We start from the raw sequence: 111,243 nt of genomic DNA on the forward strand, positions 1-111,243 counted from the left end.
GGGTGCCAGGGCCACGGTGCTGTCGTCGGACCTGTTCCACTCGGCTCGCGCGCTGAAGGATACCATCGCGCAGATCTCGGGCGGCGATACCGACATCATCATCGGCACGCAGATCGTGGCCAAGGGGCACAATTTCCCCCGCCTGACGCTGGTCGGCGCGATCGACGCCGATCTGGGATTGCAGGGCGCCGATCTGCGCGCGGCCGAGCGCAGTTTCCAGCTGATGCGGCAGGTGGCCGGCCGGGCAGGGCGGCAGGCCGGCACCGAGCCCGGATCGGCGCTGCTTCAGACCCATCAGCCCGACCATCCGGTGATCCGCGCGATCCTGTCGGGTCAGGATGAGGCGTTCTGGGACGCCGAGGCGGCTGCGCGGCAAGCGGCCGGGATGCCGCCGTTCGGCCGTCTGGCGGGGATCATCCTGTCGCATCCCGATCTGGGCGTGGTCGCCGATTTCGCGCGCCATCTCGCCGCGAATGCCGCGCCGCTTGTGCAGGCCGGGGCCGAGCTGTGGGGGCCGGCGCCCGCACCCATCGCCCGGATCAGGGGCCGTCACCGGATGCGGATGCTGGTCCACGCCCCGCGTCAGGCACCGTTGCAGACCGCGCTGGCCGACTGGCTTGCGCCCCACAAGCCGCCGGCCAATCTGCGGCTGGCGGTCGACATCGACCCGCAAAGCTTTCTGTGACCGGCGCAAGCCCCGGCGTCAGTTGCTCAGCACGATGCAGCGGCCGCCGACGCGCCGCAGCCTGAGACAGAATTCCGCCGCCTCTTTCTTGCTGTCATAGCCGACCTGCGCCGTATACACCGCGCGCGGCAGCCCGTTCAGCTTCTTGCGGACATAGCCCACGCGCTTGCCGCCAAGGATCGGATGCAGGCTGCGGTTCAGCCGCGCCACCTGCTGCGCCGCGCCCGAGCGACTGGGGTGGCTGGCCACGATCACCCCCCAGGGGAAGACGCGCGGCTGCACGATGAACTCGCGCAGGCTGCGATTGCCGGCCATTTCCTCGCATGCGGGGCGGAAATCCTGTCCGGGCGCCAGCGCCAGCCGCAGATCGTCGGCGCCCGGCGGGTTGTCGCGCCAGCGCAGGGCGTTGTGGCCGGTGATGGCCTCGACGTAATCCAGCGTCTCATAGGGCAGCGTGGTCTGCCGGGCGATAAAGCGCGCGGCACGGTTCTCGCCGCCGTTATAGGCGATGGCGGCCAGCCCGATATTGCCGAACATGCTGCTGAGATGGCCCAGATACCACGCCGATTTCGCGATCGCCTGCGCCGGATTGAACGGATCGTCCAGATCGTAAAGATCGGCGGTACCGGGCATGAACTGGGCGATCCCCAACGCGCCGACCGGGCTGACCGCGCCGGGTTCGAACCGGCTTTCCTTCCACAGAAGCCGGGCCAGAAAGCTGGGGTCCAGCCCGCGTTCGGCGGCGTTGCGTTCGATCAGCTTGCAGACATCGGCGGCGTAATGTTCCAGCCGCACGCAATCGCGCCCGTCATCGGTGCAGCGCAGATCCTCGCCTTGTCTGACCGGCGGGCGTCCGGCGCGGGCATCGACCGCCGGGCGCGCCGCGGCCGAACTGACGGCGAAACCGGCGATCAGGGCAAGCATGACAAGGGCGCGGCGCAACGGGGATTCCTCTTTCGGCTTCGGGTGACGGGCGACCGGACCTAGTCGGCTTTGACCTTCTTGCCCTTGGCTTTCTTGTCGGCCTTGCCGCCCTTGTCGCGCCTGGCGTCCTTTGCGGGCGCATCGCCCTCGGCCTTGCGCTGCGCCTTGCGTTCGGCCTTGCGCAGCGCCCTTTCCGCCTCTTTCGCGGCCAGTCTGGCGGCCTTGCGGGCGGCCCTGATCGCCTCTTTCTCGGCCTCGCGGGCGGCTTTTCGCGCTTCCTTCTCGGCCGCTTTTTCCGCTTGGCGGGCGGCTTTCTTGACCGCCTTCCGGCGCGCCTTCGCCTCGTCCCCGGCCTGCACCGGCGCGTCGGATTGGGACGCCGTGTCGGCGACGGCGGGCGGGGACGTCGCGTCCTCGGGCTTGGCGCCGGCCTTCTTCACCCGGCGCAGACCGGTGCGCTGATCGCTTTTGCGCGTCTCGGCGGTCTTGCGGTCGGACGGAACGCGGCGGGTGACGGCGGGGACGCGCCGCGCGGCCTTGGCCGGTTTGGCGGCAGGCGCGGCGACGGGCGCATCCTCCGCCTGCCGTGTCGCGGGGTCATGATCCAGCTTGCGGCGGCGTCTTTCGCTGTGCGCGCGCCTGATGGCCGTGGCCAGCAGACCCGCCTGCGACAGCCCGTCCGCCTGCGCCTCGGTCGAGGCAAGCGTCACCGCCTCTTCCAGACTGGCGATCAGCCGGATCAGCGCGTCGTCGTCCAGCGTTCCGATCCGCGGGCGGCGGCTGGCATCGGCCAGCTCTTGCTGCGGACCGGTCAGGATGTCCTTTTCGCGGCTGCTGTGATTCGGCATCGTCGCCCTCTTGTTCCGGTGACCTGCACCCGGTCGCGCGGCAGATTGCGTGAATTCGGCGATATTTGCAATTGCAAAGCCCCCGGCGCGGACCGGGGGCTTTCAGGCGCGCACGGCGCCGTTTTGTCTGCGCAAGCCCGGCCCTTAGCGGCGCGGAACCGCGCTTTCGACGGGCGAGGCTGCGGTCTGCGGCGCAAGGCCGGCCTGGGCCGCCTCGGAGGCGGGGACGACATAGCCTTCGGGCGTCTGGATCATCGGTCCTTCCAGACGCAGGCTTTCGGCCTGGCTGCGCACGGCGACGCGGGTGCCCAGTTCGGTTTCGTCGAACAGGTCCATGATGTCCTGGTTGAACAGCCGGATACAGCCGGCCGAAGTGGCCTTGCCCACCGAAGACGGGTCCATCGTGCCGTGGATACGGTAATAGGTGTCGCGCCCGTTGCGATACAGATACAGCGCGCGCGAGCCCAACGGATTGTCCAGCCCGCCCGGAAGACCGCCGGCGAACTGGCTGTAAAGCTCGGGCTCGGTCCGGATCATGTTCTGGGTGGGCGTCCAGCTTGGCCAGCGTTTCTTGACCGAGACCACGGCATTGCCGCTGAACCCCTTGCCGGCGCGTCCGACCGCGACGCCGAACCGCATCGCCTCGCCGTTCTCCATCACGTCGTAAAGGACGCGGGCATAGGGATCGACGACAAGCGTGCCGGGGCTTTCGGGGCCGTTATAGGCGACGCGCTGACGTTGGTTCCGTTGCGTCAGATAGGCGGCGCGGACGGCGGGAATCTTGACCGGTTCGCCGTTCGGGCCGATATCGGTGCGAGCCTGATAGACGGGCGGAACCGAGCCCTGACTGACCAGAGCGGAGCTGTTGGTTGTCGGTGTGCATGCGGCTAGACCAAGGCCTAGCGCCGCAATCAGGCTGACGAGGCGCATTGTATCGTATTCCTTCATTGCGTTCGGACGGGCCCGGAAGACGGAGCCGTGGCAGCGTTCAGTTCGCGATATCATCCCCGACGGCAGAGCCGGGCATGATTCGTGCAATGTGTCATCAGCCGGCCTGATCCCGCAATCGTCAACCCTTGCGGGCCGATCATGCCGGTTTGCGGACGCAACTGTGACCTTGCGGCGGCAGGAAGATCAACTTCGCACGACGATGGAACAATTCCGCGTCCGCTTTGGTTGCATGTCCGTGCGGCGCGGTGACGCCGATCAACATCTGGGAGATGCGGGAAATGGGTCTTATCGTTGCGTTGATCGTGGGTGCGATCGCAGGGTGGCTGGCCGGTCTGGTGGTCAAGGGCCACGGGCAGGGGCTGCTGGTCAACATCGTCGTGGGCATTCTGGGCGCGGTGATCGCGTCGTTCCTGTTTCCCGCCATCGGGCTTGGAATCGGGGCCGAGGGATCGGTCATCGGATCGATCATCTATGCCACGATTGGCGCGGTCATCCTGCTGGTGATCCTGCAACTGGTCAAACGCGCCTGAAGATCCCGCCGGGCCGCGCGCCCGGCGTTTTCCCTTGCCAGGGCCAGCGCAGAACCGGACGGCGCAATGACGATTGCCGCGGCCGGCAGGCTTCACTAGTCTGCGGCTGAACCGGCAAAGACGATTTCCGTGACGCAATCAGAACCCTTGCGCGGCGCCGCGCTTGCGCCCTTTCGACACCGCGATTTCCGCGTTCTGTGGAGCGTGACGCTGATCTCGAATTTCGGCGGGCTGGTGCAGGCGGTGGGGGCCGCCTGGCTGATGACGCAGCTGACCGACAGCGCGACGCTGATCGCGCTGGTGCAGGCGTCGAACACGCTGCCGATCATGCTGCTGGCGATCGGGTCGGGCGCGCTGGCCGATATCTTCGACCGCAAGACCCTGCTGCTGACGGCGCAGCTGATCATGGCGGTGACCTCGGCGCTGCTGGCGGTGGTTGCCTGGCAGGGATGGCTGACGCCGTGGCTGCTGCTGACATTCACCTTTCTGATCGGGTCGGGGCAGGCGCTTTACAACCCGCCCTGGCAGGCCAGCATGGGCGATCTGGTGCCGCGCGAGGATCTGCCGGCGGCGGTCACGCTGAACTCGGTCGGGTTCAACCTGATGCGCAGCGTCGGGCCGGCGGTGGGCGGCCTGATCGTGGCGGCGTTCGGGGCGGCAGCCGCCTTCACGCTGAACGCGCTCAGCTATCTGCCGCTTCTGGGGGCGCTGCTGCGCTGGCGGCCCGACATCGCGCCCCGCACCGCCCCGCCCGAGGCGTTCCTGCCGGCGATGGCGGCCGGACTGCGCTATGTCGCGCTGTCGCCCAACCTGATGCGGGTCATCCTGCGCGGCGCGCTGTTCGGGTTTGCGGCGGTGGCGGTGCTGGCGCTGCTGCCTCTGGTCGCCAAGGCGCACCCCGAGGGCGGGTCGATGCTGTTCGGGGGGTTGCTGGGCTGTTTCGGCGTCGGCGCCATTTTTGGCGCGGTGCTGAACCCGCGTATCCGGGCGCGTTATGACAACGAGAACATCGTCCGGCTTGGCTTTGCCGGCTTTGCCCTGGGCGCGGTTGTGCTGGGACAGGCGCCGTCGATCTGGCTGAAGGGGCTGGCGCTGCTGCCCGCCGGTGCCGCGTGGGTGATGGCGCTGTCGCTGTTCAACGTCACCGTCCAGCTGTCCACGCCGCGTTGGGTCGTGGCCCGCGCGCTGGCGCTGTATCAGACCGCGACCTTCGGCGGCATGGCGGCCGGGTCGTGGGCGTGGGGCGCGGTCGCGGGCAGCTATGGCCTGCCCTTCGCGCTGACGGCTGCGGGTGGGGTGCTGGCATTGGGTGCGGTGGTCGGGGTGTGGCTGCGCGCGCCCGAGTTCGGCACCGTCGATCTGGACCCGGTCAATCGCTTTCGCGAACCCGCCCTGCAACTGGATCTGCGGGGACGGTCGGGGCCGATCATGGTCATGGTCGATTACGAGATCGCCGAACAGGACGTGCCGGAATTCCTGCGTCTGATGCGTCTGCGCCGCAATATCCGCCGCCGCGACGGGGCGCGGAACTGGTCCCTGCTGCGCGATCTGGAGCATCCCGAATACTGGAGCGAAAGCTATCACATCGCGACCTGGGACGAATATGTGCGCCACAATCTGCGGCGTACCAAATCCGACGCCGAGGTCACGGTCGAGCTGCGCGAGCTGCATCGGGGCGAGGGCGATCCCATCGTTCACCGCATGATCGAGCGGCACACGATCGGCCGGCATGACGACGTGCCGCTGTTCGGCAAGCTGGAGGTGCCCTGACGCGCGCATCTTTCAGGCGGCGCAACGGGGCGTGCGTTGCGCGCGGCGATGTCGCAACGCGGTGCCGCGCGACGGGCCGGATCGCCAGCAATTGCAGGGTTTCCGGCTGCACAGGCCGTGCACAGGGGCGCCACAGCGCGAGCACAGGATGTACACCGCATGCGCACGTTGCCGGGATCTTCACGGGGCAGGGGGCATGGGGCATAGGGCGGATCGGCGGGTCAGGTCCGCTTGAGATACCAGCTTGCCGCGACGTGATGGCCGGTCGCCTCCAGCAGCGCGCGTTTCCACCGCCATGCGGCGGGGCAGACGATCAGCACGCTTGTCATTCCGCGCCCTGCCAGCCACGCTTCGGCGGCTTTTAAAAGTCCGGACGCCGCCGCGTCATCGCGCGGCGCGGCGTCGTCGTCATCGTCGGTGTGAAAATAGTCGTCGATGAATCCGACCGCCTCGATATCGTGCGCGGCGGGAAAATGCAGATGACTGGCGGGCTGCGCAATGGCGTAGCCCTGAACCGTCCCGGCCCTTGCCGACACCAGCATCTTGCGATCGGTCAGCGTCAGTGAACGGGCCATCCAGTCGCCGAACCGCTGGTCGGCCTGCGGGTGCGGTTCCCAGAACGGATCAAGGGCTGACAGCACACGGCGGTTGCGGGCGCTGAGCGCGACGATCCGGGTCAGATCGCGTTCGGATGCCGGACGCACGGTATCGGCCCGCTTGCCCGGCGCAAGCCCGGTTCTAGCATAATACAGCGTCAGCGGCGCATAGCCGTTTCGCGCAAAGGTCGCGCGCCACGCGCTGCCGGTATAGGCCGAGGCCAGCAGCAGCCGCGCCCCCGCCGCGCGCAGATCGGCCTCGGCAGCATCCAGCAGCGCCTGCCGGGTGCCGGCGGGTGCGTCGGAGGACACATGGCAGTCTGGCATCAACAGGCCGGGCGGGCCGAATGCGCCTGCATAGATCGGCGGGACCGGCAGCAGGATGCTGTGGGCGACCCCGGCAAGCCGACCGTCGTGATCGGCGACCAGCCAGCATTGGCGGAAGGGCGGCGCCGGATCGGTCAGCGTCCTGGCCAGATCGGCCAGCACGCGGTCGCGTGCATCGCACGCCATTTTCCACAGTTGCGGGTTGCGCGCCTGCCGGGTGGCGGCATCGTGGGTCAGCAGATCGGCCATCCGGGGCAGGTCCCCGGTGCTGGCGGTGCGCACTGAAGGCGGCATGTCCGATCCCTTCGCAGAAAAGGTCAAGCCCGCGCCACCCATGCCTCGGGGATGCGGGGCATGGCGGCGACGAGTCGGCGGGTATAGGCGTCGCGGGGGGCGTCGATCACCTGTTCGGCCGATCCGTCCTCGACGATGCGGCCCTGTTTCATCACCAGAACCCGGTCGGTGATGCCGCGCACCACCGACAGGTCGTGGCTGATGAACAAATAGCACAGGCCGTTGCGGTCGCGCAGCCCGGCCAGCAGATCCAGCACCTGCGCGCGGACGCGGACATCCAGCGCGCTGACCGCCTCGTCCAGCACGATCAGGTCGGGGCGGATGATCAGGGCGCGGGCGATGGCGATGCGCTGACGCTGGCCGCCGGAAAATTCGTGGATATACCGGTCGGCATCGGCGGCGTTCAGCCCCACCTCTTCCAGCGCGGCGCAGACGCGGTCCTGCCAGTCGCGCGGGCGGCCGGTCAGGTGGAACGGCTCGGCCACCAGGCGGCGCACGCGCCAGCGCGGATCGAAGCTGCCGAACGGGTCCTGAAAGACGACCTGCATCTTCGCGCGCAGGGAAGGCGGCATGTGATGGCCGGCGGTGATCTGCCGCCCGTCCAGCAGGATCTGGCCGCCCTGCAACGTATCCAGACCCAGCACCGCGCGGGTCAACGTCGATTTCCCGCAGCCCGATTCGCCCACCAGACCCACGCTTTCGCCGCGTGCGATGGTCAGGCTGACGCCATCGACCGCGCGCAGCGCGCCGCCGCCGGGCAGGCGGTATTCGCGCACCGCGTCGCGGATCTGCAGCAGCGGCGCATCCGACGTCCGCAGACGGCGGGCAGGCGCGTGGCGCGAGGCCGCGAAAAGCTGCCGTGTATAGGGGTGGGACTGGGTGCGGAACAGGGTCTCGGTCGGTCCTTCCTCGACGATCTCGCCCGATTTCATCACCGCGACCCGATCCGCCAGACCGGCCACCACGGCCAGATCGTGGGTGATCAGCAACAGCGCCATGCCCTCGTCGCGGACCAGCCCGGCCAGCAGGTCGAGGATCTGGGCCTGCGTGGTCACGTCCAGCGCGGTGGTGGGTTCGTCCGCAATCAGCAGGTCGGGCCGTTCCGCGATGGCCAGCGCGATGGCCACGCGCTGACGCTGGCCGCCGGACAGTTCGTGCGGATACAGCGTCAGCGGAAAGCGCGGCTGCGGCAGGCCGACACGCTCCAGTTTCTGGCGCGCGCGGGCGCGGGCGGCGGGGCGGTCCAGCCCGTGATGGATGCGCAGCACCTCGGCCACCTGATCGCCGATGGTCATCAGCGGGTTGAGCGCGGTCATCGGTTCCTGGAAAATCATTCCGATGCGCCGCCCGCGAATGGAGCACATCTTTTTTTCCGGCGTCTTCAGCAGGTTGCGGCCGTCCAGCAGCACCTGGCCCGTGGCCCGCGCCCGCCGCGGCAGCAGCCCGATGATGGCCAGCGCGGTCATGGATTTGCCCGATCCGCTTTCGCCCACCAGCCCGGTGATCGTGCCCGGAACCAGCCGCAGATCGACGCCGCGCAGCACCGTCGCCTCGCGGATCGTCACCGTCAGATCGCGGGTCTGGATCACTGCATCACCTTCAGCCTTGGGTCCAGCGCGTCGCGCAGCCCGTCGCCCAGCAAGTTGACGCCCAGCACCGTCAGCACGATGCAAAGACCGGGGATGATCGCCACATGCGGGGCCAGCGTCACCATGGTCTGCGCCTCGGCCAGCATCCGGCCCCAGCTTGGCGTCGGCGGCTGCGCGCCCAGCCCGACATAGGACAGCGCCGCCTCGGCCAGGATGCCCAGGCTGAACTGGATGGTGCCCTGCACGATCAGCAGATTGGCGATGTTGGGCAGGATGTGCTGGACGCTGATCCGGGTCGCGCCCTTGCCCGCCACCTCGGCCGCGCGGATATAGTCCAGCGTCCAGATCGGCAGCGCGCCGCCGCGCGTGACGCGGGCGAAGACGGGGATGTTGAAGATGCCGATGGCGATGATCGCGTTGACGGCCGAGGGGCCGAACACCGCGGTGATGAGGATGGCGATGACCAGGCTGGGGAAGGCGAAGATCAGGTCGTTGGCGCGCATCACCAGATCGTCCAGCCAGCCGCCGCGATGGGCCGCCGCCAGCAGGCCGAGGGGCACGCCGACGCCCGCGCCGATGCCCACCGCGACCAGCGCCACGGCGATGGACACGCGCGCGCCCAGCATCACCATCGACAGGATGTCGCGGCCGAAATGATCGGTGCCGAACGGATGAACGGCCGAGGGCGGCTGCAGCTTGTCGGCGATGGCAAGCTGGCCGATGTCGTGCGGCGTCCAGAAGAACGACACCACCGCCGCCAGCAATGCCAGCCCCGCCAGCCCCGCGCCCAGGGTCATGCCCCATCTCATCTTGCGCGCAGCCTTGGGTCCACGACCGCATAGGCCAGATCGACCAGGAAGGTCACCGCGATCACCGCCGCGACCAGCACCAGCACCGCCGATTGCACCACGATCAGGTCGCGCTGGCTGATCGCCTGAAAGATCAGCCGGCCCAGCCCGGGCAGATAGAACACGTTCTCGATGATGATCGCGCCGGCCAGCAGAAAGGAAAACTGCATCCCCATGATCGTCAGCACCGGGATCAGCGCGTTGCGCAGCGCGTGGCGGCGCAGCGTCTGGCCCTCGCTCAGCCCCTTGGCGCGGGCGGTGCGGACATAGTCCTGGCCCTGCGTCTCGATCAGCGCGGATCGCAGCACCCGCGCCAGGATCGCAGCCTGCGGCAGGGCCAGCGCGATGGCCGGCAGGATCAGCGAGCGCAGCGCCGCCAGCGGCTGGCCCCAGCCCGCAAAGCCGCCGGCGGGCAGCCAGCGCAGCTTGACCGCGAACAGCAGCACCAGAAGCATGGCGAACCAGAAATTTGGCAGCGCGATGCCCAGCTGCGTGCCGCCGGTGACGATGGCATCGCCCGCCCGGCCGCGGCGCGCGGCGGCGTAGATGCCGACCGGAAAGGCGATGCAGGCCGCCAGCATCAGCGCCATCAGCGCCAGCGGCAGCGACACCTGCATCCGGTCCAGGATCATCGCCGCAATCGGTGTCTTGTAGGTGAAGCTGTCGCCGAAATCGCCCTGCAGCAGCGCGCCCATCCACGCCGCGTAGCGCAGCGGCAGGGGCTGATCCAGGCCCATCTGCTGACGCAGCGCGGCGACCGTTTCGGGCTGGGCGCCGGTGCCCAGCATGAAGCTGGCCGGATCGCCCGGCACCAGTTCGACAATGGAAAAGATCAGCGCCGAGGCGACCAGAAGGCTCAGCCCCATCGAGATCGTCCGGCGGATGAGATAGCGCAGCATGATCGCGACGCTAGTCCGAGCCGGCCCGGCGGTAAAGCGGCTTGCGGTCGCCGCCGGTCTGGCGATCATGGGCGCAGATGAAGGAGGACGGGGATGAGGCTTCAGGACAAGGTGGCGATCGTGACCGGCGGCGGCAGCGGCTTTGGCGCGGGCATCGCGCGCAAATTCGCGGCCGAGGGCGCCAGCGTGGTGGTGGCCGATATCGACGAGCCGCGGGCGCGCGAGATCGCCGACGAGATCGGCGGCCGCGCGATCCACGCCGATGTCGCCAGCGGCGCCAGCGTGCGCGCAATGGTGGCGCAGACGGTCGAGGCGTTCGGGCGGATCGACGTGATGGTGAACAATGCCGGCGTCACCCATCTGCCCGCGCCGATGGAAGAGATTTCCGAGGCCGATTTCGACCGGGTTCTGGCCGTGAACTGCAAGTCGGTCTACCTGATCGCGCGCGAGATCGTGCCGGCGATGAAGCGGGCCGGGCGCGGGTCGATCGTGAACGTGGCCTCGACCGCCGGCGTCTCGCCCCGGCCGCGGCTGAACTGGTACAACGCCTCGAAGGGCTGGGTGATCACCGCCACCCGCGCGATGGCGGTGGAACTGGCGCCGTTCGGCATCCGCGTGAACGCGCTCAACCCGGTGGCGGGCGAAACGCCGCTGCTGAAAAGCTTCATGGGCGAGGATACGCCAGAGATGCGGGCGAAATTTTTGGCCACGATCCCCCTGGGTCGGTTCTCCACGCCCGAGGACATGGGCAATGCCGCCTGTTTTCTGGCCTCGGACGAGGCGTCGATGATCACCGGCATCGCGATGGAGGTCGATGGCGGGCGTTGCATCTGATGTCGAGACCGGGGGTTTTGCACCCCCGGACCCCCGCAGGATATTTTTCCCGCCAAAGACGGCCCCGTTAACCCGGTCTTCATCCTTGCCGCGTAAGGCTGGGTCTTGCGGTACAGGCGGGGACGCCGATGACCGCCGCCGAAGACGCCACACCCCCACCGGACGAGCGCCGGTGCGGGGTGTGTGCGCCCCTCGCCCTGTCTTTGGCGCGCAAATATCCCGGGGGGAGTCCCGGAACGGGACGGGGGGCAGCGCCCCCCTTTTTTCCTTCGCGATCCCGCCTCAGCCCTGGTCGCGCCAGCGATTGACCAGCGGATAGCGGCGGTCCAGCCAGAAGGCCCTGGTGGTGATGCGCGGGCCGGGCGCGGCCTGATACCGTTTCCATTCGCTGACAAACAGCAGCCGTTCGACCTGCTGCACTGTGGCGGCGTCAAAGCCCTGCGCGACCAGATCGGCGCGGCCCAGATCGCGTTCGATCAGCCCTTCAAGGATCGCGTCCAGCACCTCGTAGGGGGGCAGCGAATCCTGATCCGTCTGATCGGGGCGCAGCTCGGCCGAGGGGGGTTTGGAGATGATCCGCGGCGGGATCACCTGCGCCCGGGCGCCCATCATCCAGTCGCGGTGGTTTTCGTTGCGCCAGCGGCAGGTTTCGAACACGCGGGTCTTGTAGAGATCCTTGATCGGGTTATAGCCGCCGGCCATGTCGCCATAGATCGTGGCATAGCCCACTGCGATTTCGGATTTGTTGCCGGTGGTCAGCAGCATCTCGTCGAACTTGTTCGAGATCGCCATCAGCATCACGCCGCGCAGGCGGGACTGGATGTTTTCCTCGGTCGTGTCCGGGTCCGTGCCCTGCATCAGATGCGCCAGCGCCTGGGCGACGGCGGCGCGGGCGGGTTCGATCTGCACCGTATCGAGCCGCGCTCCCAGACGCCGGGCGCAGTCGGCCGCGTCATCGAGGCTGGCCTGCGAGGTGTATTCCGATGGCAGCATGACGCAGCGCACATTGTCGGGTCCGATCGCGTCGGAGGCGATGGTCGCGACCAGCGCCGAATCGATTCCGCCCGACATGCCCAGCACGACCTTGCGGAAACCGGATTTGCGCAGATAGTCGCGCAGGCCCAGCATCATCGCGTGATAATCCTGTTCCCACGCATCGGGTTGCGGCGCCATCGGCCCGGGTTCGGCCCGCCAGCCGTGATCGGTGCGGGTGAAATCGACATGGGCCAGCGTCTCGGCGAAGGGCGGCAGTTGCACGACCTTTCGCCCGCCGGGGTTCAGCACGAAGCTGGCGCCGTCATAGATCTGGTCGTCCTGCCCGCCGACCATGTTCACATAGACCAGCGGCAGGCCTGTCTCGACCACGCGGCCGACCATGTGGCCCATGCGCAGGTCCAGCTTGTCGCGGTGATAGGGGCTGCCATTGGGCACGATCAGGATCTGCGCCCCGGTTTCCTCCAGCGTTTCGGCCACGTCGGGATACCACGCGTCCTCGCAGATCGGGCTGCCGATGCGGACCGGGCCGATCGGATAGGGGCCGCTGATCGGGCCGCTGTCGAACAGCCGCAACTCGTCGAACAATTGCTTGTAGGGCAGGCGGTGTTTCAGCACGCGGGCGACCGGCTTGCCGCCCCTGAAGACGTGATAGGCGTTGTAAAGCCCGTCCCCCTCGCGCCACGGCCCGCCGATGCCGAGGGCCGGCCCGTCGGCGCAATCCTGCGCCAGCCCCGTCAGCGCCGCGATGGCCTGTTCGGTGAAGGCCGGTTTCAGCACCAGATCCTGGGTCTGATAGCCGGTGATGAACATCTCGGGCAGGGCCAGCATGTCGGCGCCGGCCTCGCGCGCCTCGGCCCATGCCTTGCGCGCGATCCGGGCGTTTCCGGCCAGATCGCCCACGGTGGCGTTCAACTGGCCTATGGTCAGGCGAAAGCGGTCGGTCATGCGCGGGGCCCCCTGGTATCGCGTCTCCGTGATAGGGGAAGGCGCGGGAAAGGAAAAGTCGGGCTTTGCGCAGGGCTGCCGGCTGCGCTAGACCATGGGCAGAAGGCGAAGGGGTGGTCGATGAACGCAGCAATTCGTGCAGGTGTGGCGGTGCTGGCGCTGATGGCTTCGACGGCTGCGGCGGATGCGCAGGTCGTCACCAAGCAGTATGACGATGGCGGCGTCTATGAAGGCACGTTCCGCAACGGCCGCCAGCACGGGCAGGGCATCTATACGCTGCCCAACGGCTATCGCTATGAAGGAGACTGGGTCGAGGGCGAGATCCTGGGCCAGGGCACCGCGACGTTTCCGAACGGGTCGGTCTATGTCGGCCATTTCGCCAAGGGCAAGCCCGATGGCAAGGGCCGGATCACCTATGCCGACGGCGGCACCTATGAAGGCGACTGGATCGCCGGCGAGATCACCGGCGAGGGCGTGGCGGAATATGCCAATGGCAGCATCTATACCGGGCAGTTCGTCAAGGGGCTGCATCAGGGCCGGGGCGTGCTGACCCAGCCCAACGGCTATCGCTATGAGGGCGACTGGAACGCCGGCGTGAAAGAGGGGCAGGGCAAGATCACCTATCCCGACGGCGCGGTCTATGAAGGCGGGATGCTGGCCGGGCAGCGCGCCGGGCGCGGCAAGCTGACCATGGCCGACGGGATGACCTATGACGGGATCTGGTCGGCCGGCCAGATGTCGGGCACCGGGGTTCTGGTGCAGGCGTCGGGCGACCGGTACGAGGGCCAGATGCGGGGCGGCAAGCGCGAGGGGCAGGGCGTCGCCACCTATGCCAGTGGCGATGTCTATGACGGCCAGTTCCGCGCCGACCGCCGCCACGGCACCGGCACCTTCACCGGCACCGACGGCTACGTCTATACCGGCGACTGGGTCGAGGGGCGGATGGAGGGTCAGGGCCGGATCACCTATCCCGACGGATCGGTCTATCAGGGCCAGATGAAGGACGACCGGCCGCACGGCACCGGCAAGATCACCTATCCCGACGGCTCTACCTACGAAGGGCAGTGGGCGGCCGGCGTGATCGAGGGCGAGGGCAAGGCCGTCTATGCCAACGGCATGGTCTATGAAGGCAGCTTCAGGAACGCGCGCAATGACGGGCAGGGGCGCATGTCCTATCCCGACGGCTATGTCTATACCGGCGCGTGGCAGGACGGGCAGCGGCACGGCGAGGGGCAGGCGACCTATCCCGACGGCACCGTCTATACCGGCAGTTTCGCCAACGGCCTGCGCGAGGGCAGGGGCAAGCTGACCACGCCCGACGGGTTCGTCTATGAAGGCGGCTGGAAGGCGGGCGAGATCGACGGAGAGGGCGTGGCGACCTATGCCAACGGCGACCGCTATGAGGGCCGGTTCGAGGCCGGCAAGCGGCAGGGCCAGGGCGTGATGCGCTATGCCACCGGCCAGGTCGCGGCGGGCGAGTGGGAGGACAACCGGCTGATCGAGGCCGAAGAGGCCCCGGCACCGGAGCCGGACGGCGCGACGTCCGAGTTGCCCGCCGACAGCGCGCCGTCTGCGGGCGGAGAGTGAGGTGGTGGCGTAGCGGCGGGGGATGGGCTGTTCGAGGGGCGGAAGGCGGACGGGACGGACTTTCGCGGCGACTTGCTCGAAGGTCTGCTTCATTAGAGTATAGCCGTATGGGACTACCCGATGACAGAGCGCCAACAGATACGAGTCTATCTCGATGCCCAGGATTTCATCTCCCTCTCGAAGCGGCCCCTTTCCGAGACTGAGGCGGCGCTATTCAGAGAACTCGTTAGCCTCCGGCTTAATGGCGTGGCCGAGTTCGGGGTATCTCTCTTCCACGTCGCCGAGGTGCTAAATCCCGACAGCGAGGGCTTCGAAGACTACCAGCGCCATTGCGGCGAGGTGATTCATGCACTTACAGGCGCCGCCGCGTTCCCCCATGTGGGCGACGTCCTAAACGGGGCCGCGTTCCCAAACAATGGGATATGGGCACCGGCATTCAGCTTGGAAAACATAAAGGCGCTGGTCGACGCTAAATCCATCAAGCGCATGGTTGGAGACGCATTTCAGGATCAGGAGCCGCTATCTCGTCAGCAGCGGCGGCTGATCGCGAATCCGAAGACGCTCGCGCGACTCATGGAGAACACGATGTTCGATCTGCCGCCAGAGTTTGCGATGATCGGCATGACGAAGGCGGAGTTCTGCGCCCTCGTTCGCGATCCGCCACGTGGGCGACGGGCGTTCCATGCGAAGTTCATGCGCTTCGTAACCGACCCACGGCATTACTGCGCCGCCGTCGCTTCCGTTCGACGCGGACAGAACCCAATGCGCCAGATCATGGACGAAAGCCTCGCGGAGACGCGCGCGAAGATCGACGCGCTCGTGGCCGGCATCCGGCTCAAGCGCGCGCGGGACGGAGGGATGCGCCTCATCCATGAGGCCGCCATCTCCCACGCGGTGCAGACCTACGGCGACGCCTCCGATGAGGCGGAACGCGCTCGGAGGGAGCATGCCGCGTTCGAGCGCGAGGCCCGGCGCGTGCCTCGCTCGTCATGGTCTCATGCGAGCGGTCCCCGGTTCGATTACATCCGCGCCTATTGTGAGGCGCTTTTCCGTATGGAGCGCGATCCATCGCCGTCAGAGGTGATGGACCTGTGTCATCTCGCCTACCATCCGGACGTGGACCTCATTCGCGTTGATGGACGGATGTTCGACATGATGCGGGGGTTCGTACCGCTTAAGGGCAAGATGGTCGCGAAACTAAGGGAGCTGCCGGATGCGATCCGACGCGCGTCGCAATGACTGCACTTCACTGGGACGGCCGAATGAAGCGGTGCCGCCGTTTCACATGGGCTGGTCGTAGCATCCGAAACGTCAGCAGGCGCGGGTATTGATCTGATTAGAACCCCATGCGGCAGTCGCAGGAAGTATCCGTCGAATCCGCCGTTCGCGAGCGACGCAGCAGCCGTCCCTGTGGCCCCCAAGCAGACCTCCAGACCTCCTCAAACCCCCTCGCCCGCCCACCGGATCAGCGCGCTTCGTCGTCCCCCCCGAACAGCCCCTTCAGCCCGCGCGTCAGCAGGTTTCCGACCTTGGGCCGGGGTTGCGAGATGAAGGGGAGCGGGCGGCAGACTTCCATCGCGGCGATGCCGACGCGGGCGGTCAGGGCGCCGTTCACCACCCCCTCGCCGAAGCGGCGCGACAGCTTGGCCATGACGCCGCCGCCCGCGACCGTCTGGATCAGATCGTCGCCCGCCGCGACCGCGCCGGTGGCGACCAGATGCGCCATGACGGTGCGCGCCAGCCGCCAGCCGCCGACCGCGCCGGCCCGGCCGCCATAGATTTCCGCCATCCGCCGGATCATCCGCAGATTGGCCGCCAGCGCCGCCGCGACATCGGCCAGCGCCAGCGGAATCAGCGCCGTCGCCGCGGCCACGGTGCGCGATGCGGCCTCGATCTCGCGCCGTGCCTGCTGGTCCAGACCGGCCAGCAATTCGGTTTCCGCCATCGCCAGCAGCGTGGCGGCGTCCACCGCGTCGCCGCGCGTCTCGGACAGGCGGGCGCGGTGCCACTCCATCTCGGGCCGGTTGCGATACAGCGACAGAAGCTGGTCGGTGACGTGGCGCGCCTCATCCATGCTGTCATCGGCCAGCGCGGCGCCGGCCTGTCGCTGGATCGCGTCGATCATGGCAAATCGCGCCCAGGCCCGGTATTCGCGCCACGCCATGCCAAGCGCGGCCAGCGTGAACAGCGCAAACAGCGCGATGCCGATCCAGCCCAGCACCGGATAGCTGCGCAGCAGCGAATCGATGAAATCCAGCGCCGCGATCGACAGCAGAAAGGTGAACAGCGCCACGCCCGAATTGATGAACAGCCGCGTCAGCCGCGAGGGCCGGCGGCCGACCAGACGGCTGACCATCTCCATCGTGCGCGGGCGCGGCAGGGCGCGCGGCGCCTCGTCGATGGGCGGGGCGTCGGCGGGGCTGGGGCCGTCCTGGCGCGATTCGTGGCGCGGCTGGTGGCGCGGGCCGGGGTCTTGCGCGGGTTTCTCGGCCGAATCCAGCTCGATCAGCACGGGGCCGCGCCTGCGGTTCGGATCGTCTGTCACAGCCGGTCTCCGATCAGGAATTCGGCGGCGCGGTCCAGCCGGATATGGGGCGGGCCGTCGCCGGGGCGGGTGGTGCTGGCGGCGGGGGCAAAGTTCATGATCGCGTAATCGCCGTCCAGCCATGTCTCGGACCCGGCGCGGGCGGGATGCAGCAGCGCGGCGGGATCGGCGGGCAGTTCGCCGGGATAGAACGCCGCCTGCCGCCCGTCCATCAGCCGGCCGCGCACGGCGGGCAGGTCCTCGCCGTCCTGGGCGATCACGTCCTCGGTCGTGGCGCGCAGGGCGGCGATGGCCATCGCCTCGGTCCGCGCGCCGCTGAAATCGGCGCGGTCGCGGGCCTCGCGCAGCATCGCCGACAGGATCGCGGTCAGGCGGTTGTGCTGGATGTGATGCAGGTGGTCGGCCTTGGTGGCGGCGAACAGGATGCGTTCGACCCGCCGCGTTCCCAGGATCTGCGCCAGCCAGCCGGCGCGGCCGGGGCGGAACGCGGTCAGGATGTCGGCCATGGCGCGGCGCATGTCCTCGACCGCGCGCGGGCCCTGATGGATCGCGCCCAGCACATCGACCAGCACCACCTGCCGGTCGATGCGGGCGAAATGGTCGCGGAAGAAGGGCTTGACCACGCGCGACTTGTAGGCGTCGAAGCGGCGGCGGAATTCGCGCGCCAGCCGGCCGTCGCGCAGATCCGCCGGCAGCGGCGCGAATGTCAGCGCGGGCGAGCCGGCCATCTCGCCCGGGATCAGGAACCTGCCGGGGGTGCAGTCGGAAAACCCCGCCTCGCGCGCGGCCTGAAGATGGGCGGTATAGGTTTCGGCCAGTCGCTGCGCCACCGGTTCGTCGAACCGCGAGGCATCGAGGCCGCGCAGCGCGGCGGTATAGGCGTCGGCGCCGGGGCGCCCCTCGATCCGCGTCAGGACCTCGTCCGACCAGGCGCCGAAATCGCGTTCCATCAGCCGCAGGTCCAGCAGCCATTCGCCGGGATAATCGACGATGTCCAGATGGATCGTGCGCGGCCCGGTCAGGCCGGAAAACAGGCCCCGCCCCTCGATCCGCAGGGACAGGCGCAGCTGGCTGACATGGCGGGTGCTGTCGGGCCAGTGCGGGTCGGGGCCGGTCAGCGCCGCCAGATGGCGTTCGAAATCGAAGCGCGGGACGGTATCGTCGGGCTGCGGTTGCAGCCACGCCGCCTTGAGGCTGCCATCGGCGGCGGCGCGCAGCGCGTGCATGCGGCCGCGATCCATCAGATTGGCCACCAGCGAGGTGATGAAGACGGTCTTGCCGGCCCGCGACAGCCCCGTGACGCCCAGTCGGATCACCGGATCGCCAAGGCCCAGCCCCGCGATCACCCTTTTGCCGATTCCCATTCTGCCCGCCCTGTCGTTCCGGTTGCCCCGAAGATAGGGACCGCGCCCGGAATTTCATAGGCCGGGCGGGACTTTCGCGCGACCGGGCGCTTTGGCATAAGCTGGCCCATGACCGACCGCTTGCCCATCGACGATGCCCTGCCCGCGCTGCGCGAGGCGCTGGCCGCGCATGGCCGGGCGGTTCTGGTCGCCCCGCCGGGGGCGGGCAAGACGACGCGGGTGCCGCTGGCCCTGCTGGACCTGGTGCCGGGCCGGATGCTGATGCTGGAGCCGCGCCGGCTGGCCGCGCGGGCCGCAGCCGAACGTCTGGCCGCCGGTCTGGACGAGGCGGTGGGCGGGCGCGTCGGCTTTCGCATCCGGGGCGAATCCGTGGCCGGCAGCCGGATCGAGGTCGTGACCGAGGGCATCCTGACCCGGATGATCCAGTCCGATCCGTCGCTGGCGCGCATCGGCTGCGTGATCTTTGACGAGTTTCACGAACGCAGCCTGAACGCCGATCTGGGACTTGCCCTGGTGTGGGAGGCGCGCGGCGCGCTGCGCGAGGATCTGGCGATCCTGGTGATGTCGGCCACGCTGGAGGCCGAACCCGTGGCCACGCTGCTGGACGACGCGCCGGTGATCCGGTCCGAGGGGCGGGTATTCCCGGTCGAGACACGCTGGCTGGACCGGCCCTTGCCCGCCGGCGCGCGGCTGGTGCCCGAGGCCGCGCGGCTGATCGTGCAGGCCGAGGCCGAGACCCGCGACACCGGCGGCACGATCCTGGCCTTCCTGCCCGGCGAGGGCGAGATACGGCGGGTCATGGCGCTTTTGCGCGACACGGGTTGCGAGGTGCTGCCGCTGTATGGCGCGCTGGACGCCGGGGCGCAGCGGGCGGCGCTGTCCGTGCCCGGCGTGCAGCGGCGCATCGTGCTGGCCACGGCGATTGCCGAAACCTCGCTGACGATTCCGGCGGTGCGGGTGGTCGTCGATGCGGGACGGGCGCGGCGGGCGCGGTTCGATCCGGGCAGCGGCATGTCGCGGCTGGTCACTGAACGGGTCAGCCGGGCCGAGGCCGATCAGCGGCGGGGCCGTGCGGGCCGGGTCGCGCCGGGGGTCTGTTACCGCATGTGGGCGCGCGCCGAAGAGGGCGCGTTGCCCGCCTTTGCCCCGCCCGAGATCGTGGCCGCCGATCTGGCGGGGCTGGCGCTGGAACTGGCGGCATGGGGTGCCGCGCCGGACAATCTGGCGTTCCTGACGCCACCGCCCGACGCGGCGCTGGCCGAGGCGCGGGCGCTGCTGGTCCAGCTTGGCGCGCTGGATACGGCGGGGCGGATCACCGGTCACGGACGCGCGCTGGTGCGGCTGCCGCTGCATCCGCGGCTGGCGCATATGCTGACGCTGGCGGGGGCGCCGGCGGCCGATCTGGCGGCGCTGCTGTCGGCGCGCGATCCGCTGCGGGGGGCGCCGGCCGATCTGTCGCTGCGGCTGGCCGCGATCCGCGATCCGCAGGGCTTTGCCGCCCGGCATCCCTATCAGGCTGATCGCGCAGGGCTTTTCCGGCTGCGGGACGATGCGCGGCGGCTGCGCCGGTTGGCGACGGGCGACGGTTCGGCGGAGGGTCCCGCCGGGCATGGCGCGATGGCGGCGCTGGCCTATCCTGACCGGATCGGGTTGCGGCGCAGGGGCGATGCGCCGCGATTCGTGCTGTCGGGCGGCAAGGGTGCGGTGCTGGATGCGGGCGATCCGCTGGCCGGGCAGCGATTGATCGTCGCGGTCGATCTGGACGGCGACGGGCGCGAGGCGCGGGTGCGGATGGCCGCCGCGCTGGACGAGCAGACCCTGCGCGATCTGTATGGCGCGCGCATCCACGAGGTCGCGATCTGCGAATGGTCGCGGCGCGAGGGGCGGGTGCTGACCCGCCTGCAAGAGCGGCTGGGGGCGCTGGTTCTGTCGGACCGGAACTGGGCCGGGGCGAGCGAGGAGGCGGTGGCGCGGGCGGCGTTCGAGGGGTTGCGGCAGGACGGGTTGCCGTGGACTCGCGCGGCGGCGCGGCTGCGGGCGCGGATCGCGCTGGTCGAGGGGCTGGGGCCGGTCGATGAGGCCAGCCTGCTGGAGGATGGCCAATGGCTGCTGCCGTGGCTGGGGCAGGCGCGGACGCTGGCCGATCTGCGGGCGCTGGACCTGGTCGAGCCGCTGAAGGCGCGGATCGGCTGGGAGGGGCAGCAGCGCCTGGCGGCCGAGGTGCCGGCGCATTTCGTGACCCCCCTGGGGCGCAGGGTGGCCATCGACTATAGCCACGAGACGCCGTCCATCGAGCTGAAATTGCAGGAGGTTTTCGGCGTCACGCAGCATCCGAAAGTGGCCGGGCGGCCGCTGCGGATCAGCCTGTTGTCGCCGGGGGGAAAGCCGGTGCAGGTGACGACCGATCTGCCGGGGTTCTGGGCCAATTCCTATGCCGAGGTCCGAAAGGAGATGCGCGGCCGTTACCCCCGCCATCCATGGCCCGAAGACCCGACGCAGGCCGCGCCGACCACGCGCGCCAAACCGCGCGGGACGTGAGGCAACGGCTGCGCGCGTTGCCGGCGGTGCCGCGCGACGAAGCGGGGTGGTCAGGGCCAGCAAATGCAGGGGATCGGGGCGCACGGCGCGTCCACCGGGGCGGCACCGGACATGCACAGGATGTGCACAGCTTGCGGACGCCGGACAGCGGTTCGGCGCAACGGCTGGGCGGACAGGACGGGGATCGGCCGGTGGCGGGATCGTCGAGTGCGGGGCCGCTCGATGCCGGACTCGGCCGTTGGCGCGGTCAGCCGCTGGCAGAATGGTCGATTGCGCGGTCCGGGCAATGCCGGGGCGCAGGCTTTGGGCGGGGGTCAGCCGGTGGCGGAATAGTCGATGGCGGGGGTCAGGCGATGCCGGGAATCAGCCGTCGGCGCGGTCAGCCTTTGGTCCGAGTCAGCCGTTGGCAGGGGTCAGGCAATGTTGGAACTCAGCGGTTGGTGCGGGTCAGCCTTCGGCCCGGGTCAGCCGTTGGCGGGGGTCAGCCGTGCGCCGGCGATCAGTCGATGGCGCGGATCAGCTTGCGTTCCAGAACCTTCAGCACCTGTCGCAGATCGTGGCCGCGCTTGAGGACGCGGCCATCCATGGCGATCACCGCATAGACCCCTTGCGCGTCGCGCAGGCGGGGGCGTTTCTCGATCCGGTACAGCGGGTGTTCGGTCGCGCGCCGGAACACGCTGAACACGGCCACGTCGCGCAGGAACGACATCGCATAGTCGCGCCATTCCCCGGCGGCGACGAAACGGCCATAGACGGACAGGATCACCCCCAGCTCTTGCCGGTCGAACACGACCCTGTCGGGATCGGCGCGGAGGGGCGGGAAGGTGTTCGTCATGTCCGGATCGTGGCACCGGGGGCGGTGCAAAGCAATGGCAAAGGGCGGCGGGTCGGGGACCGGCCGCCCCCAAGGGCGCGTCGCGCGGGCAGGCGCGCGGCGCGCGGGTCAGTAGCAGGCGATCTTGTCGATCCGCCCGGTGCGGCCATATTCGATGTTCAGCCGGTCGGGCCGGAAATCGGCGGTCACGGCGTCGTCGGGGCCGATCACGCGGGTGCCGATGGGAAAGGTCATCTGCGACAGCACGTCGCGCGGCTGCCCGATCAGCCCCTGATAGCCTGCCGCCCCGCATTCATCGGCGGGCGGGTCGGGCGTGGTGGCCGGGGGCAGCGGTTCGCACCCCGCAAGAGCCGCGGCGGAAATCAGGCCAAGCATCCAGAAACCGGTGCGCATCGGATCACCCGCAATCGATGTTGTAGATATTGCCCGAGGCATCGAGACGGAAGACGATCCGCAGCGGGTCGTATTCCTGCGGCTCGATCCCGCGATATTCGACCACCCGGTAATCGCGGGTGATGCCCAAAGACGGGATCACGCTGCCCGGCTGGCCCAGGCTGGCGGTATAGTCGCCCGCATGGCACAGATCGGGTTCGCGTTCCTGAAGCCCGGCGATCCCCTCGGCGGGCGGGGGCGGGGCCGGTTGCGCCACGGCGGGCACGGGCGCGGGCATCGGGGCCGGCGCCGGGGCGCAGCCCGCAACGGCGGCGGCGATCGCGGCAAACGGTAACAGTTTCATCTGGATCATGGTGTCGGCGTCCCTCTGGCGGCTTTTTGCTAAGCGGTCTTTTGACTGCCGCATTTATAGATCGTCAGCCGCCGGTTGAGAACCCGGCGGCGGCATGGACGGCCATCAAGAATCGCTGAGGCGGCAGACGACCCCGCGCCCGGATCAGGCGGAGGCGGTGGACAGGCTGCAATCGCCGTTACGGGGGCGATGCGCGATCAGGAACAGCCGCGCCGCGCTGTCGCCGATCCGGGCGATGGCGGGATCGTCGGGGCCAGGCGCGCGGGTGCCGGTAGTGCGGGTGCGGGCCGCCATGCCGAAGATCGCGCCGTCCTGCACCACCGTCGCGGACAGTGCGATCAGCTGTTCGGCGGCCAGCGCGGCGTCGGGGATGTCGAGTTCGCCCTGCGCCGACCAGCGTTCAAGATGCCGCCGGACCGGATCGTGCAGCAGCCGGTCGCGAATCTCGCGCCAGGACGCGACCAGTTCGGGAAAGCGCAGCGCCTCGGCCAGGGTGATGCGGTGCAGGGACGCGACCGGGGGCTGGCTGAGCCAGCAGGCGATCTGCCGGCCGATCAGCGGCAGGGCCTGGCGCGCGGACAGGCCGGGGTCGATGTCGATGGGCGCGGTCTGCGCCAGCCTGTCCAGTTCGTTTCGGACAACCTCATGATACATCGTTGATTTTTCGGGGAAATAGGTATAAAGTGTCGCCTTGGACACGCCGGCTGCGCGGGCGATGTCATCGACGCTGGCCCCGGAATATCCGTCGCGGAAAAAGATGTCCCTGGCGCCGCGCAATGCCTGGTCCCATTTGCGGCCGGTCCGCCCGGTGGGTGTGGGTGTCATAATGAATTCCTTGCAAAATGCCCGATCAATATAGAGCGGACAAAAGCGCGAATCGAGACGGATCGCGCGGCTTTGGCGCGTGTCCGCCTGCCCATGGGCGGTTCTTTGCCGCAGGCGGAACCGGGGGGCGACGCGCGGACGCGCGCGCTGCGCCCGCCGTGCTGCGCCTGCGGCGTGGAATCTGGTCCGGTCATGCCCTAGCCTTCCCCGAGGGAGCGGCGAATCAACGCGGCGTCAGGCGAGGAGGCAGAAATGTCCAGACAAGAACAGTCATTCCGGGGCTCGGTCGAGCGGATGTTCACCCATGCGGCGAGCCTGATGGATCTGCCGCCGGGGCTGGAGGAAAAGATCCGGGTCTGCAATTCGACCTATACCGTGCGGTTCGGCGTGCGTCTGCGCGGGCAGATCCATACCTTCACCGGCTATCGCTCGGTCCATTCGGAGCACATGGAGCCGGTCAAGGGCGGCATCCGGTATTCGCTGGACGTCAACCAGGACGAGGTCGAGGCGCTGGCGGCGCTGATGACCTATAAATGCGCGCTGGTCGAGGTGCCGTTCGGCGGCTCCAAGGGCGGGCTGCGCATCGACCCGCGCGCCTGGAACGAGGACGAGCTGGAACGGGTGACGCGGCGCTTTACCTATGAATTGTCGCGCCGCAACCTGATCTCGCCCAGCCAGAACGTGCCGGCGCCCGACATGGGCACGGGCGAGCGCGAGATGGCGTGGATGGCCGACGCCTATAAGCGGCTGCATCCCGACGACATCAATGCCAAGGCCTGCGTGACCGGCAAGCCGCGCACCGCCGGCGGGATCGACGGCCGGGTCGAGGCGACCGGGCGCGGCGTGCAATACGCGCTGCGCGAGGTGTTCCGCCATCCCGACGTGCTGAAAAGGGCCGGGCTGGAGGGCACGCTGGCCGGCAAGCGGGTGATCGTGCAGGGGCTGGGCAATGTCGGCTATCACGCGGCGCATTTCCTGTCGTCCGAGGATCAGGCGCTGATCTCCTGCGTGATCGAACGCGACGGCGCGATCACCAACCCGCAGGGCATCAATGTCGATGCGCTGCGCGGGCACATCATCTCGACCGGCGGGGTGCGCGGGTTCTCGGGCGGCGATTATCACGAGGAGGGGATGGCGAAGCTGGAAGAGCCGTGCGACATCCTGATCCCGGCCGCGGTGGAAAGCGTGATCCATGCCGGCAACGCCGACCGGATCGCGTGCAAGCTGATCGTCGAGGCGGCGAACGGCCCGGTGACGGCGGACGCCGACGAGATCCTGCGCAATCGCGGCGTGGTGATCGTGCCCGACATGTATGCCAATGCCGGCGGCGTCACCGTGTCCTATTTCGAATGGGTGAAGAACCTGTCGCAGATCAGCCTGGGCCGGATGGAGCGTCGCCACGAGGAGGCGCGGGCGCGGATGCTGATCGAGGAGCTTGAGCGGATCTCGGCCGATACGGGCACGAATTTCGAGCTGGCAAAGGGTTTCAAGGAGGCGTTCCTGCACGGCGCGGACGAGCTGGACCTGGTGCGGTCGGGTCTGGACGACACGATGCGCGAGGCGTTCGGCAAGATGCGCGAAGTGTGGATGGCCAACAGCCGGGTCGAGGATCTGCGCACCGCGGCCTATGTGGTGGCGATCCGGCGCGTGTCGAACGTCTATGGCTCGCTGGGCCTGTAGGTGCGATTGCGTCCCGCGACGGCCGGGGGCGCTGCCCCCGGACCCCCGAGGTATTTGAGAAAGAGGGCGAGGACGGGCGTCAGTCGCTTGCGTCAGTCGCGGGGGGCGGCGGCGCGGCGCAGGCGGTCGTTGATGGCGCGTCCGAGGCCGCGATCGGGGATCGGGGCGACGGCGATGGGGCGGCCCTGCCGGTCGGCGCGGCGCAGCGTGTCGAACAGGTTGGCCGCGGCCTGCACCAGATCGCCGCTGGGCGACAGGCTGAGCGGGCCGGGTGTGCCGAAGGCGATGAAGGTTTCGTCGGGGCGCGGTGCGGCGGCGTTCAGGCGCAGCGGCGCGTTCGGGGCGTAGTGGCTGGACAACTGGCCGGGTGCGGTCGGGGTTTCGGCGTCGGTGGCAAGGCGGGCCAGGGGGGCGTCCAGCGCGGCCTCGATCGCCTCGGCCGGGATGCCGCCGGGGCGCAAGAGCGTGGCGCGTCCGCCGGGCCAGCCGATGATGGTCGATTCGACGCCGACCGGGCAGGGGCCGGCGTCCAGCACCGCCGCGATCCGTCCCGCAAGCCCGCCATCCGGGTCCAGCACGTGATCGGCGCAGGTCGGGCTGATGCGGCCCGAGGCATTGGCCGAGGGTGCGGCCAGCGGCCCGCCGAAGCGGCGCAGCAGCGCCTGCGCCGCAGCGTGGGCGGGGACGCGCAGGCCGATGGTGGGCAGTCCCGCGCCGACCAGCGGCGCGATCCCGGCCTCGGGCCGCAGCGGCAGCACCAGCGTCAGCGCACCGGGCCAGAACGCGCTGGCCAGCATCAGCGCCGCGTCATCGAAGGCGGCGATCCGGCGGGCGGCGTCAAGGTCGGCGACATGCACGATCAGCGGGTTGAAGGCCGGGCGGTCCTTGGCGGCATAGATCCGCGCGACCGCCCGCCCGTCGCGCGCATCCGCCGCCAGCCCGTAGACGGTTTCGGTCGGGATCGCCACGCATTCGCCCGCCGCCAGCAATGCGGCGGCGCGGGTCAGGCCGGGGCGGTCGGCGGTCAGTCGTTCGGTCTGCATTCGTGACGCGGGGTTCGGGTTGAGGCTGTGTGCGACGTATCTAAGATGCGGCTGTGTGCGACGTATCCACGATACGGTGCGATCAGCCTGATAGAAGCCCCGCGCCGTCTTGCCAAGGCGCATCGAGGAAGGAACACCAGAGATGAGTTATGTGGCGCCGGTCGAACAGATCCAGTTCATCCTGAACCATGTCGTGCCGTTCCCCGAGGTTGCCGCCAGCGACCGGTTCGCCGAGGCGACGCCCGAGACCGCGTCGGCGATCCTGACCGAGGCGGGCAAGCTGGCCGGCAACGTGCTGGCGCCGCTGAACCGCAGCGGCGACGAGACGCCGGCGCGGCTGGAAAACGGCAAGGTGCGATCCTCGCCCGGCTTTGCCCAGGGGTTCCGCGCCATCGCCGAGGGCGGCTGGATCGGGCTGTCGGCCGATCCCGAACATGGCGGGATGGGCCTGCCGCAGGCGCTGAACATGGCGGTGGCGGACATGATGTCGGGGGCGTGCCTGTCGCTGCAACTGAACCCGCTGCTGACACAGGGCCAGATCGAGGCGCTGGAACATCATGCAAGCGACGAGATGAAGGCGCTGTATCTGCCCCGGCTGACCAGCGGCGAATGGTCGGGCACGATGAACCTGACCGAACCGGGCGCGGGCAGCGACGTCGGCGCGCTGACCACCCGCGCCGAGCGCAACGACGACGGCAGCTATGCCATCACCGGGCAGAAGATCTATATCACCTGGGGCGACAGCGACGTGACCGAGAATGTCTGCCACGCGGTGCTGGCGCGGCTGCCCGACGGGGCAAAGGGCACGCGCGGGATCAGCCTGTTCCTGGTGCCGAAATTCATCCCCGACGGGGACGGCAGACCCGGCGTGGCCAACAGCCTGAAGGTGGTCAGCCTTGAGGAAAAGATGGGCATCCACGGCAGCCCGACCTGCGTCATGAGCTATGAGGGCGCAACCGGCTGGCTGATCGGGCGCGAACATGGCGGCATGGCCGCGATGTTCACGATGATGAACTGCGCGCGTCTGGGGGTCGGCATGCAGGGCGTCGGCGTGGCCGAGGCGGCGTTGCAGCAGGCGGTCGCCTATGCGCAGGAGCGCGACCAGATGGGGCCGATCATCCGCCATCCGGATGTGCGCCGGATGCTGGCCACCGCGCGGGCCGAGATCTTTGCCGCCCGCGCCATCGGGCTGGCCTGCGCCGCCGCCATCGACCTGGAGCGCGCGACCGGGCAAGCCCATCACGCTGCCCGCGCCGCGTTCCTGACGCCCATCGCCAAGGCCTATGGCACCGATGTCGGCTGCCGCGTCGCCGATACCGGCGTGCAGGTGCATGGCGGGATGGGTTATGTCGAGGAGACGGGCGCGGCCCAGTATCTGCGCGATGTCCGCATCACCCCGATCTATGAGGGGACGAACGGGATTCAGGCGATGGATCTGGTCGGGCGCAAGCTGGCCGATGGCGGCGAGGCGGCGATGCGGCTGCTGGACGAGGTTCTGGACGACGCCAAGGCCGCGCAGGCCGATCATCCCGACCTGGCCAACGAGGTCTGGCAGGCCGCCGAGACGCTGCGCGAGGCGACGCAGGACCTGCTGGAGCGCGATCTGCCGCAGCGTTTCGCGGGGGCGGTGCCCTATCTGATGGCGTTCGCGCGGGTTCTTGGCGCGCATTTCCATCTGCGCGCGGCGCAGAAAGGCGGCGGGTCGCATCTGGCGCTGGCGCGGGTGTTCGTGGGCCGGGTTCTGCCGCGATATGCCGCCGATCTGGCCGAGGCGCGGGCCGGGCTGGACGATCTGGTGGCGGTCAGCGACGACGCGCTGTTCGGGCGGATCGGCGCGTGATCGCCTGCCCGTTCGAGACTCCGCCCGCCGAGGGCGAGGCGGTCGAACTGGCCGAGGGCGTGCTGTGGCTGCGCCTGCCGCTGCCGATGGCGCTGGATCATGTGAATGTGTATGCGCTGCGCGAGGCGGATGGCTGGACCGTGGTCGATACCGGGTTCGACACCCGCCGCGCCCGCGCCATCTGGCAAAGGCTGCGCGAGGGGCCGTTGCAGGGTCTGCCCGTCCGGCGGGTGATCGGCACGCATCATCATCCCGACCATATCGGGCTGGCCGGCTGGTTCATGGCGACCGACGGGGCGGAGCTGGCCATGAGCCGCACGGCATGGCTGACGGCGCGGATGCTGCGGCTGGACGTGCAGGATCGCCCGACGCCGCAGCAGGTCGCGTTCTGGCGCCGGGCCGGTATGCCGGCCGACATGCTGGCCACGCGCGCGGCCGAGCGGCCCTGGAACAGCGCCGATGTGGTCCACGAACTGCCGCCCGGCTACACCCGGCTGCGCGAGGCGCAGCAGGTGCGGTTCGGCGGACGCCGCTGGCTGGTGGCGATGGGCGACGGGCATGCGCCGCGCCATGCGACCTTCTGGTCGCTGGACGACGATCTGGTGATCGGGGGCGACCAGCTGCTGCCCTCGATCTCGCCCAATCTGGGCGTCTATCCGACCGAGCCCGACGCCGATCCGGTGGGCGACTGGCTGGCCAGCTGCGCGCGCCTGTCGGAACTGGCCGAGGCGCGGCATCTGGTGCTGCCGGGCCACAAGCTGCCCTTCACCGGCCTGCCCGAGCGGCTGCGGCAACTGGCCGACAACCACCATCACGCGCTGGCCCGGATCGAGGAGGCGCTGGCCCGGGGGCCGCGCAGCGCGGTCGGCTGTTTCGACATCCTGTTCAGGCGCCGGATCACGACGATGGAGTTCGGACTGGCGCTGGTCGAGGCGGTGGCCCATATCAACCGGCTGCACATCACGGGCCGCATCCGCCCGGTGGACGAACGCGACGGCGCGGTGCTTTGGGGGGCGTGACAGGGCGGCCGGTATCGGCTATCGCAGGGGCAGGCAAACACGCGGAGGACAGGCATGGCCGAACACGAGCATGGCAGCATGGATATCACCGAACAGCGCAAGACCTTTCACGGCTTCATCCGGCTGGCGACCTGGGTTGCCGGTCTGTCGATCCTGGCGCTGATCTTCATCGCGCTGCTGAACGCCTGATCGGGCGCGGAATCCCTGCATGAAAAGACGTGTGTTTCTGGCCGCGACCCTGCCGGCGGTGCTGGCTGCCTGCGGCGCCGACAATATCTGGGCCAGCGACGAGGCCGTGCGGGCCGCGCGGTTCGTCAGCGACGAGCCGCCCTCGATCACCCTGTTCACCGTGATCGGGATTCCGCGCGGCGAGGGCGGGCATTCGGCGCTGATGATCAACGGCAGCCAGCGGGTGATCTATGATCCGGCGGGAAGCTGGCAGCATCCGCGCATCCCCGAACGCCATGACGTGCTGTACGGGATCACCGACAATTTCAAGAATTTCTATATCGATTACCACGCCCGCAGCACCTATTGGGTGGCCGAGGACACGGTTCCGGTCAGCCGCGAGGTCGCCGATCTGGCGATCCGGCGGGCGCAGGCGAACGGCGCGGCCAATAAAAGCTTCTGCGCGGTCGAGACCGGCACCGTGCTGAACGGCGTGCCGGGGTTCGAGGGCGCACCGACCGGGTTTTCGCCCACCAAGCTGCGCAACTGGTTCCTGACGCTGCCGAACGTGCGGTCGCGGCGGTTCCAGGACGGCGATCCGGCGAATAATCACGACGTCCTGATTCGCCAGAAGAACGGCGTCATCACCGGCTATCCCAGAACGTAAAGCAGACCGAACAGGGTGATCCCGCCGGCCAGGATGGCAAGGATCACGTTGCGGGTCAGCAGCCCGACCAGCAGCGTCGCGGCCGCCGCCGACAGGCGCGCGGGGTCGGGCTGGCCCGCCGTCGCCTCGGGCCACATCACCAGCGGCGCGACCAGCGCGGGCAGGACCGACACCGGCGTATAGCGCAGCATCCGCAGCACCCAGCCCGGCAGCGGCCGGTTGCCCAGCACGCCCAGAAACGACCAGCGGATCAGGAACGTGCCGATCCCCAGCACCAGGATCACGGTCCAGACCGTCAGCGGCGATGGGCTGGCCGTCATGCCGGTCCTCCGTCGCGGTTTGCCATGCGCTTCTCGACCAGCGCGCCGGTGGCCATGCCGATGGGCGCGGCGATCAGCAGGCCCAGACCCGATGGCAGCCCGGCCAGCGCCAGCGCGGCCACGATCGACACGAAACATGCGGCCAGATGCGCGGGTGTGCGCAGCATCGGCGCGATCATCGCCAGAAAGGTGATCGGCATGGCGAAATCAAGCGCGATGTCGTCGGGGATCGCCTGCCCGACGGTCGCGCCGACCCATGTGGCGACGATCCACGGCACGCACAGCGCCACGGCGGCGCCGGCGAAATAGGCCAGACGCTGTTGCAGCGACAGGCGCGGGTGGCGTTCGTAATGCTGGATCGACAGCGCATAGCTTTGGTCGATCAGCGCATAGGCGATCCAAAGCTTTTGCCGCCCCGTCGCGCCGCGCAGCCACGGCACCAGCGAGGCGGAATACATCGCCATGCGCAGATTGACCGCCAGCCCCGAGACGATGACGATGAAGGCCGAGGCGTTGTCGGACAGCAATTGCACCGCCGTGAACTGCGACGCGCCGGCCAGCACCAGCACCGAAAAGCCCATGACCTGCGCGACATCCAGACCGGCCTCGGTCGCGACGACGCCGAACAGCACGGCAAAGGGCACGATCACGATCAGGAACGCCAGCGACTGCACCATGCCGTGCCGGAACGCCTGCGCCGGTGTGCGCGCAAGGGCGCGCGCGCCCGCCCGGTCGCCCGTCCGGTCGCCGAGATCCTCGCCGGCGGGAACGCCGGCGCTGGCTTGCTGCGAATCGGGGCGCGGGGCGGGCAACGGAGACATGGCGCTTTCGTTTCGGGGCCGGGTTTGGCAACCTTGCTTGCACGATGCGCAACCAGAGACAAGATCGCCCGCCGCTGATCGTCAGCCCCGTTCCGGCGCATGTCCTGCCGCAGGCGGCGCGGCTGTGGTGGGCCAGCTTCGGAACCGGGCGCGGCGCGCCGCCCCGGATGCGCGCCGATCACGGCATCGTCGCGCTGGATGCGCAAGGCCGGGTCGCGGGGGTGATGGGCTTGCGCGATGCGCGCGGGGGGTTTCCGGCACGGGTGCCCTGGGCCGCGCGAATCGGCTTTCGCGCCGGGCCGCCGACCGCCGATCTGATCGTCGATGGAATCGCGGTGCGGGATTCGCGGTGCGGGATCGGGCGCGCGCTTGTGCGGGCGGCGATGGCGCGGGCGCGGGCGGCGGGCCATCCGGGCCTGCGGGCCGAGGTGCGGGCGGGCAATGCCGGCGCGGTGGCGTTCTATCGCGCGCTGGGGTTTGCGACACTGGCCAGTCTGCGGTTCGGCTGGCCGTGGACGGGGCGGGTGCTGATCCTGCGCCGCGCCGTCGATGCGGCGGCGGCGGCGGTTGAGATGGCACCGGAACCGGAGCCGCAACCGCGCCGCGCGCAGCGGTGACGCGACGCCGCTTGCGGCGCGGTCAGCCGAAGATCCCGGCCACGCGTCCGACCAGCATGAAGGCGCGGGCAGAGCGGCTGTCGGCCAGAACCTGGATCTGCATGTCGTCAAGCTGCGGCACCAGCCGCGACAGAAGCAGGTCGAAATGGCGCAGGAAGTGGTGGGCGGTGTCGCGAAAGATCTCGTCTCCGCGCAGCATCATCCCGGCGATTTCGATGGCGGTTTCGTCATGGATGCCGCCAAGCGAGCCGACCGCGCTGCCGCGCGCGCCCTCGGCAAAGCGGCGCCAGATCGCGGGCGGTGCCGGGTCGGGCGGCAGATCGTCCATATAGATGTCCTGCGCCGCCAGCAGCGTGACCACGTCCTGCGCCGCGCGCAGCACGCGGGAATGGTCGTGATCCTTCAGCGCGCTGCGCAGCGCCGCGATGCCGTCAAGATCGTCCGGCCCGTCGGGAAAGTTCAGCGCGCGGATCAGCGTTTCGGGTGACACGTGCACGGGTTCGGGCGCGTCGAACCGCATCGCCGCCTGACGCAGATCGGCGGGCCGTGCGCGCGGCAGGACGGCCGGGGCGGGCTGCGGCAGTGGCGCGCCCGCATCGGCGGGCTGGGCGGGGGCGGGGGCGAAGGTGCCGCCTGCGTTGGCTGCGATTCGGCCGGGCGGGGGCGCGGGCCGTTCGTCACCGGCGGCGGCGCGCCGCGCGTGGCGGCGTATTCGCGCAGCTGCGTCAGGTGCCGGCGCAGATCGTCGGCCTCGGCCCGCAGCACCGCGAGCGAGCGGGCCAGCCCCACCGCCAACCAGATCAGCACCAAGGGCAGCACCACGCCCGCGGCCACGGCCAGCCGCATCACCCCGCCTTCGCCGCCCTGCGTCTCGGGCGCCAGCAACCAGAACAGCAGCACCAGGATCAGCCACACCGCGCTGAGCGCCAGACCCAGCGTGGTCATGGCGTCGCGCTGTGCCAGCGTCGCGATCCGTCCGGGCAGGGACATCGCCTATTCGAACCGGATCGCGAGGATCTCGTAGGTGCGCAGCCCGCCGGGGGTGGTCACATCGACGCTGTCGCCCTCATCCTTGCCGATCAGCGCGCGCGCCAGCGGCGAGCGGATGTTCAGCAGCCCGTTTTCGATATCGGCCTCGGCCTCGCCCACGATCTGGTAGGTGCGTTCTTCCTCGGTGTCCTCGTCGATCAGATCGACGGTCGCGCCGAACTTGACCGAACCCGACAGTTTCGCCGGGTCGATCACCTCGCAGCGCGACAGGATCGATTCCAGCTCCTTGATGCGGCCTTCGACGAAGCCCTGTTTTTCGCGGGCGGCGTGATATTCCGCGTTCTCGGACAGATCGCCGTGTTCGCGGGCCTCGGCGATCTGGCGGATGATGGCCGGACGCTCGGTCGATTTCAGGGCGGTCAGTTCCTTTTCAAGCGACTGATAGCCGCTGCGGGTCATGGGTATCTTGTCCATCGCTGACCTGTCCTTTCGGGGGCGGATGCCGCGCTGATGTTAATCGAACGCCCCCGCCATTCGACAATGGCAGGGGCGGAACCGTCGTTGTCTGCCACGTGAACGCAATTCCGGGGCGTTTGCAAGCCTTGCGCGGCGCGGAAAGGCGGTTTTCAGCCGGATTGGCCGCTGCGTGACGATTGCCCAGCCGCGCGGCAGGGGTTAGGTCTGGGGATAGCCGAAAGCAGGGAGCGAGCCAGCCGATGACCGACGAGACCCAGATCGAACGCGAGTCGATGGAATACGATATCGTGATCGTCGGAGGCGGCCCGGCCGGCCTGTCGGCGGCGATCCGGCTGAAACAGATCGATCCCGAGCTTGAGGTCGTGCTGCTGGAAAAGGGCAGCGAGATCGGCGCCCATATCCTGTCGGGCGCGGTGCTGGACCCGTGCGGGCTGGATCGGCTGATCCCCGACTGGAAGGAACGCGGCGCGCCCGTCAACACGCAGGTCGTGGACGACAATTTCTATGTGCTGGGCCAGTCGGGCGGCATCCGGGTGCCGAACTGGCCGATGCCGCCGCTGATGAAGAACCACGGCAACTATGTCGTCAGCATGGGCAATGTCTGCCGCTGGCTGGCCGAACAGGCCGAGGAGCTGGGCGTCGAGGTGTTTCCCGGCATGGCCGCCAGCCAGATCGTCTGGGACGGCGACCGCGTCAAGGGCGTCGTGGCGGGCGAGATGGGCCTGAACCCGGACGGCACGCCCGGCCCGCAATACGAGCCGGGGATGGAGCTGCACGGCAAATACGTCTTCATCGCCGAGGGCGTGCGCGGATCGCTGGCCAAGCAGATCATCGGCCGGCTGAACCTGTCGCAGGGCCACGAGCCGCAGAAATACGGGCTTGGCATGAAGGAAATCTGGGAGGTGCGGCCCGAAAAGTTCAGGAAGGGCCGGATCGTCCACACGATGGGCTGGCCGCTGGGCAAGAATGCCGGCGGCGGCAGCTTTATCTATCATTTCGAGGATAATCAGGTTCTGGTCGGGTTCGTCGTCCACCTGAATTACGAAAACCCCTATCTGTATCCGCACGCCGAATTCCAGCGGTTCAAGCATCATCCGATGGTCGCCGACCTGCTGGAGGGGGGCAAGCGCGTCGCCTATGGCGCCCGCGCGATCACCGAGGGCGGCTGGCAGTCGCTGCCGCAGCTGTCGTTTCCGGGCGGGGTGCTGCTGGGATGCAGCGCCGGCATGGTCAACGTGCCGCGCATCAAGGGCAACCACAACGCCATGATCTCGGGGATCGAGGCGGCCGAGGCTGCCGCCGCCGCGCTGAAGGACGGGCGGGCGGGCGACCGGCTGGAAGATTACGACGCCGCCGTCCGGTCGGGCGCCGTCGCCACCGATCTGAAACGCGTCCGCAACGTCAAGCCGATCTGGTCCCGGCTTGGCCTGTGGCCCAGCCTGGTGCTGGGCGGGCTGGACATGTGGGTGGCGAACCTGACCGGGTGGAACCCGCTGGGCACGTGGAAACACGGCAAGACCGACGCGCAGGCGACCGGCAAGGCGGCCGATTTCCAGCCCATCGACTATCCCAAGCCCGACGGCAAGCTGAGCTTCGACCGGCTGACCAACGTCGCCTTCAGCTTTACCAACCACGAGGAAAACCAGCCCTGCCACCTGAAGCTGAAGGACCCGTCGATCCCGATCGCCGTCAACCTGCCCGAATACGCCGAACCGGCGCAGCGTTACTGCCCGGCGGGGGTCTATGAGGTGGTCGAACAGGACGGCGAGCCCCGGTTCCAGATCAATTTCCAGAACTGCGTTCACTGCAAGACCTGCGACATCAAGGACCCGTCGCAGAACATCGTCTGGACCGTGCCGCAGGGCGGCGACGGGCCGAACTACCCGAATATGTGATCGCGGCGGGGAAAGCGGGGCCGTTGCGGCGACCCTGCCGCAGCGTTACCTTGGACGAAACGATTTTGTGAAGACCGGAATGACGCCGTGACCATGATCCGCCCGAAACTGGCCCTGCTTGTCGCGCTGCTGGCGCCCATGGGCGCGCCGTCCGTCGCGCAGACGCAGACGCAGCCGCGACCCGAACCCCGACCCGCGCAGGTGCAGCAGGACGGACCGGCGGCACCTGTCGCGCCCGCCGCCGCACCGGATCAGGCCGCCTCCGATCAGGCCGCGCCCGCGACCGGCGACGATGCCGCCGCGCCGCTGACATTCGGACTGGCCGGCCCCTATCTGGCCGCCCGTATCGCCGCCGTGGAAAGCGATTTCCGCGCCGCCGCCCGTTATTTCGCGCAGGCCGTCGCGCACGATCCCTCGGACCGTTACCTGCTGGACAGCGCGCTGATCGCGTTCGTGTCGGCGGGCGATCTGCAACGCGCGGTCGATCTGGCCGACCAGATGGGCCAGGACGGGCGCGGCACCGAATTGTCGGATCTGATCCACCGCGCCGATCTGGTGCATCGGGGCGACTGGTCCGCCCTGCTTGAGGCTGACGGAGCGGGAGCGGGCGAACAGGCAGGCGCGGGTGCCGATGCCCCCCCGCCGCCCGAGGATCTGCTGACCGGGATGGTGCGCGCCTGGGCGCTGATGGGGGCGGGGCGGGCGTCCGACGCGCTGGCCGCGTTCGAGAAGCTTGCGCAGAACCCGGATGTCGCGCCGATGGTGAATTTCCATCTGGCGCTGGCCCGCGCCATGGTCGGCGACCACGAGGGCGCCGAGGCGCTGCTGGCCGACGAGGCGACGGGATCGCACATTCTGGGCGTGACCGCCCGCGCGCAGGTCCTGGCGCAGCTGGAACGGCGCGATCAGGCGGTGGCGATCCTGGACGACGTGCCGGGGATCGAGGCCGAGCCGCAATTGCAGGCGCTGCGCGACCGGCTGGAATCGGGCGAGCCGGTGGCCTTCGACGTCATCAAGACCCCGGCCGACGGGATCGCGCAGGTCTATCTGACCTTTGCGCTGGCGCTGGCCGGCAGCCCCGACCCCGAGCCCTTGTCCCTGATCCACGCGCGGCTGGCCGTGTGGCTGTCGCCCGATACGGGCGAGGCGCGGCTGATGGTGGCGCAACTGTTGCAGGACCGGCGGCAATTCGATCTGGCCGAGCCGGAATTCGAGGCGCTGCGCCGGATGGGCCAGATGCGCCCGATGGCCGAACTGGCCCGGATCGACGCGCTGTCGCGGGCCGACCGCCGCGACGAGGCCGAAAAGGCCGCGCTGTCGCTGACCGCCGCCTATCCCGACCTGCCGCAGGCCTGGATCGCGCTGGGCGATCTGCTGCGCCAGCAGGAAAAATTCGCGCAGGCGGTTCCGGCCTATGACAAGGCGCTGACGCTGCTGGAAGACGCGCCCGAACAGGCGCGCTGGTTTGCGCTGTACGCGCGCGGGATCGCGCTGGAACGGTCGGGCCAGTTCGACCGGGCCGAACAGGATCTGCTGGCCGCCATCGAGATCAATCCCGATCAGGCCAGCCTGCTGAACTATCTGGGTTACAGCTGGATCGACCGGAACGAGAACCTGGATCGCGCGCTGGAACTGATCGAGAAGGCGGTCGAATTGTCGCCAGGCGACGGCTATATCCTCGATTCGCTGGCCTGGGCCTATTACCGGCTTGGCCGCTATGACGAGGCGGTGGCACCGATGGAACAGGCCATCGGCACGATGGCGTCCGATCCGCTGGTCAACGATCATCTGGGCGACATCTACTGGATGGTGGGCCGCCACCGCGAGGCGGAGATCCAGTGGAAGCGCGCCTTGTCGCTGGACCCGTCCGACAATGACGATGTCGATCCCGACCGCATCCGCGCCAAGCTGGAACGCGGGCTGGACAGCGTGCTGGCCGAAGAAAAGGCAAAGGGCACGTCGCCCATCGTGCCGCAGGCGCAGGCCGAGGCCGCCGATTCCCCCGCGGACTGATCCGATTGATGCCTGACGATGCGGTGGTCGAACACGCGCCCGCCAAGCTGAACCTTGCGCTGCATGTGGTGGGGCGGCGGGCCGATGGGTATCACCTGCTGGATTCGCTGGTTGCATTCGCGTCCGTGGGCGATCTGGTGGCGCTGCGGCCGGGACCGCTGTCGCTGCGGATCGACGGGCCGTTTGCCGAGGGTCTGGATGACGGGCCGGACAATCTGTGCCTGCGCGCCGCAAGGCTGGCGGGGGCGGACGTGTCCATCGCCCTGACCAAGAACCTGCCGGTCGCCTCGGGCATCGGCGGCGGGTCGGCCGATGCGGCGGCGGTGCTGCGCGGTCTGGCGCGGATGGGCCATCCGCTGCCCGACGCGCCCGAACGCCTGGGCGCCGATGTGCCGGTCTGCATGGGCTCGGTCCCCGCGCGGATGCAGGGCGTGGGCGAGACGGTGACGCCGCTGCCCGCCCTGCCGCGGGTTCCGCTGGTGCTGGTCAATCCGGGCGTGGCCGTGGCGACGCCGCGCGTCTTTGCCGCGTTGGGGTGCCGCGACAATGCGCCGATGCCCGCGATCCCCGCGTTCCGCGACGGTACCGGCCTGATCCGCTTTCTGGCCGGCACCCGCAACGATCTGCAGGCGCCGGCGCAGGACATCGCCCCCGCCATCGGGCAGGCTGTCGCGGCGCTGCGGGCCACGGGGGCGGGATTTGCGCGCATGTCCGGGTCCGGCGCGACCTGTTTCGGCCTTTACGACAGCCACGTGCAGGCGGCCCGGGCCGCGCGGCGACTGGCGCGGCATGGCTGGTGGGCGGTCGCGTCGGAACTGGCACCGCCGGGCGCGCGCGGCTAGAGTGTTCGCGAAACAGCGGAGGCCGCCATGCTGCGTCTAGGAGTGAATATCGACCACGTCGCCACGATCCGCAACGCGCGCGGCACGCCGTGGCCCGATCCGCTGCGCGCCGCCCGTATCGCGGTCGAGGCCGGGGCCGACGGCATCACCGCCCATCTGCGCGAGGATCGGCGCCATATCGGCGATGAGGATATCGACGCGCTGATGCGGCATCTGCGCCAGCCGCTGAACCTGGAAATGGCCGCGACCCCGGAAATGCAGCAGATCGCGCTGCGCCACCGCCCGCACGCCGTCTGCATCGTCCCCGAAAAGCGCGAGGAACGCACGACCGAAGGCGGGCTGGATGTCGCCGCGCAGGAAGACCAGCTGGCCCGGTTCATCGCGCCGCTGCGCAAGGCCGGCTGCCGGGTGTCGCTGTTCATCGGCCACGAGCCGGCGCAGATTCAGGCGGCCGCGCGCATCGGTGCGGCGGTGGTGGAACTGCATACCGGCGCCTATTGCGATCTGGACACCGAAGGCCGTCACGAAGAACGCGATGCCGAACTGGCGGGTCTGGCCGAAGGCGCGCGCCTGGCCGACAGCCTGGGGCTGGAGGTGCATGCGGGCCACGGTCTGACCTTTGACACGGTGGGTCCGATCGCGGCGCTGCCGCAGGTCCGGGAACTGAATATCGGCCATTTCCTGATCGCCGAGGCGGTCTTTTCCGGGCTGGGCGCCGCGATCCGCGAAATGCGCCGCCGCATGGACGAGGCGCGCGCATGATCCGGCCGCTGATCGCCGCGCTGACGCTGGCGGCGTCGCCCGCGCTGGCGATGGATGCGTGGGCGCCCGCGGTTCCGTGCCCGGACGGGATGGAGCTGGATTCCATCGTCGAGCCGTGGGCGGACAACACCGCCAGCTATTCCGAGGGCGCGGTCAGGATCGCGCTGATCGACCTGATCGAGCCTGCGGCGGCCGCCTTTCAGCTGGCCGTCCTGCATCCGCCGCGCGATCTGATGGGGGCGCGGCAATGCCATCTGGTCGCCCCCGGCCCCTCTCTGGGCTTTGCCGACATCCGGTTCGGCGAACGCACGGCCCGCTACGATCCGGCAACGGGGCTGACGATCACCCTGCCGGTGCGTATCGACACCGGCACCGGCACCGATGCGGGCTGGGCGCAGATCGCCATCAGGATCGACCAGCGGACCGGCGCGGTTCGCTGGCAGGGGGCCGACTGATGCAGGCGCAGGCGACGCGACGCGGCTTCTTCTTTGGTCAAATACCCATGATCCTGCCGGGGCGATCCGGCGCATGATTCTGGGGATCGGCACCGATCTGGCCAATATCGACCGGATCCAGAACACGCTGCACCGCTTTGGCGACCGGTTCCGCAACCGCGTCTTCACCCCGACCGAACTGGTCAAGGCCGCGCGCCGCCACGACGAGGCCGGAACGCTGGCCAAGCGCTGGGCCGCGAAAGAGGCCTGTTCCAAGGCGCTGGGCACCGGGCTGCGCATGGGCATCGCCTGGCGCGACATGGCGGTCAGCAACCTGGGCACCGGCCAGCCGGTGATGCATCTGACGGGCTGGGCGGCGGACCGGCTGGCGCGGATGACGCCGCCCGGTCACCGCGCCGTCGTGCATGTCACGCTGACCGACGATCACCCCTGGGCGCAGGCCTTTGTCGTGATCGAGGCGCTGCCGCTGGCCGCGCCGCCTGCTTGACTTTGACCCCCGCGCGGGACCATGAAGCCCCCCAGACGCGGCCTTTCGTGCCACGCAGCCAAAGGACAACCGACATGGCCGACAGCACGGCAGGCAAGAAGAAGGAGGGCGTCTGGGAGACGGTCAAGACGATCTTCTGGGCGCTTGTGATCGCAGGCATCTTCCGCACGCTGTTCTTTCAGCCGTTCTGGATCCCTTCGGGCAGCATGAAGGACACGCTGCTGATCGGGGATTTCCTGTTCGTGAACAAGATGGCCTATGGCTATTCCCGCTATTCCTGCCCGTTCGCGCTGTGCCCGATCAGCGGCCGCATCCTTGACAGCGCGCCCGAACGCGGCGACGTGGTGGTGTTCCGCCATCCCACGCGCGGGGTCGATTTCATCAAGCGCGTGATCGGCCTGCCGGGCGACACGGTGCAGATGCGCAATGGCCGGCTGTGGCTGAACGGCGAAGAGGTGCAGACCGATCCGGCCGGCGATTTCGTCGAGATCAAGGAACAGCAGGGGCCGCAGGGGCTGATCCCGCGCTGCGCCAACGACCCGGTCCCCGAGGGCGGCGAATGCATCAAGCCGCGCATGACCGAGACGCTGCCGAACGGTCTCAGCCACGATGTGCTGAACATCATCGACGGCTGGGTGGCCGACGACACGCCCACCTTCACCGTCCCTGAGGGGCAGTATTTCTTCATGGGCGACAACCGCGACAATTCCGAGGATTCGCGCTTTCCCCAGCAGGTCGGCGGGCTGGGATTCGTGCCGGCGGAATTCCTGATCGGGCGCGCGGACCGGATCATGTTCAGCTCGGCCGGGCGGTCGCTTCTGTATTTCTGGACCTGGCGGGCGGACCGTTTCTTCAAGGCGGTGCATTGACGCCTTCCGCCGATATCCGCGCCTTCATGGGCCGGCTTGGCCATCGGTTCCGGCGGCCCGAATTGCTGGTGCGCGCGCTGACCCACGGCTCGATCGGGTCGGCCACGCGGCCCGACAACCAGCGGCTGGAATTCCTGGGCGACCGGGTCCTGGGGCTGGTGATGGCCGAGGCGCTGTTTCACGCCGATCCCGATGCCACCGAGGGCCAGCTTGCCCCGCGTTACAACGCGCTGGTCAAGGGCGAGACCTGCGCCGCGATGGCGCGCGAGATCGGGCTGGGCGAGGTGCTGAAGCTGGGCCGGTCCGAGATGCTGTCGGGCGGGCGGCGCAAGGAGGCGCTGCTGGCCGACGCGATGGAGGCGGTGATCGCCGCCGTCTATCTGGATGGCGGGTTCGACGCGGCGCGCGACACGATCCTGCGTCTGTGGCAAACCCGGCTGGACAGCCTGGACGACGATCCGCGCGACGCCAAGACCGCCTTGCAGGAATGGGCGCAGGCCCACGGCATGCCGCCGCCCGTCTATGACCAGACCGGCCGCAGCGGTCCCGACCACGCGCCGGTCTTTCACATCACCGCGCGGCTGGCCGACGGGCGCGAGGCACAGGCGCAGGGCGCAGGCACCAAGCGGCGCGTCGAACAGGAAGCCGCGCAGGCATTGCTGAGCCGGCTGGAGAAAAGCGAATGACCGAGACGAACACCCGCGCCGGCTTTGTCGCCCTGATCGGAGAGCCGAACGCCGGCAAATCGACGCTGCTGAACCGCATGGTCGGGGCCAAGGTCAGCATCGTGACCCACAAGGTCCAGACCACCCGCGCGCGCATCCGCGGCATTGCCATCGCCGGCGCGACCCAGATCGTGTTCGTGGACACGCCCGGCATCTTCCGCCCGCGCCGGCGGCTGGACCGGTCGATGGTCGCGGCCGCCTGGGGCGGGGCGGCGGATGCCGATATCGTCCTGCTGCTGATCGAGGCGCATCGCGGCCTGACCGACGGCGCGCAGGCGATCATCGACCAGCTGGCCGCGCTGGACCGGCGCCGGCCCGTCGCGCTGGTCATCAACAAGATCGACCGGGTCAAGGCCGATGTCCTGCTGGCGCTGTCGAAAAGGCTGAACGACGCCTATCCGTTCGAACGGACCTTCATGATCTCGGCCGAGAAGGGGCATGGCTGCGACGATCTGCGCGACTGGCTGGCCGAAACCCTGCCCGCCGGCCCGTGGCTTTACCCCGAGGACCAGATCGCGGATCTGCCGATGCGGATGATCGCGGCGGAAATCACCCGCGAGAAACTGACCCTGCGCCTGCACGAGGAAATCCCCTATCAGCTGACGGTCGAAACCGAGGCGTGGGAAGAACGCAAGGATGGCAGCGCGCGGGTCGATCAGATCATCTATGTCGCCCGGCCCGGCCACAAGGGCATCGTTCTGGGCAAGGGCGGCGAGACGGTCAAGGCGGTCGGGCAGGCCGCGCGCGCCGATCTGGAACAGTTCATGGGCCGCCGCGTGCATCTGTTCCTGCAGGTCAAGGTGCGCGAGAACTGGCAGGACGAGGCCGAACGCTATGGCGAGATCGGGCTCGATTTCCGCGATGGCGACTAGACGCGGCCATGGCTGAGCCGCGGCTGGCGACGAATCTGTGGGTCGCGGCCTATCTGGCGCGGCTGGGGCTGGCGGGCATTCCCGCCTATGTCGTGGCGCATGGCGATGACACGGCGGGCGCGGTGCTGGTCAAATGCGCGCGACTGGACGGCACCGCGCAGCTTTACGCGCGCGAATGGGATTTCCAGACCGATGCGCGCCCCTGGCAGGTGACGGAAGACGGACCCGAGCCTCAGGTCGATGAGGCGATCCGCCGCCAGCGCGGCTTCGACCCGGATCTGTGGGTGATCGAGATCGAAAGCCGCGAGGGGCGCACGCTGCTGGACCAGGACGGGCTGGCCTGACCCCGCCGCGCATGCGACAGGCGCGTGCGGGGCCGGTGTTTCGACGCTGGCCATGCGCGGAATTGCAGCCTATGCAACCGCCATGCGCAGCCCGATCCCCGACAGCGGCGATTCGCCCCGTGGCCTTGGATTTGCCCTTGCGGCCTATGGGCTGTGGGGGCTGCTGCCCATCTACATGAAGGCGCTGTCGCATATTCCGGCGGCCGAGGTGATTGCGCATCGCGTCATCTGGTCGCTGCCCATCGCGGCGGCGGTGCTGCTGTGGCAGCGCCGGTCGGGCGATGTGCTGACGGCGCTGCGCCAGCCCCGGCTGCTGGCGATGGCCGCGCTGACGGCGGTGCTGATCTCGATCAACTGGATGACCTATGTCTGGGCGATCACCCACGATCACGCGCTGGACGCGGCGCTTGGTTACTACATCAACCCGCTGTTCAGCGTGGCCCTGGGCGGGCTGTTGCTGGGCGAACGGCTGAACCGGGCCAAGCTGGCGGCGCTGGCGCTGGCCTTTGCGGCGGTGGTGGTTCTGACCGTGCAGGCGGGCAGCCTGCCGGTCGTGGCGGTGATCCTGACCTTCAGCTGGGGGTTTTACGCCTATTTCAAGAAAAGCCTGCCACTGGGCCCCAATCAGGGCTTCACGCTGGAGGTTCTGCTGCTGTGTCCGATCGCGCTGGTCTATCTGGGCTGGCTTGCCATCGCCGGGCAGGGGCATTTCCTGGGCGGCACGCGGACCGATCTGCTGCTGCTGCTGGGCTGCGGGCCGGTGACGGCGATCCCGCTGCTGTTTTACGCCAACGGGGCCAAGCTGTTGCGGCTGTCCACCATCGGGATTCTGCAATACATCACCCCGACGATGATCTTTATGTGCGCCGTCCTTCTGTTCGGCGAACCGTTCGGCACGGCGCGCATGATCGCGTTCCCGATGATCTGGGCGGCGCTGGCGATCTACAGCCTGTCGCTGCTGCGCGAGGCGGGCGCGCGGCGGCGGGCGGCGACGGCGTTGACGCGGCGGATGCAGTAACCGGCCCCTCGCGGACCGGACTTGCCGGCCGGGGCAGGGCGTGGCAGCCTGTCTGCACCGTCTGAAAGGAAGATCGCACATGGCCTTGCCGCGCCAACGGGTAACGCTGATCACGCTTGGCGCGGAGGATCTGGAACGGGCTGGCGCCTTCTATGCCGCCTGGGGCTGGGCCGCGCATCCCGCCTCGCAGGACGGGGTGAAGTTCTATCGGATGAACGGCGCGGCCGACGGCCATGTCTGGGAAATCGCCTGCAACCCTTTCTGGCCGCTGTCGGACGATGGCGGGTTGATCCTGCCGGACGCGGGCTGAGGCGCGGGGGATGGAGTGGCAGGGCGAGGGCACCGTGATCGCCCGCCGGCCGCATGGCGAGACGGCGGTGATCATCGACGTGCTGACGGCGCAGCACGGCCGGCATGCCGGGCTGGTGCCGGGCGGCGCATCGCGCAAGCGGGCGGCGATGCTGCAACCGGGGGCGCGTCTGGCGCTGCGCTGGCGCGCGCGTTCGGACGATCAGCTTGGACATTTCCACGCCGAGCCCGTGCATCTGCGCGCCGGGCTGCTGGCCGATCCGTTGGGTCTGGCGGGGCTGAACGCGGTCTGTGCGCTGTTGCTGTTCACGCTGCCCGAACGCGACCCCCACCCGGCGCTGGTCGCCCGGACCGAGGCGCTGCTGGACGCGATGGAGGCCGGTCGCGACTGGCCCCGCGATTACCTGCGGTGGGAGATGGGCCTGCTGGACGAGATGGGTTTCGGGCTGGATCTGGCGTCCTGCGCGGTGACGGGCGCGCGCGACGGTCTGGCCTATGTCAGCCCGCGCACGGGGCGCGCGGTCAGCCGCAAGGGGGCGGGCGAATGGGCCGACCGACTGCTGCCCCTGCCCGCGCTGATGGGCGGGGCGGGCGATAACCGGGGCGACGGGCTGGGCGAGGGGCTGGCGATCACCGGCCATTTCCTGGAAACCCGCATCGCGGCGGAACTGGCCGGTCGCAGGCTGCCGGCGGCGCGCGCCCGCCTGATCCGGCGGCTGACGGCCCGCGCGCCGCAGACCGGCGCGCCGCAGGCCGAAACGCAACCCTAGCCGCGCGCTTGATCCAGCGCGCTGACGCTGCTGGAGCCGCGAACGCCGTGTTCGAAGATCAGCCAGGTCGAGGGCGCATGCACCTTCAGCACGCCGCCGTGAAACTCCATCTCGTTGGCCTGTTGCAGCACCGACAGAAAGCGGTTTTCAAGCTGCTGATCCTTGCAGGTCATCTTGGTCGAGACGATGGGCGACAGCGACACCGCCGGCAATTCGGCGTTGTTCTTGGCCGAATAGCTGTTGCACGGCCCCTGACCCGACACGCGGTTGCGTTCGACCAGCATCGTCACGTTGCGCAGCGGCACGGTCTGGCCGTCCATGCCGACCAGCACATAGCTGCCGCCCGGAATGAATCCGCGATCCTCGCCGCCGGCAAGGGCACCCGGAGAGGTCGGCTCGCACGCGGCCAGGGCCATGGTGGCAAGCGCGGCGGACAGGGCAAGGCGGGGTCGGGTCAGGCGGGGCATGGCGGTCTCCTTCGGGCACGAATCACTTTTGAACGCGGGAAAACTGGCGCGGTTCCAGCACTCTAGCCGAAACCGTGCTAGCCCAACAGCCGCCGTGCGATCACCTGTGCCTGAATTTCCGCCGCGCCTTCGAAGATATTCAGGATGCGCGCGTCGCACAGAACCCGGCTGATCTGGTATTCCAGCGCAAAGCCGTTGCCGCCGTGGATCTGCAGCGCGTTGTCGGCGCAGCCCCAGGCGATGCGCGCGCCCAGCAGCTTGGCCATGCCCGCCTCAAGGTCGCAGCGATGGCCGTGATCCTTTTCCCAGGCGCTGTGATAGGTCAGCTGCCGCGCGATCATGATCTCGACCGCCATCATCGCCAGCTTGCCCGAGACGCGCGGAAATTCGATCAGCGCCTTGCCGAACTGCTTGCGGTCCAGCGCGTATTGCAACCCCAGTTCAAGCGCGTTCTGGGCCACGCCGATGGCGCGGGCGGCGGTCTGGATGCGTGCCGATTCAAAGGTCTGCATCAACTGCTTGAAGCCCTGACCCGTCACGCCGCCCAGCAGGTTGTCGGGCCCGACCTCGAACCCGTCGAAGCCCAGCTCGTATTCCTTCATGCCGCGATAGCCCAGCACCTCGATCTCGCCGCCGGTCATGCCCGGCGTGGGGAACGGGTCGCCGTCGGTGCCCGGTGTCTTTTCGGCCAGGAACATCGACAGGCCGCGATAATCGGTGGTGTCGGGGTCGGTGCGCGCCAGCAGCGTCATCACATGGGTGCGCGCGGCATGGGTGATCCAGGTCTTGTTGCCGGTGATCTTCCAGGTCTCGCCATCCTTCACGGCGCGGGTCCGCAGGCTGCCCAGATCGCTGCCGGTATTGGGTTCGGTGAACACGGCGGTCGGCAGGATCTCGCCCGAGGCCAGTTTCGGCAGCCAGTGTTCCTTTTGCGCATCCGTCCCGCCGCCAAGGATCAGTTCGGCCGCGATCTCGCTGCGCGTGCCCAGGCTGCCCACGCCGATATAGCCGCGCGACAACTCCTCGCTGACGACGACCATCGCCGCCTTGGACATGCCGAGGCCACCAAATTCCTCGGGGATGGTCAGGCCGAACACGCCCAGCCCGGCCAACTCCTCGATGATCGGCATTGGAATCAGCTCGTCCTTCAGGTGCCAGTCATGCGCGTGCGGCACGACCTTGTCGTCGGTCCAGCGGCGGAACTGGTCGCGGATCATTTCCAGATCCTCGTCCAGCCCGGTGGTGCCAAAGGTGGCGCTGCCCTGCTTTTCCGCGATCAGTTCGGCCAGACGGGCGCGGGCCGAGGGCGTGTTGCCTGCCATCATCCCGCGCGCGGCGTCCGAGGGCGTCCAGTCCACCCCCAGATCGGACAGCCGCGCGAATTCGCCCTGGCTCATCGGGATGCCGCCGGCGATCTGGGTCAGGTATTCGCCAAAACCGATGCGCAGGATCAGATCCTCGATTTCGCCCGACACGCGCCCCGACCACGCCGCCAGCTGTTTCAGCGCCTCGACATAGGTGGCAAGCCAGGACAGCGCATGGGCGGCATGCTGGTGGGTTTCCAGCAACGCCGGGTCGATCTTGCCCGCAGGCGCGACGATCGCGCGCAGGCTGTCGGTGGCGCGGGTCTGAAGTTCCTCGATCTCGGACAGGACGGTGCTGGTCTGGTGCGGCATGTCTTTCATCGATTCGTCCCTTTTGCGGCAATGCAGCATGACTAGAGCTTTCGCGGCCGCAGCGCAACTATGATGCGTTTGGCCGCCTGTTTCAGATGGAAAATGTCGCGCGGGCAGCATGGGGAACGGGCGCGCGCGTCAGGAAAAAAGCGCCATTTCCATTCGCGCCCCGCCGGCCTAGCGTGCGCGGATGTTCGGGCTTGAAATCTGGCAGTTCTGGGCGGCCGTCGCCGTGACCCTTGTCGCGGGCTTCGTGAAGGGCGCGGTGGGTTTCGCGATGCCGATGATCATGCTGTCGGCGTTCGGGTCGATCATGCCGGCCACGACCGCGCTGGCGGCGCTGATCCTGCCGACCCTGCTGACCAATCTTCAGCAGGCGTTCCGTCAGGGGGCGGGCGCCGCCGTCGGGTCGGCGATGAATTTCCGCTGGCATATCGCGATGGTGCTGGTCTTCATCTGGGTGTCGGCCGGCTTCGCGCAGGCGATCCCGCAGCCGGTGATGTATGCGCTGCTGGGGGTGCCCATCGTCGGTTTTGCGCTGTGGCAGTTGTCGGGGCGGCCGCTGGTCCTGCCGGTCCATCATCGCAGGCGCGCCGAGATCGGCACCGGCATCGTCGGCGGGCTTTACGGCGGCATCTCGGGGATCTGGGGGCCGCCGCTGATCGTGCTGCTGCTGTCTTTGGGCGCAACCAAGCAAGAGCAGGTGCGCGTTCAGGGCGTGGTCTTCCTGCTGGGGGCGGTGATGCTGACGGCGGCGCATCTGAATTCGGGCGTGCTGAACAGCACGACGCTGCCCTTGTCGGCGATCCTGTGTGCGCCGGCCTTTGCCGGGATGATGACGGGCTTTGCCTTGCAGGACCGGCTGGATGTGGTGCAGTTTCGGCGCTGGACGCAGGTGGCGCTGGTGCTGACCGGGCTGAACCTGGTCCGCCGCGCCTTTCAGTTCTGGATCTGACATGACCGATGCCGCCGATTTGACCGCCCGCCTGATCCGCTGCCCCTCGGTCACGCCAGATGAGGGCGGGGCCCTGACCCTGCTGGCCGACATGCTGACTGCGGCAGGATTTGAGGTGACGCGCGTGGACCGGGGCGGGACGCCGAATCTGTTCGCGCGATGGGGGCCGAAGGGCGCGCGCACGCTTGGCTTCAACGGCCACACCGATGTGGTGCCGCCCGGCGATCCGGGGTCGTGGACCCATCCGCCCTTCAGCGGCCATGTCAAGGACGGCACGATCTGGGGCCGGGGCGCGACCGACATGAAATCCGGCGTCGCGGCCTTTGTCGCGGCGTCCATCGACTTCGTGACCGAAACCCCGCCCGACGGCGCGGTGATCCTGACCATCACCGGCGACGAAGAGGGGCCGTCGCGCGACGGCACCATAGCCATCCTCGACTGGATGGAGACGCAGGGCGAGCGGATGGATGCCTGCATCGTGGGCGAGCCGTCCAATCCCACGCGCATGGGCGAGATGATGAAGACCGGCCGGCGCGGTTCGGCCACGTTCCGCATCCGCGCCACCGGCGTGCAGGGTCACGTGGCCTATCCGCATCGGGCGAAAAATCCGCTGCACGCGCTGACCCGCTTTCTGGCCGACCTGATCGCCGCGCCGCTGGATCAGGGGACCGAACATTTCGATCCCTCGGGCGTGCAGATCACATCGGTCGATTGCGGCAACCCGGCCTCGAACGTGGTGCCGGAAACGGCGCGGGCGGTGGTCAATATCCGCTTCAACGATTTGCACAGCGGCGAATCGCTGACGCAGGATTTGACCCGCCGCGCGCGCGCGATCGGCGATGAGACCGGGGTCGCGCTGGACATCGAGGCCGACATCTCGGGCGAGGCGTTTCTGACCGAACCCGGCCCCTTCGTCGATCTGGTCCGCGACGTGGTGGCGCGCGAAACCGGGCAGGTCCCGGTCCTGTCCACCTCGGGCGGGACGTCGGATGCGCGCTTCGTCAAGGATCATTGCCCGGTGGTGGAATTCGGCCTTGTCGGCCGGTTCATGCATCAGGTCGATGAACGCGTGCCGGTGGCCCAGATCCATCAGCTGAAGACGATTTATCAGCGCATTCTGGAAAGATTTTTCGAATGAGGTTCGGATGAGGATCGAGACGACCGACGATGTCGACACCTGCCGCGCCCTGCGCCGCACCGTCTTCGTCGAGGAACAGGGAATCAGCCCTGATGACGAATGGGACGATCTGGACGATCAGGCGATCCACCTGCTGGCATGGCAGGGCGATGCGCCGGTCGGCACTGCCCGCATCCTGATCCGGGACCGGGCGGGCAAGATCGGCCGGGTCTGCGTGCTGCGCGAGGCGCGCGGAACCGGGCTGGGTCAACAGCTGATCCGCGCGGCGGTGGACGTGTTGCGCGCCCGCCCCGGCCTGACCCACGCCCGGCTGGGCGCGCAGACCCATGCCATCGGCTTTTACGAAAAGCTGGGTTTCACCGCCGACGGCCCCATATATGACGACGCGGGAATTCCGCATCGCGACATGTTTCGCGAACTTTGACGCACCCGGCTGCGTTCCGCGCCCGGCTTTGTTAGGCTTGTTCCATGACCCGTATTCCCAGCAAACAGCAGATCATGGATTGGGTCGCGGACCACCCCGACGCCAATTCCAAACGCGACATCGCCAAGGCGTTCGGCGTCAAGGGCGCGCAGCGGATCGAACTGAAGCGGCTGTTGAAGGAGCTGGAAAGCGACGGCCAGCTTGAACGCCGCCGGCGCCACTATCTGGACGCCGAAAAGCTTCCGCCGGTCACGGTGCTGGAACTGCTGGCGCCGGACGGGTCGGGCGACCTGTTCGCGCACCCGCTGGAATGGCGCGGCGAGGGGCCGATGCCCCGGATCCTGTATACCCCGCGCCGCACCGACCCCGCCCTGGGACGGGGAGAGCGGTTCCTGGCCCGTCTGGTCGAGGTTCACGGCGAGGATCATCAGTACGAGGCCCGGCTGATGCGGCGGATCAGCGCGTCCCCGCACCGTATCGTCGGCATCTTCCGCAAGGACACCGAGGGCGGGCGGATCGTGCCCATCGACAAGGGGCAGGACAAGGAATGGCGGGTGCGCGCCGACGCCACGCTTGGCGCGGAATCGGGCGAGCTGGTTCAGGCCGAACAGGCCGGGCCGAAAAACCGCCTGGGGCTGAAGCTGGCGCGGATCGTGGACCGTCTGGGCGATCCCTCGGCCCCGCGCGCCGTCAGCCTGATCGCGATCCATCAGCACGGCATCCCCGACGAGTTTCCCGACAAGGTCATCGCCGAGGCCGAGGCGCAGACGCCGGCCACGATGAAGGGGCGCGAGGATCTGCGCGATCTGCCGCTGGTGACCATCGACCCGTCCGACGCGCGCGATCACGACGACGCGGTGGGCGCGCAGATCGAGGACGACGGCGGCGCGACGATCTGGGTCGCCATCGCCGATGTCGCGCATTACGTGCGGCCCGGCAGCGCGCTGGACCGCGAGGCGTGGACGCGCGGCAACTCGACCTATTTCCCCGACCGGGTGGTGCCGATGCTGCCCGAGGCGCTGTCGGCCGATCTGTGCTCGCTGCACGAAGATCAGGACCGGCCGGTGATCGCGGTCCGGATGCGGCTGGACGCGCAGGGCAACAAGATCAGCCACAATTTCCATCGCGGCATGATGAACAGCCGCGCCAGCCTGGCCTATGGGCAGGCGCAGGATGCGGCCGACGGCAAGCCCGACGCGCAGACCAAGCCGCTGCTGGACAGCGTGATCGGGCCGCTGTGGCACACCTATGGCCTGCTGCGGGATGCGCGGGCGCGGCGTCAGCCGCTGGATCTGGACCTGCCGGAGCGGCGGATCGAACTGACCCCGGACGGGCGGGTGGCCTCGGTGAATTTCCGGGAGCGGCTGGACGCGCACCGGCTGATCGAGGAATTCATGGTGCTGGCCAATGTCGCCGCGGCCGAGGAACTGACCCGCCGTCAGCGCCCCCTGCTGTTCCGCGTCCACGAGGAACCCAGCCTTGAAAAGATGGAGGCGCTGCGCGAGGTGGCGCAGGCATCGGGCTTTACGCTGGCCAAGGGTCAGGTGCTGCATACGAGCCATCTGAACCGGCTGCTGGCGCAGTCCGAGGGTACCGATTTCGACGAGCTGATCAACATCTCGACGCTGCGGTCGATGACCCAGGCCTATTACCACCCCGAGAATTTCGGCCATTTCGGGCTGGCGCTGAAAAGCTATGCGCATTTCACCTCGCCCATCCGCCGCTATTCCGACCTGATCGTGCATCGGGCGCTGATCACCGCGCATGGCTGGGGCGGGGGACGTGGCGGCACGTCGGACGGGCTGTCCGAGGGCGACATGGAGCGCCTGTCCGAAACCGCCATCCATATCAGCGAAACCGAACGCCGCAGCATGGCCGCCGAACGCGACACCACCGACCGCTATCTGGCCGCCTATCTGGCCGAGCGTGTGGGGACCGAGATGACCGGCCGGATCAGCGGCATCCAGCGATTCGGGGCGTTCGTCAGGCTGGACGAGACCGGCGCCGACGGGCTTTTGCCGATCCGCGATCTGGGGCGCGAATATTTCCATTTCGATCCCGACGCGCAGATGCTGATCGGTGCCGATACCGGGCTTGAGATCGGCATCGGCCAGCGCGTCACCGTCCGGCTGACCGAGGCGGTGCCGGTGACGGGCGGGCTGACGCTGGAATTGCTGGAACTGGAGGGCAAGGCGCTGCCGCGCGGGCCGCAAAAGGGCAAGCGCGGCCGCGCGCCCGGCCGCATGACGACGCAGGCGCGCCTGTCCGAGGTCAGGCGCGCCGCCAAGCGCCGCCGCAAACGCTGAGCCGCGGCGGGCCCGGCGTTACATCAGATACAGCAGCCCGCCGATCACCACCCCGGTGATCAGCAACTGCACGACACAGAACCCCATGATGTCGCGCGGCTTCAGCCCGGCGATACCCAGCATCGGCAGCGCCCAGAACGGTTGCAGCAGGTTCGTCCAGGCATCGCCCCACGCCACGCCCATCACGACATGGGCCACATCCGCGCCAAGCGATTCCGCGGCCGGCAGCATGACCGGCGCCTGCACCGCCCATTGCCCGCCGCCCGAGGGCACGAAGATGTTGACGATCCCGGCGCTGATAAAGCTCCAGAACGGCAGGCTGTCGGCGGTCGAGATCGACACGAACCAGCCCGACAGGCTGGCGGCCAGCCCGGTATCGGTCATGATCGCCATGATCCCGGCATAGAAGGGGAACTGGATCACGATGCCGGCGCCGCCGCGCACCGCGTCGTCCAGCGCCATCAGCAGGCTGCGCGGCGTGCCGTGGCAGACGATGCCCAGAAACAGGAACAGGAAGTTCACCACGTTCAGGTTGATGCCGCCGCCGCCGGCGAAATAGGTCGCCAGCCAGATCAGGCCGGGGATGCCGATCAGCCACATCAGGATCGGGCTGTTCTCCAACCGCTCGGCCGGGGTGGCATAGGGTGACACGGGCGGGGGCGCGACATTGTCGTCCAGCTTGGCCGGATCGACCAGCACCTGTTCGGATTCCAGCGGCAGCATCAGCCGGTTCACCAGCGGCACGACGATCACCACCGCGATCACGATGACCAGGTTCCACGGCGCGAAGATCGTCTCTGACGTCGGCAGCACGCCGATCTGGTCGGCGGTGAAATGACCCTCGGTGGCGATGGTCAGCGGGATCGAGCCCGACAGCCCGCCATGCCAGATCACGAAACCGGAATAGGCAGCCGCCACCAGCAGCCGGTAATCGACCCGGATCTGGCGCGCCAGTTCCTTGGCGAAGATCGCGCCCACGACCGGCCCGAACCCCCAGTTGATCCAGCTTGCCGCCAGCGACACAAGGCTGACCAGGATGATGGCCGACCCGCGCGACGTGGCCAGACCCGCGATCCATTGCAGGATCTTGCGAACGGGCGGAGAGCTGGCAAGGATGAAGCCCGTGACCAGCACCAGCAGCATCTGCATCGCGAATTGCAGCAGCGACCAGAACCCGTCGCCCCAGATCGCGATCAGCGCGATCGGCGTCACGTCCTGCGTGGTCAGCGCCGCGATCGCGGCAAGCAGGGTCAGCACCAGAACGAAGATGAAGGCGTCGGGAAGCCAGCTTTCCATCAGCCGGGTGGCGGGGCGGGACAGGACTCTCAGCATGTGTCATTCCTTTGCGCTTTGACAGCAAGCTGCGGCAGCTGCGGGAAAAAAGCAAGCAGGGACGGCACCTTGACCGGCGGATCAGTTCTCGCGGAAGGCGCGGTTGAAGTAATCTGCCAGCGGTTTGAGAAGATAGGTCATCGGGCTGCGTTCGCCGGTCTGGATATACACCTCGACCGGCATGCCGGGGATCAGCGCCAGATTGCCCAGCTTCTCGCGTTCTTCGGCCGGGATCGTCACTTCGGCGCGGTAATAGGGCGTGCGCGTGGCCTCATCCATCAGCGCGTCGGCCGAGATGCGTTCCAGCCGCCCGTCGATCTCGGGCGTGGTGCGCGACGAGAACGACGAAAAGCGCAGCACGACCGGCTGGCCGGGCCTGACCTCATCGACATTGATCGTGGCCAGCCGCGCGCCGATGACCAGCGGGCGGTCCTGCGGGATCAGATACATCAGCGGCTCGGCCGGGCGGATGACCGAACGCGGCGTCGTCACCTGAAGATCATAGACGATGCCGGCCACCGGCGCGCGGATGTCCAGCCGGTTCTGCTGTTCGATCAGGCTGCGGCGGCGTTCGGCCAGTTCCAGTTCGCGATAGCCCAGATCGCTCAGCTGCGTCTCGGCCTCTTCGCGGCGTTCGGCGCCAAGGCGCAGACGCTGGATGTCCAGCTCGGTCTGGCGGGTTTCGGCCTGCGCGCGGCTGGCCTGCAACTCGCCAAGCTGGCCGTCCAGCCGCACCGCCTCGCGTTGCAAGCCCAGCACGCGCGAGGATTGCGCCAGCCCGCGCGACAACAGGCTTTGCTGATCCTCCAGCTCCTCTCCGATCAGCTCGCGCTGCCTGGCCAGCGCGCTGATCTGCGCGTCGATGCCGTCAACCTGCGCCTTGACCTGTTCGGACTGTTTCTGAAGCTGGTCAAGCGACTGGCTCAGCGTCGAGCGGCGGGTTTCGAACAGGCTGCGCTGCCCGGCGATCAGATCGGACAGGTCGGGGTTTTCGGCCACCTCCTCGACCAGCAGATCGGGAAAGTCGATGCTGTCGGCATCGGCACGCTCGGCCTCAAGCCGGCCTCGGCGGGCGAGGATCTCGAAATACTGGCCCTCGACGATGGCCAGTTCGGTGGACAGCAGGGTGCCGTCGAGACTGATCAGCAGATCGCCCGCCGCCACGGTTTGCCCTTCGGTCACGGCGATCTTCTGGACCACGCCGCCATCGGGATGCTGCACGATCTGGCGCTGCTGCTCGACCTCGACCTGACCGGGGGCGACGACGGCGCCGGCGATGCGGCTTTGCATGCCCCACAGGACGAAGCCGCCGAACATCACCAGAATCGCCAGCAGGCCAAGCGTCATCGGCCCGCGCACCGGCCAGCGCCCCGGATCGGGGGCTGCGATGGGCGGCGGCGGCGGCGGCGGAGACGGCGGCGGCACGTTGCGCGGGGGTGGCGGCACGTTGCGCGGCTGCCGCAGCGTGCCGCCCGAGGGCGCAAGCCCGGGCGCGGTCGCCCTGGCCTTGCCGGCGGCCGACGGCGATGCGGGCGGGGGACCCGCCTTGTCCGACGGCCGGTCCGCCTCCGCGTCGGGCGATGTCGCGGGCGCGGAGGGATCGACCGGATCGGTCAGGCGCAGCGGGCGGTCGGCGCGCGGCGGGACGGGCGTGTGCATCGGGCCGGTCGCATCCTTGCCCGGTGTCGGGTCGCCCTGGCCCTGGCCGCCGGTCTTGTGACTGTCGCCGGTCATGTCACGCCTCCGCTGCGGCCAGCCTCTTGCGCCTTGAGGATCTGGGCCGAATTCTGCACCAGCTCCTGCAGGACCTGATCGCGCGGGCCAAAGGCGCGGCGGACGCCCTGTTCCATCACCATCAGCAATTCGCATTCGCTGATCGCGGCGGGGCGGTGCGCCATGATCACCACCGCGCCCTTCTGCGCCTTGATCCGGCGGATGGCGGCGTTCAGCGCCTCGGACCCCTGATTGTCGAGATTCGAGTTCGGTTCGTCCAGGACCAGCAGGACGGGGTCGGGATACAGCGCGCGCGCCAGGCCGATCCGCTGGATCTGTCCGCCCGACAGCCGGCCCGAGGTCTGGCTGATGCGGGTGTCATATCCGCGCGGAAGATCGAGGATCATCTGATGCGCCGCCGCCGCACGCGCGGCGTGGACCACGCGATCGGGGTCCGGATCGGGCGACAGGCGGGCGATGTTTTCGGCAATCGTGCCATCGAACAGCGTCACCTGTTGCGGCAGATAACCGATCAGCGATCCCAGAATATCGGGATCGAACTGATCCAGCGTCGCCCCGCCCAGCCGGATCGAGCCCGCACCGACCGGCCACGCCCCGATCAGCGCGCGCGCCAGCGTCGTCTTGCCCGCCCCCGACGCCCCGATCACGCCCAGCGCCTGACCCGGTGCCACCGAAAAGCCGATGCCGCGCACGATGGCCACGCCCTGTCCCGGCGGGGCGACCGACAGCTGGCGCACGTCAAGCTGCGCCTCGGGGCGGGGCAGCGGGGTCTTGCGCCCCTCGGGCGGCTGGCGCGACAGCAGTTGCGACAGCCGTTTCCAGCCGTCCTGCGCCGCCTGAACCAGCGCCCAGCCGCCGACCAGCTGTTCGACCGGGGCCAGCGCGCGGCCCATCATGATCGAACTGGCGATCATCGCGCCCGGCGTCACCTCTTGCCGCAGGACCAGATAGGCGCCGGTCGCCAGGATCGCGCTTTGCAGAAACAGCCGGAAGCTGCGCGAAAAGACGGTGAAACCCGACGAGACGTCGGCACCGCGCACGGCGTTGTCCTGCGCTTCGCTGCGCGCCGCGCGCCAGCGGCGGAACGTCGCGCCGCGCATGCCCAGCGCGCCGATCACCTCGCCCTCGTCGCGGTAAAGATCGGCCATCCGCTGCGCCTGCGTGGCGGCCACCGTGGACCGTTGCAGCGGCTGGCGCGTCAGCCAGCGGTTCGCCACGGTCGAGAACACCAGGATCAGCCCGCCGATGGTGGCAACCACGCCCAGAAGCGGGTGGAAGATGAAGACCGCGCCCAGAAACACCGGTGCCCAGGGAATGTCGAACATGGCCAGCATCACCGGCGAGCCGATGAACCGCTGGACCGAATCCAGATCGCGCATGCCGCTGGCCGCCGCGGCCGATTCGTCGCCGGTGATCGCGCCTTCGCGCAAGGCGGCGGTGAACACCCGCCCCTCCATCCGGTCCAGAAACCGCGCCGCGATTCGCTGGGTCACGCGGTTGCGGGCCAGATCGACCACGCCCATCAGCAGAAACAGGAACACCACCAGCACGAACAGCGCCGTCAGCGTTTCCTGCGACCGCGAACTGAGCACGCGGTCATAGACCTGCAACATGAACAGCGGCCCGGTCAGCATCAGCAGGTTCACCACCGCCGAAAACAGCGCGACCCCCGCAAACAGCGGAAAACCGGCCGCGCGGGCCTTGCGCAGCTCGTGACTGCCATCATGCATGAACGGCGCCTTGCCCATCCGCTTGCGGTCCTTGCCTCGTATTTAATCCAGACTGCGCCCGGTTCAGACTGCGCAACCCGCGTCGCGGACTTGCCGCTGCGCGCCCGCGTCAGTATCCCCTTTTAAAAGCGTTGTCTGCGCAGTTGCGAGTCCCGGATCAGCTTTATGCCAGAAAGGTTAGGAAACCCTTTGCCTCATCCAGAACGCATCCGGCGGAAATCCGCCCTGATCCTGACCGTCGCACTGGCCGGCTGCGCCTCATCCCCGGTCATGGTGGACGGCATTGCGGTGTCGGACCCGTTCGAGGCGCAGAACCGGCGGGTTCACGCCTTCAACAAGGGGCTGGACGCCAGGGTGATCGGGCCGATTGCCGGGCTGGGCGGGTCCGGCAGGGGCGATGCGCCGGGAACGGCGGGCCAGCCGGGGGCGATGGACTTGGTCATCAATATGGGGTCGAACCTGTCGCTGCCGGGCAAGATCGCCAACAGCCTGTTGCAGGGGCGGCCCGGACCGGCGGTGAAAAATCTTTTCCGTTTCGCGGTGAACTCGACGCTGGGGATCGCCGGCATGTTCGATCCGGCCGGCCGCGATTTCGGCCTGCCCGAGACCGATACCGATTTCGGCGAGACGCTGGCCGTGTGGGGCGTGCCCGAAGGTGTCTATCTGGAACTGCCCGTGCTTGGCCCCTCGACCCAGCGCGACGCGGTGGGCAAGGCCGTTGATCTGCTCATCGACCCGCTGTGGCACCTGCTGGACAGCGACCGGCAGAGGGCCGTCGCGCTGGGATTGCGCATCGGGTCAAAAGCCGGTGATCGGGCCCGGTTCGGGGATACGGTGGACAGCGTTTTGCGGGATAGTGCCGACAGCTATGCACAAACGCGGCTGATCTATCTGATGCATCGCCGCCATGAACTGGGACAGGAGGGCAGCGACATTGACCCCTATGCGGACACCGGCCCCGACGGCCACATCATCGACCCTTACGCGGAATGACCGGCGCGGCTTTCTGACCCTGTGCAGCGGCGCGGCGGCGTCCGCGCTGATCTGGCGTCCGGGATCGGCGCGGGCGCTGGATGCGGGTCAGGCCAGCGCGCTGATCCGCACCGCGCTGGCCGAGGTTTACGGGGTCATCAATGCCGGCCATCCACCCGCGCAGATGTATCGCGAGTTCGAGGCGATCTTTGCCCGCCATGCCGATGTGGACATCATCGCGCGGTCCGCGCTGGGCCCCGCCGCCCGCCAGATCGGGCCGCAGGACTTCGCGGCCTACAAACAGGCGTTCCAGGGCTATATCGGGCGCAAATACGGAAAACGCTTTCGCGAATTCATCGGTTCGCAGATCGAGGTGACGGGGGCGCGTCCGCTGAAAAGCTTCTACGCCGTCACATCGGTCGCCTATCTGAACGGTCGCGCCCCGATGGAGGTGGAATGGCACGTCTCGAACAAGTCGGGGCGGGATCTGTTCTTCAACATCATCATCGAAGGCGTGAACATGCTGGCCAGCGAACGCGCCGAGATGGCGGCGATGCTGGCCCGCCGCAGGGGCGATGTGGCGGCGCTGACCGCCGATCTGCAACGCGCGGGCTGAGGGCGGCGGGGCAGGCGTTTCCGAAGAATGCGGGTCGCGAACACGGGCGGGGTCGTCACCCCCGCCCTGTGTCGTGGCCGTCAGTTTCCGCCCAGAATCCCGTCCAGCGCGCGGCTGAGCGCGTCGTCGGAACTGGCGCTGGTGCTGGCGCCCGGGGTGCGCGGGGCGCCGCCGCCGACCTCGGTCGGGGCGGTGATGACCTGACCGCCCGATTGCGCCGCGCGCTGCTGGTTGTCGACGCCGTTCATCACCCCGGCCAGCGCCGCGGCCAGCGGGTCGTCGGCCGATCCCGAGGTCACGACCTTTGGCGTGCCCTGGCCCTGCGACATGATGATGCCGCTGCCGTCGGGCGACACGGTGGACAGCGGCAGGACCGGCAGCCCTTCGTGGATCTCGCCCATCACGGCCTGCCAGATCTCGGCCGGCAGGCCGCCGCCGGTGACGCCCTTCAGCGGCGTGTTGTCGTCATAGCCCATCCAGACCCCGGTCACGTATTGTTCGGTAAAGCCCACGAACCACGCATCGCGATAGCTGCTGGTCGTGCCGGTCTTGCCCGCCGCCGGGCGTTCGCCCAGCTGCGCGCGCGTGCCGGTGCCCGATCCGATCACCTGCTGCATCATGTAGATCAGCTGGCCGGCCGCGCGCTGGCTGATCACCCGCTCTCCCATGCCGCCGGTCTGGCCCATCAGCGGCTGGTCGTCGCCCTTGATCCGCAATTCCTGCAAGCCGTAGGGCGCGACCGAGGTGCCGCCGTTGCGGATGCCCGCATAGGCGCCGGTCAGTTCCAGCAGCGTCGCCTCGGACGCGCCCAGCCCAAGCGAGGGGCTGGTGGTCAGGTTGCTGACGATGCCGAAATCATGGGCCACGCGGCGGACCGCGTCGCGGCCGACCGATTCCTGCACGCGGATCGTGGCGGTGTTCAGCGACCGTTTCAGCGCATCGGTCAGCGACACCGGACCGTAATAGCGGCGGGTATAGTTCTTGGGCGACCATGACCGCCCGCCGGGCATGCGGATCGTCAGCGGCCCGTCATTGACCGTGTCCGAGGGCGAATGCCCGGCCTCAAGCGCCGCGGCGTAGACGAAGGGCTTGAAGCTGGACCCGGTCTGGCGCTTGGCTTGGATGGCGCGGTTGAACGCGCCGTTCACCGTCGTGTCGCGCCCGCCGATCATGGCGCGCACCGCGCCGTCGGCCGACATCACCACCACCGCGACCTGCGCCTTGCTGCCATCCTTGACCTTCTCGTCGAAGATGCGCTTGACCGCGCGTTCGGCCGCGCGCTGGATCTGCTGGTCGAAGGTGGTCTTGATGGTGACGTCCTCGGTCGTTTCGCTGGTCAGGAAGCCCGGACCGGTCTCCATCACCCAATCCGCGAAATACCCGCCCGCGCGCGCCGACGCCGCCCTGGACAGGACCGCCGGATGCGCCTCGGCATTGGCCAGTTCGGTGTCGTCCAGATAGCCCTGTTCATGCATCAGCCGCAGGATCACGTCTGCGCGGTCCTGCGCGCGCTGAAGGTTCGCCGTCGGCGCGTAATAGCTGGGCGCCTTCAGCAGACCGGCCAGCATCGCGGCCTCGGCCGGGGTCACGTCGGTGGCCGGCTTGTTGAAGTAACGCTGGCTGGCCGCCTCGAACCCGCGCGCGCCGGCGCCCAGATAGGACCGGTTCATATAGATGTTGAGGATGTCGTCCTTGGAATACTTGGCCTCGAGCGCGAAGGCAAAGGGCACCTCCTTGACCTTGCGCCACAGGCTGCCCACGCGGCAATCGGCCTCGAACTCGGCCTCGTTCTTCCAGCGGATCGGGTCGAAGGTTTCGCCCAGGCACAGAAGCTTGGCGACCTGCTGGGTGATGGTCGAGCCGCCATTCCCCTCAAGCGGGCCGCGCCCCTCGGCCAGGTTGATCTTGATCGCGCTGGCGATGCCGCGCGGGCTGAGCCCCAGGTGGCCGTAGAACCGCCGATCCTCGGTCGCGACCACGGCCTCGCGCAGGACGGGGGCGATCTTGTCGCTGGTGACGGTGCCAAAGGTCTCGCCGCGCCAGGCAAACACGCGGCCCTCGCGGTCCAGCATGGTGACGCTGCCGCGCGCGCGGGCGTCGAACAGGTCTTCGGGGTCGGGCAGACCGCTGTAGTAATAGGCCGATGCTGCGCCCACGATCAGGAACATCACCATCGCCAGCCGCCACAGCGAGCCCCAGACGATCCGCCAGATCAGGGTGATCGTGCCCACGATCGCGCGCACCACGGCATTGCCGCGCCGCGGCGGGCGCAATTTATGCCGCTTGACGCCGGGCTTCTTGCCGTCCGGCGGTCTGGAAAAGCTGCGCTTGTCGGCAACGGGGCTGCGGCCCGTGCGCTTCGGGGTGCCGGTGGGTCGTTTCATGCGTAGGGTGCCTGCGTCTCTGCCCGGCCGATTGTCACGGCCAAATTGCCAGCCAGCATACAGGAAGAATCCGGGTGAGGGAATTGGCCTGACCAATCCGTGATAGCGGGCCTCGCAGCGACGCAACGCGTCGCCGCCCCGCGCCGCCGATTTCCGCTTTCGCGACCTGCCGCGACAGCGGGCAGGGCGGGCGCCGTCGTGGCGGTCTTTCGGGCAGATCGCATTTCCGCGCCGCGGCGGGCGGGCCGGCCCTTGTGCAAACGGCGCGGGACCGGGGACCAAGGTGGCAGGAAGCGGCCGGTTTCGGCGGTCGCTGGACCAGAAGACAGGTGAACGATGACAAGAACGACCCCAGCCCTGATCGCGGCGATGGCTCTGGCGGCATGGCCCGCCATCGCGCAGGATGCCGCCGCGGCGCCCGACCCCGCCGCCCCGGCCAGCGCCGCCGACATGGCCTATATCTTCAACACGCTGCTGTTTCTGATCGGCGGTTTCCTGGTCATGTGGATGGCCGCAGGTTTCGCCATGCTGGAGGCGGGGCTGGTCCGGTCGCGGAACGTGACCACGCAACTGTTCAAGAATGTCGCGCTGTTCGCGATTGCGGGCATCATGTACTGGCTGATCGGCTATCACCTGATGTATCCGCCCGACTGGACCGTGCCGGGGCTGATCGGCCAGTTCTTCAGCCCCAGGGCGCTGGATGCGGTGGGCGCGGGCGCGGCGCGGGACGGCTATTCCGCCGGGTCGGATTTCTTCTTTCAGCTGATGTTCTGCGCCACCACCGCCTCGATCGTGTCGGGCACCCTGGCCGAGCGGGTGAAGCTGTGGCCGTTCATGATCTTCACCGTGATCCTGACCGGGCTGATCTATCCGGTCGGCGCAAGCTGGCAATGGGGCGGCGGGTTCCTGTCCGAACTCGGCTTTTCGGATTTCGCCGGCTCGACCCTTGTCCACGCGGCGGGCGGGTTCGCGGCGCTGGCCGGGGCGCTGGTGCTGGGCGCGCGTCACGGCAAGTATCGCGCCGACGGCCGCATCCAGCCGATGCCCGGATCGAACCTGGCGCTGGCCACGCTGGGGACATTCATCCTGTGGCTGGGCTGGTTCGGGTTCAACGGCGCCTCGCAGCTGGCCATCGGATCGGTCGGCGACGCGGCCGATGTCAGCCGGATCTTCGTGAACACGAACATGGCCGCCTGCGCGGGCGTGATCGCCGCCATCGCCACCACGCAGCTGCTGTATGGCAAGATCGACCTGACCATGGTGCTGAACGGCGCGCTGGCCGGGCTGGTGTCGATCACGGCGGAACCGCTGACCCCCTCGATCTTCGCCGCGATCCTGATCGGCGGCGTCGGCGGGGCGGTCGCGGTGGCGGTCGTGCCGCTGCTGGACAGGTTCAGGATCGACGACGTGGTGGGCGCGATCCCGGTGCATCTGGTCGCCGGTATCTGGGGCACGATCATCGTTCCGGCCACCAACCCCGACACCGCGTTTCTGACGCAGATCGCGGGCGTGGTCGCCATCGGCGGCTTTGCCTTTCTTGCCAGCCTTGCCGCCTGGCTGATCCTGCGGGCGACCATCGGCATTCGCGTGGATCGCGAGGCCGAGATCACCGGGCTGGACATCCGCGAGATGGGGATGGAAGCCTATCCCGATTTCGTTCAGGCCGGATAGGGCAGGGGTTTGTGCCGCAGACGGGCGGTCCGCGCCGGCGGGCCGCCCTTGCTGGCGCGGGGGTCAGGGCTGCCGCCGCGCCGGGACACGCGCCTCAGGCGACGCGGCTGACGACGAAATCGGCCAGATCGGACAGCATGTCGCGGATCGGATGATCGGGCAGCGGGTCCAGCGCGGCCTTGGCGCGACCGGCCCAGTCCAGCGCGTCGGCCCGCGCCCCCTGCATCGCGCCGTGACGCGCCAGCAGATGCAGCGCGTGTTCCAGATCGCCGTCGCGCTGGTCGCCTTTCTCGATCACCCGGACCCAGAAGGCGCGTTCGTCGTCATCGGCGCGGGCCACCGCCTTGATCACCGGCAGGGTCAGCTTGCGTTCGCGGAAATCGTCGCCGACATTCTTGCCGATGGTCTGCGTCGCGCCGCCGTAATCCAGAAGGTCGTCCACGATCTGGAACGCGATGCCCAGCGCGTCGCCGTAATCGTGCAGCGCGGCGATCTGCGCCTCGGGCGCGCCGGCGATCACGCCGCCGACCTCGGTCGCGGCCGAAAACAGCGCGGCGGTCTTGCCGCGGATGACCTGAAGATAGACATCCTCGTCCGTGCGCAGATCCTGGGCGGCGGTCAGTTGCAGAACCTCGCCCTCGGCGATGGTGGCGCTGGCGTTCGACAGGATCTCCAGCGTACGCATGTTGCCCGGCTCGACCATCAGCTGAAAGCTGCGGGCGAACAGGTAATCGCCGACCAGGACCGAGGATTTGTTGTCCCACAGCAGATTTGCCGTCGGACGCCCGCGCCGCTGCCGGCTTTCGTCCACGACATCGTCATGCAGCAGCGTAGCGGTGTGGATGAATTCGACCGTGGCGGCCAGATGGACGTGATACGGCCCGTCATATCCCGTCAGCCGGGCCGCCGCCAGCGTCAGCATCGGCCGCAGCCTCTTGCCGCCGGCCTCGACCAGATGGGCCGTCACCTCGGGGATGCGGGGGGCGTGGCGGCTGGACATGCGCGCCCGGATCAGGTCGTTCACCGCCTGCATTTCCGAGGCCAGTTCCGCCGACAGCCGATCCAGCGGTTTCTGGACGTTTTCGTTCACACCCATGCCCACACCCCTATTTGCGATCCACGGATTGCCACGCCATCGACAAATTCGCAACCGCCCCTTAACTGTTTGCCCATGAAAGAGCTATTGCGCAGCACCGATCCCGTCCGCCTTTCGCACGCCCTGCACCTGCTTGAGGCCGAGGGGATCCTTGCGTTCGAACTGGACCAGCACATGAGCGTGCTTGAAGGCTCGATCGGCGTGCTGCCGCGCCGGATCATGGTCGCGGATCGCGATGAATTCATGGCGCGCGCGATCCTGCGCGACGCCGGGCTGGATGAGTGATCTGCGCGCGGACGGGTTTCTGGACGGACGGCTGCGCATCCTCCAGCCGGCGCGCGGTTATCGCTCGGGTGCGGATGCGGTGATGCTGGCGGCGGCCTGCCCCGCGCAGCCCGGACAATCGGTTCTGGAACTGGGCTGCGGCGCCGGGGTGGCCAGCCTGTGTCTGGGATGGCGGGTGCCCGGGCTGGATCTGACCGGGCTGGAACGGCAGCCGGACTACGCCGATCTCGCCCGCCGCAACGCCGCGGCGAACGGCATCGGGCTGACGGTGGTGACCGGCGATCTGACGCATCCGCCGGCCGCGCTGCGCGCCCGGTCCTTCGATCACGTGATCGCCAATCCGCCCTATTTCCTGGGCGGAACGGCGGCGTCCGATCCGGGCCGGGCCGTCGCGCGGCGCGAGGAGACGCCGCTGGCCCACTGGATCGACGCCGGGCTGCGGCGGTTGCGGCCGGGGGGCGTGCTGACGCTGATCCAGCGGGCCGACCGGCTGGATGCGATGCTGGCCGCGCTGCACGGACGCGCCGGTGCCGCAATCGTCCTGCCCGTCTGCGCGCGCGCCGGGCGCGAGGCCGGGCGCGTTCTGGTCAAAGCGCGCAAGGGCGCGCGCACGCCGCTGCGCCTGCTGTCGCCGTTCGTCATGCACGCCGACGGTGCGCACGGGTCCGATGGCGACGATCTGACGCCGCAGGCGCGATCGGTGCTGCGCGACGGGGCGCCGATTGCCGCCCCGGTTGCGAAAGCCCCGTGACAGAATCGAAAAGCTGTGCTGCAATCGACCCGTTCGACACAACCACAGAGGAGGACGCGATGTCGGTTACTTCCCATGTCGAGGAGCTGCGCAAGAAGCACCATGCTCTTTCGGAAGCCGTGGAGAGAGCACAGAAAAGTCCCGGTTCCAGCGATCTTGAGATTTCTGCGATGAAGCGCGAAAAGCTTCGCCTCAAGGAAGAGATATCCCGACTGTCCCATTGACCCGTTGAACAGTTTCGACCGATGAAAAAGGCCCGCGCATTCCGCGCGGGCCGCTTTCGTTTCGGGGGCCTGTCTCAGGAGAAGAACTGGCCGCCATTGGCGCTGATCGTTGATCCGGTGATGAACCCGGCATCGTCCGACGCCAGGAATACCACCACACGGGCGATCTCCTCGGGCTCCCCCAGCCGGCCGACGGGGATCTGCGGGATGATGCGTTCGTTCAGAACCTTTTCGTCGATGGCGCGCACCATCTCGGTCCCGATATAGCCGGGCGCGATGGCGTTGACGGTGATGCCCGCCCGCGCGCCTTCCTGCGCCAGCGCGCGGGTAAAGCCGATATCGCCCGCCTTTGCGGCGGAATAGTTCGCCTGCCCGGCCTGACCCTTCTGGCCGTTGACCGAGCTGATATTGACCACGCGGCCGAACTTGCGGTCGCGCATCCCGCCCCAGACCGAATGGGTCATGTTGAACAGCCCGGTCAGGTTGGTGTCGATCACCTCTTTCCACTGCTGCGGCGACATCCTGTGGAACATCGCGTCGCGGGTGATGCCGGCGTTGTTGACAAGCACGGCGACGGGGCCAAGCTCATCCTCGACCTTGCGGATGCCTTCGGCGCAGGCGTCGTAATCGGCGACCGACCATTTATAGGTCTTGATCCCGGTTTCGTCCGAGAAAGCCTTTGCGGCCTCGTCATTGCCGGCATAGTTCGCCGCGACCGTATAGCCCGCGTCTTTCAGCGCCTTGGAAATCGCCGCGCCGATGCCGCGCGAACCTCCGGTGACCAGTGCAACCTTCGACATGTCTCCCCCTTTTCGAGATTGAGCGTTCAGGAAATCTTGTTACCGCCGGGATGTGCGGCGCGCAAGATCATTGCGCGCCGATTTGCCCGTTCAGCGTTCGATGCACATCGCGACGCCCATGCCGCCGCCGATGCACAGCGTGGCAAGACCTCTCTTTGCGTCGCGGCGCTTCATCTCGAACAGCAGCGTGTTCAGGACGCGGCATCCCGAGGCGCCGATCGGGTGGCCGATGGCGATGGCGCCGCCGTTCACGTTCACGATCGACGGGTCCCAGCCCATGTCCTTGTTCACGGCGCAGGCCTGCGCGGCAAACGCCTCGTTCGCCTCGACCAGGTCCAGATCGCCGACTTTCCAGCCAGCCTTTTCCAGCGCCTTGCGGCTGGCCGGGATCGGGCCGGTGCCCATGATCGCCGGATCCAGACCTGCCGTCGCGTACGAGGCGATGCGGCCCAGCGGCGTCAGGCCGCGCCGCGACGCCTCTTCCTCGGTCATGACCATGACGGCGGCCGCGCCGTCGTTCAGCCCCGAGGCGTTGGCGGCCGTGACCGAGCCGTCCTTGGTAAAGGCGGGCCGCAGCTTCTGCATCGCGTCCAGCGTTGCGCCGTGGCGGATATATTCGTCCTTGTCGACGACCGTGTCGCCCTTGCGCGACTTGACCGTATAGCCGACGATCTCGTCGTCGAACCGGCCTTCCTTCTGCGCGGCCTCGGCCTTGTTCTGGCTGGCGACGGCGAATTCATCCTGCTGTTCGCGGCTGATCTGCCATTTCTCGGCCACGTTCTCGGCCGTCTGGCCCATGTGGTAATTGTTGAAGGCGTCCCACAGGCCGTCACGGATCATCGTGTCGACCATCTTCATGTCGCCCATCTTCTGACCGGAGCGCAGATAGGCCGCATGGGTGGCCAGCGACATGCTTTCCTGGCCGCCGGCCAGCACGATCTGGGCATCGCCCATCATCACCTGCTGCGCGGCCAGCGCCACGGCGCGAAGCCCCGATCCGCAGACCTGGTTGATGTTCCATGCCGCGGCCTCTTGCGGCAGGCCGGCATTGATATGCGCCTGCCGGGCCGGGTTCTGGCCCTGCGCCGCGGTCAGCACCTGGCCCAGGATCGTTTCGCTGACTTCGGCGGCGTCGACGCCGGCGCGTGCGACCACCTCTTTCAGAACGGCGGCGCCAAGGTCGTGGGCGGGGACGTTGGCAAACGCCCCGAGGAAACTTCCGACCGGGGTGCGGGCGGCGGAAACGATAACGGCTTTGGACATGGCGGGCTCCTTCCCATCTTGCCGGGGGTTCGGCGAATCGTGGTCAGGATGCGGGTTCGCGCCGTCGCGTCAAGCGCAACCGCCCCATCGGCGCGCCCGTGGCAGGTATTTGCAGAGGGTGCATTGCCGGGGTGGATGCGGCCGTTGACGGCGTCGGGCTGCCGATGCGCCGCGCGCGAAACCCGCCTGAACGCCGGCCCGGTGGTGGGTGGCGCGATGCCTCGCCCTTCGCACGCCCGGGTCCACCCGCATGGTCACCGGCTGGCGACCGAGGGCGGGTTCTTCCACGGCGGCGCGATGGTCGGGGCGCCGAAATAATAGCCTTGCAGGCAGTCGATGCCGTTTTCGATCAGGAAACTGGCGTCGTCCGCTGTCTCGACCGATTCGGCGACGGTGAACATGTCGAAATGATGCGCAATCGACATCAAGGCGCGGGTCAGCACCTGGTTGTCGGGATGTTCGGCGATCTCGCGGATGAACTGGCCGTCGATCTTGATCATGTCGAAGCAGAAATCGCGCAGATAACGGAAAGACGTATATCCCGCCCCGAAATCGTCCAGCGCCAGCGAGATGCCCGACCGCTGCACCTCGGCCATGAAGCCGCGCAGCTCGGTCGGCATCCCCATCGCCGAGCTTTCGGTGATTTCAAGGATCAGCCGTTCCCCGACATGCGGATCGTCCGCGATGCCGTTGCGCAGGGTGCGGATCCAGTCGGGATAGCCGATGGAACGGGCGGACATGTTGATCGACAGCCGCAGCGACGGGTCCTCGGTCAGCGCCTGAAGGCCCAGGGTCAGCGACAGGCAGTCGATCTGGCGGCCCAGCTCGGTCGTTTCGGCCACCGGCATGAAATCCTTCAGCGGCACGATCCGGCCCGAATCGTCGATGATGCGAATCAGCCCTTCGTAGAAGGCCGCGCGGTCGGTGCGCTGCGCCTGCACGATGGGCTGGAACGCCAGCACGCCGTTGCCCTTTTCCACCGCGGCGCGCACGGCGGGCAGGGTGATCCGGCTTTGCTGATCCATGGCGTATTCCAGCGGCGAGCCTTTGGGTGGGGTGCCGTTGCTCACATCCTGCCTCATCTTCCATACGGGTCTTGTTGCACTTTGCGCATGATTGCCTAGTTTTCCCTTAACCCGCAGCATTTTCTGGACTCGAGGTTAACGGCGGATGACGCGATGCAGCTGGTGCGGGACCGATCCGCTTTACGTGGCCTATCACGATCGCGAATGGGGCGTGCCCGAACGCGACGGTCGGGCGCTGTGGGAAAATCTGATGCTGGAGGGGTTTCAGGCCGGGCTCAGCTGGATCACGATCCTGCGCAAGCGCGACAGTTTCCGCGCCGAATTCGACGGTTTCGATCCCGAACGGGTGGCCGGATGGGACGCGGCGCGAATCGACCGCGCGCTGCAAAATCCGGGAATCGTGCGCCACCGCGGCAAGATCGCCGCGACCGTCCGGGGCGCGCGCCTGTTCATCGAGATCGAGGGACGCGACGGTTTCGCGCCGTTCCTGTGGTCGTTCGTCGGCGGGCAGCCGATCCGGAACCGCTTTGCCGGCATGGACGAGGTGCCGGCCGTCACGCCCGAATCAATCGCCCTATCGAAGGCGCTGAAAACGCGCGGCTTCGGTTTCTGCGGACCGGTGATCGTCTATGCGTTCATGCAGGCCACGGGCATGGTCAACGACCATCTGACAGGCTGCCCGCGTCACGATCAGGTCAGTCGGCTGTCAACTGCCGGATGACGTCCTTTGCCGCGTCGCTGGACCAGTCGGCGTCGCCCAGAAGCCGCGCGACCTCGTTTCCGTCGCGGTCGATCAGCACCGTCACGGGCAGGCCCACGACGCCCATCTGACGGGCCAACTGCTGTCTGGGGTCCAGCAGCACGGGCAGGTTCTGCACCCCGGTCTCTTCGAAGAACTGGTCGATCTTGGCGGGCGCGTTGCGGCCGGTCGCGATGGTCACGACCTGGAAATCCTCGCCGCCCAACTCGGCCTGAAGCGCATCGAGTGCGGGCATCTCCTCGCGGCAGGGCGCGCACCATGTGGCCCAGAAATTGACCAGCGCGACCTTGCCCTGCCAGTCCGACAGCCGGTGCGTGCCGCCGTCGGGGTCGGTGAACTCGGTTTCGGGGATGGGCGGGGCATCCCTGGACGGCACCAGCTTGACCAGCCCCGCATCATGGGCGGCCTGCCAGTCCACCTGGGCCGCGAAGCCGGTATTTGCACCGATGAGAAGCGCCGTATAAAGCAGGGCAGAACGCAGCATGTGACCTCCGAAGGACTTTCCGTATGACCGACCGGCCCCACGACAAGGACGCCGCCAACAGCATGTGGGGCGGACGCTTTGCTGCCGGACCCGATGCGATCATGGAGGCGATCAACGCCTCGATCGGCTTCGACCGGCGGCTTTACGCCCAGGACATCCGGGGCAGCCGGGCCCATGCCGCCATGCTGGCCGCACAAGGCATCATCAGCGATAGCGATGCGGACGCCATCGGGAAAGGGCTTCTCACGGTGTTGTCAGAGATCGAGGCCGGCGATTTTCCGTTCAGCACGGCGCTGGAAGACATCCACATGAATGTCGAGGCGCGGCTGAAGGACCTGATCGGCGAGGCGGCGGGCCGCCTGCACACCGGCCGGTCGCGCAACGATCAGGTGGCGACGGATTTCCGGCTGTGGGTGCGCGATCAGTGCGATGCGGCGATTGCGGGGCTGCGGGCGCTGATCCGGGCGGCCCTGTCGCAGGCCGAGGCCGGGGCCGACTGGGTCATGCCGGGATTCACCCATCTGCAAACGGCGCAGCCGGTGACATGGGGCCATCACATGATGGCCTATGTCGAGATGTTCGGCCGCGACCTGTCGCGGTTTCAGGATGCCCGCCGGCGGATGAACGAATCGCCCCTTGGTGCCGCCGCGCTGGCCGGCACCGGCTATCCCATCGACCGCGAGGCGACGGCCGCCGCGCTGGATTTCGACCGGCCGATGGCCAACAGCCTCGATGCGGTCTCGGACCGCGATTTCGCGCTGGAGTTCCTGTCGGCGGCCTCGATCTGCGCGGTGCATCTGTCGCGGCTGGCGGAAGAGCTGGTGATCTGGTCCTCGGCCCAGTTCCGCTTTGTGTCGATGTCGGACAAATGGTCCACCGGCTCCAGCATCATGCCGCAGAAACGCAACCCCGACGCGGCCGAGCTGATCCGCGCCAAGATCGGGCGCATCCTGGGGGCGACGGTGGCGCTGTTCACGGTGATGAAGGGGCTGCCCTTGGCCTATTCCAAGGACATGCAGGAGGACAAGGAACAGGTCTTCGACGCCGCCGACCATCTGATGCTGGCGCTGGCCGCGATGGCGGGGATGCTGTCGGACCTGACCGCCAACCGCGACCGGATGGAGGCCGCGGCCTCGGCCGGGTTCTCGACCGCGACCGATCTGGCCGACTGGCTGGTGCGCGAGGCGGGAATGCCGTTCCGTCAGGCGCATCACGTCACCGGATCGTTGGTGGCGATGGCCGAAGGCAAGGGGGTCGATCTGCCCGATCTGACCCTTGCCGACATGCAATCGGTCGATCCGGCGATCACCGACGATGTGGTCGGCGTGCTGGGTGTGCATAATTCCGTCGCCTCGCGGCAAAGCTATGGCGGGACCGCGCCCGATCAGGTGCGCGCGCAGATTGCCCGTTGGAAAGAGAGACTCGCATGACGCGCCTGGCCCTGATCGCGGTGCTGACCCTTGCGGGCTGCGGGGTGGACGGCCCGCCCGAACGTCCCGCCGCCCCCGCGACGCCGCCGAAATCCGGGGTCGCGATCTCGGGTCACGCGACGATGGGCGTCATCACGGAGCTGTAGGTGGATCATTTCAACTATCACGACGGCGCGCTGCATGCCGAGGATGTTCCGCTGTCGCGCATCGCCGATCAGGTCGGGACGCCGGTCTATGTCTATTCCGCCGCGACGCTGAGGCGGCATTTCGGGCTGTTCCGGCAGGCGCTGGACTGGGCCGACCACCTTGTCTGCTTTGCGGTGAAGGCCAATTCCAACCTTGCGGTGCTGAAGCTGCTGGGCGACATGGGCGCGGGCATGGATGTCGTGTCGGGCGGGGAATATGCACGGGCGCGGGCGGCGGGCGTGCCGGGCCAGCGGATCGTGTTTTCCGGCGTCGGCAAGACCGTGGCCGAGATGCGTCAGGCCATCGACGGCGGCATCCGCCAGTTCAACATCGAATCCGAGCCGGAAATGCGGGCGCTGTCGGCGCTGGCCGTCAGCATGGGGGCCGAGGTGCCGGTGACGATCCGGGTGAACCCGGATGTGGACGCGAAGACGCACGAGAAGATCGCGACCGGCAAGTCCGAGAACAAGTTCGGCATCCCCATCGCCCGCGCGCGCGATGTCTATGCCGAGGCGGCGGCGCTGCCGGGGCTGCGCGTGGTCGGCGTGGACGTGCATATCGGCAGCCAGCTGACCGATCTGGACCCGTACCGCGCGGCCTATGCGAAGGTGGCCGATCTGACCCGCGCCCTGCGCGCGGACGGGCACGCGATCACCCGGCTGGATCTGGGCGGGGGGCTGGGCATCCCCTATCGCCGCGACAACAACGCGCCGCCCCTGCCGATCGAATACGGGGCCGTGATCCGCGAGACGGTGGGCGATCTGGGCTGCGAGATCCAGATCGAGCCGGGGCGGAACATCGTCGGCAATGCCGGTATCCTGCTGTCGCGCGTCATTTACCTGAAAGAGGGCGAGGGGCGGGATTTCCTGATCGTCGATGCCGCCATGAACGATCTTCTGCGCCCGGCGATGTATGGCGCGCATCACGACATCGTCCCGGTGGCCGAGCCCGCGCCGGGCGCCGATGTCCAACCCTTCGACGTGGTCGGCCCGGTCTGCGAATCGGGCGACACGTTCCAGAAGGGCGCCCAGCTTGCGCGGCTGCAGGCGGGCGATCTGGTCGCGTTCCGCTCGGCCGGCGCCTATGGCGCGGTGATGGCGTCGGAATACAATTCGCGCCCGCTGGTGCCCGAGGTGCTGGTCCAGGGCGATCACTTCGCCGTCATCCGGGCGCGACCGTCATTTGAGGAAATGCTGGCCCGCGATACCATCCCCGAATGGCTTTGACGCGACGCCCCGATCCGCCGTCACCGCCGGGGGCTGTCTGCCCCCGGACCCCCGAGGATATTTCGACGCCAAAGACCCGCCGGATCGCACGCGCCCTGCGCCTGACCGGCTGGGGCATGGTGTGGGAACGCGGGGCGCGGGCATTCTGGCCCCTGGCGGCGATCCTGTGCGCCCTGTTCGCGGCCTTCGCGCTGGGCGGCGTGGCGGCGGTGCCGGAGGCGGCGCTGCCCTGGGTTGCGCTGCTGGCGCTGCTGGCGGTGGTCGCGACGGCCATCCGGGGCGGGTTGCGGTATCGGCGCGTGCGCGCGTCCGAGGCGGTCGAGCGGCTGGACCGGACCTTGCCGGGCCGTCCGCTGGCGGCGCTGGCCGATCGTGCCGCGCTGGGCGGCGAAGGCGCGCTGTGGCGCGCGCATCTGGCGCAGATGCAGGCCCGCGCATCCGCGGCGCGCGCGGTCAGGCCCGATGCCGATCTGGCGCGGCGCGATCCGTTCGCGCTGCGGCTGGCGTCGCTGGTGGCGCTGGTCATGGCGTTGATCTTTGGCGGCGGCGCGCAGATCGGGCAGGGCATCGGCGCGATCGCGGCCACGGTCGGCCGGCCTTTGGCGGGCGGGGAAGTCGCCTCGGGGCCGGGATGGGAGGGCTGGGCCGAGCCGCCGGCCTATACGCGCCGTCCGACGATCTATCTGAACGCGCTGGATTCGGGGCAGGTGCTGGAACTGCCCAAGGGCAGCGCGGTGACGTTCCGGCTGTATGGCGACGGCGCGACCGTCACCCAGGATATCGGCGCGGTCATCGCCGAGGATGCGCAGGCGCCGGGGTTCCGGGCCGAGCGTTCCGGCCGGATCGCGGTGGGGGATCGCCGCTTTGAGGTGACCGTCCTGCCCGACGCGCCGCCCGCGATCCGCGCAGGCGCCGCGCCGACGCGGCGCGCGGACGGGCGGATGATCCAGGACTTCGAGGCCGAGGACGATCACGGCATCGCCGCGGGACGCGCGCGCATCGTGCTGAATCTGGCCTCGGTCGACCGGCGATTCGGGCTGAAGCCCGCGCCCGAGCCGCGCGATCCGGTCGATCTGGACCTGCCCTTGCCGCGCGGCGGCGACCGGCGCGAGGTCTCGGGCCAGATCGTCGAGGACCTGGCCCGTCACCCTTGGGCGAACCTGCCGGTCAGCCTGACGCTGGAGGCGGTGGACGGCATCGACCAGACCGGCCGCTCGGCCCCGTTCCACACGATCCTGCCCGGACGGCGCTTTTTCGATCCGCGCGCCGCCGCGCTGATCGAGTTGCGCCGCGACCTGCTGTGGTCGCGCGAGAATGCCGGCCGCAGCGCCGAGATCCTGCGCGCGATCACCTGGCGGCCCGACGGGTTCATCGACCGGACCCTGTATCTGCAACTGCGCGGCGCGGTGGGGCAGCTGGAATCCGGCCCGCTGTCCGATGAGGCACGCGACCGGCTGGGCGAGGCGTTGTGGAAGGCCGCAATCCTGCTGGAGGATGGCGGGCTGTCGGATGCGCTGGAGCGGATGCGGCAGGCGCAGGAAAAACTGTCCGAGGCGATCCGCAACGGCGCCAGCCCCGACGAGATCCAGCGCCTGATGGATCAGCTGAAAGAGGCGACCGATGCCTATACGAGGATGCTGGCCGAACAGGGCCAGCAGGACCCGGCAGACCGGTTCACCGAAAACCAGCCCGGCCAGCGCATCACCAGCGACCAGATCCAGCAGATGATGGACGAGATCCAGCGCCTGATGAACGAGGGCCGGATGGCCGAGGCGCAGCAATTGCTGGAACAGTTCAATCGGATGATGGAGAACCTGCAGGTCACGCAGGGCGAGGGCGGCGAGGGGCAGGAGGGCAGCCAGGGCAACCAGCAGATGAACCGGCTGGCCGACACGCTGCGCGAACAGCAGCGCCTGTCGGACGATGCCTTTCGCGACATGCAGGAACAGTTCGGGCAGGGACAGTTCGGCCAGGACGGGACGGAGGACCGCGCGCCCGGCGCGGGCGATCTGGCCGACCGGCAGCGCGGCCTGCGCGAACAGCTGGGCCAGCAGCGCGGGATGCTGCCGGGCCAGGGCAGCGAACCGGGCGACAGCGCCCGCCGGCAACTGGACGAGGCGGGCCGGGCGATGGAGGACGCCGAACGGGCGCTGCGCGAGGGCGATACCGGCGGGGCGTTGCAGCGTCAGGCCGACGCCATCGAAGCGATGCGCGAGGGGATGCGGTCGCTGTCCGACATGATGGGTCAGCAGCGCGGTCAGGCCGATGAGGGCCAGCAGGGGCAGGACGGTCAGGAAGGTCAGGAACCAGGCGGCGAGGCCGGGCGCACGGCGCAGGACGGGACAAGTCGCGACCGGCGGCCGATGCTGGATCCCCTCGGTCGTCAGATGGACGGCAACGGCAACATGATCACCATGGGCAATCCGCTGGCGGAAGGGATCGACCCGGCCCGGCGGGCGCGCGATCTGCTGGACGAGATCCGCCGCCGCAGCGGTCAGCGCGACCGCCCGCAGGACGAACGCGACTATCTGGACCGGCTGCTGGACCGGTTCTGACGCAACGGGTCGGTCAGGCGGACCGCCCGAAAATGCCCGATTGCAGCCACAGCCTGCCCTGATCCACGAAGGCGCGAAGATCCTGCATGGCCGCGCCCACCGGCCCGGCATCGGACATGGCGGGCGCAAGCAGGTAAAGGACCAGCCCCGTTGCCGCAATAGCCACCGCAAGACCGAACCCCGTGCGGTAGCCGGACGGACCGTCCGCAGGCACCGGCATCGCCGGCTGAAACGGCGTGTCCGGGGCGGCCGGGGCCGTGCCGGCCGGTTTCGGCAGGTCCAGATCGACTGCCGGATCGGGTTGGGGGAATGGCGCGCCGACCATGGCCCGCGTCGCGCCGGCGGGGGCGACGACGGGCTGAGCCTCGGGGTCGGACGGTGCCGGAACCCTGTCGGGGGCGGGCCGGGTGCTGCCGGCCCCTGATGCGGGTGTGTCGGTGACGGTGGTGGCCGGCCAGTCGATCCCGGTCGCGTGGGCTGTGGACTCGTGTCGGGCGGGGCGGTTGCCGTCCTGCGTGCCAGTGTCGGTGCCGGTTTCGGCGGCGCGGGCGCGGCGTTCGTGTTCCACCTCGTCGCGCAGGATGCTGAGAACGCTTTCGGGCACGCGGCGGCTGAGTTTCGCAGCCGGGGCAGCGGCGGCGCTGCCCGATTGCGACGCGTCGCCCGTCCTGTCGGGATCGCGTTGCACCTTGGCCGATTCTCCGAAGGCCAGCGTATAGGACAGCTGTTCCGCCCCCGCCTTCGGTCGCGCCTGGGGCAGGTCGGGCGGCCTGTCGCCGGGCGTCGCCTGCCAGACCTGTCCGCAGGCGGTGCATTCGACCTGCCGGCCCCGCGCCGGGATCGTGCCTTCGGGCAGCAGGTATTCCGCGGCGCAGCCCGGACAGATCAACCGTATTTCAGCCATGCCCACCCTCGCATTCACCTGAACGATCTTCTATCAAGCGCGGGGCCGGCTTCCAAGCGGCCGGAAAACGATCCCGCAGCAAAAGGGGGTGGCGCTTGATCGAGATGCAGGATGTCGGCTTCGGCTATCACGGTGGCGCCGAGCTGTTGTCGAACATGACGCTGAGCCTGCAGCCGGGCATGTTCCACTTTCTGACCGGGCCGTCCGGGTCGGGAAAGACCACGCTGTTGCGGCTGTGCTATGCCGATCTGCTGCCCAGTTCGGGCCGGATGAGCGTGTTCGGCCAGGATCTGCGCGGGCTAGGACGCGACGACATCGCGATGCTGCGCCGCCGGGTCGGGGTCGTGCATCAGGACACCCAGTTTCTGGACCACCTGCCGGTCGCGGAAAATGTCGCCCTGCCGCTCAGCGTGTCGGGGCAGGCGGTTGACATGGACGCGCTGCGCGATCTTCTTGGCTGGGTGCAATTGTCGGCGCATGCGCGCGCACGTCCGCCGTCGCTGTCGGGGGGCGAACGTCAGCGGGCGGCGCTGGCCCGCGCGGTCATCCTGTCGCCCGATCTGGTGCTGGCGGACGAGCCGACGGGAAATCTGGACTGGGAGATGTCGATGCGGCTGATGCAGCTGCTGATCGAGCTGAACAAATCGGGCAAGACCGTGCTGGTCGCGACCCATGACCTGAACCTGATCCGCGCCGCCAAGGCGCAGGTCGCGGCGCGCGTGCTGCGCATCGCGGGCGGGACATTGCATCTGGCGGGGGCGGATCTGTGATGCGGTTCTTGAAGGGACGGGCGGATCTGCGGACGCTGCGGCTGCGGCCGCTGTGGCAGGGGCTGCTGCGCGGCGATGGCGGCAAGGGCGACCGGATCGTGCCGCCGACCGGATACACAGCGCAGCTGACGCTGTTTTCGGCCGGCGCGATGGCGTTTCTGGCGGTGTTCGCGCTGGCGCTGGCGCTGGCGACGGGCCGGCTGGCCGATCGCTGGTCGGCGGAACTGGCCGGATCGGTCACCGTGCGCGTCAGCGCCCCCGCGGCCGAGCAGGAGGCGCGGACCCAGGCCACGATGCAGATCCTTCAGACGACGCCGGGCGCGGGCGCGCCGCGCCTGCTGCCGCAGGACGAGGTCGCAGGCCTGCTGGCGCCCTGGTTCGGACCCGAGATGCCGGTCGATGCGCTGCCGGTGCCCTCGCTGATCGACCTGCCCATCGACAGCCGCGATTTCGACGCCGAGGGCCTGCGCCTGCGGCTTGAGGCCGAGGCGCCGGGCGCGGTTCTGGACGATCACACGCAATGGCGACGGCCGCTGGTGTCGGCGGCGGAACGGTTGCGCGTGCTGGGCGTGATCTCGTTGCTGCTGATCGCGGCGGCCTCGGCCTCGATGATCACGCTGGCGGCCAAGGCCGCGCTGGCCGCGAACGGGCAGGTGATCCGCGTGCTGCGGCTGATCGGGGCGCGCGACATCACCATCGCCACCGCCTTCGTGCGCCGCTTTACCCAACGTGCGGCCCTGGGCGCGGCGGCCGGCACGCTGATCGGCATGGCCGGGATCGCGCTGCTGCCCGACATGGACCCCGCCGGAGGTTTCCTGACTGGTCTTGGCTTTCACGGCTGGGGCTGGCTGGCGCCGCTGGCGATTCCGGTGATCGCGGCCATCGTCGGCTTTCTTGCGACGCGATGGGCGGCGCTGAAGATGCTGGGTGCGGTCAGATGAGCGCGCGTTCCGCCTCGGCCACGCCCGGAGGTCTGGGTCCGTGGCAATATCTGCAGAACGTGCTGTTCTATGTCCATGCCGCGCTGGCGACGCTGGTGATCGGGCTGGTCGGCCTGCCATGGGTGGCGACGCGCGGGCGGCGCGCGGCCAATGCGGTCGCGACACGCTGGATCGGCTATATGCTGTGGGCCGCGCGGCTGCATCTGGGCGTCACCTGCGAGGTGCGCGGCATGCCGCCCAGGGGCGACTGCATCGTTGCCGCCAAGCATCAATGCTTTCTGGATATTCTTGTCATCGCCCACGCGCTGCCGCGCCGCGCCTTCATCATGAAGCGAGAGGTGATGCGGGTGCCGGTCATGGGCTGGTATGCTTGGAAGGTCGGCTGCATCCCCATCGACCGGTCGCGCGGCCGCGACGCGGTGCGCGCCATCGCGCGCGAGATCGCGGCGCGGCACGAATCCGATGACGGGCTGGGGCAGCTGATCATCTATCCGCAGGGAACGCGCACCCGTCCGGGCGAACAGCGCGACTACAAGCATGGCGTGGGTACGATGCGGGCGGCCTCGCAGTTGCCGGTGGTGCCGGTCGCGGTGAATACCGGGCTGTTCTGGCCGCGCAAGGGCTGGGGCATCCGGCCGGGACGCGCCGTGGTCGAGTTTCTGCCCGCCATCGGCCCCGACATGCCGCAGCAGGCGTTCATGCCGCGCCTTCAGGCCGAGATCGAGGCGCGGTCGGACCGCCTGATGGCCGAGGCCGGGTTCAACCCGCAGGACGCCGCGCGCGACTGATGCGCGCCACCCCGCGCGCGTGCCGGCCGGTCAGGGACGGCCGATGCGGGCGCGCAGCCGGCGCAGCATGGTCTGCATCCGCGGCGGGCTTTTCTCGATCACGCGGGTCGATGTGGTCCTGATCCGGTTCAGCGCGCTGTCCAGCGGCCAGGGCCATTCGTGATAGGGATCGGGCACGCGCCAGCCGCTGCCATAGCGTTCGGCAAGGAAGGCTTCGGGATCGGCCGGCGCGGGATAGCGGCGATCGTGCAGCCCGACCTGCGACGGCGGCAGGATCATCCTGATCGGGACCGGCCGATAGACCGGATATTTCATCATCACGTGCAGGTGGTTCCCGTCTTGCCAGCAGGGAAACAGGTCCAGCTTGCCGTCGGCGTTGCGGATGTGGAAATTGACCGTCGTGTCGGTCAGCTTGCCCATCGGCTGAAAACCGTGGGCGGACAGCCTGTCCAGCAACTCGGCCCGCCGGTCCATCATCTCGCGGCGCGAGGTCGAGCCGTCGACATACAGCAGATCGACATCGTCGTCATGGGTCAGAAACGCGTTCTCGCGCACCGCGCCCAAGAGGCTGCCATAGCACAGCAGCGGCGTGACGCCGCACGCGGCCAGCGCCGGAAAGGCCGCATCCAGAACGGCAAGATAGCTGTCGCGATGCCGCACCAGCACCGGTTCCTGAATGGCGTGCTTGCTGGCGCACAGCACTGCGGGGCGGGACAGGCGGGCCGACAGCTGACGGTTGGCCTCGGCGATGACCGCATCGATGCGCGCGGGCGAGGACAGCAGCGGCGACAGCGGCGCGAAGGTCACGGTGCCGACCGAAAGCCGCGGCCCCATCGCCGCCGCGATCACCGCCGCCGCGACCCGCAGGGCAAATGGCGTCATTTCCGGGCGCTGCGCGTTCAGCGGCAGCAACTGCGCCAGACGCGGCGCGGTCCAGTCCAGCGTGCCGGCCTCGATCCGGTCCAGAACCCGCTGGCGCAGGGCGTTGCATAATTCCGTCCGCGTCTCGGGGTCGGCGGCCCGGTCGCGCGGGGGCAGATCGACGCCAAGATCGGCGTGCATGTCCCGCAATTCGCGGACCATCGCGGCCGGGTCCATGCCGCGATGGCTGAACACCAGGTGCCCGTTCAGATAGCCGTTCACGCAGACATGGCGATTGCGCGGGCCGAACTGACCCGGCCGGTTCGCCAACTCGATCCGCGACAGCATCAGCGGGCGCGAGAAGATCAGCGTCATTTCGGGGCGCAGATCGCGGATGGAGCGGATCGGCTGGCCGGCCAGCAGGGCGCGGCGCGCATCGGCATCGGCCGCGCGGCCCGCGCCGGTCGAACACTGCACGGCTTCCAGCACATCGGCCAGATCGATTTCGCGCCCGTTGGGACCGAACAGATGCGGGCGGGGGAACACGTATTCCTGCGCCGCGCCGGAATCCATGAAGATGCCGATCCGCTTCAGCCGTCCGTTCACCGGCAGCGATTTGCGCATCACGCCGCGCGGACCGAAGGCGCCGAATCCCGGCAGGAATTCGTGCGCCATCAGGATCAGACCCTGATCCTGATCCGGGGTCGGCCCTGTGCTCATTCGTGATTCCCGATCCTGTTCATGCCGGCGCGACCCTGCGCGATTTCCGTTGCGCCGCGGCTCAGGCGCTGTTCAGGCTGTGGCGGATCATCGTGCTGGAAATCCGCTCGGTCCGGGGCATGTAGTGGACTTCGCACAGATCCGACAGGAAATCGAACTTGCCCTTCCAGTCGTCGCCCATGGTGAAGATGTCCACGCGATACAGCCGGACATCGTCGCGTTTCTGTTCCCAGGTGTTTTCGGGAATGACCAGATCGACATAGCGCAGCGCCTCGAGATGGGCCTTGCGTTCTTCCCAGCTGTGGAAGGCGGTCTTGTTCTTCAGCGCGTTGAACTCATCCGTGGACAGCGCGACGATCAGATAGTCGCCCAACGCCCGCGCCCGCTGCAACAGGCGGATATGCCCGTAATGCAGCGTGTCGAACGTCCCGTAGGTGATGACCCGCTTCATGCCATTCCTTCCGGTTCCGGCCAGAATATTCAGGAAAGCTGTCTATCCTGCCGCCGGACGGCCTTCAATCCCCTGCACGAAAGGCCGGGCGGCCGGGCGATACCGGATCACGCCGATACCGGATCAAGCCAGCGACCGGGAACCCATCGACAGGAATTTCTGCCGCCGGTCCTTGATCAGATCCTCGGGCTTCTTTCCGGTCAGATCCTTCAGCATCGAGGCCAGCGCGATCCCCACCGCGTCGATCGCGGCCTTGCTGTCGCGTTGGGCGCCGCCCAAGGGTTCCGAGATGATGCGGTCGATCACGCCCAGCTTTTTCAGGTCCTGCGCGGTCAGGCGCAGCGCCTCGGCCGCCTCGCGCATGCGGTCGCTGTCCTTCCACAGGATCGAGGCGCAACCTTCGGGCGAGATGACCGAATAGATCGAGTGTTCCAGCATGGCGATGCGGTTGGCGGTGGCGAAGGCCACGGCGCCGCCCGATCCGCCCTCGCCGATGATCACGCTGACCAGCGGCACCCCGATCTCCAGGCATTTCTGGGTGCAGCGGGCAATCGCCTCGCTTTGGCCGCGTTCCTCGGCGCCCTTGCCCGGATAGGCGCCGGGCGTGTCGACCAGGGTGATGACCGGCAGGCCGAAACGGTGCGCCATGTCCATCAGCCGGATCGCCTTGCGATAGCCTTCGGGTCGGGCCATGCCGAAATTGTGGTGGATGCGCGACTTGGTGTCGTTGCCCTTTTCGTGACCGATCACAACGCAGGGCGCATCGTTGAACCGCGCCAGCCCGCCGATCACCGCGTGATCGTCGCCAAAGGCGCGGTCGCCGGCCAGGGGCGTCAATTCGGAAAACAGCGCATCGACATAGGCGCGGCAATGCGGCCGGTCGGGGTGGCGCGCCACCTGCGTCTTTCGCCACGGATTGAGGTTCTTGTAGAGATCCTTCAGAAGATCGCCGGCCTTCTTGTCCAGCGCCAGCGCCTCTTTCTCGACATCGACCGGGTCTTCGGCCTTGCGGGCCATGGCGCGCAGTTCCTCGGCCTTGCCTTCGATATCGGCCAGCGGCTTTTCGAAATCCAGATAGACCATGCGCACGAGGCTCCGGGGCTGTTGGCGTTCCGCGCCCTATATGATCGGGGACGGACCGGATTGCAACGCGCCGCGGGGGCGGGTGCGGAACCTGACCTGCCGCGCGCGGGCGGCGGCCGCGATGCGGGGACGCGGCCTCTATTGCAGATCGGCGAACGCGTCCTGCAACCGGGCGACGGCTTCGGTGACGTGAACGCGCGGCGTGGCCAGGTTGAAGCGCAGGAAATCCTCGCCGCCGGTCCCGAACGTGGTGCCGTGATTGGCGGCGATGCGGGCCGATTTTTCCACCCGCGCGGTAAATTCCTGCCGGCTCATCCCGGTGCCGGAAAAATCGACCCAGGCCAGATAGGTCGCCTGCAACGGCATTGAGGCAAGGCCGGGGATGGCGTTCACGCCCTGATCGAACAGGCGTCGGTTACCGTCCAGATACCGGACCAGCGCATCGACCCATTCGGCGCCCTCGGGCGAATAGGCGGCGGCGACCATGTCCATCCCCATGAACCCGGCCGAGACGCCGCGCGCCGCCAGCGCGCCCCTGAATTTTGCGCGCAGATCGTCGTCGGCGATGATGGCGTTGCCGATATGGGCGCCGGCGATGTTGAAGGTCTTGGTCGCGGCGGTCAGCGTCACCAGCCGGTCGCGGATATCCGGCACGACGGTGGCGATCATGCGGTGACGATGGCCCGGCATGACCAGATCGGCGTGGATATCGTCGGAAACCAGGACCAGGTCGTGGCGGACGCAGAAATCGGCCACTTCGCGCAGCTCGTCCTCGGACCAGACGCGGCCGCCGGGATTGTGCGGCGAACACAGGATCAGCAGGCGTTCGCCGCCGGTCAGCATACCCTCCCACCGCGCCCAGTCCATCCGGTAGATCCCGTCGCGCAGCGCCAGCGGCAACTCGACCATCCGGCGATCCGCCGCGCGGATGACCCGGCCAAAGGCGTGATAGACCGGTGATATGACGATCACCCCGTCGCCGGGCGCGGTACAGGCGTCGATGGCCATCGCCACGCCGTTGACCAGACCCGCCGCCGTCAGGATCCAGCCGGTGTCGATCTGCCAGCCGTGGCGATGCTCCATCCACCAGCGGATCGCGTCCAGATAGGCATCGTTGCGGCCGGGATAGCCATAGACGCCATGCGCCGCCGCATCCTCGACCGCGCGCTGCACGGCGCGGGGCGGGCGGAAATCCATGTCCGCCACCCACATCGCCAGCCCGCCATCGCCCGGCGACACGCCATAGGCGGCCTCCATGTCGTCCCATTTCGAGCAGTTCGTGCCGACGCGGTCGATCACCTCGTCGAAATCGGGCTGCCGGTCCAGGGCGGGTCGGGTCATGGCGATCCTCGTCTTTTGTTGCGCGTCCTGCATACGCGGCTTGTTGCGTCAGGTGAAGCCATCGCCTAAATCGCCTGTCATGAACCTGCGTCCGATCCTGATCCATCCCGATCCGCGTCTGAAGAAGATGTGCGAACCCGTCGCCCGCGTCACGCCCGAGATCGAGGCGCTGGCCGATGACATGCTGGCCACCATGTATGGCGCGCCCGGCGTCGGGCTGGCCGCGCCGCAGGTCGGGGTGCTGTCGCGGATGTTCGTCATGGACGCCACCCGCGACCCCGACGCCGAACGGCGGCCGATGGTGCTGATCAACCCCGAGATCGCGTGGACATCGGACGAGACCAACACCTATGACGAGGGCTGCCTGTCGATCCCCGACCAGTATGCGGACGTGACGCGGCCCGCCCAGGTGCGGATGCGCTGGCTGGGGCTGGACGGCAGGATGCACGAGGATGAGTTCGACGGGCTGTGGGCGACCTGCGCCCAGCACGAGCTGGACCACCTGAACGGCATCCTGTTCATTGACCATTTGTCCGCGATCAAGCGGCAGATGATCACCCGCAAGATGGTCAAGCTGAAGCGAGAGCGGGCGCGTGCCTGATCGCGCCGACATGCGGGACGCGCATCCGGCGGGGCCGGCGCGTCCGGCGCTGCCCGCGGCGCTGACGGGCGGTGCGGTGCGCCCGATCCTGATCCATCCCGACCCGGTGCTGCGCGACATCAGCCGCCCGGCGGGCGAGATGTCGGGGCCGGAGCTGCGCGATCTGGCCCGCGATCTGGTCGCGACCATGTATCGCGCCGGCGGGCGCGGCCTGGCGGCGGTGCAGATCGGCGTTCTGCGCCGCGTCTTCGTGATGGATGCGGGCTGGAAAGAAGGCGCGGCCCGTCCGCTGGTCATGCTGGACCCGCGCATCGTTCGTCGCTCGGACCGTGTTGCGCCGGGCGAAGAGCTGTGCCTGTCGATCCCCGGCCGCCCCGTCACCGTGACGCGGCCGGCCGAGGTTGAGGTGATCTGGTTCGATCTTGACGGGCGCCGGCAGCGCGCGAGCCTGGACGGCGCGGCGGCGCGCGTGGCCCAGCACGAGGCCGACCATCTGGACGGCCGCCTGATCGTGGACCTGGCATGAGCGTGCGGGCCTTTCTGCCCTATGCCGACCGGCGTCTGCACATCCCTGCCCAGGCGGTCGGGCAGGTGACGGAAACGGTGCGGATGATCTGGGACGACATGATCGACACGATGGAGGCGATGCCGGGCGTGGGCCTTGCCGCGCCGCAGATCGGGATCATGCTGCGGCTGGCGGTGGTCGATGCCTCGGACCGGCGCGGGCAGGCGGTCAGGATGGCCGACCCGCAAGTGCTGCACGCCAGCGTGCAGTCGCGCCAGCACGACGAGGCAAGCCCGAACCTGCCCGGCGTCTCGGCCCGGATCACCCGTCCGCGCGCCGTCACCGTCCGGTTCCTGAGCGAGACGGGCGAGATCGAGGACCGCGATTTCGTCGGGCTGTGGGCGACCAGCGTGCAGCACCAGATCGACCATCTGGACGGGCGCATGTATGTGGATCACCTGTCGCCCTTGCGGCGCCGGATGCTGGTTCGGAAATCGGCCAAGCTGGCGCGGCAGGGATAGCGCCGGGGGCTGTCTGCCCCCGGACCCCCGAGGATATTTCGACGCCAAAGACGGAGGCTGCGATGCGTGTGATCTTCATGGGAACGCCCGGATTTTCGGTGCCCGCGCTGCGGGCGGTCGCGGCGGCGCATGAGGTGGCGGCCGTCTATTCGCAGCCGCCGCGGGCGGCGGGGCGCGGGCAGAGGCCGCGACCCTCGGCCGTGCAGCGCGAGGCGGAGGAATCGGGGCTTGAGGTTCGCACGCCGTCGACGCTGCGCGAGGCCGGGGCGCAGGCGGCGTTTTCCGCGCTGCGCGCGGATGTGGCGGTGGTGGTGGCCTATGGGCTGATCCTGCCGCAGGCGATTCTGGATGCGCCCCGGCTGGGATGCCTGAACATCCACGCCTCGTTGTTGCCGCGCTGGCGGGGGGCGGCGCCGATCCAGCGCGCGGTGATGGCCGGCGATGCCGAGACCGGCGTGGCGATCATGCAGATGCAGGCGGGGCTGGATACCGGTCCGGTGCTGGCCGAGGCGCGGACACCCATCGGCGCGCAGGACACGGCCGGCGATCTGCACGACCGGCTGGCGGGCATCGGTGCGGCGCTGATCGTCGATGTGCTGGACAGGCTGCCCTTGCCGGCGACGCCGCAGCCCGCGGATGGCGTGACCTATGCCGCCAAGATCGACAAGTCCGAGGCGCGGATCGACTGGACGCTGCCCGCGTCCCGCGTCGACCGGCTGATCCGCGGCCTGTCCCCCGCGCCCGGCGCCTGGTGCGAGATCGCGGGCGAGCGGGTCAGGCTGCTGCGATCGCGGGTGGTCGCGGGAGAGGGTGCGCCCGGCCAGGTCCTGGGCGGTTTCCGCGTCGCCTGCGGCGAGGGCGCGGTCGAGATTACCGAGGCGCAGCGCCAGGGCCGCAGGCCGATGGCCGCGCAGGATTTGCTGCGCGGCTGGGATCTGCCGTCGCGGCTGGATTAGGAATGGCGTCCGAGGACGACGCCGCCGACGGCAAGATTGCGTTGCCCCGGTCGATTGCAACGCGCTAGAACGTGTCGACAGAACAGGAACCACGCCGCAGTCAGGGAGAAGCCGATGTCCACGAAATCGCACAAGGGCGCGCCGTTCAGCTGGAACGACCCGTTCCTGCTGGAAGATCAGCTGACCGAGGAAGAGCGGATGATCCGCGACAGCGCGGCGGCGTTCGCGGCCGAAAGCCTCGCCCCGCGCGTGCAGGACGCCTACATGAACGAGGAAACCGACCCCGAGATCTTTCGCGAGATGGGGGCGGCCGGCATGCTGGGCGTCACCGTGGCCGAGGACTATGGCGGCGTCGGCGCCTCTTACGTGTCCTACGGTCTGGTCGCGCGCGAGATCGAGCGGATCGACAGCGGCTATCGCAGCATGGCGTCGGTCCAGTCCTCGCTGGTGATGTTTCCCATCGAGGCCTATGGCAGCGAGGAGCAGAAGCGGAAATACCTGCCCAGACTGGCAACCGGCGAATTCATCGGCTGTTTCGGCCTGACCGAACCCGATGCCGGATCCGATCCGGGCGGCATGAAGACGCGGGCGAAGAAGACCGATGGCGGCTATGTGCTGAACGGGTCGAAGATGTGGATTTCCAACGCCCCCATCGCGGATGTGTTCGTCGTCTGGGCCAAGTCCGAGGCGCATGGCGGCAAGGTGCGCGGCTTCGTTCTGGACAAGGGGATGAAGGGCCTGTCCGCGCCCAAGATCGGCGGCAAGCTGAGCTTGCGCGCCTCGATCACCGGCGAGATCGTGATGGAGGATGTCGAGGTCGGCGAGGATGCGCTGCTGCCCAATATCGAGGGGATGGGCGGCCCGTTCGGCTGTCTGAACCGTGCGCGTTACGGCATCAGCTGGGGCGCGATGGGCGCGGCCGAGGATTGCTGGTTCCGCGCCCGGCAATACGGGCTGGACCGGCATCAGTTCAACAAGCCGCTGGCGGCGACGCAGCTTTACCAGAAGAAGCTGGCCGACATGCAGACCGAGATCGCGCTGGGGCTGCAAGCCAGCCTGCGGGTCGGGCGGCTGTTCGACGAAGGCAGGTTCGCGCCCGAGATGATCAGCCTGGTCAAGCGCAACAATTGCGGCAAGGCGCTGGAGATCGCGCGCATGGCCCGCGACATGCATGGCGGCAACGGCATCCAGATCGAATACCACGTCATGCGCCACGCCCAGAACCTTGAAACGGTCAACACCTATGAGGGCACGCATGACGTGCACGCGCTGATCCTGGGCCGCGCGCAGACGCGCATCCAGGCGTTCGGCTGATGTCCGACGCGCCGCTGAAGGGGCTGAAAATCGTCGAGCTGGCGCGCATTCTTGCGGGTCCGTGGCTGGGCCAGACGCTGGCCGATCTGGGCGCCGAGGTCATCAAGGTCGAGGCGCCCGAGGGCGACGATACCCGTCGCTGGGGACCGCCCTTCATCGAACGCAGGCGCGCGGATGGCACGACCGAGACGGTCGCCGCCTATTTCCACGCCGCCAATCGCGGCAAGCGGTCGGTGATCTGCGATTTCAACGATGCGGACGATCTGGACCGCCTGAAGTCCCTCATCGGCGAGGCGGACGTGGTGATCGAGAATTTCAAGCTGGGCGGGCTGAAGAAGTTCGGGCTGGATTACGACAGCCTGTCGCCGCAGAACCCGCGCCTCGTCTATGCCTCGATCACCGGCTTCGGGCAGGACGGGCCGCGCGCGGCGCAGCCGGGTTACGATTTCCTCATTCAGGGCATGTCGGGCATCATGGACCTGACCGGCGATCCCGAGGGCGAGCCGCAGAAGGTCGGCGTGGCCTGGATCGACATCTTCACCGGGCTTTATGGGGCGATCGCGGTTCAGGCCGCGCTGGCCGAACGGGCGCGGTCGGGGCTGGGCCAGCATCTGGACCTGTCGCTGCTGGATTGCGGTGTCGCGGTGCTGGCCAATCAAGCGACCAACTATCTGCTGGGCGGCCGGGTGCCGCGCCGGCTGGGCAACGCGCATCCCAACATCGTGCCCTATCAGCTTTTCCCGGCCTCGGACGGACATCTGATCATCGCCTGCGGCAATGACCGGCAATTCGCGGCGCTGTGCCGCGCGCTGGACCTGCCGGCGCTGTCGGCCGATCCGGATTTCGCGACGAACCCGGCCCGCGTCGCCCATCGCGACCGGCTGGCGCCGATCCTGTCGCAGGCCACGCGCACCCGCCCGCGCGCCGATCTGATCGCCGCGCTGGAGGCGGCGGGCGTGCCCGCGGGCCCGGTCAACGACGTGGCCGAGGCGCTGGCCGAGCCGCAGGTGCAGGCGCGCGGGATGCCCATCGCGCCCGAGGGCATCGCCGGGCTGCGCAGCCCGATGCGGTTCTCGCGCAGCCCGCTGGTCACGGATCGGGCGGCGCCCGCCCTTGGCGAAGGCGAGTGGCGGTTCGGCGGGGAGTGAAGTCAGGGATCGGGGCGCGAACACGTCCGGCGCGCGCGCGGGTCCGGTGTGCTTCCCCTTGCCACAGGCGCGGCCTTGCGCCACCCTGCGCTGCATCAAGCCCCGGAACAACCGGGACGACCGACAACCTACAGGGAACACTGCCATGAGACATCTTCTGACCCCGCGCGCCTTGCTGCTGGCATCCGCGATCGCACTGGCACCGGCCGCCTGGGCCGAGACGCCTGCCGATACGCTGGTCGTGGCCAACGACATCAGCGACATCATCACCCTTGATCCGGCCCAGACCTTCGAGTTTTCGGGCAATGACGTGAACCGCAACACCTATGACCGGCTGGTCGATTTCGACCCGATGGACATGGCTGCCGGCTTCAAGCCGTCGCTGGCCGAAAGCTGGGAGGTGGCCGAGGACGGGCTGTCGATCACCTTCACCATGCGCGAAGGCGTCACCTTCCATTCCGGCAATCCGGTTCGGGCCGAGGATGCGGCATGGTCGCTGCAACGCGCGGTCAAGCTGAACAAGACGCCCGCCTTCATCCTGACGCAGTTCGGCTTTACCCCTGAAAACGTCGAGGAAAAGATCACCTTTGACGACCGCACGCTGACGCTGAACCTGGATCAGCCTTATGCGCCCTCCTTTGTCCTCAACTGCCTGACCGCGATGATCGGCAGCGTGGTGGACAAGGAAACGGTGATGTCCAACGCCGAGGGCGATGATCTGGGCAATGCCTGGCTGAACACCAACGAGGCTGGATCGGGCGCCTTCACCCTGGCCGCGTGGCGTCCGAACGAGGCGGTGCAGCTGGCCGCCTATGAGGATTACTGGCAGGGCGCATCCGCGATGAAACGGGTGATCGTGCGCAACGTCGCCGAATCCAGCGCACAGCGCCTGCTGCTGGAACAGGGCGATATCGACGCGGCGCGCAACCTGACGCCCACCGATGTGGATTCTCTGGAGCAGACGGAAGGCGTCAAGATCAAGGACGAGCCGCGCGGCCGCATCCTGTATATGGGTCTGAACCAGAAGGACGAATTGCTGTCGAACCCGGCGGTCATCGAGGCGATGAAGCATCTGGTCGATTATCAGGGCATCACCGACAGCTTCCTGAAGGGCATGTTCAAGACCCATCAGGCGTTCCTGCCCGAGGGCTATCTGGGCGCGCTGGAGGAAAATCCGTGGACCTATGATGTCGAAAAGGCCAGGCAGATCCTGGCGGATGCAGGGATCGAGGGCGGCACGATCACCACCAAGATCCGCGATCTGCGCGAATATGTGGACGTGGCGCAGACCCTGCAGGCCAGCATGGCCGAGGCCGGGCTGACGCTGAACATCGAGCAGATGACCGGCGCGCAGGTGCTGGACGCGTATCGCGCGCGCGAGGTGCCGATCTTCCTGGGCGAATGGGGCCCGGACTATTCGGACCCGAACACGAATGCCGCGACCTTCGCCTATAATCCCGACAACAGCGACGAGGCGCAGGCGACCGGCCTGCTGGCATGGCGCAACGCCTATGCCGTGCCGGACGAGATGAACGAGGCGACGGTGGCCGCGACCCTTGAACAGGACAGCGACAAGCGCGCGCAGATGTATCGCGACATCCAGAAACAGTATCAGGAAGAGGCGCCGATCGTGCCGCTGTTCCAGCGCATCGAGAACACCGGCCTGCGCGAGAACGTGCAGAACTGGAACGTGGGCGGATCGGTGACGTCGGTGATGTATCATCAGGTCACCAAGGGCGAATAGGCGTTGGCCGCAACCGATACCGATCCCAAGGGGCGGGGCGGACCCCCGCCCCCCTCGGCGGCCGACCGCAACGCCGCGCGGCGACGGCGGCTGCGCAGCGTGGGCGGCACGCTGCTGTCGCTGGCGCTGACCCTGCTGGGGTTGTTGCTGGTCACCTTCATCATCGGCCGGGTCATGCCCATCGACCCGGTGCTGAAGGTGGTGGGAGATCGCGCCAGCCAGGCGCAATACGATGCCGCCTATCAGGCGATGGGGCTGGACCGGCCGCTGATCGTCCAGTTCATCGGCTATATCGGCGATGTGCTGACCGGCGATCTGGGCCGCTCGATCTCGACCGGGCAGCTGGTCGTGGACGATATCCGGCACGTCTTTCCCGCGACGGTCGAACTGGCGACGCTGGGCACCTTCATCGGCGTCAGCATCGGCGTGCCCCTGGGCGTGATCGCGGCGGCGCGGCGCGGCGGCATCGTCGATCAGGTCGCGCGCGTCGTGGCGCTGGTGGGCTATTCGATGCCGATCTTCTGGCTGGGGCTGATGGGGCTGCTGGTCTTTTACGGCATCCTGGGCTGGGTCGGCGGGCCTGGACGGCAGGGCATCATCTATGACGGCATGGTGCCGGACGTGACCGGGCTGATCCTGGTCGATTCGCTGCTGGCGGGCGACTGGAACGCCTTTCAGGACGCGTTTTCGCATATCATCCTGCCCGCCAGCCTGCTGGGCTATTTCAGCCTTGCCTATATCAGCCGCATGACCCGCAGCTTCATGCTGGAACAGCTGGGGTCGGAATACATCACCACCGCCCGCGTCAAGGGCCTGTCCGAAAGCGCCGTGATCTGGCGGCACGCGTTCCGCAACATCTCGATCCCGCTGGTGACGGTGATCGCGCTGTCCTTCGGCTCTCTGCTTGAGGGATCGGTGCTGACCGAGATCATCTTCTCGTGGCCGGGCTTGGGCCAGTATGTCACCAAGGCGCTGCTGGCCGGCGACATGAGCGCGGTTCTGGGCGGCACCATCGTCATCGGCACCTGCTTCATCCTGCTGAACCTGCTCAGCGACCTGTTGTATCGCGTGCTGGACCCGAGGTCGAAATGAACCCGACACGACGCGAATGGCTGCTTTCGGACGCGCCCCAGACCCGGCGGCAGGCGCGGCTGGGCGCGATCTATCAGGGATGGCTGACCTTTCGCGCCAACCGGCTGGCGATGTTCGGGCTGATCATTCTGGCGATCCTGATCTTCATGGCGATCTTCGCGCCCTGGCTGGCCCCGCAAAGCCCGTTCAGCCAGAACCTTGCCGGCCGGCTGGCGCCGCCCTCGTCCGAACACTGGCTGGGCACCGACGCGCTGGGGCGCGATATCCTGTCGCGGCTGATCCACGGCTCGCGCATCACACTGTTCATTGTCGGCACGGTGGCGCTGATCGCGCCGATCATCGGGCTGTTCATCGGCACGGTGGCCGGTTTCGCCGGCGGCTGGCTGGATCAGGTGCTGATGCGGATCACCGACATCTTCCTGGCATTCCCGAAACTGATCCTGGCACTGGCCTTCGTCGCGGCGCTGGGCGCCAGCATCGGCAACGCGGTGCTGGCGCTGGCGCTGACGGCGTGGCCGCCCTATGCCCGGCTGGCGCGGGCCGAGACGCTGACCATCCGCCATGCCGACTATATCGCCGCAGCCCGGCTTCAGGGGGCGGGGCCGATGCGGCTGCTGATCCGCCATATCTGGCCGCTGTGCATTTCCTCGCTGATCGTGCGCGTGGCGCTGGACATGGCGGGCATCATCCTGTCGGCGGCGGGTCTGGGCTTTCTGGGTCTGGGCGCGCAGCCGCCGATGCCGGAATGGGGGGCGATGATCTCGGACGGGCGGACCTATATCCTCGATTTCTGGTGGGTCGCGGCGATGCCGGGGCTTGCCATCTTCATCGTCAGCCTTGCCTTCAACCTGCTGGGCGACGGGCTGCGCGACGTGCTGGATCCGAAAGGGGCCAAGGAATGACCGACCAGCAAGGTTCCGGGCCGCTGCTGTCCGTCGAAAACCTCCGCGTGGCCTTTCCCACGCGGCAGGGCGTGTTTCAGGCGGTGCGCGGCGTCAGTTTCGATCTGGGCCGCGAACGTCTGGGCGTGGTGGGCGAATCGGGGTCAGGCAAGTCGATGACCGGCCGCGCGATCCTGGGGCTGGTGCGCCCGCCGGGCCGCGTCACCGCCGACCGGCTGGAGCTGGACGGGCAGCCGATCCTGAACCTGCCCGAGCGAAAGATGCGGAAGATCCGCGGCAGCCGGATCAGCATGGTCATGCAGGACCCGAAATTCAGCCTCAACCCGGTGATGACCATCGGCGACCAGATCATCGAGGCGTATCGCCTTCACGCCGGCGGCCCCAGGGGCCAGGGCCGCGCCAAGGCGCTCGAGATGCTGGAAGCCGTGCAGATCCGCGACCCGGAACGGGTCATGGGCGCCTATCCGCACGAGGTGTCGGGCGGCATGGGCCAGCGCATCATGATCGCGATGATGCTGGCGCCGGACCCCGAAATCCTGATCGCGGACGAACCCACCTCGGCGCTGGACGTCTCGGTCCGGACCGAGGTGCTGAACATCATGGACCGTCTGGTCCGCGATCGTGGCATGGGCCTGATCTTCATCAGCCACGATCTGAACCTGGTCGCGCAGTTCTGCGACCGGGTGCTGATCATGTATGCCGGAAGGATCGTCGAGACGCTGACCGCAAAGAACCTGCACGACGCGCGCCACCCCTATACCCAGGGGCTGCTGAACAGCCTGCCGCGGCTGGACCGGCCAGTCAGTCGCCTGCCGGTGCTGAAGCGTCAGGACAGCTGGCGCGAGGGCGATCCGATCAACGAAAGCCTGGAAACCGAGTTTCCGGGGGGGCTCTGACATGCGGCTTCTTCTTTGTGCAAATACCCTCCGGGGGGCGCGGGGGGTGGAAAACCCCCCGCTGCCGTCGGTGCCGCCATGCTGAAGATCGAAAATCTGGACGTCTGGTTCGGCTTTCCGCCCGACCGCGTGGACGCGGTCAGGGATGCGGCCTTCGCCGTGGCCAGGGGCGAAAGCTTCGGTCTGGTGGGCGAATCGGGGTCGGGCAAATCCACCATCCTGCGCGCCATCGCCGGGCTGATCGACAGCTGGTCCGGCGTGATCGAGGTCGATGGCCGCAAGGTGTCGGGCAACCGCCGCGACCGGGCCTTCTACAAGACCGTGCAGATGGTGTTCCAGGACCCCTATGCCAGCCTGCATCCGCGCCATTCCGTCGATGCCGTCCTCAGCGAGGCGCTGAAATTGCAGGGCATGACCGATATCGACCGGCGGATTCCGCGCCTGCTGGAGGATGTGGGTCTGGGGGGCGGGTTCCGCTTTCGCTATCCGCACCAGCTGTCGGGCGGGCAGCGTCAGCGCGTCGCCATCGCCCGCGCGCTGGCCGGCGATCCGCAGCTTTTGCTGCTGGACGAACCGACCAGCGCGCTGGATGTCAGCGTGCAGGCCGAGATCCTGAACCTGCTGACCGATCTGCGCGCCGAACACGGCCTGACCTATCTGATGGTCAGCCACGACCTGTCGGTGGTGGGCCATATGTGCGACCGGCTGGCGGTGATGCAGCACGGCCGCATCGTCGAGGTGATGGATGTCGACGCCCTGCGCAAGGGGGCGGCGCAGCAGGACTATACCAGGCATCTGATCGCCGCCTCGGCCGGGTATCAGCGCGGCTGACCGGGTTGAATCCGGCGCGGTTATCGCGGACGTTCCGGCCGGAACAACGGATCGGAGATGGCGATGAAGCGGGTGAAACTGGGGCGCAGCGAGGTCGAGGTCAGCGAAATCTGCCTGGGCACGATGACCTTCGGCAACCAGACGGACGAAGCCGACGCCCATGCCCAGATGGACCGGGCGGCGGGGATCGGCATGACCTTTTTCGACACCGCCGAGATGTATCCCGTGAACCCCGTCCGGCGCGAGACCGTGGGCCTGACCGAGGAAATCGTCGGGCGCTGGCTGGCGCAGCAGGGCAATCGCGACCGGGTCGAGATCGCCACCAAGATCACCGGCCCCAGCCAGACGGTGCGCGACGGCGCGCCCTATGACGGGGCGACCGTGCGCGCCTGCATCGACGCCTCGCTGCGCCGGCTGCAGACCGACCGCATCGACCTGTATCAGCTGCACTGGCCAGTGCGGGGCACATGGGCGTTCCGGCAGAACTGGACCTATGCGCCCGAACCCGACAAGGACCGGGTGCTGGATCACATGGCGGACGTGCTGGATGCGGTGGGTCAGGCCGTGTCCGAGGGCAAGGTCCGCGCCTTCGGCCTGTCGAACGAAACCGCCTGGGGTCTGACCCGCTGGTGCGACGTGGCCGAGCGCACGGGCGGACCGCGTGTCGCCTCGATCCAGAACGAATACTCGCTGCTTTACCGGCTGTTCGACACCGATCTGTGCGAAACCGCCGTGCAGGAGGATGTGACGCTGCTGGCCTTCTCGCCGCTGGCGGCGGGTCTGCTGACCGGCAAATATGCCGGCGGCGCGATGCCCGATGGCAGCCGTGCCGCCGTGGACAAGCAGACCGGCGGCATGGGCAAGCTGGGCGGACGGCTGACCGGGCGCGCCATCGCGGCCAGCGACGCCTTTGGCCGGCTGGCTGCCGATCATGGCTGGGACCCTGTCCACATGGCGGTCGCGTGGCAATTGACGCGGCCGTTCCGCAACGTCCCCATCATCGGCGCGACCGATCGCCACCAGCTCGATCATCTGATCGCCGGGCTGGACAGATCGCTGCCCGCCGATCTGGTCAAGTCCATCGACCGGCTGCACCGGGACCATCCGCTGCCCTACTGATCCGCGGCCCCGCATCGGCGGGATTGATGAAACCGGCGCGGTGACTATCTTGTTGACACGCAAGACAACCGATGGGGGGCCGTGAATGGCGGGCGATCCGTATGCGGCGCTGGGGCTGACGAAATCGGCCACCGATGCCGAGATCAAGAAGGCGTATCGCAAGATCGCCAAGACAGATCATCCGGATCTGAATCCGGACGCGGCGGCGGCCGAGCGGTTCAAGGCCGCATCCGCCGCCTATGATCTGCTGCGGGACCCTGAGCGCCGCCGCCGCTTTGACGCGGGCGAGATCGACGAGCAGGGTCAGGAACGGGCGCAGCATCGCACCTATCGCGAACATGCCGAGGCGGCGGGCAACCCCTATGCGCGCAGCTATGGCTTTGACGGCGATCCGGATCTGTCGGACGTGTTCGCCGACCTGTTCGGCAGCCGCGCGGGCGGGTTCGGTCAAGGCGGATTCCGGCAGGGCGGGTTCGGTGAGGGCGGATCCGGGGGCGGTTTCCGGCAGGCCGGCGCCGGGCGCGATGTCCACATGCGCGGTCAGGATTACCGTTTCGCGCTGGAGGTGGATTTCATGACCGCCGCGAAGGGCGGCAAGACCCGCATCACCCTGCCCGAAGGCGGCGATCTTGAGGTGACGATTCCCAAGGGCGTGCGCGACGGCCAGACGATCCGGCTGAAGGGCAAGGGCGGGCCGGGCATGGGGCAGGGCGGGCCGGGCGATGCGTATCTGACGATCTCGGTGGCCCCCCCCCCCGATTACCGGCGCGAGGGCGACGACATCTTCCTGACCCTGCCCATCGGCATCGACGAGGCGGTTCTGGGCGGCAAGGTCGCCGCGCCCACCATCGACGGCCCGGTGAACCTGACCATCCCGAAAGGCGCCAGCAGCGGACAGCGGTTGCGCCTGCGCGGGCGCGGCATCAATGGCGGCGATCAGCATGTCGAACTGAAGATCGTCATGCCGCGCCAGATCGACGATGAACTGGCGACGTTCATGCAGGAATGGCGCAGGACGCACGGATACGATCCGCGCCGGGGGATGACGACATGACCCGTTATTATTCCGAAACCGACGTGGTCGCGCTGATCGAGGACCTGACCCCGCCCCGTCTTCAGACCTTTCTGCGCGCCCGGATCGTGCAGCCGGTCGAACGCCCGCAGGGCCGGGCCTATCGCGAAGCCGATGTCGCGCGGCTGCAATTGCTGTGCGATCTCAGCGAATGTTACCAGCTGCCCGAGGATTCGCTGCATCTGGTGATGTCGCTGATCGACCAGCTGAACACCGCGCGCGGCGACATGGCCGCGCTGATGCGGGCGGTGGCCAGCGAACCCGACGAGGTGCGGGTCCGCATCCAGCGCAGCGTGCGTCATCTGCGCGGCTGATCCGGCGCGCCTTGCGCCTCAGTCCGGGCGGCGCCCGTTCCGACCGCCGCGCCGCTTTTTCAGCAGCGGTTTGCGGTCGGGCAGGGCCTGGATCACCTCGCGGCGGCTGTCGGCGTCCATCACCGACCACGCGGCGATCTCGTGCAGCGTGCGATAACAGCCGACGCAGATGCCTTCCTGCGGATGGATGACGCAGATATTGACGCAGGGGCTTTGCGGATCGTCCGGCGCGACAGGGGGAACGGGCGTGGTCATGGCGCCAACCTAGAAGGGTGGCGAAACCGTCGCAAGGCGGCAGGCAGACCACGGAGTCGGGCCGCCCTGCACGTGTCGAAGGCACGCGCCATGTCAGCCCAGATGGCGCAGCCGGTCCAGCGCGCCTTGCAGGATATAGCCGGCGGCCACCTGATCGATCAGTTCGGCGCGGCGGCGGCGCGAGGTGTTGGCCTCCAGCAGGGCGCGTTCGGCGGCGACGGTGGACAGGCGTTCGTCCCAGAACCCGATGGGCAGATCGGTCAGCCGCGACAGGTTGCGGGCGAAGGCGCGCGTCGACTGCGCCCGCGGCCCCTCGCTGCCGTCCATGTTGCGCGGAAGACCCAGGATCATCCCGGTCAGGGCGCGGTCGGTGACGATGCGCAGCAGATCGGCGGCGTCCAGCGTGAATTTGCGCCGCCGGATCACCGTCAGCGGCGAGGCGACCTGCCGCATCCCGTCGCTGACCGCCACGCCGATGGTCCTGGTGCCCAGATCCAGCCCGGCCAGCGCGCCGGCGCGGGGCAGGGCGGCGGCGAAATCGGCCATGTCGTCATGGATCATTCGATCAGACCCGCCTGTTGCGCGGCGGCGCGAAGGCTGTCCATCGCCTCGGGGCGCGCGGCAAAGCGGGTCTGCGCCTCGGTCCAGATGTCGCGGGCGTGATCGGTCCGGCCCAATATGCCGAGGGAGGCGATCAGCCGCGCCCATTCCTCGGGCGTGCCGCCCTGTTCGGCCAGACGCGATTCCAGCCGCGCGACCATGCCGCCGATCATCTCTTGCCGTTCCTGGGCAGTCATGTCGCCGGCCGCCGCCATCGCATCCGCATCCGGCCCCGGCAGGGCGGACGCCTCGGGCGGCGGCGGCGGGACATAATCGGGCTGTCCCGCCAGCCACGCCAGATCGCGGATGCTGCTGCGGATCGGGTCAAGCCAGGGGGCGTCGTGCGGCCCCTGTTCAAGCAGGCTGCGCCAGATCGGAAAGGCCCGGTCGGGGCGGCCGTTCTGCAATTGCAGCAGACCCAGAAGATAGCGGGCCTGCGGCTGGGACGGGTCCTTTTGCAGCGACCGCGCCAGCACGTTTTCCGCCTCGGGCGTGATCAGCCCGCCGGCCATCTCCATCATCAGGGCGGACAGGCGCATAAGTTCGTCCGCAGAGGCGCGATCGCCGCGCAGATCGACCAGACGCTGCTGCGCGTCGCGCGCCGCGGCGATGTTGCCCAGTCGCATCTCGCTGGTGGACAGCAGCGCCAGGCCCTGCGGATCGCCCGGGTTGTTCGCGACGGCATCGCGCAATTGTTCGACCAGCGCGACATAGGCGTCGTCGGACGCCGCGTCCATGTCGGCCTGACCGGCAGGCTGGGGCGCGCGCGCCTCGGCCTCGGCCTGGCTGGGGCGGTTGTCATAGGCGCGTTCGGCCATCGCGACGCGGGTGGCGATGGGCAGGTCGGGCGCGCCGGGCGCACCCTCGCGCCAGTAGATCGCGACCGCGCCGGCCAGCAGCAGGATCATCACCGCGCCTGCCGCGATGGTCGCGCCGCCGGGTGCGGGCGGGCCGGCCCGGGACAGGCGGCGGTCGGCATCCAGAACCTTGCGGCCGATTTCGGTGCGCAACCGGGCGGCATCGTCGGCGCCGATCACCCCGCGTTCCAGATCGCGTTCGACCTCGCGCAGCTGATCGCGATAGACCTGCAGATCATAGGCCGCGGCGGGCTGCGCGTCGCGGTCGGCGGCCCCGTGCAGGCGCCAGATCGGCGCAAGGATTGCGACGGTCACGGCGACAAGAAGGGCTGCGGAAACGATCCAGAACATTCCATTCCTCCGGTTGCCCCTAGCTGTAGTGCGGATGCGCGCCGACCGAAAGTGGCGCGGCGTCGCACATACCCGCCCCTGCCTTGCGCTGACGAAGAATTCATCGCGCGTTCGCCGGGCCGCGTCAGACGGTCACGCCCCGGATCGCGTGCCCATGTCGGATTCCGGCGCGATCTGCCGCAACACGTCTTGAGTGCGGGTCGCGCCGGGGCCATTGTGGCGCAAATTCTGCCAGGGGTTCTCCGATGCCGACTGCGACGCGTTCCGGCCGCTATTCCGTCTTTGCCATCGCGCGCGAGGCGTTTCGCCAGCATCAGGGCTGGGGCCGCGCATGGGCCAGCCCGCAGCCGCGCGACCGATACCGGATCGTGATCGTGGGCGCGGGCGGGCACGGTCTGGCGACCGCGTATTATCTGGGCCGGAATTTCGGCATCACCGACATCGCCGTGATCGAAAAGGGCTGGCTGGGCGGCGGCAATACCGGACGCAACACCACGATCATCCGCAGCAACTATCTGCAGGACCCGTCGGCGGCGATCTATGACCAGTCGCTGTCGCTGTATGAAACGCTGTCGCAGGACCTGAACTATAACGTGATGTTCAGCCCGCGCGGACTGATCATGCTGGCGCAGACCGAGCCCGAGGTTCGCGGCTACAAGCGCACCGCCTATGCCAACCATCTGCAAGGCGTCGCGACCGAGTGGATCGAGCCGCAGCGGCTGAAGGAACTGGTGCCGATCATCAATCTGGACGGGCCGCGCTATCCGGTGCTGGGCGGGCTGTATCAGGCACGCGGCGGCACGGCGCGCCACGATGCGGTTGCGTGGGGCTATGCGCGCGCCTGTTCGGATATGGGCATGCACATCATCCAGAACTGCGAGGTGCAGGGCATCGAGACCGAGGGCGGGCAGGTCCGGGCCGTCACCACCTCGAAGGGCCGGATCGGCTGCGACAGGCTGGCGCTGATCGTGGCCGGCCATTCGTCGCAGCTGGCGCAGATGGCCGGGTTCCGCCTGCCGATCGAAAGTGTCGCGTTGCAGGCGCTGGTCAGCGAACCGATCAAGCCGTGCATGGACGTGGTCGTGATGGCCAACACCGTCCACGGCTACATGTCGCAATCCGACAAGGGCGAGATGGTGATCGGCGGCGGCACCGACGGCTTCAACAATTTCACCCAACGCGGATCGTGGCATCACATCGAAGAGACGGTGCGCGCCCTGGTCGAGACGTTTCCGATGATCTCGCGTCTCAAGATGCTGCGGCAATGGGGCGGGATCGTGGACATGACCGGCGACCGATCGCCCATCCTGTCGGCCACTCCGGTCGGCGGAATCTATGTCAATTGCGGCTGGGGCACCGGCGGGTTCAAGGCGATTCCGGGGTCGGGCTGGGCGATGGCCGATCTGCTGGCCAACGACCGTCCCGGCCCGCTGGCCCAGCCATTCGGGCTGAACCGGTTCCGCGAGGGGCGGTTCATCGACGAATCGGTCGCCGCCGGCGTCGCGCATTAGGCAGGGTTTCGCCGCATGATCGACCATTTCGGAACGGATCGTCGCAGATGGGCATTGGGTTGCCAGCAAGCTTCTGAGCGAAAGGAACAATCATGGCTGAGCGCAACAACAACAACGCCCTGTATTTCATCGTCGGTGCGGTCGTCGTGGTCGTCGCATTGCTGTTCTTCTTCATGGCGGGCGACGATGTGGACACCGCAGGCGATGCCGTCGTGCCCGCAGACGGCGACACCACCGTCACCGTCGATACCGCGCCCGATGCCCCGGCGGACGATCAGGTGGATGTGGCGCCGGTGGACGATGCCGTTGTGGATGAAACCCCGGCCGATACCGAACCGGTCGATCCCGCGCCTGTCGAGGGCGAGGCCGAACCGGCCGCCAACTAGAACCCTGACAGCACTCGCGCGGACCGGCATGTCCGGCCCGTGCGCGATGCCGGCCGGACCGGGGGCGATGTCCCCGGTCCTTGCCTGCGCGAAGGGCCGGACATGACCCGCGATCCCGCGCTGGAGGCGCGGATGGCGCAGGATTTCGCGGATTTGGTCGCGGCCGCCGGCGATCTGGACGGTAAGCCCATGTTCGGCGGCTGGTGCTTTCTTCTGCGCGGGCACATGCTGGCGGCGGCGCGGACCGGCCGCGCGATGTTTCGGGTGGGTGTGGCGGCGCAGGACGATGCGCTGGCGCTGCCGGATACAGGATCCATGTCGCTGGCCGGGCGTCCGAAACCGGGCTATGTCTGGCTGTCCGAACCCGCGCTGTCCGACGGGTCCGTCCGCCGCCGGCTGGCCCTGATGGCGTGTGCCCATGTCTCTGACCTTCCGCCCAAGGATGCCTGAATGCTGATCCTGACCTGTCCGTATTGCGGGCTGAACGCCGAGGAAACCGAGCTTCATCCGGGCGGAGAGGCGCATCTGACCCGCATCGGCCCCGCCGGATCGGACGACGCGTTCGAGGATTACATGTTCGCCCGCCGCAACCCCAAGGGCGTGCATCTGGAACGCTGGCGGCACGCCTATGGCTGCGGCAAGTGGTTTCTGGCCGCGCGCGACACCGTCACGATGCAGGTCTATGGCACCTATTTTGCCCAGAGCCGCACCCCGCCGCAGGACATCGTGGACAGGATCCGCAAGGTCCACCCCGACTGGCAGCCACAGGAAAGCGACCCCGCATGAGCCGCACCCCCCCTTTCCGCCTGGCCCGTGGCGGCCGCCTGATCGACCGCGCCTTCCAGATCCCGTTCCGCTTTGACGGCCGGTCCCTGCGCGGGGTGCAGGGCGATACGCTGGCCTCGGCGATGCTGGCCTGCGGGCAGATGATGATGGGACGGTCGTTCAAGTATCACCGCCCGCGCGGCCCGGTCGCATCCGGCACCGAGGAACCCAACGCCCTGTTCGGGCTGGGCCAGGGCGGCCGGTTCGAGCCGAACCAGAGGGCCACGACCACCGCGCTGGTGCCGGGGATGGTCTTGCACAGCCAGAATTGCTGGCCGTCGCTGGATGCCGATATCGGCGCGGTCAACAACTGGCTGTCGCCGATGTTTCCCGCCGGCTTCTACTACAAGACCTTCATCCATCCGCGCCCGTTCTGGAAACATCTGTTCGAGCCGATCATCCGGCGCAGCGCCGGGCTGGGCCGCGCGCCGGTCGATCCCGATCCGGATCGCTATGAACAGGCTTACGCGCATGTTGGTACGGTCGTGGTCGGCGGCGGCATCGCCGGGCTGACGGCGGCGCGCGAGGCGGCCGAGCAGGGCGGACGGGTGCTGGTTCTGGAACAGAACCCCGTCTGGGGCGGGCGCAGCCCGGTCGATCACAAGGGCGGCGAGGCCGCGATCGCGGCGCTGCTGGACGATCTGCGGGCGCGCGACAACGTCACGCTGCGCCGCAACACGATGGCGACCGGGCTTTACGATCACGGCTATCTTCTGGCGCGCGAGACGCTGGCCGATCACGAACCGGCCCGCGCCCTGCCGCGCCAGCGGCTGTGGCGCATCCGCGCGGGCCACGTCGTCACCGCGACCGGGGCGCTGGAACGTCCGCTGGCTTTTGCCTGCAACGATGTGCCGGGGGTCATGCTGGCCTCGGCCGTGCGCGATTTCATCGTCGATTACGGCGTCGCACCCGGTCAGCGGATCGTGGTCGTCACCAATAACGACGATGCCTATCGCACCGCGCTGATCGCGCAGGATGCCGGGCTGGACGTCACCGTGCTGGAGGCGCGCGACCGCGCCGATGGCGATCTGCCGCAGGCGGCGCGGGCGCAGAACATCACCGTCCTGACCGGCACCGCCATCGCCAAGGTGAATGGCAGCCGCCATGTCGAATCGGTGACGATCTGCGGCCAGAACGGGGCAGGCAAGCCCACCGGCAGCATCGATTGCGACGTGGTCGCGATGTCGGGCGGCTGGTCGCCGGTCGTTCATCTTTACAGCCATTGCGGCGGCAAGCTGATCTGGGACGAGGATCGGGCGATGTTCCGCCCCGACCCGGACCGCCCGCCTGTGGGTGCCGCCGGGCAGGGCAATGTCACCGCCGTGGGCGCCGCAAACGGCGATCTGCGCTGCGCGGGCGATCTGGAACGGGCCGAGGATGCGACGATGCCGGTCTGGTGCATGCCACGCCACGCGCCCTACAGGCTGCGGGCCAAAATGTGGCTGGATTTCCAGAACGATGTGAAGGTGACCGATGTGCAACTGGCCGCGCGCGAAGGTTACGCCAGCGTTGAACACACCAAGCGATACACCACGCTGGGGATGGCCTCCGATCAGGGCAAGATCAGCAATATCAACGGGCTGGCCGTGCTGTCCGACGCGCTGAAACAGCCGATCCCGCAGACCGGCACCACGACCTTCCGCCCGCCCTATGCGCCGCTGACGCTGGCCACCATCGCGGCCGAGGCGCGCGGCGACGCGTTCCAGCCCCTGCGCAAATCGCCGATGCATGATTGGCACGAACGTCACGGCGCATCGTGGGAACCCGTCGTCCAGTGGCGTCGCCCCTATTGCTATCCGCGCGGGGACGAGGATCGGCAGGCGGCGGTCAGCCGCGAAATCCTGGCCGTGCGCGGCTCGGTCGGGACGCTGGACGCCTCGACCCTGGGCAAGATCCTGGTCAAGGGGCCGGATGCGGGGCGTTTCCTTGACATGATGTATACCAACATGATGTCCACGCTGCCGGTCGGCAAATGCCGCTATGGCCTGATGTGCAACGAGAACGGGTTTTTGATGGATGACGGCGTGGTCGCGCGGCTGTCGGACGATGCCTGGCTGTGCCACACCACGACCGGCGGGGCGGAGCGTGTCAACGGCCACATGGAAGACTGGCTGCAATGCGAATGGTGGGACTGGCAGGTCCATACCGTCAACCTGACCGAACAATTCGCCCAGATCGCCATTGCCGGCCCGAAGGCGCGCGATCTGCTGGAACGGCTGCCGGGCAGCGTCGATCTGTCGGCGCAGGCGCTGTCGTTCATGCAGTGGACCCAAGGCGACATCGCCGGCATCCCCGCCCGCGTCTTCCGGATCAGCTTTTCGGGCGAGCTGAGCTTCGAGGTCGCGGTGCCCGCCGGGCGCGGTCTGGAACTGTGGGAAAAGCTGCACGAGGCGGGCCGCGATCTGGATATCGTCGCCTATGGCACCGAGGCCATGCACGTGATGCGCGCGGAAAAAGGGTTCATCATGATCGGCGATGAGACCGACGGCACGATCATCCCGCAGGATCTGGGCCTTGGCTGGGCGATCAGCAAGAAAAAGACCGACTATATCGGCAAGCGCGCCCAGATGCGCAGCTTCATGAAGGATCGGTCCCGCTGGCAACTGGTCGGACTGGACAGCGTCGACGGGCGGCTGATCCCCGATGGCGCGCTTGCGGTGGATTCGGGCACCAATGCCAACGGTCAGCGCAGGACGCAGGGGCGCGTCACCTCCAGCTATCATTCGCCGACGCTGGGGCGGCCCATCGCGATGGCGCTGGTGCGGCACGGGCCGGACCGGATGGGGCAGGTGCTGGAATTTCCCATGCCCTCGGGCGAGGTGCTGAAGGGGCGGATCTGCGATCCGGTCTTCTACGACAGGGAAGGGGCGCGGCAGAATGGCTGAGGCGCTTGCAAGGGTGAGCCGCGTGGGCGGAATGGGAATGGTGACGATCCGCGCCGATCTGGACCGCGCGGGCGATGCCATCGCCGAGGCTGCGGGGCTTGCCATTCCCGCCCGCACGAGGATCGTCACCGATGGCCGCCGCTGTCTGGGTTGGATGTCGCCCGATGAATTGCTGCTGATCGTGCCGCTGCCGGATCTGCCCGAGGCGATCGCGGCACTGGAACAGGCGCTGACCGGCGAACATGCGCTGGTCGTCGATGTCTCGGACGCGCGGGTCATGCTGGACGTCACCGGCGCAGGGGCGGGCGAGGTGATCGCCAAGCTGTGCCCCGCCGATCTGGACGCCATCGGCGCGGACGGTTTGCGGCGGACGCGGGCGGCGCAGACGGCGGTGGCGATCTGGCGCATCGCGGACGGGTTTCGTCTGATCGGTTTCCGCTCGACCGCCGACTATCTGACGCTGATCCTGAGGAACGCGGCGATTCCGGGCAGCGGACTGGAGCCGCGCTAAGGTTGTCGCGCGCCCTGCCGGTCCGGCAGGGGCGGGCGGCTGGCGCAAAAGGGCTTTTTCCGCGCATGCAGGAACCTGCCATCGCCCCTTGCGTTGACCCGGCGAATGCGGGACGCTTTGGGCCGACCGCGCGTTCAACCCTTTCAGAAAGGAGAGGAAAATGGCTTTCACCCTTCCCGATCTTCCCTATGCGCATGACGCTTTGGCCGGGTCCGGCATGTCCAAGGAGACGCTGGAATACCACCACGACAAGCACCACAACGCCTATGTCGAGAAACTGAACGAACTTGTTTCCGGCACCGAATGGGAAGGCAAGTCGCTTGAGGATATCGTCAAGGGCACCTACCAGAAGGGTGCCGTGGCGCAGAACGGCATTTTCAACAACGCCAGCCAGCATTGGAACCACAGCCAGTTCTGGGAGATGATGACCCCGAAATCGGGTTCGATCCCGTCCGAGCTGGAAAAGGCGCTGACCGACAGTTTCGGTTCGGTCGATGAGTTCAAGAAACAGTTTGCGGCCAAGGGCGGCGGGCAGTTCGGGTCGGGCTGGGCCTGGCTGGTCAAGGGTGCCGATGGCGGGCTTGAGATCACCTCGACCGAGAACGGGGTGAACCCGCTGTGCTTCGGCCAGACCGCGCTGTTGGGCTGCGATGTGTGGGAACACAGCTATTACATCGATTTCCGCAATGCGCGCCCGAAATACCTGTCGAACTTCCTCGACAATCTGGTGAACTGGGAAAACGTCGCGTCGCGCATGTAAGTCGCGCGCGATCCCCACACCGCAAGCCTGCCGGACCGACCGTCCGGCAGGCTTTCTGCTGTCGGGCAACCCGTTCATGGCATTGGCAATCCCGGCTTGCCCGGTATAAGAGGGCGGGCGACGAAAGAACTGCGGAATGCGGCGATGGCCAACCAGAATGACAGCTTCATCGACGAGGTGACCGAGGATCTTCGGCGCGACAGGCTGTTTGCGCTGTTTCGCCGCTATGGCTGGGTCGCGCTGGCGCTGATCCTGCTGGTGGTGGCGGGCGTCAGCTGGCGCGAATACAGCCAGGCGCGCCAGCAGGCCGCGGCGCAGCAATGGGGCGATGCGATCCTGATGGCCAAGGCGTCGGGCGACCCGGCGGCGGTGCTGAAGGTCGATCCCCAGGGCGCGCCGGGACGGCGGACGCTGGCGGGGCTGCTGGCGGCGGCCGGATGGGTGGACAGCGGCGGCGTCGATGCCGCCGGCGACACGCTGCGCAACATCGCGCAGGCCGACGCGCAGGACACGGTTCTGCAGGATCTGGCGCAACTGAAACTGGTGATGCTGCGCGGCGCGCAGATGGACCCGTCGGAACGCGACGCGATCCTGACGCGGATCTCGCGTGCGGGCGCGCCGTTCGAATTGCTGGCGCTGGAACAGAAGGCGATTGCGCTGGTCGGGGCGGGGCGCACGGAAGACGCGATCACGCTGATCCGTCAGATCCAGCAGAAGGACGGTCTCAGCGAAGCCTTGCGTCGCCGCCTGTCCGAGATGATGATCGCCCTGGGGGTCGAGCCGGACCCGACGGAAACCATGCAAGCCGGCTGATCGAACCGGCCAATGACGACAGACGAGGGAGAGGCGAGGATGAGCGTCACGCTGCGACTGACCATGGCCCTGGCGGCCGCGCTGAGCCTGTCGGCCTGCGGCGATCGCGATGTGATCCTGCCCGGCCCGCGGCTGGACCCGCTTGCCGTGACCTCGCCCGACGGGCCGGCGGTCGAAGGCGCGGCGCCGGTCAGTTCCACCGTGCTGTCGCTGGCCGCGCCGCGCGTGAACGGCGACTGGACGCACCGTGCCGGAAACGCGGCCCATCAGCCGGGGCACGTGGCCCTGGGCGCCGGCACGACCCGGATCTGGAGCAGCGATATCGGTCAGGGCAACGACCGCCGTCACCGGATCGCCGCCGATCCGGTCGTGGCCGGCGGGCTGGTCTTTACCCTGGACAGCCGCGCCCGCGTCACCGCCACGACGCTGTCGGGCCGCACCGCCTGGAGCGCCGACATCACCCCGCCGCTGGAAAGCGCCAACAGCGCCTCGGGCGGCGGGCTGGCGTTCGAAGGCGGGCGGGTCTTCGTCACCACCGGCTTTGGCGAACTGGTGGCGCTGGATGCGGCTTCGGGCGGGGTGCTGTGGCGACAGCGCGTGGACGCGCCCATCGGCGGCGGCCCGGCAGTGTCGGGCGGCACGGTGTTCGTCGTGGCGCGCAACAATGTCGGCTGGGCGGTCCGCGCCGCCGATGGACGGGTCATGTGGCAGACATCGGGAACGCCGTCGTCCTCCGGCGTGATGGGCGTGTCGGTCCCGGCGGTGCAGGGCAATACGGTCGTCTTCCCGTTTTCCTCCGGCCAGCTTCTGGCGGCGGACACCGAAAGCGGCGCGACGCAATGGACCGCGCAACTGGCGGGCAGCCGCAGCGGGCGGGCGATTGCGTGGGTGCGCGACGTGACCGGCGATCCGGTGATCTCGGTCGGGCGGGTCTATGGCGGCACCTCGTCGGGGCGGATCAACGCGGTCGAGATGAATTCTGGCATCGAGGACTGGTCCGCCACCGACGGCGCCAACAGCCCGGTCGTCGTGGCCGGCGGATCGGTGTTCGCGGTCAACGATCAGGCACAGCTGATCCGGCTGGATGCGGCGACGGGGGGCGTGATCTGGCGCATCGACCTGCCCTATTTCACCGATCGCAGGGTCAGGAAACAGGATCGCATCCATGCCCATTACGGCCCGGTTCTGGCCGGCGGGCGGCTGTTCGTCGCCTCGTCCGACGGGGTGCTGCGGGCCTTCGATCCGGCCTCGGGACGGCTGGTCGGGCAGGGGGCGATCCCCGGCGGCGCGGCCTCGGCCCCGGTCGTGGCGAACCAGACCCTGTTTGTCGTGTCGCGCAGCGGCCAGTTGCACGCTTTCAGATGAGTTTCACCCTCGCCATCGTCGGTCGCCCCAATGTCGGCAAATCGACCCTGTTCAACCGGCTTGTGGGCAAGCGTCTGGCGCTGGTCGACGATCAGCCCGGCGTGACCCGCGACCTGCGCGAGGGGGCGGGGCGTCTGGGCGATCTGCGTTTCGTGGTGATCGACAGCGCCGGTCTGGAAATGGTCGATGACGACAGTTTGCAGGGCAGGATGCGGCGGCTGACCGAACGCGCCGTGGACGAGGCCGATATCTGCCTGTTCGTGATCGACGCGCGCGTGGGCGTGACCGCCGCGGACGAATATTTCGCCGACATCCTGCGCAGGCGCGCGCGGCATGTGATCGTGGCCGCCAACAAATCCGAGGGTCGCGCGGGCGAGGCTGGCGCGATGGAAGCCTATGCCCTGGGGCTGGGCGAGCCGCTGCGCATCTCGGCCGAACATGGCGAGGGGCTGGACGATCTGTATCGCGTCCTTGCACCGCTGGCCGACCGGGTCGAGGAGGAACGGCCCCAACCGATCGAGGCCGCGACCGATGTCGATCTGTCGGAAGAGGATGCCGAAACCGGCGAAGGGGCCGAGGAATGGCGCCCGTCCGAGGCGCGGCCGCTGCAACTTGCGGTGATCGGGCGGCCGAATGCCGGCAAATCGACGCTGATCAACAAGATCCTGGGCGAGGAACGTCTGCTGACCGGCCCCGAGGCCGGGATCACCCGCGATTCCATCTCGGTGACGACGAACTTCATGGGCACGCCGATGCGGATCTTCGACACGGCGGGCATGCGCAAGCGCGCCAAGGTGACGGACAAGGTCGAAAAGCTGTCCGTGGCCGACGGGCTGCGCGCCGTCCGCTTTGCCGAGGTCGTGGTGGTGCTGCTGGACGTGGCCATTCCGTTCGAGCAGCAGGATCTGCGCATCGCCGATTTCGCCGAGACCGAGGGTCGGGCGGTGGTCGTGGCGGCGAACAAATGGGATCTGGAAGACGACAAGCCGCACAAGCTGAACGAATTGCGCGCCAGTTTCGAAAAACTGCTGCCGCAGTTGAAGGGGGCGCCGCTGGTCACCGTCTCGGCGCGGACGGGAAAGGGGCTGGACCGTCTGCACGCGGCGATCCTGAAGGCGCACGAGGTCTGGAACCGGCGCGTCTCGACCGCCCGGCTGAACCGCTGGCTTGAGGCGATGACCGAAAGCCACCCTCCGCCCGCGCCGGGGGGGCGGCGGATCAGGCTGCGCTATATGACGCAGGTCAAGACGCGCCCGCCCGCCTTCATCGTCAAGGCGACCCATACCGACAAGCTGCCCGACAGCTATCAACGCTATCTGGTCAACGGGCTGCGCGAGGATTTCGACATGCCGGGCACGCCGATCCGGCTGTTCTTCCGCGACCAGGGCGGCGACAACCCCTATCGCCACAAGGCCACCAAGATCAGCCAGTCGGGCGCGCTGTCCAAGCACAAGACCAGGCAACGCCCGAAAGGCTGACTTAGCTGGCGGCGCGGATCAGCACGGCGGTCATCGCGGCGATGCCAAGCGTGGCGGCAAGCGCCGTGGCCGGCGCGCTGGCCATGGTGGTGATCGCCAGCGCGCAGAACGCCCAGATCAGCGCGGCGGAATACGCGAATGAGCGGGCCAGCCGCACCTGCACCGCCATGCCGATGATCGCGGCCGGCAGGATCGCCAGCACCGCGGTCTGCCCGGCCGAGAAGCCGCCATACCGGCCCAGCTCGGCCGCCACCGCCGCCGAGGCGACGCCCGTCATCCAGCCCGCCAGAAAGCCGATCGCGCCGCGCCGCTGTCCGGTCGTGCGGATCGCCGCCCCCGTGGCCGCGACCGCGCCGACCAGCAGCAGACCCGCCGCCGCCATCGGCACCGGCTTCAGCAGCCACGGCCCGACGGCGCCGGCCAGCAGCGCGATGGACAGATACGGCCATGCCCGCATGTGCCGGGCTTTCGGCGCCGCGCCCGATCTGGCGATGGCATCGCCCGCCACCGCCGCGAACACGGCCAGCAACAGCGCCCACATCACCGGATTTTCGGGCCGGACGTAAAGCTGGGGGATCAGCAGCGCTCGGGACGGATCGTCAAATCCAAGCGACAGCGAGAACAGCGGCCCGTCGATGCCGTCAAGCTGGCTGAGACGCGGCACCGGGCGGGGGCGAAAGGCCAATACCAGACCGCCGACGACAAACGCCGCCGCCGCCACAAGCTGCACGATCCTGGCCAACCCGAACATGCAGACCGAACGTCTTGGCGCGGCCCCCGGTTTCTGTCTTTCTGTGCTGCGCGCGAACCGGGCCGGTTCAGTCCAGCTTTCCGTCCGCGGTCAGGCGCGCGGCCCCGCCCAGATAGGGCGCAAGCACGGCGGGCAGGCGAACCGATCCATCCTGCTGCTGGCCGTTTTCCAGCACCGCGATCAGCGTCCGCCCGACCGCCAGTCCCGATCCGTTCAGCGTGTGGACGAATTCCGGCTTGCCGCCGCCTTCGGGGCGATAGCGGGCGTTCATCCGCCGCGCCTGGAAATCGCCGCAATAGCTGATGCTGCTGATCTCGCGATAGCGGTGCTGCCCGGGCAGCCACACCTCGATATCGTGGGTGATGCGGGCGCCGAAACCCATGTCGCCGGTGCACAGCACGACGGTGCGATAGGGCAGATCCAGCGCCTGAAGAACGGCCTCGGCGCAGCCGGTCATGCGCGCATGTTCGTCCACCCCGCTGTCGGCATCGGTGATCGACACCATCTCGACCTTTTCGAACTGGTGCTGGCGCAGCATGCCGGTCGTGTCGCGCCCGGCGCTGCCGGCTTCGGACCGGAAACACTGGCTGTGGGCGACCAGCCGGCGGGGCAGGCTGGCCTGTTCGACCAGTTCGCCGTGGACGGTGTTGGTCAGCGTCACCTCGGAGGTAGGGATCAGCCAGTGCCCCTCGCGGGTCTGATAGCTGTCCTCGCCGAATTTCGGCAACTGCCCGGTGCCCAGCATCATCGCCTCCAGCACCAGAACCGGCGTCCACGTCTCTTCAAGACCGTGGCGGGTGATGTGAAGATCAAGCATGAACTGCGCCAGCGCGCGATGCAGGCGGGCAACCGCCCCCTTCAGCAGCACGAACCGGCTGCCCGACAATCTGGCGGCGGTTTCGAAATCCATGCCGGGCCGGACGCCCGCGATCTCGAAATGTTCGACGGGGGTGAAATCGAAGGTCGCGGGCGTGCCCCACCGCTTCAGTTCGACATTGTCATCCTCGTCCCGGCCTTCGGGCACGCTGTCCAGCGGCAAGTTGGGGATCTGCATCAGCAGATCGCGCAGGCGGTCGTCCAGCAGCGCGGCTTCGGCCTGCATGCGCGCGATGTCGGTTTTCTTTTCGGTGACAAGCTGGCGCAACCGCTGGAATTCGGCGTCGTCGCCACGCCCCTTGGCCGCGCCCGCATCCTTGCTGGCCCGGTTCTGTTCGGCCTGCGCGGTTTCGGCCGCGGCGATCATCGCCCGGCGTTCGGCATCCAGCGCCAGAACCTGCGCCGACATCGCATCGCCGCCGCGCCGCGTCAGCGCGGCATCGAACTCGTCGGGATTTTCGCGGATGGCACGGATGTCATGCATGGCGGGCACCGTTACAGATTGAACTGGCGAAACGACTAGCCCAACCCGACGCCAAGCAAAAGCCCGGCCTTGCCCGCCGCGCCGAATTATCGGGTAAAGCGGGACATGCCGAGGGTCGCTAGCCGGCGCAGAACAGGCGATACATCAGCCCCACCACCTCGGCTGCGCGCGGGTCCGACACCGAATATTGCCGCGCCTTGCCGTCGCGGCGGCACGAGACCAACCCCTCGGCCCGCAGCCGGGCCAGCTGCTGGCTGACCGCGGCCTGACGCTGACCCAGAAGCTGTTCCAGTTCGGACACGGTCTTTTCGCCGTCCGACAGGTGGCACAGGATCATCATCCGTCCCTCATGCGCCAGCGCCTTCATGAAGGCGGCCGCCTCGGTCGCGCGGTCCATCATGTCGGCGGCGGAAATCTGGCCGCCGTCGGGCGTATCGGGCGGTGCAGGACGCGGTTCGTCGTCGGTTGCGGGGCCGGGGCGTGTCATCGCGCCCCCTGCGCCAGCATCCGGCCGATCAGCGGATAGAACGAATTGTCGCCAGTATACCCCTCAAGCCGGGCAAGTTCCCTGCCGTGGTCCAGCAGGATGAAGGTCGGCGTGATCCGGGGCCGCCGGGCCAGCGCGACACCGTCCGGCCACGGCCCGTCGATATCGGTCCGCATCAGCGGCGCGGCCCGCCCGGCGGCCGATGCGGCATAGCCCGGCCCAATCCTGCGATGCCATGCCTGGCAATAGACGCAGGCGGGGGATTCCACCATCAGCAGGCGCACCGGCGTCCGGGTCCAGTCCACGCGATCAGGCCCGATCGTGCCGGCGGATGCGGCACCGCCCACCGCCCGGACGGCGGGAAGGGCGAAAGCCGCAGCACTGGTCGATGCAAGGCAGAACAGACGGCGCCGCATGGGACATTTCCTTCAGAAACGATCCATGACATCTAGGCCTTGGCGAAACCCCTGACAAGCATCGCGCCCGTGGCCGGGGTCCAAGGCTTGGCATTTCGGGCAGGTGGCAATATCCACGGAGGGGAGGGGGCGGTCGGTCCCCGTTTCCGAAGGGGCCGCATGGACGATCTGCTTGAACCTTTGATGCAGGGGGACCGCCGCGCCCTGTCGCGCGCGATCACGCTGATCGAATCGACGCGGGCCGACCACCGTGAACGCGCAATCTCTCTGCTGTCGCGGCTGCCGGATCGTCAGGCGCTGCGCATCGGGCTGTCGGGGACGCCGGGCGTGGGCAAATCGACCTTCATCGAGGCGTTCGGCACGATGCTGACCGCGAAGGGGATGAAGGTCGCGGTGCTGGCGGTCGATCCGTCCTCGGCCCGGTCGGGCGGCTCGATCCTTGGCGACAAGACCCGGATGGAGCATCTGTCGCGCAATCCCGACGCCTTCATCCGGCCCAGCCCGTCCAGCGCGGAACTGGGCGGCGTCGCCCGGCGCACGCGCGAGGCGGTGCGGCTGTGCGAGGCCGCAGGTTATGACGTGGTGCTGATCGAGACGGTCGGCGTGGGCCAGTCCGAAACGCTGGTGGCCGACATGTCCGACGTGTTCGTGCTGCTGCTGGCGCCGGCAGGCGGCGATGAGTTGCAGGGCGTCAAGCGCGGGATCATGGAAATGGCCGATCTGATCCTGGTGAACAAGGCCGATGGCGATCTGCTGTCCGCCGCGCGCCGCACGGTGTCGGATTATTCCG

At 68.4% G+C, this 111,243-nt stretch carries 112 protein-coding genes (2 of these 112 running past the window's edge); 69 read left to right on the forward strand and 43 right to left on the reverse strand.

Annotated features, from left to right (window positions below; translation table 11 throughout):
- Positions 1 to 685: the 3' portion of a primosomal protein N' gene (locus tag JHW45_RS02980; protein WP_272859481.1), read on the forward strand. 1,520 nt of this gene lie to the left of the window's left edge; the window shows 685 of its 2,205 coding nt (coding positions 1,521-2,205); its start codon lies beyond the left edge, outside the window; it ends in the stop codon at positions 683 to 685.
- 18 nt (positions 686 to 703) lie between these two features.
- On the opposite strand, the gene JHW45_RS02985 is transcribed toward JHW45_RS02980, so the two are convergent.
- The 3 genes from JHW45_RS02985 to JHW45_RS02995 form a co-directional block, all read right to left on the reverse strand.
- Positions 704 to 1,627: a lytic transglycosylase domain-containing protein gene (locus tag JHW45_RS02985; RefSeq protein WP_272859482.1), complete on the reverse strand. Its 924-nt coding sequence runs from the start codon at positions 1,625 to 1,627 to the stop codon at positions 704 to 706.
- 41 nt (positions 1,628 to 1,668) lie between these two features.
- On the reverse strand, positions 1,669 to 2,457 hold the full coding sequence (locus JHW45_RS02990; protein WP_272859483.1) for a hypothetical protein: 789 nt from the start codon (positions 2,455 to 2,457) through the stop codon (positions 1,669 to 1,671).
- 144 nt (positions 2,458 to 2,601) lie between these two features.
- Positions 2,602 to 3,387, reverse strand: a complete 786-nt coding sequence (locus JHW45_RS02995) for a L,D-transpeptidase (RefSeq protein WP_272859484.1) — start codon at positions 3,385 to 3,387, stop codon at positions 2,602 to 2,604.
- Positions 3,388 to 3,686: 299 nt separating this feature from the next.
- Between JHW45_RS02995 and JHW45_RS03000 the strand changes: the two genes are divergently transcribed.
- Positions 3,687 to 3,938: a GlsB/YeaQ/YmgE family stress response membrane protein gene (locus tag JHW45_RS03000; protein ID WP_272859485.1), complete on the forward strand. Its 252-nt coding sequence runs from the start codon at positions 3,687 to 3,689 to the stop codon at positions 3,936 to 3,938.
- 129 nt (positions 3,939 to 4,067) lie between these two features.
- Positions 4,068 to 5,708 carry an MFS transporter gene (locus tag JHW45_RS03005; RefSeq protein WP_272859486.1) on the forward strand — a complete coding sequence of 547 codons (1,641 nt, stop codon included), beginning with the start codon at positions 4,068 to 4,070 and terminating at the stop codon, positions 5,706 to 5,708.
- A 221-nt stretch (positions 5,709 to 5,929) separates the two neighbouring features.
- Here JHW45_RS03005 and JHW45_RS03010 read toward each other — a convergent pair whose 3' ends face one another.
- Genes JHW45_RS03010 through JHW45_RS03025 form a run of 4 tightly spaced genes read right to left on the reverse strand, consistent with a single transcriptional unit; the run spans position 5,930 to position 10,261 of the window.
- A complete protein-coding gene (locus tag JHW45_RS03010; protein ID WP_272859487.1) occupies positions 5,930 to 6,925 on the reverse strand; it encodes a GNAT family N-acetyltransferase in 996 nt (331 codons plus the stop codon).
- A gap of 23 nt (positions 6,926 to 6,948) precedes the next feature.
- Positions 6,949 to 8,514 (reverse strand): ABC transporter ATP-binding protein, encoded by a 1,566-nt coding sequence (locus JHW45_RS03015; protein WP_272859488.1) that lies wholly within the window; start codon positions 8,512 to 8,514, stop codon positions 6,949 to 6,951.
- On the reverse strand, positions 8,511 to 9,311 hold the full coding sequence (locus JHW45_RS03020; protein ID WP_419181825.1) for an ABC transporter permease: 801 nt from the start codon (positions 9,309 to 9,311) through the stop codon (positions 8,511 to 8,513). The genes JHW45_RS03015 and JHW45_RS03020 overlap by 4 nt, the downstream gene beginning before the upstream one ends.
- Positions 9,312 to 9,319: 8 nt before the next feature.
- A complete protein-coding gene (locus JHW45_RS03025; protein ID WP_272859490.1) occupies positions 9,320 to 10,261 on the reverse strand; it encodes an ABC transporter permease in 942 nt (313 codons plus the stop codon).
- Between the two features lie 93 nt (positions 10,262 to 10,354).
- Between JHW45_RS03025 and JHW45_RS03030 the strand changes: the two genes are divergently transcribed.
- Positions 10,355 to 11,095: a glucose 1-dehydrogenase gene (locus JHW45_RS03030; protein WP_272859491.1), complete on the forward strand. Its 741-nt coding sequence runs from the start codon at positions 10,355 to 10,357 to the stop codon at positions 11,093 to 11,095.
- Between the two features lie 282 nt (positions 11,096 to 11,377).
- On the opposite strand, the gene JHW45_RS03035 is transcribed toward JHW45_RS03030, so the two are convergent.
- On the reverse strand, positions 11,378 to 13,036 hold the full coding sequence (locus JHW45_RS03035; RefSeq protein WP_272859492.1) for an NAD+ synthase: 1,659 nt from the start codon (positions 13,034 to 13,036) through the stop codon (positions 11,378 to 11,380).
- Between the two features lie 120 nt (positions 13,037 to 13,156).
- Here JHW45_RS03035 and JHW45_RS03040 point away from each other — a divergent pair, with 120 nt between their 5' ends.
- Both JHW45_RS03040 and JHW45_RS03045 read left to right on the forward strand, forming a co-directional pair.
- Entirely contained in the window at positions 13,157 to 14,623 is a 1,467-nt protein-coding gene (locus tag JHW45_RS03040; RefSeq protein ID WP_272859493.1) for an MORN repeat-containing protein, read from the forward strand.
- Positions 14,624 to 14,743: 120 nt separating this feature from the next.
- Entirely contained in the window at positions 14,744 to 15,862 is a 1,119-nt protein-coding gene (locus tag JHW45_RS03045; protein WP_272859494.1) for a hypothetical protein, read from the forward strand.
- Between the two features lie 226 nt (positions 15,863 to 16,088).
- Here JHW45_RS03045 and JHW45_RS03050 read toward each other — a convergent pair whose 3' ends face one another.
- Positions 16,089 to 17,168 carry a YcjF family protein gene (locus JHW45_RS03050; protein WP_272859495.1) on the reverse strand — a complete coding sequence of 360 codons (1,080 nt, stop codon included), beginning with the start codon at positions 17,166 to 17,168 and terminating at the stop codon, positions 16,089 to 16,091.
- Complete coding sequence (locus JHW45_RS03055; RefSeq protein WP_272859496.1) at positions 17,165 to 18,532, reverse strand: YcjX family GTP-binding protein; 1,368 nt, start codon at positions 18,530 to 18,532, stop codon at positions 17,165 to 17,167. The genes JHW45_RS03050 and JHW45_RS03055 overlap by 4 nt, the downstream gene beginning before the upstream one ends.
- Positions 18,533 to 18,640: 108 nt before the next feature.
- Here JHW45_RS03055 and hrpB point away from each other — a divergent pair, with 108 nt between their 5' ends.
- Complete coding sequence (gene hrpB / locus JHW45_RS03060) at positions 18,641 to 21,070, forward strand: ATP-dependent helicase HrpB (RefSeq protein ID WP_272859497.1); 2,430 nt, start codon at positions 18,641 to 18,643, stop codon at positions 21,068 to 21,070.
- Between the two features lie 499 nt (positions 21,071 to 21,569).
- On the opposite strand, the gene JHW45_RS03065 is transcribed toward hrpB, so the two are convergent.
- The 4 genes from JHW45_RS03065 to JHW45_RS03080 all read right to left on the reverse strand — a co-directional run bounded on the left by JHW45_RS03065 (position 21,570) and on the right by JHW45_RS03080 (position 23,475).
- The gene (locus tag JHW45_RS03065; RefSeq protein ID WP_272859498.1) at positions 21,570 to 21,905 is read right to left on the reverse strand and encodes a DUF2794 domain-containing protein; all 336 of its coding nucleotides are present in this window, start codon (positions 21,903 to 21,905) and stop codon (positions 21,570 to 21,572) included.
- A gap of 108 nt (positions 21,906 to 22,013) precedes the next feature.
- Positions 22,014 to 22,298, reverse strand: coding sequence for an I78 family peptidase inhibitor (locus JHW45_RS03070; protein WP_272859499.1), 285 nt, complete (start codon positions 22,296 to 22,298; stop codon positions 22,014 to 22,016).
- A 4-nt stretch (positions 22,299 to 22,302) separates the two neighbouring features.
- Entirely contained in the window at positions 22,303 to 22,641 is a 339-nt protein-coding gene (locus JHW45_RS03075; RefSeq protein ID WP_272859500.1) for a hypothetical protein, read from the reverse strand.
- 153 nt (positions 22,642 to 22,794) lie between these two features.
- Positions 22,795 to 23,475, reverse strand: coding sequence for a TetR/AcrR family transcriptional regulator (locus JHW45_RS03080; protein WP_272859501.1), 681 nt, complete (start codon positions 23,473 to 23,475; stop codon positions 22,795 to 22,797).
- Between the two features lie 252 nt (positions 23,476 to 23,727).
- Between JHW45_RS03080 and JHW45_RS03085 the strand changes: the two genes are divergently transcribed.
- Entirely contained in the window at positions 23,728 to 25,155 is a 1,428-nt protein-coding gene (locus JHW45_RS03085; RefSeq protein ID WP_272859502.1) for a Glu/Leu/Phe/Val family dehydrogenase, read from the forward strand.
- Positions 25,156 to 25,247: 92 nt separating this feature from the next.
- Here JHW45_RS03085 and JHW45_RS03090 read toward each other — a convergent pair whose 3' ends face one another.
- A complete protein-coding gene (locus tag JHW45_RS03090) occupies positions 25,248 to 26,198 on the reverse strand; it encodes an L-threonylcarbamoyladenylate synthase (RefSeq protein ID WP_272859503.1) in 951 nt (316 codons plus the stop codon).
- Positions 26,199 to 26,340: 142 nt separating this feature from the next.
- On the opposite strand from JHW45_RS03090, the gene JHW45_RS03095 reads away from it, so the two are divergent.
- Genes JHW45_RS03095 through JHW45_RS03110 form a run of 4 tightly spaced genes read left to right on the forward strand, consistent with a single transcriptional unit; the run spans position 26,341 to position 29,892 of the window.
- A complete protein-coding gene (locus JHW45_RS03095) occupies positions 26,341 to 28,038 on the forward strand; it encodes an acyl-CoA dehydrogenase (protein ID WP_272859504.1) in 1,698 nt (565 codons plus the stop codon).
- Positions 28,035 to 29,057, forward strand: coding sequence for an MBL fold metallo-hydrolase (locus tag JHW45_RS03100; protein ID WP_419181826.1), 1,023 nt, complete (start codon positions 28,035 to 28,037; stop codon positions 29,055 to 29,057). The genes JHW45_RS03095 and JHW45_RS03100 overlap by 4 nt, the downstream gene beginning before the upstream one ends.
- A gap of 54 nt (positions 29,058 to 29,111) precedes the next feature.
- Entirely contained in the window at positions 29,112 to 29,246 is a 135-nt protein-coding gene (locus JHW45_RS03105; protein WP_272859505.1) for an aa3-type cytochrome c oxidase subunit IV, read from the forward strand.
- Positions 29,247 to 29,265: 19 nt separating this feature from the next.
- Positions 29,266 to 29,892, forward strand: a complete 627-nt coding sequence (locus JHW45_RS03110) for a hypothetical protein (protein WP_272859506.1) — start codon at positions 29,266 to 29,268, stop codon at positions 29,890 to 29,892.
- Here the strand turns inward: JHW45_RS03110 and JHW45_RS03115 are convergent.
- Together JHW45_RS03115 and JHW45_RS03120 are read right to left on the reverse strand one after the other, a co-directional pair.
- On the reverse strand, positions 29,877 to 30,212 hold the full coding sequence (locus JHW45_RS03115; protein ID WP_272859507.1) for an AzlD domain-containing protein: 336 nt from the start codon (positions 30,210 to 30,212) through the stop codon (positions 29,877 to 29,879). The two genes, JHW45_RS03110 and JHW45_RS03115, sit on opposite strands and share 16 nt — an antisense overlap.
- Entirely contained in the window at positions 30,209 to 31,024 is an 816-nt protein-coding gene (locus JHW45_RS03120) for an AzlC family ABC transporter permease (RefSeq protein WP_419181852.1), read from the reverse strand. Before JHW45_RS03120 ends, JHW45_RS03115 begins: the two co-directional genes overlap by 4 nt.
- A 53-nt stretch (positions 31,025 to 31,077) precedes the next feature.
- Here JHW45_RS03120 and JHW45_RS03125 point away from each other — a divergent pair, with 53 nt between their 5' ends.
- On the forward strand, positions 31,078 to 31,650 hold the full coding sequence (locus JHW45_RS03125; RefSeq protein ID WP_272859508.1) for a GNAT family N-acetyltransferase: 573 nt from the start codon (positions 31,078 to 31,080) through the stop codon (positions 31,648 to 31,650).
- A gap of 22 nt (positions 31,651 to 31,672) precedes the next feature.
- Here JHW45_RS03125 and JHW45_RS03130 read toward each other — a convergent pair whose 3' ends face one another.
- From JHW45_RS03130 to greA, 3 genes are read right to left on the reverse strand one after another with little or no spacing between them, the layout of a single operon-like run.
- Complete coding sequence (locus JHW45_RS03130) at positions 31,673 to 32,140, reverse strand: hypothetical protein (protein WP_272859509.1); 468 nt, start codon at positions 32,138 to 32,140, stop codon at positions 31,673 to 31,675.
- A complete protein-coding gene (locus JHW45_RS03135) occupies positions 32,122 to 32,640 on the reverse strand; it encodes a hypothetical protein (protein ID WP_272859510.1) in 519 nt (172 codons plus the stop codon). Before JHW45_RS03135 ends, JHW45_RS03130 begins: the two co-directional genes overlap by 19 nt.
- Positions 32,641 to 32,643: 3 nt before the next feature.
- Positions 32,644 to 33,114, reverse strand: a complete 471-nt coding sequence (gene greA / locus JHW45_RS03140) for a transcription elongation factor GreA (protein ID WP_272859511.1) — start codon at positions 33,112 to 33,114, stop codon at positions 32,644 to 32,646.
- Between the two features lie 242 nt (positions 33,115 to 33,356).
- Between greA and JHW45_RS03145 the strand changes: the two genes are divergently transcribed.
- From JHW45_RS03145 to recO, 13 genes are all read left to right on the forward strand, one after another.
- Entirely contained in the window at positions 33,357 to 35,012 is a 1,656-nt protein-coding gene (locus tag JHW45_RS03145) for an electron transfer flavoprotein-ubiquinone oxidoreductase (RefSeq protein ID WP_272859512.1), read from the forward strand.
- A 93-nt stretch (positions 35,013 to 35,105) separates the two neighbouring features.
- Positions 35,106 to 37,025, forward strand: a complete 1,920-nt coding sequence (locus JHW45_RS03150; protein ID WP_272860518.1) for a tetratricopeptide repeat protein — start codon at positions 35,106 to 35,108, stop codon at positions 37,023 to 37,025.
- Positions 37,026 to 37,033: 8 nt separating this feature from the next.
- Positions 37,034 to 37,867, forward strand: coding sequence for a 4-(cytidine 5'-diphospho)-2-C-methyl-D-erythritol kinase (locus JHW45_RS03155; RefSeq protein WP_272859513.1), 834 nt, complete (start codon positions 37,034 to 37,036; stop codon positions 37,865 to 37,867).
- 27 nt (positions 37,868 to 37,894) lie between these two features.
- The gene (locus JHW45_RS03160) at positions 37,895 to 38,629 is read left to right on the forward strand and encodes a pyridoxine 5'-phosphate synthase (protein WP_272859514.1); all 735 of its coding nucleotides are present in this window, start codon (positions 37,895 to 37,897) and stop codon (positions 38,627 to 38,629) included.
- The gene (locus JHW45_RS03165) at positions 38,626 to 39,084 is read left to right on the forward strand and encodes a hypothetical protein (RefSeq protein ID WP_272859515.1); all 459 of its coding nucleotides are present in this window, start codon (positions 38,626 to 38,628) and stop codon (positions 39,082 to 39,084) included. The genes JHW45_RS03160 and JHW45_RS03165 overlap by 4 nt, the downstream gene beginning before the upstream one ends.
- Before the next feature lie 73 nt (positions 39,085 to 39,157).
- On the forward strand, positions 39,158 to 39,571 hold the full coding sequence (acpS, locus tag JHW45_RS03170; RefSeq protein ID WP_272859516.1) for a holo-ACP synthase: 414 nt from the start codon (positions 39,158 to 39,160) through the stop codon (positions 39,569 to 39,571).
- Positions 39,572 to 39,645: 74 nt separating this feature from the next.
- Complete coding sequence (gene lepB / locus JHW45_RS03175; RefSeq protein WP_272859517.1) at positions 39,646 to 40,440, forward strand: signal peptidase I; 795 nt, start codon at positions 39,646 to 39,648, stop codon at positions 40,438 to 40,440.
- Entirely contained in the window at positions 40,437 to 41,126 is a 690-nt protein-coding gene (gene rnc, locus JHW45_RS03180; RefSeq protein WP_272859518.1) for a ribonuclease III, read from the forward strand. Before lepB ends, rnc begins: the two co-directional genes overlap by 4 nt.
- On the forward strand, positions 41,123 to 42,037 hold the full coding sequence (gene era, locus JHW45_RS03185; RefSeq protein ID WP_272859519.1) for a GTPase Era: 915 nt from the start codon (positions 41,123 to 41,125) through the stop codon (positions 42,035 to 42,037). Before rnc ends, era begins: the two co-directional genes overlap by 4 nt.
- Positions 42,038 to 42,045: 8 nt before the next feature.
- A complete protein-coding gene (locus tag JHW45_RS03190) occupies positions 42,046 to 42,381 on the forward strand; it encodes a DUF1491 family protein (protein WP_272859520.1) in 336 nt (111 codons plus the stop codon).
- Positions 42,382 to 42,463: 82 nt separating this feature from the next.
- Positions 42,464 to 43,399: an EamA family transporter RarD gene (rarD, locus tag JHW45_RS03195; RefSeq protein ID WP_272859521.1), complete on the forward strand. Its 936-nt coding sequence runs from the start codon at positions 42,464 to 42,466 to the stop codon at positions 43,397 to 43,399.
- Between the two features lie 79 nt (positions 43,400 to 43,478).
- Entirely contained in the window at positions 43,479 to 43,709 is a 231-nt protein-coding gene (locus tag JHW45_RS03200; RefSeq protein WP_419181827.1) for a hypothetical protein, read from the forward strand.
- A gap of 10 nt (positions 43,710 to 43,719) precedes the next feature.
- Positions 43,720 to 44,478 carry a DNA repair protein RecO gene (gene recO, locus JHW45_RS03205; protein WP_272859522.1) on the forward strand — a complete coding sequence of 253 codons (759 nt, stop codon included), beginning with the start codon at positions 43,720 to 43,722 and terminating at the stop codon, positions 44,476 to 44,478.
- Here the strand turns inward: recO and JHW45_RS03210 are convergent.
- A complete protein-coding gene (locus tag JHW45_RS03210) occupies positions 44,475 to 44,945 on the reverse strand; it encodes an META domain-containing protein (RefSeq protein ID WP_272859523.1) in 471 nt (156 codons plus the stop codon). The genes recO and JHW45_RS03210 overlap by 4 nt on opposite strands.
- 77 nt (positions 44,946 to 45,022) lie before the next feature.
- Positions 45,023 to 46,621: an acyl-CoA dehydrogenase family protein gene (locus JHW45_RS03215; protein WP_272860520.1), complete on the reverse strand. Its 1,599-nt coding sequence runs from the start codon at positions 46,619 to 46,621 to the stop codon at positions 45,023 to 45,025.
- Positions 46,622 to 46,811: 190 nt separating this feature from the next.
- Between JHW45_RS03215 and JHW45_RS03220 the strand changes: the two genes are divergently transcribed.
- The 4 genes from JHW45_RS03220 to rnr are packed head-to-tail and all read left to right on the forward strand — an operon-like array spanning position 46,812 to position 51,444.
- Positions 46,812 to 47,576 (forward strand): sulfite exporter TauE/SafE family protein, encoded by a 765-nt coding sequence (locus JHW45_RS03220; RefSeq protein WP_272859524.1) that lies wholly within the window; start codon positions 46,812 to 46,814, stop codon positions 47,574 to 47,576.
- Position 47,577: 1 nt separating this feature from the next.
- On the forward strand, positions 47,578 to 48,714 hold the full coding sequence (gene dapE / locus JHW45_RS03225) for a succinyl-diaminopimelate desuccinylase (RefSeq protein ID WP_272859525.1): 1,137 nt from the start codon (positions 47,578 to 47,580) through the stop codon (positions 48,712 to 48,714).
- A 7-nt stretch (positions 48,715 to 48,721) separates the two neighbouring features.
- Positions 48,722 to 49,138 (forward strand): GNAT family N-acetyltransferase, encoded by a 417-nt coding sequence (locus JHW45_RS03230; RefSeq protein WP_272859526.1) that lies wholly within the window; start codon positions 48,722 to 48,724, stop codon positions 49,136 to 49,138.
- A gap of 44 nt (positions 49,139 to 49,182) precedes the next feature.
- Positions 49,183 to 51,444 (forward strand): ribonuclease R, encoded by a 2,262-nt coding sequence (gene rnr / locus JHW45_RS03235; protein ID WP_272859527.1) that lies wholly within the window; start codon positions 49,183 to 49,185, stop codon positions 51,442 to 51,444.
- An 18-nt stretch (positions 51,445 to 51,462) separates the two neighbouring features.
- Here rnr and JHW45_RS03240 read toward each other — a convergent pair whose 3' ends face one another.
- The 3 genes from JHW45_RS03240 to JHW45_RS03250 all read right to left on the reverse strand — a co-directional run bounded on the left by JHW45_RS03240 (position 51,463) and on the right by JHW45_RS03250 (position 56,240).
- Positions 51,463 to 52,776: a short-chain fatty acid transporter gene (locus tag JHW45_RS03240; protein ID WP_272859528.1), complete on the reverse strand. Its 1,314-nt coding sequence runs from the start codon at positions 52,774 to 52,776 to the stop codon at positions 51,463 to 51,465.
- An 81-nt stretch (positions 52,777 to 52,857) separates the two neighbouring features.
- Entirely contained in the window at positions 52,858 to 54,123 is a 1,266-nt protein-coding gene (locus JHW45_RS03245) for an HlyD family type I secretion periplasmic adaptor subunit (protein WP_272860521.1), read from the reverse strand.
- Between the two features lie 383 nt (positions 54,124 to 54,506).
- Positions 54,507 to 56,240, reverse strand: a complete 1,734-nt coding sequence (locus tag JHW45_RS03250) for a type I secretion system permease/ATPase (RefSeq protein WP_272859529.1) — start codon at positions 56,238 to 56,240, stop codon at positions 54,507 to 54,509.
- A 189-nt stretch (positions 56,241 to 56,429) separates the two neighbouring features.
- Here JHW45_RS03250 and JHW45_RS03255 point away from each other — a divergent pair, with 189 nt between their 5' ends.
- A complete protein-coding gene (locus JHW45_RS03255) occupies positions 56,430 to 57,233 on the forward strand; it encodes an MlaA family lipoprotein (RefSeq protein WP_272859530.1) in 804 nt (267 codons plus the stop codon).
- Entirely contained in the window at positions 57,184 to 57,828 is a 645-nt protein-coding gene (locus JHW45_RS03260) for an MlaC/ttg2D family ABC transporter substrate-binding protein (RefSeq protein ID WP_272859531.1), read from the forward strand. Before JHW45_RS03255 ends, JHW45_RS03260 begins: the two co-directional genes overlap by 50 nt.
- Before the next feature lie 80 nt (positions 57,829 to 57,908).
- Here the strand turns inward: JHW45_RS03260 and JHW45_RS03265 are convergent, their stop codons facing one another.
- Positions 57,909 to 60,212 carry a transglycosylase domain-containing protein gene (locus JHW45_RS03265; RefSeq protein ID WP_272859532.1) on the reverse strand — a complete coding sequence of 768 codons (2,304 nt, stop codon included), beginning with the start codon at positions 60,210 to 60,212 and terminating at the stop codon, positions 57,909 to 57,911.
- Positions 60,213 to 60,548: 336 nt separating this feature from the next.
- On the opposite strand from JHW45_RS03265, the gene JHW45_RS03270 reads away from it, so the two are divergent.
- On the forward strand, positions 60,549 to 61,883 hold the full coding sequence (locus JHW45_RS03270; protein ID WP_272859533.1) for an ammonium transporter family protein: 1,335 nt from the start codon (positions 60,549 to 60,551) through the stop codon (positions 61,881 to 61,883).
- A gap of 94 nt (positions 61,884 to 61,977) precedes the next feature.
- Here the strand turns inward: JHW45_RS03270 and JHW45_RS03275 are convergent, their stop codons facing one another.
- Complete coding sequence (locus JHW45_RS03275; protein WP_272859534.1) at positions 61,978 to 62,979, reverse strand: polyprenyl synthetase family protein; 1,002 nt, start codon at positions 62,977 to 62,979, stop codon at positions 61,978 to 61,980.
- A 75-nt stretch (positions 62,980 to 63,054) separates the two neighbouring features.
- Here JHW45_RS03275 and JHW45_RS03280 point away from each other — a divergent pair, with 75 nt between their 5' ends.
- From JHW45_RS03280 to JHW45_RS03290, 3 genes are read left to right on the forward strand one after another with little or no spacing between them, the layout of a single operon-like run.
- Complete coding sequence (locus JHW45_RS03280) at positions 63,055 to 63,264, forward strand: putative signal transducing protein (protein ID WP_272859535.1); 210 nt, start codon at positions 63,055 to 63,057, stop codon at positions 63,262 to 63,264.
- A complete protein-coding gene (locus JHW45_RS03285) occupies positions 63,257 to 64,015 on the forward strand; it encodes a tRNA1(Val) (adenine(37)-N6)-methyltransferase (protein ID WP_272859536.1) in 759 nt (252 codons plus the stop codon). The genes JHW45_RS03280 and JHW45_RS03285 overlap by 8 nt, the downstream gene beginning before the upstream one ends.
- Before the next feature lie 59 nt (positions 64,016 to 64,074).
- The gene (locus JHW45_RS03290) at positions 64,075 to 64,239 is read left to right on the forward strand and encodes a YdcH family protein (RefSeq protein WP_272860522.1); all 165 of its coding nucleotides are present in this window, start codon (positions 64,075 to 64,077) and stop codon (positions 64,237 to 64,239) included.
- 74 nt (positions 64,240 to 64,313) lie between these two features.
- Here the strand turns inward: JHW45_RS03290 and phbB are convergent, their stop codons facing one another.
- The 3 genes from phbB to JHW45_RS03305 all read right to left on the reverse strand — a co-directional run bounded on the left by phbB (position 64,314) and on the right by JHW45_RS03305 (position 67,327).
- Entirely contained in the window at positions 64,314 to 65,039 is a 726-nt protein-coding gene (gene phbB / locus JHW45_RS03295) for an acetoacetyl-CoA reductase (RefSeq protein ID WP_272859537.1), read from the reverse strand.
- 90 nt (positions 65,040 to 65,129) lie between these two features.
- Positions 65,130 to 66,302, reverse strand: coding sequence for an acetyl-CoA C-acetyltransferase (locus JHW45_RS03300; RefSeq protein ID WP_272859538.1), 1,173 nt, complete (start codon positions 66,300 to 66,302; stop codon positions 65,130 to 65,132).
- Positions 66,303 to 66,556: 254 nt separating this feature from the next.
- Positions 66,557 to 67,327, reverse strand: coding sequence for an EAL domain-containing protein (locus JHW45_RS03305; RefSeq protein ID WP_272860523.1), 771 nt, complete (start codon positions 67,325 to 67,327; stop codon positions 66,557 to 66,559).
- 145 nt (positions 67,328 to 67,472) lie between these two features.
- On the opposite strand from JHW45_RS03305, the gene JHW45_RS03310 reads away from it, so the two are divergent.
- The gene (locus JHW45_RS03310; RefSeq protein ID WP_272859539.1) at positions 67,473 to 68,048 is read left to right on the forward strand and encodes a DNA-3-methyladenine glycosylase I; all 576 of its coding nucleotides are present in this window, start codon (positions 67,473 to 67,475) and stop codon (positions 68,046 to 68,048) included.
- Here JHW45_RS03310 and JHW45_RS03315 read toward each other — a convergent pair.
- Positions 68,023 to 68,571, reverse strand: coding sequence for a TlpA disulfide reductase family protein (locus JHW45_RS03315; protein ID WP_272859540.1), 549 nt, complete (start codon positions 68,569 to 68,571; stop codon positions 68,023 to 68,025). The two genes, JHW45_RS03310 and JHW45_RS03315, sit on opposite strands and share 26 nt — an antisense overlap.
- A gap of 23 nt (positions 68,572 to 68,594) precedes the next feature.
- On the opposite strand from JHW45_RS03315, the gene argH reads away from it, so the two are divergent.
- The 4 genes from argH to JHW45_RS03335 are packed head-to-tail and all read left to right on the forward strand — an operon-like array spanning position 68,595 to position 73,968.
- Positions 68,595 to 70,001, forward strand: coding sequence for an argininosuccinate lyase (gene argH / locus JHW45_RS03320; protein WP_272859541.1), 1,407 nt, complete (start codon positions 68,595 to 68,597; stop codon positions 69,999 to 70,001).
- Positions 69,998 to 70,147 (forward strand): lipoprotein, encoded by a 150-nt coding sequence (locus tag JHW45_RS03325; protein ID WP_272859542.1) that lies wholly within the window; start codon positions 69,998 to 70,000, stop codon positions 70,145 to 70,147. Before argH ends, JHW45_RS03325 begins: the two co-directional genes overlap by 4 nt.
- The gene (lysA, locus tag JHW45_RS03330) at positions 70,148 to 71,413 is read left to right on the forward strand and encodes a diaminopimelate decarboxylase (RefSeq protein ID WP_272859543.1); all 1,266 of its coding nucleotides are present in this window, start codon (positions 70,148 to 70,150) and stop codon (positions 71,411 to 71,413) included.
- A complete protein-coding gene (locus JHW45_RS03335; protein WP_272859544.1) occupies positions 71,404 to 73,968 on the forward strand; it encodes a DUF4175 domain-containing protein in 2,565 nt (854 codons plus the stop codon). Before lysA ends, JHW45_RS03335 begins: the two co-directional genes overlap by 10 nt.
- 13 nt (positions 73,969 to 73,981) lie before the next feature.
- Here JHW45_RS03335 and JHW45_RS03340 read toward each other — a convergent pair whose 3' ends face one another.
- Complete coding sequence (locus JHW45_RS03340; protein WP_272859545.1) at positions 73,982 to 74,872, reverse strand: zinc-ribbon domain-containing protein; 891 nt, start codon at positions 74,870 to 74,872, stop codon at positions 73,982 to 73,984.
- Positions 74,873 to 74,967: 95 nt separating this feature from the next.
- Between JHW45_RS03340 and JHW45_RS03345 the strand changes: the two genes are divergently transcribed.
- The 3 genes from JHW45_RS03345 to JHW45_RS03355 are packed head-to-tail and all read left to right on the forward strand — an operon-like array spanning position 74,968 to position 77,371.
- Complete coding sequence (locus JHW45_RS03345) at positions 74,968 to 75,642, forward strand: cell division ATP-binding protein FtsE (RefSeq protein WP_272859546.1); 675 nt, start codon at positions 74,968 to 74,970, stop codon at positions 75,640 to 75,642.
- Positions 75,642 to 76,583, forward strand: a complete 942-nt coding sequence (locus JHW45_RS03350; protein WP_272859547.1) for a cell division protein FtsX — start codon at positions 75,642 to 75,644, stop codon at positions 76,581 to 76,583. The genes JHW45_RS03345 and JHW45_RS03350 overlap by 1 nt, the downstream gene beginning before the upstream one ends.
- Entirely contained in the window at positions 76,580 to 77,371 is a 792-nt protein-coding gene (locus JHW45_RS03355; protein WP_272859548.1) for a lysophospholipid acyltransferase family protein, read from the forward strand. The genes JHW45_RS03350 and JHW45_RS03355 overlap by 4 nt, the downstream gene beginning before the upstream one ends.
- 30 nt (positions 77,372 to 77,401) lie before the next feature.
- Here the strand turns inward: JHW45_RS03355 and JHW45_RS03360 are convergent, their stop codons facing one another.
- From JHW45_RS03360 to JHW45_RS03375, 4 genes are all read right to left on the reverse strand, one after another.
- Positions 77,402 to 78,952, reverse strand: coding sequence for a hypothetical protein (locus JHW45_RS03360; RefSeq protein ID WP_272859549.1), 1,551 nt, complete (start codon positions 78,950 to 78,952; stop codon positions 77,402 to 77,404).
- 61 nt (positions 78,953 to 79,013) lie between these two features.
- Entirely contained in the window at positions 79,014 to 79,403 is a 390-nt protein-coding gene (gene tagD / locus JHW45_RS03365) for a glycerol-3-phosphate cytidylyltransferase (RefSeq protein ID WP_272859550.1), read from the reverse strand.
- A 123-nt stretch (positions 79,404 to 79,526) separates the two neighbouring features.
- On the reverse strand, positions 79,527 to 80,486 hold the full coding sequence (locus tag JHW45_RS03370) for an acetyl-CoA carboxylase carboxyltransferase subunit alpha (RefSeq protein WP_272859551.1): 960 nt from the start codon (positions 80,484 to 80,486) through the stop codon (positions 79,527 to 79,529).
- Between the two features lie 138 nt (positions 80,487 to 80,624).
- Complete coding sequence (locus JHW45_RS03375; RefSeq protein WP_272859552.1) at positions 80,625 to 81,827, reverse strand: MalY/PatB family protein; 1,203 nt, start codon at positions 81,825 to 81,827, stop codon at positions 80,625 to 80,627.
- Between the two features lie 79 nt (positions 81,828 to 81,906).
- Between JHW45_RS03375 and def (JHW45_RS03380) the strand changes: the two genes are divergently transcribed.
- The 14 genes from def (JHW45_RS03380) to JHW45_RS03445 all read left to right on the forward strand — a co-directional run bounded on the left by def (JHW45_RS03380) (position 81,907) and on the right by JHW45_RS03445 (position 94,842).
- Entirely contained in the window at positions 81,907 to 82,428 is a 522-nt protein-coding gene (gene def, locus JHW45_RS03380; RefSeq protein WP_272859553.1) for a peptide deformylase, read from the forward strand.
- Positions 82,421 to 82,954 carry a peptide deformylase gene (locus tag JHW45_RS03385; RefSeq protein WP_272859554.1) on the forward strand — a complete coding sequence of 178 codons (534 nt, stop codon included), beginning with the start codon at positions 82,421 to 82,423 and terminating at the stop codon, positions 82,952 to 82,954. Before def (JHW45_RS03380) ends, JHW45_RS03385 begins: the two co-directional genes overlap by 8 nt.
- Positions 82,951 to 83,454 (forward strand): peptide deformylase, encoded by a 504-nt coding sequence (def, locus tag JHW45_RS03390; RefSeq protein WP_272859555.1) that lies wholly within the window; start codon positions 82,951 to 82,953, stop codon positions 83,452 to 83,454. Before JHW45_RS03385 ends, def (JHW45_RS03390) begins: the two co-directional genes overlap by 4 nt.
- A gap of 62 nt (positions 83,455 to 83,516) precedes the next feature.
- On the forward strand, positions 83,517 to 84,410 hold the full coding sequence (gene fmt, locus JHW45_RS03395) for a methionyl-tRNA formyltransferase (RefSeq protein ID WP_272859556.1): 894 nt from the start codon (positions 83,517 to 83,519) through the stop codon (positions 84,408 to 84,410).
- 114 nt (positions 84,411 to 84,524) lie between these two features.
- A complete protein-coding gene (locus JHW45_RS03400) occupies positions 84,525 to 85,724 on the forward strand; it encodes an acyl-CoA dehydrogenase (protein WP_272859557.1) in 1,200 nt (399 codons plus the stop codon).
- The gene (locus JHW45_RS03405) at positions 85,724 to 86,872 is read left to right on the forward strand and encodes a CaiB/BaiF CoA transferase family protein (protein ID WP_272859558.1); all 1,149 of its coding nucleotides are present in this window, start codon (positions 85,724 to 85,726) and stop codon (positions 86,870 to 86,872) included. The genes JHW45_RS03400 and JHW45_RS03405 overlap by 1 nt, the downstream gene beginning before the upstream one ends.
- 145 nt (positions 86,873 to 87,017) lie before the next feature.
- A complete protein-coding gene (locus tag JHW45_RS03410) occupies positions 87,018 to 88,616 on the forward strand; it encodes an ABC transporter substrate-binding protein (protein ID WP_272859559.1) in 1,599 nt (532 codons plus the stop codon).
- A gap of 99 nt (positions 88,617 to 88,715) precedes the next feature.
- Positions 88,716 to 89,708, forward strand: coding sequence for an ABC transporter permease (locus tag JHW45_RS03415; protein ID WP_336385810.1), 993 nt, complete (start codon positions 88,716 to 88,718; stop codon positions 89,706 to 89,708).
- The gene (gene nikC / locus JHW45_RS03420; protein ID WP_272859560.1) at positions 89,705 to 90,610 is read left to right on the forward strand and encodes a nickel transporter permease; all 906 of its coding nucleotides are present in this window, start codon (positions 89,705 to 89,707) and stop codon (positions 90,608 to 90,610) included. The genes JHW45_RS03415 and nikC overlap by 4 nt, the downstream gene beginning before the upstream one ends.
- Positions 90,607 to 91,506, forward strand: a complete 900-nt coding sequence (locus tag JHW45_RS03425) for an ABC transporter ATP-binding protein (protein WP_272859561.1) — start codon at positions 90,607 to 90,609, stop codon at positions 91,504 to 91,506. Before nikC ends, JHW45_RS03425 begins: the two co-directional genes overlap by 4 nt.
- Positions 91,507 to 91,584: 78 nt before the next feature.
- Entirely contained in the window at positions 91,585 to 92,337 is a 753-nt protein-coding gene (locus JHW45_RS03430) for an ABC transporter ATP-binding protein (RefSeq protein WP_272859562.1), read from the forward strand.
- A 57-nt stretch (positions 92,338 to 92,394) separates the two neighbouring features.
- Positions 92,395 to 93,456 (forward strand): aldo/keto reductase, encoded by a 1,062-nt coding sequence (locus tag JHW45_RS03435; protein ID WP_336385801.1) that lies wholly within the window; start codon positions 92,395 to 92,397, stop codon positions 93,454 to 93,456.
- Between the two features lie 85 nt (positions 93,457 to 93,541).
- Positions 93,542 to 94,510 (forward strand): DnaJ C-terminal domain-containing protein, encoded by a 969-nt coding sequence (locus JHW45_RS03440; protein ID WP_272859563.1) that lies wholly within the window; start codon positions 93,542 to 93,544, stop codon positions 94,508 to 94,510.
- The gene (locus JHW45_RS03445) at positions 94,507 to 94,842 is read left to right on the forward strand and encodes a hypothetical protein (protein WP_272859564.1); all 336 of its coding nucleotides are present in this window, start codon (positions 94,507 to 94,509) and stop codon (positions 94,840 to 94,842) included. Before JHW45_RS03440 ends, JHW45_RS03445 begins: the two co-directional genes overlap by 4 nt.
- Positions 94,843 to 94,860: 18 nt before the next feature.
- Here the strand turns inward: JHW45_RS03445 and JHW45_RS03450 are convergent, their stop codons facing one another.
- From JHW45_RS03450 to ccmI, 3 genes are all read right to left on the reverse strand, one after another.
- On the reverse strand, positions 94,861 to 95,097 hold the full coding sequence (locus JHW45_RS03450; RefSeq protein ID WP_272859565.1) for a DUF1289 domain-containing protein: 237 nt from the start codon (positions 95,095 to 95,097) through the stop codon (positions 94,861 to 94,863).
- Between the two features lie 93 nt (positions 95,098 to 95,190).
- Positions 95,191 to 95,658 (reverse strand): Holliday junction resolvase RuvX, encoded by a 468-nt coding sequence (ruvX, locus tag JHW45_RS03455; RefSeq protein WP_272859566.1) that lies wholly within the window; start codon positions 95,656 to 95,658, stop codon positions 95,191 to 95,193.
- Complete coding sequence (gene ccmI / locus JHW45_RS03460; RefSeq protein ID WP_272859567.1) at positions 95,655 to 96,905, reverse strand: c-type cytochrome biogenesis protein CcmI; 1,251 nt, start codon at positions 96,903 to 96,905, stop codon at positions 95,655 to 95,657. Before ccmI ends, ruvX begins: the two co-directional genes overlap by 4 nt.
- Before the next feature lie 245 nt (positions 96,906 to 97,150).
- Between ccmI and JHW45_RS03465 the strand changes: the two genes are divergently transcribed.
- The 10 genes from JHW45_RS03465 to der all read left to right on the forward strand — a co-directional run bounded on the left by JHW45_RS03465 (position 97,151) and on the right by der (position 107,439).
- Complete coding sequence (locus JHW45_RS03465; RefSeq protein WP_272859568.1) at positions 97,151 to 98,416, forward strand: sarcosine oxidase subunit beta family protein; 1,266 nt, start codon at positions 97,151 to 97,153, stop codon at positions 98,414 to 98,416.
- Between the two features lie 92 nt (positions 98,417 to 98,508).
- Positions 98,509 to 98,802, forward strand: a complete 294-nt coding sequence (locus JHW45_RS03470) for a hypothetical protein (protein ID WP_272859569.1) — start codon at positions 98,509 to 98,511, stop codon at positions 98,800 to 98,802.
- 102 nt (positions 98,803 to 98,904) lie between these two features.
- Positions 98,905 to 99,252 carry a TfoX/Sxy family protein gene (locus JHW45_RS03475; RefSeq protein ID WP_272859570.1) on the forward strand — a complete coding sequence of 116 codons (348 nt, stop codon included), beginning with the start codon at positions 98,905 to 98,907 and terminating at the stop codon, positions 99,250 to 99,252.
- Entirely contained in the window at positions 99,253 to 99,588 is a 336-nt protein-coding gene (locus JHW45_RS03480) for a sarcosine oxidase subunit delta (RefSeq protein WP_272859571.1), read from the forward strand. It abuts the gene before it with no gap.
- Positions 99,585 to 102,512: a sarcosine oxidase subunit alpha family protein gene (locus JHW45_RS03485; protein ID WP_272859572.1), complete on the forward strand. Its 2,928-nt coding sequence runs from the start codon at positions 99,585 to 99,587 to the stop codon at positions 102,510 to 102,512. Before JHW45_RS03480 ends, JHW45_RS03485 begins: the two co-directional genes overlap by 4 nt.
- A complete protein-coding gene (locus tag JHW45_RS03490; RefSeq protein WP_272859573.1) occupies positions 102,505 to 103,023 on the forward strand; it encodes a sarcosine oxidase subunit gamma in 519 nt (172 codons plus the stop codon). The genes JHW45_RS03485 and JHW45_RS03490 overlap by 8 nt, the downstream gene beginning before the upstream one ends.
- A 160-nt stretch (positions 103,024 to 103,183) precedes the next feature.
- Complete coding sequence (locus JHW45_RS03495) at positions 103,184 to 103,783, forward strand: superoxide dismutase (RefSeq protein ID WP_272859574.1); 600 nt, start codon at positions 103,184 to 103,186, stop codon at positions 103,781 to 103,783.
- Positions 103,784 to 103,927: 144 nt separating this feature from the next.
- Positions 103,928 to 104,596: a hypothetical protein gene (locus tag JHW45_RS03500; protein WP_272859575.1), complete on the forward strand. Its 669-nt coding sequence runs from the start codon at positions 103,928 to 103,930 to the stop codon at positions 104,594 to 104,596.
- 39 nt (positions 104,597 to 104,635) lie between these two features.
- Complete coding sequence (locus tag JHW45_RS03505) at positions 104,636 to 105,961, forward strand: outer membrane protein assembly factor BamB family protein (RefSeq protein ID WP_272859576.1); 1,326 nt, start codon at positions 104,636 to 104,638, stop codon at positions 105,959 to 105,961.
- The gene (gene der, locus JHW45_RS03510) at positions 105,958 to 107,439 is read left to right on the forward strand and encodes a ribosome biogenesis GTPase Der (protein WP_272859577.1); all 1,482 of its coding nucleotides are present in this window, start codon (positions 105,958 to 105,960) and stop codon (positions 107,437 to 107,439) included. The genes JHW45_RS03505 and der overlap by 4 nt, the downstream gene beginning before the upstream one ends.
- Position 107,440: 1 nt before the next feature.
- Here the strand turns inward: der and JHW45_RS03515 are convergent, their stop codons facing one another.
- From JHW45_RS03515 to JHW45_RS03530, 4 genes are all read right to left on the reverse strand, one after another.
- The gene (locus tag JHW45_RS03515) at positions 107,441 to 108,190 is read right to left on the reverse strand and encodes a hypothetical protein (RefSeq protein ID WP_272859578.1); all 750 of its coding nucleotides are present in this window, start codon (positions 108,188 to 108,190) and stop codon (positions 107,441 to 107,443) included.
- Between the two features lie 67 nt (positions 108,191 to 108,257).
- Positions 108,258 to 109,550, reverse strand: coding sequence for a serine--tRNA ligase (gene serS, locus JHW45_RS03520; RefSeq protein ID WP_272859579.1), 1,293 nt, complete (start codon positions 109,548 to 109,550; stop codon positions 108,258 to 108,260).
- Between the two features lie 118 nt (positions 109,551 to 109,668).
- On the reverse strand, positions 109,669 to 110,037 hold the full coding sequence (locus tag JHW45_RS03525) for an ArsR/SmtB family transcription factor (RefSeq protein WP_419181828.1): 369 nt from the start codon (positions 110,035 to 110,037) through the stop codon (positions 109,669 to 109,671).
- Entirely contained in the window at positions 110,034 to 110,453 is a 420-nt protein-coding gene (locus JHW45_RS03530; protein WP_272859580.1) for a thioredoxin domain-containing protein, read from the reverse strand. Before JHW45_RS03530 ends, JHW45_RS03525 begins: the two co-directional genes overlap by 4 nt.
- A 159-nt stretch (positions 110,454 to 110,612) precedes the next feature.
- On the opposite strand from JHW45_RS03530, the gene meaB reads away from it, so the two are divergent.
- Positions 110,613 to 111,243 carry the 5' portion of a methylmalonyl Co-A mutase-associated GTPase MeaB gene (gene meaB, locus JHW45_RS03535; RefSeq protein ID WP_272859581.1) on the forward strand. Its footprint extends 341 nt past the window's final position, so 631 of the gene's 972 nt are visible here — the first part of the coding sequence; its start codon is at positions 110,613 to 110,615; its stop codon lies beyond the right edge, outside the window.

The organism is Paracoccus stylophorae (assembly GCF_028553765.1).
GTDB lineage: Bacteria > Pseudomonadota > Alphaproteobacteria > Rhodobacterales > Rhodobacteraceae > Paracoccus > Paracoccus stylophorae.

Bases quoted from the DNA above. Each gene is read 5' to 3' on its own strand.
- JHW45_RS03470 (WP_272859569.1), top strand. From the start codon at position 98,509: ATGGCTGAGCGCAACAACAACAACGCCCTGTATTTCATCGTCGGTGCG.
- JHW45_RS03010 (WP_272859487.1), bottom strand. From the start codon at position 6,925: ATGCCGCCTTCAGTGCGCACCGCCAGCACCGGGGACCTGCCCCGGATG.
- lepB (WP_272859517.1), top strand. From the start codon at position 39,646: ATGGCCGACAGCACGGCAGGCAAGAAGAAGGAGGGCGTCTGGGAGACG.
- ruvX (WP_272859566.1), bottom strand. From the start codon at position 95,658: ATGATCCATGACGACATGGCCGATTTCGCCGCCGCCCTGCCCCGCGCC.
- JHW45_RS03360 (WP_272859549.1), bottom strand. From the start codon at position 78,952: ATGAGCACAGGGCCGACCCCGGATCAGGATCAGGGTCTGATCCTGATG.
- JHW45_RS03265 (WP_272859532.1), bottom strand. From the start codon at position 60,212: ATGAAACGACCCACCGGCACCCCGAAGCGCACGGGCCGCAGCCCCGTT.
- phbB (WP_272859537.1), bottom strand. From the start codon at position 65,039: ATGTCGAAGGTTGCACTGGTCACCGGAGGTTCGCGCGGCATCGGCGCG.
- JHW45_RS03025 (WP_272859490.1), bottom strand. From the start codon at position 10,261: ATGCTGCGCTATCTCATCCGCCGGACGATCTCGATGGGGCTGAGCCTT.
- JHW45_RS03340 (WP_272859545.1), bottom strand. From the start codon at position 74,872: ATGGCTGAAATACGGTTGATCTGTCCGGGCTGCGCCGCGGAATACCTG.
- JHW45_RS03080 (WP_272859501.1), bottom strand. From the start codon at position 23,475: ATGACACCCACACCCACCGGGCGGACCGGCCGCAAATGGGACCAGGCA.
- JHW45_RS03485 (WP_272859572.1), top strand. From the start codon at position 99,585: ATGAGCCGCACCCCCCCTTTCCGCCTGGCCCGTGGCGGCCGCCTGATC.
- JHW45_RS03220 (WP_272859524.1), top strand. From the start codon at position 46,812: ATGTTCGGGCTTGAAATCTGGCAGTTCTGGGCGGCCGTCGCCGTGACC.
- serS (WP_272859579.1), bottom strand. From the start codon at position 109,550: ATGCATGACATCCGTGCCATCCGCGAAAATCCCGACGAGTTCGATGCC.
- JHW45_RS03085 (WP_272859502.1), top strand. From the start codon at position 23,728: ATGTCCAGACAAGAACAGTCATTCCGGGGCTCGGTCGAGCGGATGTTC.
- JHW45_RS03095 (WP_272859504.1), top strand. From the start codon at position 26,341: ATGAGTTATGTGGCGCCGGTCGAACAGATCCAGTTCATCCTGAACCAT.
- JHW45_RS03150 (WP_272860518.1), top strand. From the start codon at position 35,106: ATGATCCGCCCGAAACTGGCCCTGCTTGTCGCGCTGCTGGCGCCCATG.
- JHW45_RS03410 (WP_272859559.1), top strand. From the start codon at position 87,018: ATGAGACATCTTCTGACCCCGCGCGCCTTGCTGCTGGCATCCGCGATC.
- JHW45_RS03045 (WP_272859494.1), top strand. From the start codon at position 14,744: ATGACAGAGCGCCAACAGATACGAGTCTATCTCGATGCCCAGGATTTC.
- JHW45_RS03475 (WP_272859570.1), top strand. From the start codon at position 98,905: ATGACCCGCGATCCCGCGCTGGAGGCGCGGATGGCGCAGGATTTCGCG.
- JHW45_RS03350 (WP_272859547.1), top strand. From the start codon at position 75,642: ATGCGGTTCTTGAAGGGACGGGCGGATCTGCGGACGCTGCGGCTGCGG.
- JHW45_RS03090 (WP_272859503.1), bottom strand. From the start codon at position 26,198: ATGCAGACCGAACGACTGACCGCCGACCGCCCCGGCCTGACCCGCGCC.
- ccmI (WP_272859567.1), bottom strand. From the start codon at position 96,905: ATGTTCTGGATCGTTTCCGCAGCCCTTCTTGTCGCCGTGACCGTCGCA.
- JHW45_RS03075 (WP_272859500.1), bottom strand. From the start codon at position 22,641: ATGAAACTGTTACCGTTTGCCGCGATCGCCGCCGCCGTTGCGGGCTGC.
- JHW45_RS03135 (WP_272859510.1), bottom strand. From the start codon at position 32,640: ATGTCCCTGCCCGGACGGATCGCGACGCTGGCACAGCGCGACGCCATG.
- JHW45_RS03430 (WP_272859562.1), top strand. From the start codon at position 91,585: ATGCTGAAGATCGAAAATCTGGACGTCTGGTTCGGCTTTCCGCCCGAC.
- JHW45_RS03110 (WP_272859506.1), top strand. From the start codon at position 29,266: ATGAAAAGACGTGTGTTTCTGGCCGCGACCCTGCCGGCGGTGCTGGCT.
- JHW45_RS03525 (WP_419181828.1), bottom strand. From the start codon at position 110,037: ATGACACGCCCCGGCCCCGCAACCGACGACGAACCGCGTCCTGCACCG.
- JHW45_RS03215 (WP_272860520.1), bottom strand. From the start codon at position 46,621: ATGCCGCACCAGACCAGCACCGTCCTGTCCGAGATCGAGGAACTTCAG.
- def (WP_272859555.1), top strand. From the start codon at position 82,951: ATGAGCGTGCGGGCCTTTCTGCCCTATGCCGACCGGCGTCTGCACATC.
- JHW45_RS03160 (WP_272859514.1), top strand. From the start codon at position 37,895: ATGCTGCGTCTAGGAGTGAATATCGACCACGTCGCCACGATCCGCAAC.
- JHW45_RS03310 (WP_272859539.1), top strand. From the start codon at position 67,473: ATGACGCGATGCAGCTGGTGCGGGACCGATCCGCTTTACGTGGCCTAT.
- hrpB (WP_272859497.1), top strand. From the start codon at position 18,641: ATGACCGACCGCTTGCCCATCGACGATGCCCTGCCCGCGCTGCGCGAG.
- acpS (WP_272859516.1), top strand. From the start codon at position 39,158: ATGATTCTGGGGATCGGCACCGATCTGGCCAATATCGACCGGATCCAG.
- JHW45_RS03230 (WP_272859526.1), top strand. From the start codon at position 48,722: ATGAGGATCGAGACGACCGACGATGTCGACACCTGCCGCGCCCTGCGC.
- rnr (WP_272859527.1), top strand. From the start codon at position 49,183: ATGACCCGTATTCCCAGCAAACAGCAGATCATGGATTGGGTCGCGGAC.
- JHW45_RS03210 (WP_272859523.1), bottom strand. From the start codon at position 44,945: ATGCCCCGCCTGACCCGACCCCGCCTTGCCCTGTCCGCCGCGCTTGCC.
- JHW45_RS03290 (WP_272860522.1), top strand. From the start codon at position 64,075: ATGTCGGTTACTTCCCATGTCGAGGAGCTGCGCAAGAAGCACCATGCT.
- JHW45_RS03055 (WP_272859496.1), bottom strand. From the start codon at position 18,532: ATGGGAATCGGCAAAAGGGTGATCGCGGGGCTGGGCCTTGGCGATCCG.
- nikC (WP_272859560.1), top strand. From the start codon at position 89,705: ATGAACCCGACACGACGCGAATGGCTGCTTTCGGACGCGCCCCAGACC.
- JHW45_RS03375 (WP_272859552.1), bottom strand. From the start codon at position 81,827: ATGACCCGACCCGCCCTGGACCGGCAGCCCGATTTCGACGAGGTGATC.
- JHW45_RS02990 (WP_272859483.1), bottom strand. From the start codon at position 2,457: ATGCCGAATCACAGCAGCCGCGAAAAGGACATCCTGACCGGTCCGCAG.
- JHW45_RS03435 (WP_336385801.1), top strand. From the start codon at position 92,395: ATGGCGATGAAGCGGGTGAAACTGGGGCGCAGCGAGGTCGAGGTCAGC.
- tagD (WP_272859550.1), bottom strand. From the start codon at position 79,403: ATGAAGCGGGTCATCACCTACGGGACGTTCGACACGCTGCATTACGGG.
- der (WP_272859577.1), top strand. From the start codon at position 105,958: ATGAGTTTCACCCTCGCCATCGTCGGTCGCCCCAATGTCGGCAAATCG.
- JHW45_RS03515 (WP_272859578.1), bottom strand. From the start codon at position 108,190: ATGTTCGGGTTGGCCAGGATCGTGCAGCTTGTGGCGGCGGCGGCGTTT.
- JHW45_RS03465 (WP_272859568.1), top strand. From the start codon at position 97,151: ATGCCGACTGCGACGCGTTCCGGCCGCTATTCCGTCTTTGCCATCGCG.
- JHW45_RS03405 (WP_272859558.1), top strand. From the start codon at position 85,724: ATGTCCGACGCGCCGCTGAAGGGGCTGAAAATCGTCGAGCTGGCGCGC.
- JHW45_RS03335 (WP_272859544.1), top strand. From the start codon at position 71,404: ATGGCTTTGACGCGACGCCCCGATCCGCCGTCACCGCCGGGGGCTGTC.
- JHW45_RS02995 (WP_272859484.1), bottom strand. From the start codon at position 3,387: ATGCGCCTCGTCAGCCTGATTGCGGCGCTAGGCCTTGGTCTAGCCGCA.
- greA (WP_272859511.1), bottom strand. From the start codon at position 33,114: ATGGACAAGATACCCATGACCCGCAGCGGCTATCAGTCGCTTGAAAAG.
- JHW45_RS03030 (WP_272859491.1), top strand. From the start codon at position 10,355: ATGAGGCTTCAGGACAAGGTGGCGATCGTGACCGGCGGCGGCAGCGGC.
- JHW45_RS03450 (WP_272859565.1), bottom strand. From the start codon at position 95,097: ATGACCACGCCCGTTCCCCCTGTCGCGCCGGACGATCCGCAAAGCCCC.
- JHW45_RS03480 (WP_272859571.1), top strand. From the start codon at position 99,253: ATGCTGATCCTGACCTGTCCGTATTGCGGGCTGAACGCCGAGGAAACC.
- def (WP_272859553.1), top strand. From the start codon at position 81,907: ATGAACCTGCGTCCGATCCTGATCCATCCCGATCCGCGTCTGAAGAAG.
- JHW45_RS03305 (WP_272860523.1), bottom strand. From the start codon at position 67,327: ATGGATCAGCAAAGCCGGATCACCCTGCCCGCCGTGCGCGCCGCGGTG.
- JHW45_RS03000 (WP_272859485.1), top strand. From the start codon at position 3,687: ATGGGTCTTATCGTTGCGTTGATCGTGGGTGCGATCGCAGGGTGGCTG.
- JHW45_RS03200 (WP_419181827.1), top strand. From the start codon at position 43,479: ATGGCCTTGCCGCGCCAACGGGTAACGCTGATCACGCTTGGCGCGGAG.
- JHW45_RS03105 (WP_272859505.1), top strand. From the start codon at position 29,112: ATGGCCGAACACGAGCATGGCAGCATGGATATCACCGAACAGCGCAAG.
- JHW45_RS03145 (WP_272859512.1), top strand. From the start codon at position 33,357: ATGACCGACGAGACCCAGATCGAACGCGAGTCGATGGAATACGATATC.
- dapE (WP_272859525.1), top strand. From the start codon at position 47,578: ATGACCGATGCCGCCGATTTGACCGCCCGCCTGATCCGCTGCCCCTCG.
- JHW45_RS03315 (WP_272859540.1), bottom strand. From the start codon at position 68,571: ATGCTGCGTTCTGCCCTGCTTTATACGGCGCTTCTCATCGGTGCAAAT.
- JHW45_RS03425 (WP_272859561.1), top strand. From the start codon at position 90,607: ATGACCGACCAGCAAGGTTCCGGGCCGCTGCTGTCCGTCGAAAACCTC.
- JHW45_RS03190 (WP_272859520.1), top strand. From the start codon at position 42,046: ATGGCTGAGCCGCGGCTGGCGACGAATCTGTGGGTCGCGGCCTATCTG.
- JHW45_RS03125 (WP_272859508.1), top strand. From the start codon at position 31,078: ATGCGCAACCAGAGACAAGATCGCCCGCCGCTGATCGTCAGCCCCGTT.
- JHW45_RS03325 (WP_272859542.1), top strand. From the start codon at position 69,998: ATGACGCGCCTGGCCCTGATCGCGGTGCTGACCCTTGCGGGCTGCGGG.
- JHW45_RS03445 (WP_272859564.1), top strand. From the start codon at position 94,507: ATGACCCGTTATTATTCCGAAACCGACGTGGTCGCGCTGATCGAGGAC.
- JHW45_RS03495 (WP_272859574.1), top strand. From the start codon at position 103,184: ATGGCTTTCACCCTTCCCGATCTTCCCTATGCGCATGACGCTTTGGCC.
- JHW45_RS03490 (WP_272859573.1), top strand. From the start codon at position 102,505: ATGGCTGAGGCGCTTGCAAGGGTGAGCCGCGTGGGCGGAATGGGAATG.
- JHW45_RS03115 (WP_272859507.1), bottom strand. From the start codon at position 30,212: ATGACGGCCAGCCCATCGCCGCTGACGGTCTGGACCGTGATCCTGGTG.
- fmt (WP_272859556.1), top strand. From the start codon at position 83,517: ATGCGTGTGATCTTCATGGGAACGCCCGGATTTTCGGTGCCCGCGCTG.
- JHW45_RS03040 (WP_272859493.1), top strand. From the start codon at position 13,157: ATGAACGCAGCAATTCGTGCAGGTGTGGCGGTGCTGGCGCTGATGGCT.
- JHW45_RS03370 (WP_272859551.1), bottom strand. From the start codon at position 80,486: ATGGTCTATCTGGATTTCGAAAAGCCGCTGGCCGATATCGAAGGCAAG.
- recO (WP_272859522.1), top strand. From the start codon at position 43,720: ATGGAGTGGCAGGGCGAGGGCACCGTGATCGCCCGCCGGCCGCATGGC.
- JHW45_RS03245 (WP_272860521.1), bottom strand. From the start codon at position 54,123: ATGACGCTTGGCCTGCTGGCGATTCTGGTGATGTTCGGCGGCTTCGTC.
- JHW45_RS03300 (WP_272859538.1), bottom strand. From the start codon at position 66,302: ATGTCCAAAGCCGTTATCGTTTCCGCCGCCCGCACCCCGGTCGGAAGT.
- JHW45_RS03505 (WP_272859576.1), top strand. From the start codon at position 104,636: ATGAGCGTCACGCTGCGACTGACCATGGCCCTGGCGGCCGCGCTGAGC.
- JHW45_RS03260 (WP_272859531.1), top strand. From the start codon at position 57,184: ATGCGGACACCGGCCCCGACGGCCACATCATCGACCCTTACGCGGAAT.
- JHW45_RS03275 (WP_272859534.1), bottom strand. From the start codon at position 62,979: ATGGGTGTGAACGAAAACGTCCAGAAACCGCTGGATCGGCTGTCGGCG.
- argH (WP_272859541.1), top strand. From the start codon at position 68,595: ATGACCGACCGGCCCCACGACAAGGACGCCGCCAACAGCATGTGGGGC.
- JHW45_RS03155 (WP_272859513.1), top strand. From the start codon at position 37,034: ATGCCTGACGATGCGGTGGTCGAACACGCGCCCGCCAAGCTGAACCTT.
- rarD (WP_272859521.1), top strand. From the start codon at position 42,464: ATGCGCAGCCCGATCCCCGACAGCGGCGATTCGCCCCGTGGCCTTGGA.
- JHW45_RS03280 (WP_272859535.1), top strand. From the start codon at position 63,055: ATGAAAGAGCTATTGCGCAGCACCGATCCCGTCCGCCTTTCGCACGCC.
- JHW45_RS03355 (WP_272859548.1), top strand. From the start codon at position 76,580: ATGAGCGCGCGTTCCGCCTCGGCCACGCCCGGAGGTCTGGGTCCGTGG.
- JHW45_RS03530 (WP_272859580.1), bottom strand. From the start codon at position 110,453: ATGCGGCGCCGTCTGTTCTGCCTTGCATCGACCAGTGCTGCGGCTTTC.
- JHW45_RS03400 (WP_272859557.1), top strand. From the start codon at position 84,525: ATGTCCACGAAATCGCACAAGGGCGCGCCGTTCAGCTGGAACGACCCG.
- JHW45_RS03035 (WP_272859492.1), bottom strand. From the start codon at position 13,036: ATGACCGACCGCTTTCGCCTGACCATAGGCCAGTTGAACGCCACCGTG.
- JHW45_RS03440 (WP_272859563.1), top strand. From the start codon at position 93,542: ATGGCGGGCGATCCGTATGCGGCGCTGGGGCTGACGAAATCGGCCACC.
- JHW45_RS03065 (WP_272859498.1), bottom strand. From the start codon at position 21,905: ATGACGAACACCTTCCCGCCCCTCCGCGCCGATCCCGACAGGGTCGTG.
- JHW45_RS03070 (WP_272859499.1), bottom strand. From the start codon at position 22,298: ATGCGCACCGGTTTCTGGATGCTTGGCCTGATTTCCGCCGCGGCTCTT.
- JHW45_RS03165 (WP_272859515.1), top strand. From the start codon at position 38,626: ATGATCCGGCCGCTGATCGCCGCGCTGACGCTGGCGGCGTCGCCCGCG.
- JHW45_RS03020 (WP_419181825.1), bottom strand. From the start codon at position 9,311: ATGACCCTGGGCGCGGGGCTGGCGGGGCTGGCATTGCTGGCGGCGGTG.
- JHW45_RS03500 (WP_272859575.1), top strand. From the start codon at position 103,928: ATGGCCAACCAGAATGACAGCTTCATCGACGAGGTGACCGAGGATCTT.
- JHW45_RS03285 (WP_272859536.1), top strand. From the start codon at position 63,257: ATGAGTGATCTGCGCGCGGACGGGTTTCTGGACGGACGGCTGCGCATC.
- JHW45_RS03240 (WP_272859528.1), bottom strand. From the start codon at position 52,776: ATGCTGAGAGTCCTGTCCCGCCCCGCCACCCGGCTGATGGAAAGCTGG.
- JHW45_RS03250 (WP_272859529.1), bottom strand. From the start codon at position 56,240: ATGCATGATGGCAGTCACGAGCTGCGCAAGGCCCGCGCGGCCGGTTTT.
- era (WP_272859519.1), top strand. From the start codon at position 41,123: ATGACCGAGACGAACACCCGCGCCGGCTTTGTCGCCCTGATCGGAGAG.
- JHW45_RS03270 (WP_272859533.1), top strand. From the start codon at position 60,549: ATGACAAGAACGACCCCAGCCCTGATCGCGGCGATGGCTCTGGCGGCA.